This window comes from Sporosarcina sp. P19, assembly GCF_002743165.1.
In the GTDB taxonomy this organism is placed as follows: domain Bacteria; phylum Bacillota; class Bacilli; order Bacillales_A; family Planococcaceae; genus Sporosarcina; species Sporosarcina ureae.
Genome location: NZ_PDYR01000002.1, coordinates 1 through 115,343, shown reverse-complemented (window position 1 = coordinate 115,343; position 115,343 = coordinate 1). Strand labels below are relative to the sequence as shown.

Below are 115,343 nucleotides of genomic sequence, written 5' to 3'. Positions count from 1 at the left end.
AACATCGTTTTCCTTGATAATCTGGCGGAATACCATCCGTCCAATACGGCCGAGTCCGTTAATTGCAATTTTTGTAGTCATTAAAGGGATCCTCCTGCATGTATGTTATACTTTATATCTTTAATCGTTCATTAGTATAACACAATTTATCATTATGCCAACACTATTACACATTAAATTTATAAATTAATTCCCCACACTGATTATCTCGGTACAGCTTGCCAGTTTTCAAGGATTGCATTCAACTGCTTTTCGGTTTCTTCCACTGTATCGTTATTATGAATAACCGCGTCAGCGCCTTGTTCTTTGATGCTCATATCCAACTGGGATGTGATTCTGGCATCTGCTTCTGCTTCCGTCAATTCATTGCGAGCCATCAGTCTCTGTTTTTGAATTTGCTTCGTGACAGAAACGACGACAATCTTCTCCACATAGTCCTGAAGTTTACTTTCAAACAGTAAGGGGATGTCCATAATGACGGTTTGATAGCCTTGAGTTAAATAGTCTTCTTTCTGACTGACCATTCGCCCTCTGATGGCAGGATGCATCAATTCATTTAACTGCTGTCGTTTCAATTCATCACCAAAAATAAGTGCGCCGAGTTGTTCGCGATTCAGTGTACCATCTTCCCGTAACACCTCTTCACCAAATGTCTGTTGGATTTTTTTTAGCAATGGACTGCCTGATTCAACTACTTCCCTCGCAATTACATCCGCATCAACAATAGGGTAACCTTTTTCACGCAACATATTCGCTACAGTACTTTTCCCGCTAGCAATACTTCCTGTCAATCCGATAATCACGCTCATCACTCCTTATTTTTGGCAAGCTGGACAATAGACAGACGTTCTGCCCGCAATCTGCTTACTTTTAGTCGGCGTGTCGCACGCTAAGCATGTTTTTTTTCCGTACATATGCAGTCGATCTTGCATCGTTCCCGCGTTGCCGTTAACTGAACGATAATCGGATATTGTACTGCCTCCTGCATCGATACTTTCTTGCAAAACGCGTACAATCTCTTCAAACAATAAAATTTTGCGTTTTTTGCTGATTCGTTCCGCTGAACGACTCGGATGGATCTTCATATGAAACAGCGCTTCTGTAGCGTAAATATTGCCGCATCCCGAAATAACTTTCCCATCCATAATTACTTCTTTGATAGGTTTTCTTTTATACTTCGGAGTTTCTGCCATCGATAAAAAATGGTCCAGCGCTTCATCAGAAAAAGGTTCGGGTGCCATCTCTAACAAAGGAGGAAAATCTTCTTCCGTCTGTAGTAGACGCATTTCACCGAATCTTCGTATATCCGAGTAGACGAGTAATCCGCCATCTTCCATTTCCAAAAAGACATGTGCATGTTTCCGGAACTTTTCTTCTGTAATTTCATCAGGAGAATTCACGACAAACCAAGCGCCCGTCATACCAAGGTGGCTGACGAGCAAATGTGGTTGGTTTTCTTTTACTAAATGAAAATAAATATATTTACTGCGACGCACAATTTTCTCAATTTGCATATTTTCCATACCGTCAAGAAAGTCGTCCACAGATTTCCCTTTAATAATCGTTTCTTTTCCAGCTGTTTTAGAAATGACGACGGTATCCGATACAGAAAGTTGCTTCACCGTCCGCCCTTCCACGAGTGGTGCAAGATCTCGCACCACTCCTTCTACTTCCGGTAGTTCTGGCATCTATATTCACTCACTTCGTTTCGTACCAAGACTTGCCATAATTCCAATCGACTTTCAACGGAACATCGAGTTGAATCGTTTGTTCCATGACTTCCGGTACGATTTCTTTTAGTTTTTCCAACTCTTCCATAGGCGCCTCAAAGATTAGCTCATCATGCACTTGTAGTAGCATACGCGCTTGCATATTTTCTTTTTCAAGTCTGGCATCCATATCAATCATCGCTTGCTTAATGATGTCCGCCGCAGTACCTTGAATCGGTGTATTCATCGCTGTACGCTCTGCGAAACCTCGCAAGTTGAAATTCGAACTCGTAATGTCCGGCAAATATCGTCTACGTTTTAATAGTGTCGTCACATAGCCTTTTTGCTTGGCGTCAATAATACTATTATCCATGTACTGTTTGACACCCGGGAAGCTCGCTAAATACGTATCGATGAATTCCCCTGCTTCTTTACGAGTAATATTTAAACTTTGGGATAATCCATAATCACTGATGCCATAAACTATACCAAAGTTGACAGCTTTTGCTGCGCGACGCATATTGCTATCGACTTCTTCTTCCTTCACACCAAAAACATCCATCGCAGTTTTTGTATGAATATCCGCACCTTGACGGAATGCTTCAATTAATTTTTCATCTTGCGAAATATGTGCAAGTACACGCAATTCAATTTGTGAATAGTCAGCCGCAAACATAATCCATTCGGTTTCAGATGGAATAAATGCTGCACGTATTTTGCGTCCTTCTTCCAAACGAATCGGGATATTTTGCAAGTTCGGATTGATCGAGCTCAATCTGCCTGTCTGCGTTAGCGCCTGCTGGAAACGTGTATGGATCTTTCCATCTTCATGAATTTCTTTTGTTAGCCCTTCAATATAGGTGGAATTTAATTTACCGAGCTGTCTGTATAGTAAAATATGCTGAATGATTTCATGTTCGCTTGCGAGCTTCTCTAGCACATCCGCAGCTGTCGAGTAACCCGTTTTCGTCTTCTTAATAGGAGTCAATCCGATTTTCTCAAATAAAATGACGCCGAGCTGTTTAGGCGAATTAATATTGAATGTCTCGCCAGCCATTTCATAGATCGTCTTCTCAATGACCGCCAGACGTTCCGACAACTGCTCTCCAATCGTCTTCAGCACATCTACGTCCGTTTTCACACCGGTTACTTCCATTTTCCCGAGGATCTTTGCTAACGGTAATTCTAGGTCATGGAATAAGTCACGCTGTTCATTGTCCTCCAACTGTTTTGTAACCACAGGATACAGCTCCCACACCGCATGTGCTTTTCTTGCAGTATGGTTGGCGAGTTGTTCAGATGCCGGTACAGTTCGCTTAGCCCCTTTACCATAGACAGCTTCGTCACTTTCTACACCATGATAGCCAAATGAACGTGCGATTTCGGAGACTTCATTTGTCGAGAATGAAGGATTGACGATGTACGCCGCCAGCATGAGATCGAATTCTGCACCGTTTAGTTCCATGCCAAGTCGCGCAATCGCTGCATAGGCTGATTTAGAATCCGACACATATTTACGCGTGGCATGATCCGCAATCCAGCTCTTAAAGAGATCAGATGATGTAGCCAATTCAGTAGTGATGAAGTACGTATCTGTGTCATTTGACAGACCAATACCTAAAATATCTTCAGACAAATAATTATCGCCGTCGATCTCGACATGCACAGACATCGTATCCGTCAGCATTTCTGAAGTGATTTCTTCCACAGTCTGAACAGCGATTTCTTCTAGTGGTTGAACCTCGACAGATACATCCATCTTTTCAAGCAATGATTTAAATTGCAATTCTTTATAGAGTTGGATCACTTCTTCTTCGTTGCGTCCGACAAAGTCCAAATCATTCAATGAAACCGTAATCGGAGCGTGAACTTCAATGGTTGCGAGTTCTTTACTCATGAAAGCTTGCTCTTTATTGTTCACAAGGTTTTCTTTCATTTTCTTTGCAGTGATTTGATCGATCGACTCATAAACAGCTTCTACAGAACCATATTCCTTCAATAATTTCAAAGCCGTTTTCTCACCAATTCCAGGTACGCCTGGAATATTATCGGATGCATCGCCCATTAAACCTTTCATGTCGATGATCTGCAATGGTGCAATGCCATATTTCTCTTCGATATGTGCAGGTGTGTATTTTTCAAGATCGGTAATGCCTTTTCTTGTGATGCATACGGTTGTCTGATCATTCGCGAGTTGCGTTAAATCTTTATCTCCTGAGATGATGACGACTTCTGCTTCCGCATCATTACACTCTCTACTTAATGTCCCGATAATGTCATCTGCCTCATATAAATCGAGTTCATACTGCGTGATGCCGAACGCTTCAATTAATTTACGAATATACGGGAACTGTTCGGATAGCTCTGGTGGTGTCTTTTGACGTCCGCCTTTGTATTCTGTATACGTACTGTGGCGGAAGGTAGTTTTTCCTGCATCCCATGCTACAAACACATGCGTCGGTTTTTCATTTGCTAAGATGGTCTCTAACATCATGGTAAAGCCATATACTGCATTTGTATGAACACCTTTTTCATTCGTCAATAAAGGTAAAGCAAAAAATGCACGGTATGCCAAGCTGTTTCCGTCCAATAAGACGATTTTCTTTTTCGTCAAAATTCATCCCACTCCTTTATGTTCGTCACTATAAAAAACGTCATTTTCATCTAGTTTACCACGTTTGGCAACTCTAATGAAAATGACGCACTTATGATTACTCGATATTGCCGGTTAATAGCTTGGCATATGGTGAATCTGCTGGAAGGATGATCATCGTTTCATCATCCACAACTTTCGTATACGACTGAAGTGTTCTATACAGTTTGTAGAATTCAGGGTCTTTTGCATACGCGTTATTATAGATTTTGGCAGCTTCCGCCTCACCTTGCGCAGTGACAATCGCTGCTTCTTTTTTCGCTTTTGCTAACATTTCCTGCACTTCACGATCTGTTTCTGCTTCAATCTTCTGCTTTTCTGCGTCACCTTCTGAAAGGTATGATTGCGCAGTCGAATCACGTTCTGAAATCATCCGTGTGTAAATCGATTGTTCGTTTTCTTCAGGTAAATCAATACGTTTCATACGGACATCCACTACTTTGATTCCATAATTACCATCGTCTAGAAACTTATTTACTTTGGCCGTCACATCATCATTCAAACTTCCGCGAGACGAATCTTCATCATTGACGACATTGACGTAATCAAGACGTCCCATTTCATTACGAACAACAGAATAAATAAATTCTTCCATTCTCGCTTCCGCATTGACAATATTACGTGCATTGGAAATCATTTTAGCAGGATCGGTAATATGCCATATTGCATAGTTATCAATGATAATCCGCTTCTTATCTTTTGTATTGATTTCCGCTTCCGACACGTTAGAAGTCATTCGGTTTTTCGGCAACGTACTAACACTTTGAATGAATGGTATTTTCATATTCATACCCGGTTTTTCGATAATCCTAGTAATTTCACCGAATTGACGGACAACACGGTACTCATTCTCTTTTACGATAAATAAATTGGATAACAGAATAACGAGAATCGCAAAAACTACTGTGAGCGAGATAATTAATTTCGTATACTTTTTCATATCAAACGCTTTTTTTGGTCGTATTTGCGTAACTTTAGGATCTGGTTCTGGTCCTGGCTTCTGTGCACTTCTTTTTTGATCGGTTTCTCCCATCTTCTTGAGAGCTTCTTCTATCTTCTTGAAAGGGTTTTGTTCGTTACTCATGAAGCTTTCCCTCCTTTGTCAGCTGACTTATCCTTTTCTTCCGTTACAGGCGGCTGATCTTTTTGCAACTGTTGGAGTGGTAAATACTTCATCGTTTCTCCGCTGTCATTCATGATGTAAAGATTTGCTTTAGGTAATACTTGCTCCAGCGTCTCAATAATCAAACGCTCACGTGTGATTTCTTTACTTTTTGCGTATTCATTATATAAATCACTGAATACCGCCACGTCACCACGTGCTTGTTCGATCCGCGCGGTCTTTTTCCCTTGCGCCTGAGATTTGATCGCGTCACGTTCACCGATCGCTTCTTTAGTTCTCTGGTTCTCATACTTTTTCGCTTCGTTAATCTTCGTGTTTTTCGTTTCACGTGCGTCCGTTACAGCGGTAAATGCTGCACGAACTTCCGCATTTGGTAATTCAACGTCTTGCAATTTTACACCTTGTACTGCGACACCGATGTCATATTTTTCTACTAAACTAGTCAATAAATCACGTGTCTTCGCTTCGATTTCCGCTTTTCCATCCGTCAATGCCGCGTCGATTGTGGAACTACCAATAACGGAACGAATAGAAGCAGACGCTGCATCCCTTAAGATTTCAATCGGGTCTTCAGCATTGAATAAGTACTTCTTGGGATCGACAATACGCCACTGCACTGTCAGATCCGTCAGAACGATGTACTCGTCCCCTGTAATCATCTTCGTTTCCTTATCGACGATCTCCCCCGACTTATCTTGCTTGTAACCGAAATGAATACTGTACGTTTCCTTGGATAAGATCTCTGTCTTCTGAATCGGCCAAGGCAACTTAAAATGAAGACCTGAGTCGGTCACAGGTGCGCCAGCTTGTCCGAATGAAATGACGACAGCTTGTTCAGATTCGTCGACTGTGTACCACGTGGTAAAGACGATCAATAAAAGTAATAATCCGGTGATAAACAAACCGAGTGTCACCAGGATTCTTTTTGTGCTCATATCTGTTCCCCCTTTTCTATGTATGACTACTGTACGGAACAGTAGTCTAGTAAGTTTCATTTTCTTTACTATAGTTGTTCATGGGTAGGTAGCTGAATACGGAAAACAGTGCCGACACCCACTTCACTGTCCACTGTGACAGTGCCATGATGCGCTTCTGCAATATGTTTTACAATGGCAAGGCCTAATCCTGTACCGCCCGATTCTCTGCTTCTCGCACGATCTACGCGGTAAAAACGTTCAAATAATCGGGGGAGCTCTGAAGGCATAATACCAATACCTTGATCGCGAACCGAAATTTCCACACACTCATCCATTTCTTCGACGGAAACCGTCACGATTGTTTTTTCTTGCGAATAGGCAATAGCATTATTTAATAAATTCACCATCACTTGCACTAACCGATCGTGATCCGCAAGAATAATTAATTGTTCCGGCATATGCAAATCGATTCGCATCTCTTTTTCTTGAACTTTCTTTTGAACGATTTTAATGGATTGCTCGACTACTTCCATCACATCAACAGGCTTTCGTGTAATTTCAAAACTTCCACGTTCCATGCTGGATAAGCGCAATAAGTCTTCAATCAATAATTGTAGACGATTACTTTCTTTATACATAATCTCTAGAAAATCACGCCTAATCACAGGATCTTCCACCGCTCCGTCAAGCAACATCTCTGAAAAACCTTTAATCGAGGTTACAGGTGTCTTTAATTCATGGGACACATTCGCCACAAAATCTTTACGTATTTGCTCAAGACGAACCAACTCTGTAATGTCATGCATAATGATAACGATTCCAAGCCAGTTGCCGTTTTCACCAATGACAGGCGCACCGTATACGTCTAAATGGCAAACGCCTTCTGTAAGCACTACTTGAGATTGGAATGTGCGCACTTCCTCTGTTAAAAATATCGTTTCAATTTCTTTTTCAATATCTGAAGGTAAACCGATATCTTTAAACGTTTTCCCCATCAACTCTTCTCCATTACGCTGGAATGTTTCTTCAAACACACGGTTGACCAAATTGACAGCACCTTGTCGTCCAAACATCAACAGACTGCTTCCAATGCTACTGACCAATGTGTTTAAACGCTCTTGTTCCATGGCGCGAAGTGCAGAGTTACCTTGTAATTTTTGTGCTACTTGATTGATAGAATTTGTTAGTTGGTGATTTATTTTACTATCTTCATTATGCGCTCGCACCAAATAGTTCCCTCGCGCCAATTGATGCACAACACCTGTAAAGTGATCAAACGGCTGAACATACTGCTGAAGGATTTTCGTCATAACAAACATCATGACAACAAATACTAGAACGAGCGTAAATAGTAAGTAAACCCAATAGGTTTGTTGTAGTGTCGCATCCACATTTTTACCAAATAAATGAAAAAATTGTCCTAAGATAATTCCTAGCACAATTAATAGAATAGATAAGATGACTGCAGACACGGTTAAAATTTTTGTGTAATAGTACTTCATCTAGTTTACTCTCCAAACTTGTAACCGACGCCTCTCATTGTTTTAATATAGCGCGGCTTTCTCGTATTTTCTTCAATTTTATCGCGCAGATGACTCACATGCACATCAACAATTCTCGAATCACCCGCAAATTCATAATTCCATACCGCTTGCAGCAACTGGTCACGAGAGAACACGCGATTTGGATGCCTCATGAAATAAACAAGCAACTCAAATTCCTTCGGCGTAAACTCGAGTGGTTTTTCATCTAAATAGACTTCCAAGCGTTCAGGATACACTGTCAGCTGACCCGCAACCAATTTTTTCTCTATCATATGGCTACGCTCACCTGTTCGCCTAAGAACGGCACGCACCCTTGCTGCAACTTCACGCGGACTAAAAGGCTTGGTCATATAATCATCAGCACCCATTTCTAGGCCGACGATTTTATCCATCTCTTCACCTTTAGCAGTCAACATGATGATTGGCGTTTCAATATTCTCTTTTCTCAGCATACGGCAAACTTCTATTCCGTCTATTTTGGGTAACATTAAATCCAAAATAATTAAATCGGGTTTTTCATCCAATACTTTTTCCACAGCTTCTTCTCCATCATTCGCGAGTACTGTTTTATAGTTCGCTTGTTGCAATGTGAATTCAAGCAATTTCTGTATAGATTGTTCATCTTCCACAATCAAAATCTTTTGCTGTTTAATCCCCATTCGCGGATTCCTTTGTTTGCACTGCTTTGACAGGAAGTTTTTGTGGAGCGATCACTACTACTTCCCCACTCATAATTCGTTCTTCTTCTTCATCCGTTGCATCTACTTGGATGGTTACTTGATTTAACTGAATATCAAGTTTCGTAATTTCCATAAAGAATTCAACAATCGAGTAATGATAGACCGGCTTAGGGAAATGCAGTTGCTGATTAATAATATGAGCACCTGGTCCTGGCATGTGTTTAGATATGGCGGCTGTCACGATACCCGTCAACATGATAGGTGGAACAATTGGTTGTCCATATATCGTCTCCGCTGCGTAATCATGTTGCAAATAAAGAGGATTTGCATCATTGGTCAATCCTAGATACAACATCAAATCTTTATCTTCAATCTTTTCGGTCAAGTGTAACCTTTCACCGATTTCTAATTCTGTGATATCTTTCCCTATCGATTTACGTTTATTTTTCAACAAATAAACCCCTCCTGTATTTCTAAAGTCATCAATGAAAAAGCTGAAAATTACTTCAATAAGTAAATTATAGCAATTCACTCATGAAAAATCGAGCTAACAAGAAAAAAGATCGGACGGCTAGACAGCTGTCCGATCTTCAACCTATAGTTTTACGCTAGAACGCTCATTACAGTACGTACAGAATCAGCGGACTTTTGAAGTGCCATTTTCTCATCTTCGGTTAATTCAAGTTCTATGATTTTTTCGATACCGCCCGCACCTAATACTGTCGGGACACCTAAATAAATACCGTTCATACCGTATTCACCTTCTAGGAACGCAATCGATGGTAATACCCTTTTTTGATCTTTTAATATAGCTTCTGTCATTTCAACCAATGCAGCAGCTGGCGCATAATATGCAGACCCATTGCCTAATAGATTGACGATTTCAGCTCCGCCTTTACGTGTACGGTCTACAATTTCTTCTAGACGACCAGCAGAGATCAAGTTTTCTAAAGGCACACCACCAGCCGTCGAATAACGAACTAGAGGCACCATATCGTCTCCATGACCACCCAAAACGAATCCTGTTACATCTTTTACTGATAGATTCAATTCTTGTGCGACAAACGTACGGAAACGAGCTGTATCCAGAACGCCTGACTGGCCAATTACACGTTCTTTAGGGAACCCAGATGCTTTGTAGACAGTATAGGTCATTGCATCAACTGGATTCGTTAGAACAATAATTTTCGTATCAGGAGAATACTTGACGATTTCAGCTGTTACTGATTTCATTACTTTTTGATTTGTCTGTACTAAGTCGTCACGGCTCATTCCAGGTTTTCGTGCAATACCGGCAGTAATAACCACTACATCAGAGTCTTTTGTATCCTCATAATTGGATGTGCCGATAATGTTAGCGTCAAACCCTTGAACCGGACCAGCTTCCAACATGTCTAATGCTTTGCCTTTCGTTGGATTTTCCATAGGTGGTATATCCACGATCACGACGTCACATAATTCTTTTTGAGCTAAAAGGAATGCAGTTGTTGCTCCAGTAAAACCAGATCCGATAACCGATACTTTTTTACGCTTCAATGACATGTAAAACTCTCCTTTTTCAGAACAAGATAGTAGAAAGAGGGGGATTCTCATCCCCCTCTTCTGTACGGCTTATAGGTTTTTGATTAGCGCGTCAGCGAATCCAGAAGTGCTTACTTCTTCTGCATTGTCCATTAGACGTGCGAAGTCGTATGTCACAACTTTAGATGCGATAGACTTTTCGATAGAAGCAGTGATTAGATCAGCTGCTTCGTTCCAGCCAATGTGTTGAAGCATCATAACACCTGAAAGCAATACGGATGAAGGGTTAACTTTATCCAATCCTGCATATTTCGGTGCTGTACCGTGAGTCGCTTCAAAGATTGCATGCCCAGACTCGTAGTTAATGTTCGCTCCCGGTGCGATTCCGATTCCGCCTACTTGTGCAGCAAGCGCATCAGAAACGTAGTCACCGTTCAAGTTCATTGTAGCTACTACGTCGAACTCTTTTGGACGCGTCAGAATTTGTTGTAGGAAGATGTCAGCAATTGCATCTTTTACGATGATTTTGCCAGCTGCTTCTGCATCAGATTGTGCTTTATTAGCCGCATCTGTTCCGTCAGCATCTTTAATGCGGTCATATTCTCTCCATGTGAATACTTTGTCGCCGAATTCTTCTTCAGCTAACTCGTATGCCCAGTTCGCGAATGCGCCTTCTGTGAACTTCATGATGTTTCCTTTGTGTACAATCGTCAAAGACTTGCGACCTTCTTCGATTGTATAGTTCAACGCTGAGCGCACTAGACGCTTTGTGCCTTCTTCAGAAATTGGTTTGATACCTAGACCTGAAGTTTCAGGGAAACGAATATTTTTAACACCTAACTCAGTTTGAAGGAAGTTAACTAATTTTTTCACTTCGTCAGAACCTTCTTGGTACTCGATACCCGCATAGATATCCTCTGTGTTCTCACGGAAAATAACCATGTCACAATCCTCAGGACGTTTCACGGGTGATGGTACTCCTTCGAAATAACGAACCGGACGCAAGCAAGTGTATAAGTCCAGTTCCTGACGCAATGCTACGTTCAATGAACGGAATCCTCCACCGATTGGCGTAGTAAGTGGTCCTTTAATAGCAATCAGATATTCTTTAATCGTATCAAGAGTTTCTTTTGGAAGCCAGTCACCAGTTTCGTTGAATGCTTTCTCTCCAGCAAGAACTTCTTTCCAATTAATTTTCTTTTTCCCGTCATAAGCTTTTTCAACAGCTGCTTCGATTACGCGTGAAGCTGCATGCCAAATATCCGGACCTGTGCCGTCACCTATAATGAAAGGAATCGTTGCGTGATCTGGGACGTTTAAAACACCGTTAGTTACTGTAATCTTTCCATCGTTAGCCATTATTGATATCCTCCTGATTTCAATATCAGTGGGCCGGTATACGAGATACCGCCCCACGAATTTACTATTTTTTATCGCTCATTGATTGGAACATACTTTTGCATGCCTGGTCCTACGTACTCTGCACGTGGGCGGATCAAGCGGTTGTTTTCGTATTGTTCTAGAATATGTGCAATCCATCCTGAAAAACGAGAAACTGCAAAAATAGGTGTGAAAATATCATGATCGATGTCTAATGAATGATATACCGAAGCGGAGTAGAAATCAACATTTGGAGGCAATTTCTTTTCTCCAGTGACAATTTCCTCGATTTTTTCGGACATATTGTACCACTTTTCTTCACCGCGAAGACTAGTCAATCGTTTAGACATTTCACGTAAGTGCTTCGCACGTGGATCACCTTGACGGTATACACGGTGTCCGAAGCCCATGATTTTTTCTTTGTTTGCTAGTTTTTCACGAATATATGGCTCGACTTTATCTTCATCGCCGATTTCCATTAGCATATTCATAACTGCTTCGTTTGCACCGCCGTGTAATGGGCCTTTAAGAGCGCCGATTGCCGCAGTGACACCAGAATACATATCAGATAGAGTAGCGACACATACGCGTGCTGTGAACGTAGATGCGTTCAATTCATGGTCTGCATGTAGTACAAGTGCTTTATTGAATGCTTCTTCAGCGATATCAGCAGGCTCTTCCCCAGAAAGCATGTAAAGGAAGTTTGCCGCATAGCTTAAACCTTTTTTAGGTGCTACTGGCTCTTGTCCTTTTCTGATACGTGCGAATGCAGTAACTACAGTTGCAACTTTAGCTTGAAGCTTAACTGCTTTATTGTAGTTTTCTTCTGGTGACATATCTTCCGCTTTTTCATCGTATAATCCTAGAAGCGAGATTGCTGTACGAAGTGCTGACATTGGATGCACTTTGTCGATTGGGTACGTTTTGAAGTGATCAAGAACCCCTTGTGGAATTTCTGCGTTATCTTCTAACTGCTGTTTCAATTCAGCTAGTTCCACTTCGTTTGGCAAACGTTTGTGCCAAAGTAGATAAACTACTTCTTCGAAACTAGCATTTTCTGCTAAATCATCGATGCTGTACCCTACATATGTAAGAGTGTCATCGATAATGGAACTGATTTGAGTTTGTGCTGCCACGATACCTTCCAAACCTTTTGTTGCTGTCATGATATTCGCTCCTTCTTCCCAGTTTAGTCATCTCCCTGAAGCGGAGTGCAGAACGATGACCATCTGCTAATTATATTTTTATCTAAAACGCTTACAATGTCCATTATAAGCAACTTAAACGGTTTTGTGAATGGTAAAGATGTTTTTTATCTATTATTACCCGAAAGGAATGGATAAATCCGCATGATATCCATCGAATCCAAGCGCTTCCAAACCTATGTCCGTCAATGGTTACCGGCTATACTAATCGTGATTTTCCTCATCGTGATCCCACCTATAGGATTTGCGATAGTTTTCGCTTTCTTCACTGCTCCGCTCATGAATTCTGTAATTGCACTTACAAAACTGCCGGCTTTTTTAGCTGCTTTGCTCATAATGGGGGTGCTTGCCTCTTTAGTATACACCTTCCTATTCCTATCAATCAATGGATTGATTTCTGTCATTTGGACTATGGAAGATCAATTAGGGGTAATTATCGAAATGATGGATAGCAGAGGATGGAATTTACATGCTGCAGCCGAACAGTTTATACAAATGAGTCATGAGGCAATGGAAGGAATTATCAGTTTACTGCAAAAGACTTTCCAACAGATTTTTAGTACATTTTTATTTATTATCGCTTATTTTTTCGCTTTACGAGAAAGTGCTGCCAATCGATTTTGGTTTTTAGTTTACTTCCCTAAAAACTTTAGACATATAGCAGGCAGGATTTTTGATAGGTCAAGCCGTTTGATGGGACATTTCTTTTCTGTTCAGATCCGACTATTTTTCATGACGTTTATTCTAATGGCTGCCGGTTTTTGGTTGCTTGATTTTGAGTCTTTCTTAACCAAAGCATTTTTGATTTCATTAGTCGATAGTATTCCATTCCTAGGAATTGGTCTGGCATTTTTGCCGATGATTGCCTTTTCATTCTATATTGACGACATGCAATCGGCTATCGGCTTATTAGTTCTATACATTATTTTACTAGTGTGCAGACAGATAATTGAATCACTTTTATGGGCACATGCTTTTAAATTGCGGACCGTACACTCATTTATCATTACCGCTTGCGCTGTGTATTTATTCGGATTATACGGCATCATGTTTTTACCGTTCTTCTTATTTATTGCGTTGAAAGTAAAGGAGCATCCTACGTTTACATAACTCGGATTTGCCCATTGCGTATTTTATTGTAAATCCACTTGACGATAAATGGATATAAAATTTTACGCGGACCGCTAAACAACAATAATAATCCTATACTATCTGTAATAAAACCAGGCATGAGTAATAATAAACCACCTAGTAAAATGCACACGCTATCAACTAACGCTTTACCGGGGGTTTCTCTATTGGCCATACGGAACTGTAAGTCACGCCATGCCCGAAGCCCTTGTTTCTTCGCAAGATAAGCGCCACCTATTCCTGTTGCAATAATAATCAATATCGTAGGCATAATACCGAGTGTTTTGCCTGAAACCATTAATAAAGCCAGTTCAGCTGTCGGTACAATGATGAATAATGCCGCTAACCATTTCATATAGTAACCTCCAAAAAAGACCGCTATCTCTAAATGAGAAGCGGTCTATATATTTTTACAATACTTTTGCGTGACCGTTATAGATTACGCCACTTGCTGCATCCATTGTAATGTCACTGCCGTTTTTAATAACGGATGTGATGTTTTCAGCACCAACTATTACAGGTACACCTAGACTCAATCCAACCACTGCTGCGTGGCTAGTCAATCCACCTATTTCGGTAATGATACCTGCACACCGCTCAAGCGCTGCAAACATATCACGGTCTGTAGAATGCGTCACAATAATGTCGCCTTCTTTGACTTGTGTCAATGCTTCCTGTGAGTTCTTGATGATCTTTGCTTTACCAAAGGCAACGTTTTTGCCGATGCCTTGGCCGCGACCGATCAAATCGCCGATCACATGTAATTTCATCAAGTTCGTTGTACCTGCTTGACCAACCGGTACACCCGCCGTAATGATCACTACATCGCCATGCGTTACATATTGATTTTTGACACTTTCTTCGACAGACTCTTGAAGAATGCCATCAATATCCAACGCTTTCTTTCCGATGATTGGATAAACGCCCCAAACAAGCGTTAGCTTATTAGAGATGACTTCCGAACGTGTAACCGCAATAATCGGAACACCAGGACGATACTTGGCGATCATGGTAGCTGTATGACCGCTTTCAGTGGGTGCTAAAATTGCCTTCACATTCAAGTTTAGCGCTGTGTAAGCCGCTGCTTGTCCAATCGCTTCTGTAAGATTCCCTTCTTTTTCTCTCGTTCTTGTGGAAACAACAGAATGAAAGTCCATGGACTCTTCAGTAGATAAAGCAATTTTACACATCACTTTTACGGATTCGACTGGATATAATCCAGCAGCCGTTTCACCTGAAAGCATGACAGCATCTGAACCGTCCAAAATTGCATTGGCCACATCACTTGCCTCTGCACGTGTGGGACGTGGGTTTCTCTGCATAGAATCCAACATTTGAGTTGCAGTGATAACCGGCTTACCATATTGGTTACATTTATGAATCATCATTTTTTGTACCAGAGGAACTTCTTCAGCCGGAATTTCTACTCCTAGATCTCCACGAGCAACCATAAGACCGTCAGATAATTGAAGGATTTCATCAAGATTGTCTACACCTTCCTGATTTTCAATCTTCGGTACGATATGGATACGTCCACCATTATTATTTTCAAGGAGTTCACGTATTTGAATGACGTCAGATGCACGACGCACAAAAGAAGCTGCAATAAAATCGACGCCCTGTTCAATACCGAACAAGATATCTTCTTTGTCTTTATCCGTAATTCCTGGCAATTGAACAGAAACATTCGGAACGTTGACCCCTTTATTATCTTTTAAAGGACCTGCATTGATCACTTTTGTGTGGATTAAACCTTTATCCGTATCTTTACCTGTTACTTCAAGTTCGATCAGTCCGTCATCTAAAAGGACAAACGAACCGCGGTCGACATCATGAATTAACTTCTCGTACGTAACAGAAAACAGTTCAGCAGTACCGAGCACTTCTTGCATCGAGATATCTACTGCTTGTCCTCGTACTAATTCGATTTGACCATCTTTCATTTTATGAGTCCGAATTTCAGGACCTTTTGTGTCGAGTAAGATTCCTACCACTTTTCCTTTTTCAGCTGCAGCTTTACGGATTCTTTCGATACGTACTTTATGCTCTTCTTGAGTGCCGTGGGAGAAGTTTAGACGTGCTACGTTCATCCCTGCGTCAATCAGCTTTAAAAGTCCATCATATGACTCACTTGCCGGGCCGATTGTACAAACAATTTTTGTCTTTCTCACTACTTATCGCTCCTCTGCATCATGTCGACTCTGACTAATTAGATAGATAATGTTTCTGCCAAATCTACTAATGACAAGTCCAACTTTTCTCGTTTTGTAAAGACTTCTTCTAAATTATAGTCTACCACTTTATGATTTCTCATACCAACAGCAGAACTTTTCTTTCCTGACAATAGTGTTTCAACAGCTCTTGCACCGTATTGACTGGCAATTACCCGGTCACGTGCAGATGGCGAGCCACCTCGTTGCATATGCCCTAAAATGGATACACGAGTTTCGATACCCGCTTCTTTTTTCAATATTTCTGCCAGTTGCGTAGCAGACATCATACCTTCAGCCAGTACGATAATACTGTGTTTTTTACCACGACTCGTACTGCTCTTGAGGCGATCCACAATAGCGTTTACGTTAAATGGCTTCTCGGGCAGTATAATCGATTCAGCACCGCCACCAAGACCTGCCCAAAGCGCTAGATCACCTGCGTCACGCCCCATTACTTCAACAATAAAAGAACGTTCATGTGATGTTGCGGTATCTCGTATCTTATCGATTACATCGACGACAGTATTCAATGCGGTATCAAAGCCAATCGTAAATTCCGTTCCAGTAATATCGTTATCAATTGTAGCTGGTACACAAGCGCAAGGAACGCCTAATTTAACTAGTTCATTAGCTCCCTTAAATGACCCATCTCCACCAATGATGACTAATCCTTCAATAGCATGAAGCTTGATTTGCTCCATCGCTTTGGCGCGACCTTCTTCTGTCATGAATTCCGGACATCTCGCAGATCGTAATATCGTTCCGCCACGTTGAATGATATCCCCAACAGAACCAAGCTGGAATTGTTCAATTTTACCCTCAATCAACCCTTGATAACCATTGAACACACCCGAAACTTCCAACCCTTCAAATAGCGCTTTTCTGACTACAGAACGAATGGCTGCATTCATTCCCGGCGCGTCACCACCACTTGTTAAGACCGCAATTTTTTTCATGTCGATCCCACCCTTTACTCATTACTTGTATGTACGAGCAAAAGACGCGGTTGCCCGCATCTTTTATTCCGAAAAGACACCAATACTTCGGAATTTAGTATATCGATTATCAATTAATTCATCTGATGTCAATTCGCATAATGTTCTTAATGATCTTCGTAAAGTATTACGCATCTCTAAAGATTGTTTGTTTGCATCGCGATGTGCTCCGCCAAGTACTTCGGGAATGATTTCATCAATAATATTCATTTCTTTCAAATCGGGCGCAGTAATTTTCATCGCTTCCGCCGCTTGTTTAGCAAGGGATGGATCCTTCCACAAAATAGACGCTGCACCTTCAGGAGATATAACAGAGTATGTGGAGTTTTCGAGCATGTGGATATGGTTTGCTACACCTAGAGCCAAAGCACCTCCACTACCTCCTTCTCCAATCACGATAGAGATGACAGGAACTTTCAAACCAGCCATTTCCACTAAGTTACGAGCAATTGCCTCGCTCTGTCCACGTTGCTCTGCCGCTTTACCAGGATACGCACCTTTTGTATCAATGAAACAAATAATAGGGCGATTGAATTTTTCTGCTTGCTTCATTAGACGAAGCGCTTTGCGGTATCCTTCAGGATGTGGCATACCAAAGTTTCTTTTGACATTTTCTTTGGTGTCTTTTCCACGCTGATGTCCAATGATTGTAATGGGCGTTTCTTCAAATGAAGCGATTCCACCGATTATGGCTTCATCGTCTCCAAAGTTGCGATCTCCATGAAATTCGATAAAGTCCTCAAACAATTGAGTAATATAATCCATTGTCGTCGGTCTTTCAGGATGTCGTGCAACTTGAACACGATCCCAAGGCTCCATACTCTCATAGATTTCCGTTTCCAATTTAGCTAAGCGATTTTTCAAATTGACAATTTCGGATGAAAGATCTACGTCATTGACTGCCGTATATTCTTCGAGTTCATTAATTTTTTCACGCAATTTTACGATAGGTTCTTCAAATGCTAATGTTTTACTCATACAAGTACGGCCCCCTTTCGTGCGTGAAGCTTCAAGATTTTATTCATCACTTCTGGCATATCATTGCGATGAACTACCGCGTCTAATTGCCCATGATTTAATAAGAACTCCGCCGTTTGGAAATCTTCAGGAAGTTTTTCACGTACTGTTTGTTCGATTACACGACGCCCAGCAAACCCGATCAGAGCTTTTGGTTCTGCTAGGTTAATATCCCCAACTGAGGCGAAACTAGCAGATACACCACCTGTTGTTGGGTAGGTCATGATGGAGATATACAATAAGCCTTTGTTCGCGTGTCTTTCAAGAGCTACACTTACTTTAGCCATCTGCATCAAACTAATAACACCTTCTTGCATACGGGCACCACCACTTGCAGAGAAGATCATTACAGGAATACCTAATTCAGTAGCTTTTTCTACAGCTCTCGTGATTTTTTCGCCAACAACCGAACCCATTGATCCCATACGGAAATGCGCATCCATGACCGCAACAGCTACTTCTGTACCTTGAATCTTACCGACACCGGTCAGAACCGCTTCATTCAAGCCGGTTGCTTTTGCATCCGCTTCTACTTTTTCTGTATAAGAAGGGAAATTAAGCGGGTTCTCTGTTTTCAAATGGTCATCCATTGATTTAAAGCTATTGTCGTCAAATAGGTGATCAATTCGTTCTTGTGCCGTCATTTTATAGTGATGCTGACAAGATGGACAAACTTTACCATTCTTTAATAAGTCCTTCGTCAAAACCACGTGCTTACACTCTGGACATTTCGTCATAATTCCTTCAGGCACATCTGCTTTACTCTTGGCAGAAGGCATTGTATGTTGGTCAACTTTTGGTTTCTTTTTAAATAATTCTTTGATACTCATTCCGTTTCCCTTCTTTCTCCCTCAACTTGATTCATCCATTTTTCATAACAAATTAAGGCTTTTTCCGTATTACCTGCCATCATTTCATCCAGTAGTTCATACACTATAGCTATTTCCTCATCAGCCTCAATAGGTACATCAAAAGAAACACCGCTATACTGTTTCAGTAAAAACCAAATTTTTAAGGAGAGTCGATTTTCAGTAGCGACAATGGTTTCACGCACCATATCTACACGCCAAAACATTGACTCTCTTTCTCTCAATTTACTTTGCATGCCTATCCAAACAGGTAGCATGCGCAGTTCTTCATTTTCTGTGATCGTTGTAATAGCCGCTCGCTCATGGATCATCCTTGTTTCAACTACATCTTGGATGGACCGTGCTTGCTGCATAATAAACGTCGAGAGAACTTCCACTAACTGATGTTTTTTGAAATCGGATAGGAACGTTCCTTCGCCTCGCCTCGTTTCAATGAGACCTAGCAATTCCATACTTCGCAACGCCTCGCGTACTGCTGTTCTACTTACTTGTAGCTTTTCCGCCAGGTGACGTTCAGATGGTAACCTATCGCCATATTCGATTTTTTGTTCGCTAATCAGTGATTGTAGTTCTCCGATAATATCCAAAAAACGCTTGGATGATGATTGTGAATTTTGCATGAGGAGAACTCCTTTTTCATACCTTCAACAGAGTGGTCTGACCACCCTGCATACAAGCATACAAAAAAGTCGGCACTACGTAAAGTAATATCGTGAAATTACAAGTGTTTTTATTTCGTCATTTTTCTCACCGACTGAACGCTCGCTTGCTGAAAAGTCGAAGTATGGTCCATCATGACGTAGATTGCGTCATGATGGACCATAGAAGACCGCACTAGTAATTTCTAGACCATTTTTTATTCTCCTGAGAGTCTAAGCGGCAATAACTGGTCTACTATGAGTTGAACGGATTGATTTCGGAAATCAATGCTTCCTGAAATTTGAACAAATGCTTGCTCTTTTAATTGGACGCTGATCTGTGCATATTGTTTCGGAAATACGGTACAGGATATTTCTTCAGTCTCATCTTGTAACGTAAGAAATGCCATGGCTTCACCTTTTTTTGTACGAATCCGTCTGATCGAGAGGATGATTCCCATACAGTGTACTTTGGTGCCTTGACGTAAAGAAAATAGAGATGAAATAGAAGGTATTTGATTGGATGCATTTCGCTTTAATTGTTCTACAGGATGCTCCGACAAATAAAAGCCTAATGTTTCATGTTCAAAACCAAGCATAGTCATCTGATCCATTGTGCCACCTGGTGTATATTTAGGTTGCGAATTAAATAGAAACTGCTCACTTAATGCATCATCCCCTATGAAAAGCGCATGGGAATGAGCGGCATCTATCGAAGCGAGGAGCACTGAACGCCTTTGATTAAAATCGTCAAGCGCGCCTGCTTTAATTAACGGAATGATCGCTTTTTCAGTGAAATGATCAGCTCCAAGCGAGAGGGCCATGTCAAACATGGAAGACCAACTTCCCTTTTCACGTGCGGCAGCCAATTGCTGATAGAAGGCGAAAGTAACTCCTTTTATAGCGCCTAGGCCAAGACGAACCGCATTCCCTTCCACTGTATGTGAATAACGGCTTTTTGCGACAGATGGAGGCAGTATCGGAATACCTTTTGCCTTCATTTCACGGATTACTTCCGTCATCTTATCTTTACTTCCTGTTAAAGAAGATAAAAATGCTGCGTAAAAATATGTCGGTTCATTCGCTTTAAAAAATGCCAGTCGATAGGAAATCAGTGAATAGGCCACAGCATGACTTTTCGGAAATCCGTAATCCGCAAATTTAACAATCAGATTATAGACGTTATTTGCCTTCTCCTGATCAAATCCTTTTTTACGTGCTCCGGCAATAAAATGCTGTCTTTCTTCTTCCAGCACTTGCTGATTCTTCTTACTAATGGCTCGTCTTAGAAGATCCGCTTCCGCCATGGTGAAGCCTGCAATATTCACCGCGATTTTCATAATCTGTTCTTGATAGATAATGATGCCATATGTTTCAGCTAGGATAGGTTCGAGCTCCGGTATGTCATAAACAGTCGGCTCTTGTCCGTTTTTTCGACGACTGTAAAGTGGGATAAATTCCATTGGGCCCGGACGATACAAGGCGTTGACTGAGTAAATATCTTTAAAATTATCTGGCTGTATTGTTCTAAGAGCGCGACGCATGCCCGGTGATTCGAACTGGAAGATCCCCGTTGTATCTCCTGCTTTAAATATTTTATATGTTTCTTGATCATTGAGCGGTATCTGTTGGAAGTCAATGACTTGCGTTTTATTGTATTGAATCATGGCACGTATTCTATCGAGCAGTGTTAAGTTTCGCAACCCAAGGAAGTCCATTTTCAGTAAACCGACTTCTTCTACATCCTTCATCGCCCACTGAGTCAGGAATACATCATCCGATCCAATTTGCAATGGGACATAATGAACAAGTGGTTTTGCAGAAAGCACAACACCCGCAGCATGGGTGGATGCATTCCTCGGCAAATCTTCTAAACGTGCAGCCGCTTGTTGCCACGCCTCTCTTCGCGGCTCCACTTGAATCCAGTCACGCAATTTCTTGGACTGCCTGACGGTTTCCTTAAACGACTGTCCACTATTCAATTCATTGGACATAAAACGAACTTCTTCAGGTGTGAAATCCAACACTCTAGCCACATTTCGAGCAACCGCTTTCGTTGAAAGTGTACCGAATGTGATGATTTGTGCGACATATTGTTTACCGTATGTATTTGCCACATAATTTACAACTTCCGTTCTGCGATGATCTGCGAAATCGATATCGATATCCGGCATGGTCACTCGTTCTGGATTCAAGAAACGCTCAAATAACAATCCGTATTTAATCGGATCTACTTCTGTGATGCCAAGTGCAAACGCGACTAAAGAGCCTGCTGAAGACCCCCGCCCTGGACCAACTAGAATTCCTTCCGTTTTTGCGTAACATACATAATCCTCGACTATTAAGAAATAATCTGTGAATCCCATTTGTTTAATAATCGATAATTCATAGAGCAATCGTTGTTCATATTCTGAAGATACTATCTGAAAACGTTGTTGCAATCCTGTTCGGCAATTTTCCTCCAGCAAATCAATAGGCATTTTGCCGTCCTCTACAGGAAACTGTGGAAGTAAGAAATCTTCTTTCTGGATAGCTACGTCACAGGAATTCATCATGTTTTCCGTTGTCTGTAACCATTCAGGGTAATCATTAAACCAATTTGCAAACTCTTCTCGTTCCGGCAAATACGCTTGTCGATACCGATTAGGCGGTTTTTTTGAATCATTCAGTTTATAGCCTTTACGAATGGCTGTTGCGACTTCATAGGCTTGGAAATCTTCCTTATGGAGAAAACGTGTTTCCTGACAAGCCGCTATTAGCAATTGACATTCTTCACTCAACTGAATGATCGCTTCTTCGTCAGGATGTGCTCCCCCGCCTGGACGGCTAATTCCAATAAATATAGAAGCGCTAGACACTTTCTCTGTCAGTAACTGCAGTACATGTATATTACGCGCGTTCGCCCATGAAGAATCCGTCATTGCACATATGATGAGGCACCCTTCTTGATAGGCTTGAAGCCAGTTGAGCGGTAATTTTTCTTCTTCACGTGTCGAAATGGCACTGCTCATTTTCATTAAATTAGAGAAGCCTATTTCGTCTTGTGCATATATGTATAGAAGCACTTCGTGATCTTCGACTTCTACTATAACGGACAAACCAATTACGGGCCGAATGCCGTATTTAACTAACATTTTACTGAATGACCGAACTCCATATAACTTACTATTGACGATAGCAGCAGAAGAAGCCCCTCTTTTTTGTAAAAGAGGAGCCAATTCGTCTAACTTTACGATTCCACGCAATAAGTCTGCGCCCGTTACGATTTGCGGATACATCAGGTTCATTTCAATCCCTCAGCTCTGCTTAATAGTTTCTGCAAAGTTCTTGCAGTTTGACGATGATTTCATCTACTTCTGTCCATGAATATGCGGAAGCGCCTGAGGCTAATGGATGACCGCCACCATTGTGCTGCATCGCTAATGTGTTGATAACAGGACCTTTCGAACGTAGGCGTACACGGATTTGATTATTCTCTTCAATAAAGATAATCCACGCACAAATTCCTTTAACATCTCCAAGTGACCCGACTAGTTGAGATGTCTCGGATACTGAGACATCGAATTGCTCCAAAATTTCTTGAGTTAATTTAATATACGCCGCACCATTTTCATCGATCGTAAAGTTTTGATAGATATATCCTTGCAAATGCAAGATTTTACGATCCATTTCATACATTCCCGCGAATAATTTCGTACGATCAAAAGGTTGCTTGATTAATGAGCTGGCTGCTTCAAATGTCTTTTCAGTTGTACTTGGAAACATAAAGCGACCTGTATCTCCAACAATTCCTGCGAATAAAAAACGTGCAGCTTCCGGAGTCATTTCCCAACCGTATGACGCTTGACCTTCTTCATATACCGTATAGATCATTTCGGAGCAAGAACTTGCGTCCGTATTCACCCACCGCTCATCGCCATATGGATCTTCGTTGGGGTGATGATCAATTTTCAATAAAAATGCCCCTTTGTCGTAAAACGATCCATCGATACGATCCGTATTTGCTGTATCAGTAACGATGACAAGGGCACCTTCGTAATCTGATTCAGTCACTATATTCGGTTCCCCTAAATAACTTAGCAGTTCATCATGCATTCCGGCTGCAAGCACCTGCTTTTGTGGATAGTTCTTTTCAATAAGTGCTTTCAACCCCATTTGTGATCCATATGCATCTGGATCGGGTCGGACGTGACGATGGATGATGATTTTATCGTATTTTTCAATTGTGTCAATGATTTGTCGTTTCATGTATATTCCCCCAGGTTTCTGTACAAGTATTCGCATTCCTCATTAAAAGCCGCTACAATATATAATGAACCTCATCACATAGTAGGTTATTTTGTATATAATGGAGGCTTTTTTATGGAAATGGTTAATTTTCTTTTTGTTTTTGGTATCGTCGCTTCCGGCGTATTTTATTTTGTTTTCAAAACACGACAATTCCGTACGAGTCATATGTTTCCCATTCGTAAAAAAATGTATGCCTGCTTGGCCGGCACAGCACTTGGTGCTCTATTGATTTTCTTTGGAATCAATCAATTGCTCATTTTTGATGGCACGCTAACATATATCGTGTCAGCTATATTCATTTTATTCGGTGGATATGTTGCTATATTTAACTTTAACGCTCAGAAACATTATAAGCAGTTTGTAACTGAGGAACGTGAACTAAACAAAGCTGATGTCAATTGACGTCAGTTTTTTTATTTCTCAAAAAGTTGGAATGTTCCCATGGCTTTCGCTACAATCCCGTCGTTTGACGTTAATTCAACTTCTAGTTTGATGGATCGACGACTCATGTGAATGATCTTCGTTTCCACCGTTACCGACGCGCCAAGCTGCACTTGTTTGATGAAGTAGATCGTCACGTTCTCAGGCATACTTTCGCCCCGTTTTTGAAGCTTGATCGTACGACTGCCTGCTTCTGTCAGAATCGTCAGCATCGCACCGTAAGACAATGAACCAAAATGATTGGTCATCTGCGGGACAACGGCGAACTCGATTTTTTCAGGTGAATTAGCAATGGCTTTCATTTGATTCTTCACGATGTCATCAATGGTTTCTCCTTGTTGCGGTTGACGTTGTGTCATTTGCAGCGCTTTTAGGACATCTTGACGACTGATGATTCCCTCTAGAACCCCAGCATCATTAACGACAGGCATTAAATCAATACCTTCCCAAATCATACTGTGCCCTGCTGATGCCACACTCATTTTCCCATTTACAGTGATCGGACCAGGCGTCATGACTTTCCCAACGGTGTTCACGTCTGGATTGCTGACGACATCGCGGGACGTAATAATCCCTACTAACGTACCGTCAGATTTCACCACAGGGTAGGCTGAGTGAGATGTTTGGTGATTCACTTCGTAAAATTGATCGACTGAGTCCTCAGGAGATAATGTCACTGTTCTCGCTAACGGTGTCAAAATATCTTCCACTAATAAAATCTCTTTTTCAATTAACTGATCATAAATTGCTCGGTTCAGCATGGTCGCTACTGTGAAAGTATCGTAACTCGTTGAAATAACAGGCAAATTCATTTCGTCTGCCAGCTGCTTCACTTCATCGGTCGCATCGAAGCCACCGGTCACGAGGACAGCTGCCCCCGCTTTAATCGCAATTTCATGTGCTTTCAAACGGTTTCCTACAATTAACAGACTGCCGGCATCGATATACCGGATCATATCATCAAGTTGCATGGCCCCTATAACAAATTTTGTTAATGTTTTATGTAATCCATCACGTCCGCCAAGCACGACGCCGTCTACAATGTTGATGACTTCCGCGAATGTCAAACGCTCAATATTTTCTTTTTTCTTTTTCTCAATTCGGATGGTACCTACACGTTCAATCGTATTCACCAGTTTTTGATTTTCCGCTTCTTTTATCGCTCGGTAAGCGGTTCCATCACTGACTTCCAATACTTTTGCAACTTGGCGGACAGAGATCTTTTCTCCCACGGCCAAGCTTTCGATATAACGCAAAATCTGCTCGTGTTTAGTTGACATGATTTCACCTTTTTCTTCGACCTGGTTTAAGGTTTCGGCTTTTTGATAATCATACCATAAATCCGACAAAAAAACGGTCTAAGACACTAACTATGCGCCATAGACCGTAATTATTTATTTTATATTTTACAGTTCAATCGATTCCCCTGGTTCCATTATTTTCACTTCATGATTTGTTACGAGTGACTTGAAGTCTTCAGGATCCAATTCGATCGGCGGGAATGTATTGTAGTGGACAGGAACAGTTAGCTTCGGTTGCAATAATTCGACTGCTTTTGCGGCATCTCTAGGACCCATTGTGAAATTATCGCCAATCGGCAAGAACGCTACATCAATTCCCTCTTCCCCATACAGTTTCATATCACTAAATAGTGAAGTATCTCCTGCGTGATAGATCACTTTATCTTCGATCGTCAATAGTAAACCAGCGGGCATACCTGTGTAAATAATTTCATTATCTTCCGTTGTATAAGAAGAACTATGGAATGCCTGTGTATATTTCACTGTACCAAAATCAAACTCTTTTGCTCCACCAATGTTCATTCCATGCGTATTCAAGCCTTGGAATCCAAGGTATACGGCCAATTCATTAGGGGCTACAACTAGAATATCTTCTCTTTTGGCAATATCCATCGTATCGCCTACATGGTCATTATGTCCGTGTGTCAGTAATATCACGTCCGGTTTTTCATCTTCCGCTTTTAGATCTGTTAGTTGATTACCTGTAATGAAAGGATCAATTAAAATCGTCTTTCCTTTCGTCTCAATTTTCACGATCGAATGACCATGGTATGAGATTTTCACAACGATCACACTCCTCTTTTTAATTCCTTACTCTGTTATACCTTCTACATAAAAGCTTAAAACCCTCTTTTTTGTTATACTAACCAAAACAGAGGAGGTAATATTTTGACGAACATTCAAAAAGTACAAGATTTCTTAGAGAAACATGATGTAGATGCTGCACTCATAACGAATCCGGATAATATATTTTATCTGACTAATTTCCGTAGTGATCCCCATGAACGATTACTAGGTGTAGTTATTTTCAAAGAAGCGGATCCATTTGTTATTTGTCCTGCTATGGAAGTTCCGGATGTCAAAGCAATCGGTTGGAAGTATGAGGCTATCGGATATAAAGATACAGATAATGCGTTCGAATTTTTAGATCATGCCATCACGGAACGAATCCCTACATTTTCATTACTCGCAATCGAAAAAGAACATGTAACTGTTGATCGATACGAAATTCTACAAGAGCGTTTCCCAGCCCTACAATTTGCTAAGTTGGATGATGAACTTGCCAACAGTCGCCTAATCAAAAATGATGTGGAACTTACCTACTTACGTAAAGCAGCTGAATTAGCAGATTATGCGATTGAAGTAGGTTGTAATGAAATCGCGGAAGGTAAAACAGAGTTGGAAATAGTCCAAGCTGTAGAACAAGCCGTGAAACAAAAAGGCGCGGAGAAGATGTCATTCGATACCATTATTGTTTCAGGTACAAAAACCGCTTCACCTCATGGTATTCCAGGAGAGAAAAGAATCGAAAAAGGTGATTTCATCTTATTTGATCTTGGAGTTGTCTATAAAGGATACTGCTCCGACATAACCCGTACAATTGCGTTTGGCGAGCCTACAGAAGAAAAGCGGAAGATTTATGAGACAGTCAAGAAAGCGCAGCAAGCAGCGATTGACGTGGTGCGTCCTGGTACATTAGCTCAGGAAGTTGATCTGGCGGCACGATCCATTATTGAAGAAGCCGGATATGGTGAGTTGTTCCCGCATCGTATTGGGCATGGTCTTGGTATTTCTGTTCATGAGTTCCCTTCTTTAACAGGAACGAATAATATGCCGCTTCAAGAAGGCATGGTATTCACGATTGAGCCAGGCATTTATGATCCGACTGTAACAGGTGTGCGGATTGAAGATGATTTGTATGTGACGAAGGATGGCGTCGAGGTATTGACAAAGTTCCCTAAGGATTTGAAGGTTATTGGAGAATAAAAATGACAAAGAAAAACTGAAGACAGACTCCATCTCAGGGGTTTGTCTTCAGTCTAAGGCCGCTAGTTTATGTAGTGGTCTTTTTGTGTGTAGATTAAATAGTTTCTAGTACATCTTCAACGTTCACGTGAGTCAGTTGTTGTGCTTCTGCGACTGCTTTGTATGTTATTTTTCCAGCTAGTGTGTTAATTCCTTTACGTAGCGCTTCGTTGTCTATGCATGCTTTTTTAACGCCCTTGTTAGCGATTTGAAGAGCATAAGGAATCGTCACGTTTGTCAGTGCCATGGTAGACGTTTGTGGTACTGCACCCGGCATGTTCGCTACTGCGTAGTGAATGACACCATGTTTTGTATATGTCGGATCATCGTGTGTTGTGACACGGTCAGATGTTTCAAAAATTCCGCCTTGGTCAATCGCGATATCGATTACTACAGAGCCTGGGCTCATAGACTTCACCATTTCTTCTGTTACGAGAGTTGGCGCTTTTGCACCTGGTATTAGAACACAACCGATTACCAAGTCTGCATCTTTTACTGCTTTAGCGATGTTATATGGATTGGATACCAATGTTTGAATATGCTCTCCGAAGATCTCGTCAAGCTGACGTACACGCTCTACTGATAGATCCAAAATAGTCACGTGTGCACCGATTCCGATTGCCACACGCGCAGCATTTGTACCTGCTTGTCCGCCACCAATGATTGTAATCTTCCCACGTGATACACCTGGTACTCCAGCAAGCAAAATGCCTTTGCCGCCTTTCGTCTTTTCCAAGTACTGTGCACCGATTTGCGTTGCCATACGGCCCGCCACTTCACTCATTGGTGCTAGCAGAGGCAATCCGCCACTCGGTAATTGAACCGTTTCGTAAGCAATGGCTGTTACTTTTTTGTCGAGTAATGCTTGTGTTAATTTTAACTCTGGTGCTAAATGCAGGTATGTAAATAGAATTAATCCTTCACGGAAATACTGAAACTCTGATTCTGTAGGTTCTTTCACTTTCAGTACCATGTCCGCTTCCCATACTTCAGCGGCCGAGTCTACGATGATCGCACCTGCTTCTTTATACTCTTCATCCTGAAAACTCGAACCAATTCCAGCACCTTTTTCAATTACTACTTCATGACCAGCTGTTAGTAGAGTTAAAACACTTGCAGGGGCTATTGCCACTCGGTTTTCATTATTTTTAATCTCTTTTGGAACACCTATACGCATGCAAAATCCTCCTAGAATTGTAAATTCTTTTTTCCTTATCTCACTGTCGATTAATAACAATTTAATCTTATCAGAAAATAGATAGCTTTACCTCATTTTTTCAACGTTTCCCCATACAATCCTCATTTTCTAATTTTTTAATAAGATTTTTCGACAAAAAAGAAGGACTCTCATAAACTATCCAGAATAAGAATAGTGTAGAGAGCATTTAATTTTAAGGATGGAGTGATAATATGGCACTTACTTACAAGGACATTATCGTAGCCGTAGATGGTTCAGATGAGGCGAAATGGGCATTTAAAAAAGCAATCGCAATTGCAGATCGGAACGATGCTACTCTTCACTTGATCAATATTATTGATACGCGTTCTTACGCAGCAGTCGAAGCTTACGATCGTTCAATTGCAGAGCGTGCACAGAAATACGCTGAAGAATTATTAAATGATTATCGCAACGAAGCTGTTAAAGCAGGCGTTGCAAATGTTGAGATTCACGTAGAATATGGTTCCCCTAAGACGTTGATTCCACGCGATATTGCAAAGAAACTTCAAGCAGATTTAATTATTTGTGGTGCTACAGGTCTAAACCGTGTGGAACGTTTCTTAATCGGAAGTGTTTCCGAGAATATCGTTCGTTCTGCGAAGTGTGATGTACTTGTTGTACGTACACCCGAACATCTACAAGGCTAACACGTAACTAAAAACTGCCCAAGAAGTCGTTCGTTTGATTTCTTGTGGCAGTTTTTTGCTTTTATGTATATAGCTAGAGATACAAACGATCAACTAGTTTACGTCTCATAAAAAAGTAATGTGTAAAGATTCCCTCTCCAACTAAACGGAGCAACTAGTGGTAGCTTAGCATGGAGACATCCTCAAGTGCGGTAGTGATTATAGTGAACGAATGCTTTGACGATCTCGTGAAAAGTCCCGACTGTCAGGGTTTTGACGGTCGGGACTTTGTTTCATTTATTCAACTGCTACTTTTTCTGCTTCTTGTGGTACTGGAATTCCAGCGATACGCACGGTGTCACGGGCTAACATGATTTCTTCGTTTGTTGGGATAATCAGTACTTTGACTGGTGAGTGTGGAAAGCTGATGTATGCTTCTTCGCCGCGAATGTTGTTTAGGCTTGGGTCGAAGTAGACACCCATGAATTCCAAACCGTTCATTACTTTTTGGCGAACGATTGCACTGTTCTCGCCAATTCCTGCTGTGAAGATGATGGCGTCCACTCCGCCCATCCCTGCTGCGTATTGCCCGATGTGCTGGTGAATACGATCTGTGAAGACATCCAGAGCCAATTGCGCACGGTGGTTGCCTTGTTCTGCAGCTTCCGTAATATCGCGCAAGTCACTCGAAAATCCACTAATTCCAAGTAGTCCTGATTTTTTATTCAACACGTTGACTACTTCTTCAGCTGACTCATTCGTACGCTCCATCATATACGGAATGAGAGCCGGGTCAATATTACCTGAACGTGTGCCCATGATCACGCCTGCTAACGGAGTGAAGCCCATAGACGTGTCTACTGATTTACCGCCTTTAACAGCTGCGATACTCGCACCGTTACCTAAGTGGCAAGAGATTAGGCGTGTATCCTCAAGCGGTCTGTTCAAGATCTTTGCAGCGCGTTCAGTGACGTATTTATGGCTCGTCCCATGGAAACCGTATTTACGAATTCCATACTTTTCGTAGTACTCATATGGTAACGCATACAAAAATGCTTTTTCAGGCATTGTCTGATGGAATGCTGTATCAAATATTGCAACTGAAGGTGTATTTGGCAGTGCTTTCTCAAAAGCTTTAATTCCAACAATATTCGCTGGATTATGCAGTGGTGCGAAGCTTGAAATCTCTACTAGTTTTTCAATTACTTCATCCGTAATTAACACTGAGTCACTGTATAGCTCTCCCCCGTGAACTACGCGGTGACCGAGTCCATCAATCTCATCGTAAGACGAAACGACTCCTTCACTAAGTAAATGCTCCAACAGCATATCAACAGCCATTAAATGATCTGTTATATCTACTACTTTCTCGATTTTCTTCTCGGCAGTCGCCATAGTGAAAACGGAATTTTCTAAACCAATGCGTTCGAATAACCCCTTTGTAATTTCCTCTTCATTCGTCATTTCAATCAATTGGAACTTCAAAGAAGAACTTCCCGCATTTATCGACAAAATCTTCGGCAAAAAAAACCACCCCTTAAAATAATTACGTCGTAGAACGTTTGAATTTATTATAGTATCTAACTATTTTAAAAGCAATTGAATTCATGGGATCTGCGGTATCTTTCCACGAAAACCTTCATGAAATAAAAAAAGAAGAGAAGTGACTATTCGTCACTCCTCCCCTTCTTCCATCCACGTACTTAGTTTATCGAAAAACTTTTGCATAGCGGTGGCATTGCCAAGTTCAGGTATTTTCGCCAATAATACGTCTGGCAGGACAAATTTGTCGTTTGGTGGCTGTTGTAACAATAAAATACTTTTAGCAAAACGCTGATCCGCAAATAATGAAGAAGGCAATTCAAGCAAGCCTCTCAATAATTTATGTTCTTTAACAAAGTGTAAAATGGGCTCTGCCCCTTCAGCAGTTAACAGCCTGGAAGGTACGATGAATAATCCGTATCCACCCGGCTTTACATAGCGCATGGATTGCTCAATATATAAATAATGAGAGAAAGCATGGCCTTCAGGCGCCATAAGTTCATAATCCATAGCGACTTCATCGTCAGGATAATAGCCTACAGGTAAATCACTCACTACCGCATCGACTACATCAATAGGTAACGGCCGAAGCGCGTCTTGTAGATAAAATGATACCGGTAACTCCAATAAATTAGCTGTCGCAGCAGCGATTTGAATCAACACATCATCGATTTCAACTGCACTGGCAGAAGCGGAACCTTTATATTGATTCAATACTGTAAACAAAAGATTCCCCGTTCCTGCTGCCGGATCTAATAACGTTACAGGTTGTGTTGAATCCAATAATTTATTGACTAAATATCCTATCAAAAAGCCAATCGTGTCAGGAGTCATTTGGTGATGTGCTTGTGTGGACTGCTTTAATCCTTTTAATAAGGCTAGCTGAATACCTTTACGAATTTCTTCTTTATCAGGATCTTGTAAGTCTACTGCTGACGGTTGATCCAGCCACTTTTCACTAGCCTCCAACACCGCATCCAAATACAATCCTTCAGTAGCCGACGCATGATTGTCGTAATACGTAAAAACTTTCTCCATATTATTCATTTACATTCCTCCAAGAAGAAACCCACCTCTTGTGCAGGTGGGGTTTTTTTAATTAATTCAGTTCTTTCACTGCTTTGATTGCTGCATCATAGTCCGGGTGGTCAGTCGCTTCACTCACATACTCAACGTGTGTGACTTTACCATCACGATCGACAACAAAGATCGAACGAGTCAATAATCGTAATTCCTCAATCGCCGTACCGAACGCTTTACCAAATGAAAGATCACGATGATCGGAGTATAAGTGTAAGTTTTCCACATTCTCATTCTCTTTCCAACGTCCTTGTGCAAACGGAAGATCACAAGAAATCGTCATGACTTCCACATCCTCCCCAAGCGATGTTGCTTCTTCGTTGAAACGCTTAGTCTGAATGGAACATACACCTGTATCAACAGAAGGCACAACACTGATCAAACGCACTTTCCCTTTTGAATCATCAAGTGTAACAGGTTTCAAATCATTCGCAAGCACTGTGAAGCTTGGTGCCTGATCTCCAACTTTCACTTCTGAACCTAACAGATGAATCGGATTATCTTTGAATGTAACTTGTACCATACCTAACCACTCCTTTTAAACTAGTGTACTAAACCGTAGGGTCTTCATGCAACTGATGGTGTTCGGGATGAATAATTTTCTGTACTTCTTTTCTCTCAAATGTACGTTCATGCACCACAACCGTGTCAGCAAAGACATCATGAAGTGTTTTCTTCTGCGGTAAGAACAAGACCAGCAAATACGGAATCCATAGCATTTGTGAAATGAAACGACCGAATCCTTCTCTAAAAATAACTGAGCCCCAGCTTAATTTCTCGCCGTTTGATTTCAACACTCGAATTCCCATGATCATTTTTCCTACGGTCTGCCCCGCTATTTTTGTCATCAAAATAAAATACAGCAATAACAAAACAAGTGCCGTCACTTTATACGGACTGAATAAAAAGGCAGAGGGCTTGGTGATCGCTATATCGAGTACGCGGAACACCGGCTTGACAAAGATGCCGCTAATTGCCGAAAGAATCAGCATGTCGATTAAAAATGCCCATAGTCTGATCCAGAAGCCTGCATATTTTGGCACGAGCGCCTGTTCAAGTCGCACGGTTGGTTGCGTATCTAGCAGTTCATTCGTCATTATCGTTTCCCTCCTTGTTATTCACCGTATAAATACATCATGCGTGGTGCTGTATTTTCAGTCAGTAATTTTTTCATAATTTGTGATTCTACATCTCCATTGAATACATCATGCGCTTTCATGGACAGAATAGCTTTTAAATTAGTAGGCATTCCATATTCGAATACTTCTGCTTTCTCTAAATGATAATCTTCTTTCATGGCAGAAATAACCGCTGGTAACTTACCGTAATCATCCGCAAGTCCGGCTTCAATCGCTTGACGGCCATTCATGACACGTCCATCCGCTACTTTACGTACAGCAGCTTCTGACATACCGCGTCCATCTACAATAATATCAACGAAACGTTTATACGAATCATCAATCATTTCCTGTAGCATCTCACGTTCTTCAGGCTCCATATCTCGAGTCGGGCTCATCATATCTTTATAAGGACCTGACTTGATCGTCGGGAATTCCACACCGTATTTCTCAGCCAATTTTCCGTAGTTAACCGATTGCATGATGACACCAATCGAACCAGTCAATGTTTCTGGATGCACATAAATTTTATCTGCAGGAGCTGAAATATAATAGCCGCCTGAAGCCGCCATGCCGCCCATCGCAACGTAAACCGGAATTTCTTTCGATTCCTGAATTTCTGTAATCGCATCATAAATATCCGATGATTCCAATACACCGCCACCTGGTGAATTAACAGAAAGAACAATTCCCTTCACCGTGTCGTCATTCGACAATTCATTTAACTGCGTCAAAAATTGTTTGTGGTTGTATTCCGCACCACTAAAAATAGTAGCTTCACCAACATCTTGTATGACACCGTCTACTGTCAGTACCGCAATTCGCTCATTGACACTTCCATCTTCTACTACTGTTTCTTGCACTTCGGTCTCCATCAAATTGATTTCGTTGACGAAACTGTTCCAGTCTCTCGTGAACACCCACGACATCGCGTTAATACCAACCGACACAATTATCAATGTGGCAGTTACTGCTACAGCAATCCATCTTTTTGCATTCATAATTAAAATTCCTCCTTTGTCCACATATACCTATACGTTCCTAATCGTCCAAATGTTTCATTCATGCTACACTTATTCTATTAACTGAAAAAGGAGACGATTCAAATGACTTCTCTACATACTATTTTTCTTTTCAGCCGTTTAGACGAAGACACGGCCCACAAGAAACATTTTATTGCCCAACGTCTTAAAAAAGAAGGCTTCAAACTAACAGAAGATCATACCGAAGCCAATGTGGTCATCAGTATCGGCAGTGATGGGACATTCCTTCAAGCTGTTCGTAAAACTGATTTCCGTCAGGATGTTCTGTATCTCGGAGCATCTGTAAAAGGAGCACACGGTGTATATTGTGATTTCCAATACGATGATATCAGCTCCCTAACAGAAACATTACGGCAAACAACGATTGAAGAACGTCATTATCCCCTTCTCGAAGTGACGATCAATCAACAGAACCCGTTCTTCTGCTTAAATGAATTCAGCATACGTTCTACAATCATCCGCACATTTGTCATGGATATTTTCATCGATGATTTATTGTTCGAAACGTTTCTTGGCGACGGTATGATTATCTCCACGCCAACAGGTAGTACAGCGTATAATAAATCCGTTAAAGGCGCTGTAATCGATCCGCGGCTACCTTCTTTCCAAGTGACAGAGCTTGCCTCGGTTAATAATAATCGATTCCGTACACTCGGCACGTCGTTCATCCTAAGTAATGACCGAACGTTGACGCTCAATATCCAACAAGAAGGCAATGAATTTCCTTCCATTGCGGCAGATAATGAAGCACTCGGCATCAAACAAGTAGAAAAAGTAGAGGCGCGACTAAGCAATAAAATCATTCGTACCGCAAAACTTCCAGATAACTCATTCTTCGAAAAAGTTCAACGTACATTTTTCTGAATTAATACGAAAAGGACTATCAAATGTCGGTACAAAACGACTCTTGACAGTCCTTTTAATAGCCTTACCACAACGTCATTTTTGATTTTGTTCTTTTTTGCGCAATTCAACACGCATGATTTTGCCTGAAGATGTTTTAGGCAACTCTTCTAAAAACTCAATCTTACGGGGATATTTATAAGGCGCCGTCAATTCTTTGACATGATTTTGCAACTCTTTTACGAGTTTCTCAGTCGATTCCGTCGTTTCATTACGTAAAACGACAAATGCCTTTACAACATTTCCGCGTTCAGGATCAGGGCTTGCTACTACTGCGCACTCACGAACTGCCGGATGCTTAATCAATGCATCTTCCACTTCGAATGGTCCAATCGTATAACCCGAGCTCACAATAATATCATCACCTCGGCCTTCAAACCAGAAATACCCATCCTCATCTTTTTTAGCACGGTCACCAGTAATATAATAATCCCCTCTAAATTGCATCTTCGTGCGTTCAGGATCATTTAAATACTCATGGAATAGCGCTGGCGTTGATTTATGAACGGCAATATCGCCTACTACACCTACGCCTGCCGGTTTACCTTCATCATTAACGACTTCGACGATATTTCCTGGTGTAGGCTTACCCATTGAGCCAGGACGCGGCTCCATACCAATCATCGTACCGACAAGTAGCGTGTTCTCTGTTTGTCCATATCCATCACGAACAGAAAGCGAGAACCGTTTTTCGAAAATATCAATGATTCCACGATTTAATGGCTCTCCTGCTGAGACAGCACTTTTCAGGGAGGCTAATGAAAACTCATCTAAATCCTCAGCTTTTGCAATAAATCGGTATTCAGTCGGCGTACAACAAAGAACATTGACTTGGTATTCATCCAGAAACTGTAAGTATCTGTTCACGTCAAATTTACCGCCGTAGACAAAACCTACCGCACCGCTTCCTAGAACCGATAAGAACGGTGTCCAAATCCACTTCTGCCACCCTGGTGCCGCTGTAGCCCACACAATATCGTGTTCTTCAATACCTAACCAGTTTGGAGCGGTTGTCCGTAAATGTGCGTATCCCCAGCCATGTGTATGGACTACACCTTTAGGCTTGCCAGTCGTACCAGACGTATACGATAGAAACGCCATATCATCACTAGCCGTATCACAAGCGGTAAACTCTGAAGAAGCATTTTTTTCTTGCGCAGTCAGGGATATTTCCCCTTCTTTTGCTTCTCCGATAATATAAACTGTTACTTTATCCAGATTTTCTACATGTTCAAGTTGATCGGTGAAAGCATCAAATGCGATGATCGCTTTTGCGTTACTGTGTTCAATGCGATACTCAATTTCGGAGGAACGTAGCATTTCAGAACTAGGGATTACAACAAGTCCTGCCTTTAGTGCACCAATGTATGTCACATACGCTTCGATCATACGCGGCACCATCACAAGCACTACATCACCTTTTTTCAAGCCAGTCGACGTCAGAACGTTTGCTGTTCGGTTAGCTGCTTGGATAAGTTCGTCGTACGTTACTTGTTGTTCCTGATTTTGCGCATCTACATAAATTAATGCTTTTCTGCCATCACCCGTTGCATATTTTTCGAATTCCGAAACAATATTGTAGCGTGCTGGCGCAAGTAGTTCTTCTCGGTTCATTTCCATTCCCCCTTTTATGTAATACTACAAGTATACAAATAGAATGGTGAAACTTCAAAACTTTATATACTTTTTTCCATTATACTGTTCGGATATGTATAGTATGAGGTTTTTTAACATGGTGAAGGAATGAAAGATAAAGGATAGGCTGACCGGGGAACGTGAGGGGATTTATGCTTCGGAGGGGACGCTTTCCTGCGGGCATGGCTTGAGTCTCCTCGCTTCGCTGTGGGGTCTCAAGGCTCATGCTTTTCCCGCGGGAGTCGCCCCTCCTACGCACAAATCCCTGCAATGTTAGAAGGAAATACTGATCATCGCGCATCGAAGTTAGGATTGTGGTTACTTTAATTTCAACTTGTAATAAAAAGTTTAAAACATAACAACCGATCACATACTAACGCCAATAAGCGATCAATATCTAACCCCTCATACTCACTTTAAACGTACACAGTCTGATCCACTTTGAGCTTGAACTTAAACCAATTAAAAAAGATGCCCCAGAAGCATTGTGGCTTCTGAGGCATCCCGTGTCTTACGATTTACTTAGTATAACCGTTCATTTGTGACTGAGCCTGACGCACTAATCGCTTTGTAATTTCTCCGCCGACGGATCCGTTGGCACGCGATGAAGCATCTGGTCCAAGTTGTACTCCAAATTCAGAAGCAATTTCTTCCTTCATTTGGTTAAGAGCCTGTTGTACTCCGGGAACTAACAATTGGTTTGAGCTGTTGTTGTTTGGCATGTTGTTCACCTCCTTGTGACATTAGAATGGTCACTTTTCAAAATATCATGCAAGGAAGATAATAGGTAATATTTTCTTTACAACAAGTCTTCGAAGTCCTCTTTCGTCTGCTTGCTCGGAATGGTCGTTACACGCTGACTAGCGACTTCTGCTACCATGTCGTCAAACTCCTGGAAGCTTTCGTAGTACGCGACTTTCTCGACTTGCGGCTTCGTTTTATTACTCGGTGGTGTGAATACGGTACAGCAATCGTCGTATGGACGGATGGAAATATCGTATGTCCCAATCTTTTCAGCGATCTGAATGATCTCTAATTTGTCCATTGCGATGAGCGGACGCAAGATCGGTGTATTCGTCACTTCATTAATAGCCGTTATACTTTCGAGCGTCTGACTTGCTACTTGTCCTAGGCTGTCACCTGTGATAAGGCCCAGGGAATTCGTATCTTTTCGTACTTGTTCGGCAACTTTCATCATCATTCTTCTTGTCGTGGTCATGGACAAGTTGCTTGGAACTTGTTTAACAATTGTTTGTTGCAACTCCGTAAACGGAATCACATGCAAGCGAATGACTGCCCCAAATTTTGTTAGCTGTCTCACAATGTCTTCTACTTTCTCTATAGCCAAATCGCTTGTGAACGGTGGACTAGCAAAGTGAATGGCATCAAAGGACACGCCGCGTTTCATCATCATATAGCCCGCTACCGGACTGTCTATTCCTCCTGATAACAATAGCAACGAGTGGCCATTCGAACCAACTGGCATGCCACCTGCTCCCTTATACGTGTGTGAAGAGATATAAGCCGCTTCATGCTGTATCTCTACGTACAATAAAATTTCAGGCTTCTTCATTTGGACGATTAAATCAGGGAACACTCTCAATACATGACCGCCCAATTCTTGTTGCAATTCTCCTGTATTGAGCGGGAAACGTTTGTCTGCACGTTTGACGTCTACTTTAAACGTCTTGCCAGCAGTCTCCGTTTTGCCCAGAACTTTTAATGATGTTTCTTTAATCTCTTCTAATGTAGGCGCGCAAATTACGATTGGACTGAATGATTGAATGCCAAAAATCGACGGCAATATTTCAATTGCACGATCCAGTTCTTTAGGTTTTTCTGTATAAATGAACATCCGGTCACGTTCTGCACGCATCGTAACCGTTCCTAAATCGGACAAAGCCGCTTTTATATTCGCTTTCAGTTTACGGATAAATTTACTTTTATTCTTCCCTTTAAGCGACATCTCACCATATCGAATCAAAATGGTATTCCAGTTCATTTCCCCACTCCTTTTCTGATCAGCTCGACTAATTGACGAACTGCTACTTTCAATTGTTCGATTTCTTCTATTGTTTGATTTTTACCTAAACTAATTCTTATGACGCCTTTTTCAAAATCTTGCGGAACTTGAATGGCTTCTATTACATGGCTAACATCCGAATTCTTCGAAGAACAGGCACTAGAAGTCGAAACGATCAATCCTTGCTGTTGCAGGAAGTTAATCGCAATCTCCCCCGTAATCTGTGCAAATGCGACGGATAATATATACGGTGCGCTCGCGTTTGGTGCCAATACTTTGCATTCATCAATTTCTGAGAAGAACGCCACCAGATCATTCCGCCAGTGTCGGAACTGTTGCATATCCACTTCTTCTACGAGTAAACGAGCCGCTTTCGCAAGTGCCGCCGCATGTGGCACCGATACAGTTCCGCTACGTAATTTATGTTCTTGTCCGCCACCAAAGACAATCGGCTGCAGTAGTATATTTTTACGATAAGCTAAAAAACCACTGTTTTTTATTCCATAAATTTTATGAGCGGATAATGAAACGAGATCAGGGCCATCCGTAAAGTCAGTAAGCGAGAACTTTCCAAAACTCTGCACACAATCAGAATGGAACATCGCTCGTGAAGAAGAATGAATAATTTTCGCACATGCCTCAATCGGCTGAATCGTACCGATTTCATTGTTAACATGCATGATACTAACTAAAATTGTATCTTTTTGCAACTTCGCTTGTAGTTCATCCAATGAAATTCTTCCTTCTTCATCTACAGATAAATAATCTACCGCAAAGTTCTGTTTTTCTAATTCTTGAAAAACATTCAATACAGAAGGATGTTCAATACTTGTTGTAATCAAATGACGACCTTTATGCTGATTGGCGTACACATATCCTAGTATGGCAAGATTATTGGATTCTGTCCCGCCTGAAGTGAAAATTCCTTCTGTCAGTCCAAGTCCTATCGTTCCAAGCAGTTGTGTCCGCGCACGTTCTAATAACTTTTCTGTACGCTTTCCTTCCGCATGTAGCGATGCAGGATTTGCAAAGTACGATGCAGAAGCATCCATAAAGGTGCGAAGAACTCTTTCATCTGGCTGAGTTGTGGCGCTATGGTCAAAATACATATGTGCGGATCTCCTTTCTATATGAATGAGCGAAACAAAGCCACCGGAAAACCGGTGGCTTTGTCGGAATATAGTTATACTTTAACTTGAATCATACCTTGAATCTTTTTCAAGGCTCCTGGTTCAACTTCTTCAACCGCAGTACCTGCTTCTTCCAATGCTCTTAAGTAGCGACATTGCATGAAGGACTCTTCAGCTTTCAACAATTTCTCGTGAACTTCCGGATGAGACGCACGGTAACGGTTACCGTATTGGATGATTCGTTCTACAAGCAATGCATTTTCAATCATGTCTGCAGCTTTCGCACAAACATCAGTGACTACTGTATCTGCTTTTTGAACATATGATTCAACCAACGCCATATTAAGTGGCACTTCTTCTAGACTTTGTTTCACGATGAATATTTGTTCGTCGGCTTCTTCAAGCTGTACTTCCATATCATCAGGAATACCCGGGATATTGGCACGGTGTAAATTACGATCCGCAATTTGCAGTTGCTGTGCAAGAGTCACAATACGTGAGCGCACAAGATTTTCATCGATTCGAAGATTTTTGATACGGTTACTGAACTTGGAATGTGCTTCAGAGATTGCATCCAATTCTTCCACTAGCTCTTGCAACTCAATTTGTTGAGCTGAGTAGGCCAAGTTTTTCGCATCTTGACGTTCAATGAATATTTCAATTCGTTTCGCCAGTGCGTTCAACTTTTGCAATGCCATTTGTGGAATAATGACTTCATTCTCATCAAGACGGTAACTTTGTTGAACAAATTTCACTTCTTCAATCGTATCTGGAATCGCATATTGAAGTTCTTCAAACAGATCCAACATTTGATCCAAATGCTCATCTACGTAATGACGGGAACTTACTTCCTCTTCCAATACATCGTAGAACGATTCGATTTCATCATGAATTTCATTCACTTCCGCAGCTACTTCTTCAACATCCAAACGTGCTAATAATTGACGAAGATCCGCAATTTGTTGTTCGATTTTGTCAAAACGTGAAGGCATTTTCAGGTGTCCTAAGTAATACTCCTGACCTTCCATTTCGATAATCCCTTTACGCAATTCTCGCAAAGCAGCAGGTATTTTCGTCTGCAACTCATTAAGTAATGCAGGGATCTCATCAAGTAAAAACGAAAAGCGTTCTTCTTTTGCTCCTAATACAATCACAATCTCACGCGCTTGTAAGTAGTTACCATTTTCGATAAGTGCGTCGTATTCTTCAAATCTAGGATTGAAGGATTCCCACTCTTTTTCTAAAGGCTCCACTGCCGGTCCAAATGCGTACTGATGAGCTAAGATCTTTTTGCGCGCGGCACGGTGGTGTTCTTTTACCGTTTCTATTTCAAACCGATTTCTTTCTTCACTGCCAATCAGTTCGTTTAGTTCCTGCAAGATCGTTCGCATCTCTTTTTCACATTCGTTCAAGATTTCGCGGATTTGTTTTTCTGTTTCCGTTGCTTTCTTAAAGCGGAAACGATCCACTTGCCCTTCAGCATCCAGTAAAAGCAAATCTACATTATGAAGGCGATCATCTACTACTTCTGTCCAATTATTGCGCCATCTCTCGAACATTTCTTCTGTTTCGCCAGTCATATTCAACTGCTTCACTTTCGTCATTTCTTCAAATATTGGTTCGTTTTGAATTTGTAATTTTTCTTGTTCCATTTCACTGATTTCTTGTATATGCTTTCGCCTAGACAGAAATGCCATCACCGTTAAAACAATGATGATAACTAATGGAATGATGACGTATATCATCTCACTATGATCCCCCTATCCCACACTTCGCGCATAAAGTGACTACTTTAGATATTATAGTATATCGTAACATGTTTAAAGCATTTTCGTCTTCTATTCACATCTTTTTTAAAAAACAACGAACTTTTTATCACATCTTAGGATATTTCCACACGGTTATTCATATTTTCGTATTCTATTGTTACAAATTTTGCGGACTATTCATTTATACAGTTTATAGTATCTTCCCACTAAACTCGGTTAACTCCCTTTGCATTCATTATCTGGTAAACTATGTACGAGAAAGAGGTGGGACTAGTGGATAGCAAAGATCCGTATCAAGAAGACTTGGACGATGATGAGCTGCAAGATCTCGTACTCGAAGCACAACGTGAAGCATTAGAAAAAGCAGCTGCTGAAAAAAATGTCCGACGCACCTATCGCCCTTTCCCTAAGTGGATGTTTTGGATCATGGCAACTACTCTAGCACTCAGCACGTTCGCCATTGTCTTTCAGATATACTCGATTCCAGCTTTGGAGTTTCTAAAAGCATCGTCAGAGTTATCTTCAGATCCACAAATAGCAGAATATAAAGAAGCGGTAGTTGTCGTAGCTACAGAAAATACTAAAGGTACAGGTTTTTCCATTAATGAACAAGGCACCATTATTACGAATTATCATGTAGTAGAAGGCAATGAATCGATGATTGTCTCTTTCCCTGAAGGCGAACGATTCACCGCAGATGTCACGAAAGTGTTTCCAGACATCGATCTTGCGGTACTTGAAGTGAACGGAACCAATCTCCCTCACGTAACATTAGCGAAAGAAACGACATTTTATGACCATGAGCCAATTACATTTATCGGCAATCCTTTGAGCTTTTCAGGAATAGCAAATAAGGGTCACACGATTGACTACAAACAGCTAGCAGATTGGGATATTCCTGTCGTCATGATAAAAGCACCTGTTTATAGAGGGAATAGTGGAAGTCCTGTAATAAATGAAGAAGGTAAGGTCATCGGCATTGTGTTTGCTACGCTAGATGACGAGACGCATGGTAAGGTCGGGTTGTTTATACCGTGGATGCTTACTACGAGGCAATGTCTAATGAAGAAAAGTAAGTGATAGAGATACAGCTCAGGATTTACATTTCAAAGGGGACGCGTCCTACTCGTTATGTATGCAAAAATAAAACCGGTCAAAGGAATACAATCCTCTGACCGGCTTTTTACTGTCTTATTTTTTTGCGACTAGTAATAGTCTACCTTTGTCTAGTTGGCTTTCGCCTTCTTCAGCTTCTGCTTTTGAAAGACCTATTGATTCCATCTGCGCGCGCAATGTATCGCCACGAGATGTGAACATGTTCTTCATTGTATCGAGGAAGCCCATCTCGGCCATACCCACTTGCTCTGAATCCAGTGCATCTGAAATTTTGTCTTCACGATCTTCACTATGTGCGAAAACATACACCTCATCATGTGTGTAACCTTGTGCTACCAATTCTTCAATCTTCTTTTTAGCTTGTACTGCATTCTCTAGGAAAAACTTATCCATTTTTCATTACCTCCATAAATACTTGTTTTTTGACCTATTCATCTATACCTACTCTTAGCCTTCTTTAAACAATAATGACAAATTTCACATCCTTTGAACCATTATTATGTTTTAAACTGATAATAACTACATAATTTCCAGATAGAAAATCAAAACAATAATCAGAATATGCTATACTTTCTTTATATTGCAGTAAGAAAATAGGGGGTTATTTTATTGTCAACAGAACGTATTGAAGCAGGACTAGAGAAAATTAAGGAATATGTGAGTGAAGAAGAGGCCGAACGTATGATGACAGCTGATGCATTAAAAGGATTGGCACCTGATTTACGGAAGTACATAGTGGAGTTCGCGTATGGGGAAATTTATTCACGGCCAGGACTCGACAGTAAACAAAGACAATTGGTAACACTCGCTTCGCTTGTCACACAAGGAGCGACTACACAAATCCAAACACATGTAAAGCGCGCATTGACAGTCGGTTTAACGAGAACGGAAATCGTGGAGAGCATCATGCAACTCATTCCGTATGTTGGATTTCCACGCGTACAAACCGCATTGACTGCAGCTAAAGAAATACTTGAACAAGAAAATTGACAGTAAAATCCGGCCAAGAGTAATCTCTTGGCCGGATTTCTTCTTACCATCTAAAGATTGCAGCTGCACCTGTTTCAACAGGCATCCGTTCTTTTGGAAGAACGACTACTTCTCCCCCAGTTTTAAAGACGGTTTCTGCCAAGTCATCCAGTACATCATCCACTGCAGACTCCTCCAAATTATTCGTCTGAATTTCTCCAGTGTCTAAATTGATTTTACCTGGATACAGATAGCCATCTTCTAAGACTAGTCGTCTAATACGATCTTCACTTGCTGCTTTAACAATTTCTTCAATGTTTCCAGAACCTTGATCGCTCGCTTTCGCATTTTCAAAATTCTCCACTAAGTCTTTCGTTTTCTGTAAATACGTTGGCTCTACTAATTCCCAAGCCATTTTACGTAGTTGCTCCAGGCTAAGTGCCTCAAAGTCGGACTTAATTCCTTCGGCTTGTAGGTGTGGATTATGACTTAACTCTTTGAACTGCGTCTGATATTCGGATAGTGTGACTAAGTATAAAGGAAGTTCCATCGGTTTAGAGTAATGTTCTGCAACCGTTCGATCTACATATCGGAAATAACGCTCAATATCAATGTCAATTTCATCTTTCTTACCACCATGTCCATGCATCATAGCAGTTCCAGCAGCTCCACCTGAGTTGCCAGTACCTAAATAGGACTCCGTCACTTGATCACCAATCGCTTCGTCCTTCGTTTTCGCCAATTCCTCAGGGATCTCTACTTCCTCTATACCATAGCGATTCCCTTCAAAAAGTTTGAATTGTTGTCTATTGACGCCGAGTAGATGATAACGGTCGGCAGATTGGAATACGCGAATAAGCGGTTTAATATGGAAACTGTCTGACACAATCGCCAATTCAGGCACAGGACGTTGCAGACGATACGCTATGATACGATCCTTCGTCGCAAACAATGCCAGTCCATCTCCTGCATGTGCCCAGAAAGGACGCTCGCCTTCTAGTTTCTCAAGTGGAGCTAGTAGACTCTTCACTTCATTCGCTGCATATTTTTTAGACAACTCTTCATGCACTTGTTGTAATAAATTTTTAAATCTGATCGGGTCTTGTTGATTTTCAGGTCGATACCGGTGGGTCGGTTGATAAATGGAGATACATGTCTCCGCTTGCTCCTTCAAAAACTCATGAGGAAATTCGTTTACAATCTCTACGTTCATCCTAATCCCTCCAATAAAAATTTTCCTGTAGACAACAACAGGCTCTAATTTACTAGTTCCCTTTTCAATAGTTTGTAAACTTTGCGACTCTGATAGTGTAAAGCCTTGTTGACAAACAATCTTCATTCATGTATAGTTACTGATTGGGATTGATAACAGATCTGACATAAAAAAATGGCGTTCTGCAGATGTTTATTCGGAACACTTATTCATCACTGGCGCGACTATAGGGTCGCAAGGACGCAAAAGTAGGTAGGGTTTGCGTTGCTTAAGGGAAACAACCAGTAGAACACGACCGCGGCAAAAGAGGTCCAATCAGAATCTACATGCTATATAAATCAACACATATAATCGTTGTCAAACGTAACATTAAAGATCCTATATAAAAAGCGAGCTCCCCGATATGGGACGCTCGCTTTTTTCAATTCAGGTCGCTTCAAACGCTTGATCTAAGTCTGCCATGATATCATCCATATGCTCTAGACCTACAGATAAGCGTAGTAACGTATCCGACACCCCCATCTTCTCGCGATCTTCTTTTGGCACAGCAGAGTGTGTCATCGTCGCTGGATGCTGCATAAGCGTCTCCGCGTCGCCCAAACTCACCGCCAATTTGACGAGCGATAAATGATTCAACAACTTCTGCGCATCTTCTTTTCCACCTTTGATCGTAAAGGAAATCAACCCTCCACCCATTTTCATCTGCTTCTTCGCAATCTCATACTGGGGATGCTGATCGTCAAACGGATAGAATACTTCTTCTACTTTCGGGTGCTTCTGTAAATAGTCAAAAATAATTTTGGCATTGGCTGAATGTCGATCCATACGAATAGGTAATGTCTTAATGCCGCGTAACAACAGCCACGCATCGAAAGGTGAAATAATACCGCCGAAATCTTTTAACACTGTACCACGAATCTTCGCCATCTCGTCTGCATCATTACCTACGAGCAGTCCTGCAATTACGTCACCGTGTCCATTAATGTATTTCGTCGCGCTATGAAGTACATAATCTACGCCGAACGTCAACGGTGTTTGGATATAAGGTGAGCAGAATGTATTATCCACTACCACTTTCAAATTATGACGCTTGGCTACATTGACTACCGCTTCGAGATCAACTAGCTCCATCGTCGGATTGATTGGCGTTTCTACATATATACATGTAGTCTCAGGCTTCACCGCTTTTTCAATCTCTTGTTCTGTTTTCATGGAAATTAAATCATGCGTAATATTATACTTTTCTTCTAATATTTTTAAGAATCCGAATGTGCAACCATAAATCCCACGCGAGCAAATTATATGATCATTCGCCTTCGTCAAATGAACGAGCACCGCACTGACCGCTGCCATACCGGAAGCAAATGCGAGACCTGCTCCGCCCTCCTCCATCTTAGCAATACGGTCTTCAAGCACCGCGACCGTCGGATTTCCTAAACGAGAATAAATATTCCCCGCTTCTTCACCCGCAAAACGCCGCTCGCCTTGTTCAGCCGAATCAAATACATAGGTTGAGGTCTGATACAGCGGCACCGCCAGACTTCCTTGATGATCCTTGTCGTCGTAACCTTCATGAATCATCGCCGTCTCTTTGTGCCAGTTGTTATTCTTCTTCATGCTGATTCCTCCTTGTTATAGCTTATTCACGTCTTAATGAAAGCGCTTTACTACAGTGTACATCGATTGTTTGAAAAACGAAAGAGCATGAACTTCCATCTATTATAAGTTGAATAAAGAAATTTGTAACTAGTTAAAAAACGTTGATTTCTGTTCCAGGTGGAAACGCCGTAACGAAGAACGGCTTTTGCGAGTAAAAGTGAAGTGTTAGGAGCACATCTTTGCACTCGCCACCTTCCACAACAATCCGCTAACTGTTGTAGTAATTATCGTTTTAAAAAACTGGAGTACATTCTTTTAATTCATCTTCTTAAAATGAAATGCTTGACCAATAGTCAATAAATTGGTATGCTATGCTTTGTGTAAAATATTCGCAGCAGTTATGTGTTCTATTTTGTCCAGTCTATTCCTTTTTCAAGGTGCACCACGTAACCTCGAGGCTGCAGGGGCGAAGTTGCAAGATTATAGAATGGCAGATGGATTGAACATATCTGGTCTTATTTTACAACAAAATAAAACCAACAGAGGAGGAGTCTCTCATGGCTCGATATACAGGTCCATCTTGGAAATTGTCACGCCGTTTAGGTATCTCACTAACAGGCACTGGTAAAGAAATTGAAAAGCGTCCATACGCACCAGGACAACACGGTCCAAACCAACGTAAAAAACTTTCCGAATACGGAATGCAATTACAAGAAAAACAAAAACTACGCTTTATGTACGGAGTAAACGAACGTCAATTCCGCACACTTTTCAACAAAGCTGGTAAAATGCAAGGTATTCACGGTGAAAACTTCATGATCCTTCTTGAAGCTCGCCTAGACAGCGTTGTTTACCGCATGGGTCTTGCACGCACTCGTCGTGCAGCTCGTCAGCTAGTCAACCACGGTCACATCTTGGTAGACGGCAAGCGCGTTGACATCCCTTCATTCGCAGTAAAGCCAGGTTCTGAAATCTCTCTTCGTGAGAAATCTCAAAACTTGACTGCTATCGAAGAAGCACTAGAAGTGAACAACTTCGTTCCAGACTTCGTAACTTTCGATAAAGATACGAAAAAAGGTACATTCGTACGCCTTCCAGAGCGCGGCGAATTAGCTGCTGAAATCAACGAAGCATTGATCGTTGAATTCTACTCTCGTTAATTAGAACACCTAATAAACGTTAGTATTTAAAACCCTTGAAACAGCTTAACAGCTACGTTTCAAGGGTTTTTCTATTTATATGAAGATGAGATCTAAACAGCCTGAATTGTCAGGCGGTCTACTGTTTCTGCCGCCTTTTGAATAGTTCTTTGCAACTTCTCTCGCAAAACCTCTCGGTATAATTAATAGGTCCTCTCATAAACGCCCCTCCAAGACCCCTTTGCCTTAAGTCGAACATCTAGAATAAGCTTCTCCGAAGAGACGCTTAAATATTTTTTTATATTCCTAATTTATTAGCCATCGCATTGCTAATTTGAACAATTTCTCTTGAAGCTTCCCACTGCAGGTCTTGTGCTTCCCGTAAAAGATTTTCGTCCGTTTTCACATTCTCGATATCCAAGCTACTGATAGCCTTTTCAGTGGCGGCAACGTATTTAATAAAACTAATTAGAAGCTGCTCATGTTCTTTTTCAAGTAACGTAGGAGCATTCAGTTTTACCAATGTTTCCTTTTGTGATTCAAATTCTTTTAGAAGAACGAGATACTCTTCTCTCTTACGTTTTATCCCATCAATATCGTTGACTTTTCTTTCGGCAGCTACGCCGAACTTATCCGCGGTAGTCTTCATACATCCTCCAATATTTGCTACCTCAGATGCATACGTTTTAATTTGTGGTGTCAATTTAATAGACATTCACTTCACCTCCTACTGACAATACTCGTCAAAGATGGTGGGAATCCTCTATTTCATTAATAGTCATGTATAGGGTTCAGGGTTTGTCTATTGGTAATACGCGTCCTCTCAATATAAAACTTTTATCCATATGCAAACTTCTGAACTAAATACACTTTTGAACATCTTGAACATCTTTAGAAATTTTTTTAGCGATAGACGAGAAGAATCTCTTGATATGCGTGTGAGATAACCCCATGTGTCTAGCAATCCATGAGTAACCTTTACCTCCTAATATCCAATGTAATACTTCCTTTTTTCTTGTGTCCTGGATGATGTGGATATGCTTTTGAATCATTTTGATTTTGTTTTCGTAACCCTCAATCGTTTTGAAATGTTTAGATCGTCTGGCTACTTCTGTGTAAACAGGGTCACTAGATCCACCTTGAGCTTTCGGCATTGCCGCTTCAATTCCATATTGTGCAGTTAATTTCCCGCCTGCCTCTTGTAAATTCTCACGCATAACTCGGACAGAATTGACCATCCAATGATAATCTTTCAAAAGTTCCTCAATTTGCTTTTCCGTCATGTTGATCCCCCTCTTATCGTCTACGAATTGTTCCACTTGGCCCTCGTCTATAGGTATCTCAATTAATCCCAATCAATTCGGCTAATTCCCACTCACTTAATCGTTCATTGCGCTTATTACTTGTCCTAGTATCCTTTTTCTCTATCTCTCGTTTAACAGGCTGCATGAACCCTTTTTCAACGAGTTGATCTTTCATGCTTTTATTCATTCGTCATCCCTCCAACCTTGCAAGAACGCAATTAGGGTTGCAGCAAAAATGAACAATGCGTGCCCATATTAGACCGCTACTAATACGAGGGTTCAAATTATATTTTTTGTTAGACTCATATCATTCACTCCTTTTTTGAAATAAAAAAGAGGACAACAAATGACGCAGCGCAATGCTGCAATCAAATGTTGTCCTCTGGTTGGCCAGGGCGGACTTATTCTCTAGATACTGAGGTATCTATCCCAATAATATTTGAGCCTTTATCGATATAGCTCATACAGATTTTTAACGCATACTTCAATACATGTTTGTCATCATTAATATCATAATAAACAATGGAAAAAGGTATTTTATAATCAGAGATTCTGTTCAAATCATTTTTTTTATAAAGCTCCATATATTTATTAAGAATGTGATAAGTAAGGATTAGTGGAATTCGAATTTTATACGGTTCTGAGTCAACACTAATAGGTAAAATATAATCAATATGCTGTTTCCTATCATTTTCAATATGCACTACCGCCTCTCCAACTACCATTACGGTTTTGTTAAAATCATGAGCACTGTCAGTAATGTCATTCACTACTTCTTCATATTCCCATTTTATATGAATGTTTTTAGCTGATCCATAACCGATGTTCAACAAACTGATTTCAACTTGGTTATAAAAGGGTTTTTCAAAAGAATATTTATGTGTTTCCCTTTTAATCACCATTGAAGGTTCGTACGTTTTTATTCTTTGCTTCCGAATTTCTAATAAGGTAAATAGTGTAATCACAGAAGTAATTAGAGCTGCTGAAGCTGAAAAGTCAAATGTAATTACAGGGAATATGCTTAAATCTAATAAAAATACTATCGTAAAAATTGACGACAATAATACTATGCACAATATCCACAACATACTATTTTCAAGTTTTTTATTACTCACAACTCTTACCCTTCTTCCCTCCGCATCCTTCTGACTTTACCCTGATGCGTCACAATCTTATATTCACCATGGTCTGGCAATTCTCGTAATTTAGCAACGCCCTCCGAAATCACCACAACACAGTTCATTGGTAATGCCATTATATCAATTTCTAACCTACCTTGCCCATCAATAGACAAATTTTCCACATTCAACAGACCCCTCCATGCGATACAATAATGTCAGCTACGACGGGAAGAAATCTCTGTCTTTTTTTATTTGGTCAAATCTTCAATTCCCATACAACCCAGGTCTCTGTTGCTCAATCTCACTCCTCATTTCCTGATCCGCTCCGAAATGATATCCAATCTAGTCCGGAATAAAATTGAAAGAGTCACATTGTCCCATCTAGCTATAATAATGACTGCGCTTGAGTTAGATGACATAAGTAAACTACTCTCTTACATTTCAGATGAAGCGCTTGAAAAATACTGGAGTTAATTCTCTTTTTCATTCCACTCCTGTATTGTCTAGTTGAACTACGCAGTAACTTCCTCTAATCCCCAACTAATGACCATGGACATTCTTTCTCCTTTTAACTGATCCTTGACCTATATATAAACACCTTCTCCTAAATCACCAAATAGCACATGTACTTTTCAGTCTCAAATTATATCATCTTCTCTTTCTACTTCACTGTTACACTCGTCAGACTAGTTTATGGCCACTCGTTCAAAGAGCTACAAGTCGCTTCGGTGGAAGCATTCAATATCGCTCTGAAAGAAGCTCTTTTGTAGTCGTTTGGGGAAGATTCTGAGGGAGGTTTCAATCAAGTAGTCGTGGAGCCATTGATATCAAGAGGTTTTCATACTGTCCAAAATTACTCTCGTTAATAATAAAGAAACCCCGTCAGCTGAGATATTTATCTCGGTTGGCGGGGTTTTTTGTGCATTAAATAAAGTGACTATAGAAGTTCGCTAACATCGCATGAATACGTTCGAAACATTCCATCCATATTCTTCTATCTTCAAGTAAAAAGAAGTCAGCCGTTTTGTAAAAAAGTAATTAAAGAGTATTCAGAGTTAAACACTCTTATTCTTTGTTTTAATGCGACACCAGTAATTTTCGAGAAAAAATTATAATCATGATACATCCTGTCTTTTCAATGGAAATGTTGACACAAATTTCATAATTAACCATAAATAAATTAATGCTTCTGATGTATAATTAATAAATCAGAATTAAGTAATCATTTTTTATTGCTATTAATTCTCATAAAAATACTAATGAGGTGATAATGTGCTAGCAATTGCAGCAGTAGGTATGCTTATATTTATGTTTTCATTAATCTATCTAGCCTACCATTTACTAAAAAAGATAAAAGATAGAAACCGAGCTTTATCAGGTAAGATCTTCTATCCTGCCTTAACTGGCGGGCTAATATTGTTCATTGTCGGAGCTGTTTATACAGATCTACATGTTAAAGCTGATCTTGAAAAAGCTCTACAGAAAAATATTGATTTGAATGCAGAAAATGAAGAATTAAACTTGTTGTATATAGAACTCCAAAAAGAAAATAAAGAATTAGTGGCAGAAAGTACAAGTGCGAATAAAGAGATTGATAATTTAACTACGAAACTGTCTAGTTCAGATAAAATAGCAAAAGATTTAAAAGACAAGCAAATGACTCATGAAGCAAAAAGTAAAGTGTTTGAAAAGGAAATCACTGAGCTAAAGGCGAAAAACTCGAATTTGTCAGATGAAGTTAGTACTCTGAAAGATGAGATTGCAAGCAATAATTCGCCGTCAGTCGCAAGTTTATCTAGTAACGAATCAGGATACTCTTCTAATGATTCTGTTTCAAATACAAGCCAATCATATTATCAGAATTGTACAGCAGCAAAAGCTGCAGGAGCTGCACCTGTATATTCTGATGATCCTGGATATGGCCCTCACTTAGATCGTGATGGCGATGGCGTCGGGTGTGAATGATTTTCTTGAAGTTGCAATGAAAACTATTCTCTACATTCCTATGCTCTTCTTTTAATCACTTAAATGGCTCTAACTTTTATAGGTCACATCAACTGAAGTAACTCCATGTCACGTACCTTATTATAGTTTATTTATTATACGAGTAGTTTTTACGATGGAAGTTCCTTATATGCTTCCGTCGTATCCCCCAACAATTGTACGACTTTCATATTCTCCTAATCATTCAAATACAATCACCTAGGAGGTGTTTTTTTGGATGGTAATAAAAGGTTGGCAGTAGAACTTGCTAAAGCTTTAATTCAGAATAACCATGTAAAGCCGGTTTTCAATAAGAGATACGATAGCGATGCAAACATCATTGTATACACCATTGAAGATAATGAGTTTTCCTTTAACGATATTGTATATCATTTTGTAGAGTGTCTAAAGAAATCTAAAGAAGATCACTAGAGCCTTGAATGGCTCTTTTTCTCATGAAAATACATCTTACTTTGCAGGTGCTTCTTTCGGTGTGGTATATGCATTTGTATGTTAATTCTCTTTTTCAGTTATGTCTCCTTTGACCAAGGCGGTTTCCATTTATATAGAGTACCTGCACGCCAAACTATCATAATTTGCTTAAACAATCATGATTTCTTCTCATATTTTTTATATTTATCAATTTTCTTCAGTAATCATACTCCTTCATCTCAGCCTCAAATATGTCTTTAATCGTTTGAGAAGCCACCCCACCATAATGAACATAACCCGTCTCCGGCCAATAAACTGATCTAGTCATCGTCCCATCTACTAGTTCCATTCCAAAAAACACTCGCTCACCTTCCGTCGCACGCTTATCTGGTTCATACGGCATGATCAGCAATTCTGCAATCAGCCGCTCCGCATGCTCATCCGAAAACTCCCCGATGAACGATAAATCTTGCTCACTTTGTAAAATAACCCGCTGTACTTTCCCTCTAATATCTAAAAAATCCCCAACCGTCTCAGCAGTATCCGATTCAGTTACTTCGTATACTTTACCGTCCGCTATAATCCGAAATGCAGGATCATACCCCTTCATTGCGAATAATTTCGTCCCTTTTGACAAGTAAGCAGCATCTCCATTTTTAGACTGATGATTGGCATCCGCGTGACCATTCAACATATACTGCACTTCTCCTACTTCTCCAACAGTTTCCCAATCTTTTTCAAGCTCATTTATTTCATAGTTCGCTCCATACGTCGTATCATTCCATTTCACAAAATCTACCCAGTCAATAATCGTGTTCTGCGAAGATGGATTGAAAGAGCAAGCTGTTAGTAATAAAAAAACAGGAAGTAGCAGCATTCGTTTTCTCATAATTCTCCACTCCTTTTGAACGTAGACGTAGTTTTTGGCTTCAAGTTACAAAATACCACCAGGATAGCTTTGCACACTATATAGAGCTGAGAAGCAAAAAGGATACTAGGTGTGCAAATTTTTTCTCAGTAAAAAATGAACTGCGAAATATTAGACGTCGAGATGCTTCTCGACAATATCTTTATTCTTTAATTCTTTAATTCTTAAGTTCTTTGGTTATAGGCCGTACCAATATGATACGATGTGTCGTTTCACATTGGTACGCTCCTTCGTTTCTAGATGATACGTCCGTTGTACCATTTTGAAACGTGCCAAAAAACTATATTTACATGTATTTTTTATTATGTAACGTGAAGAGGCAAACCTTCTTTGTGAGGAGTTAATAGAACAAATAAAAAGAACGTCCCTCTAAAGGACGCTCCGAATTATTATTTAGCAAAAAATAATATTTCTGCTGTTTACGACCTATCTTCCGCAACTGAAACATATTTTACATCTCTATAAAAGAAACAATATAACGTCCCTTTACTATCAGTAAAAACAATATCATTGCTTCGGGAATTTGTTGCTATCCCTAAAGCATCTTCTTGATCTGCCGCTTCAACTATTCTTACAATACTTTCAGCGCCCGCAAAGTGGTAATGTACTCTGTACTTTTTCAAACTTCTCACTTCCCTCTATCCTACAGTATTCGACATAGAGAAGGAGAACCCTTTTATGTTGAGGATTTTAGCGCTATGTTTTCAGATTTTCTTGAACGTTCAGGATTGTCATTGCGCAAACAATTTCTTTAGAACGCTATTTATTACGAATATACGTTCTGTACAAGTCACGTGAAACATGATATGATAAAAAACAAATAAAAAGTAATTACCCCTCAAGTATGCATCTATTGTAAAAATGTAGGTATAAAAACAAAAGGAGGATTTCCATGACAGATCGTGAACTTCTTGAACTCTTGGTAGACAAAGTAAGCAATATGGAGCAAGATATTTCTTCTCTTAAGACCGATATTTCCATAATCAAAGAAGAACAAATATCTATGAAGCAAGCTATTTCCGAACAAGTTGTAAGGTCTGTTGCCAATAGCCAGAAAATCGATACGTTCTCTGAACAGATTTTATTCAACAAAGTAAAATCTGATGATATGCGTAAGACTCAGCGCTTACTAAACGACCACGACACAGATATTCGCATAATCAAAAAGTTGTTAACTAAATAAAAACGCATTATTTTACAGTGCTTATGTATCAAACTTCTCCGTTCGTTCAAGCGAATATGACTGTTTTGCATAGGCACTTTTTATGATTCCTGCTATCCGTTAAGGTTTTTATTTCTAACGCAAAAAAGACACCTCCGAAGAGATGCCTTTTCACCCAATATTAATTGCGTAACTTCTCATAAATTCGGTCCATAATAATGACCAAAAAACCTTCATGCTTATTTAAAGCGGCTGATGCAGCTTCAACGATATTTTCAGAACGCATAGCGGTCGCTTGCTTGTTCGCTACGTTCCACAGTGTAAAAGCTTCGACCAATTCCTGATGCTCAATCGCGAAAATGTCAGGAGGTGTTTCTTCTTTCATGGTGGTCGCTACACTAGAAAATAGCTTTGCGGCGCGTTTAACACCTTCTGGGCTTTTCACTTCCACCGCATCGATCATTTCATTAATCGCGTCGCCTATTAAACCTAATGTCATGGCGTACATCATATACTCTTTTTTCAATTCATGATCTCCTAGTTAAACAAACTTCACCATACTATACTTCTTTTTCCCACGTCTCACAATGGTGAATGCGTCTTCCAAACGTTGCTCCGCCCCTACTGTGAAGGCTGTATCTGTAATACGCTCACCGTTAAAGGAAATCGCACCGTTTGTTACATCTTCACGTGCCTGGCGTTTCGATGGAGATACACCCGCTTGCACAATGAAATCAACGATGTTTTGATCCGCTTTTTCCATTTCTACAGTCGGTACATCTTTAAACGCATCTTTCATTTCAGTAGCCGTTAATGCTTTTAAGTCACCGCTAAATAGTGCTGCAGAAATACGTAGTGCTTGATCAAGTGAGTCTTGACCGTGAACTAAGCGCGTCATTTCTACTGCCAACGTCTTTTGTGCTTTACGTAAATGTGGCTCTTCTTGTACGGATACTTCAAGTGCTTCGATTTCTTCACGGCTTAGGAATGTGAAGATTTTCAAGTATTTCACAACGTCTGCGTCTGCTGCGTTGATCCAGAATTGGTAAAACTCATATGGAGAAGTTTTCTTTGCATCGAGCCATACCGCGCCGCCAGCAGATTTACCGAACTTCGTGCCATCTGCTTTTGTTACTAATGGAATCGTAAATCCGTATGCTTGTACTTCTTCATCATGCATTTTACGGATGACTTCTAGACCTGTCGTGATATTCCCCCACTGATCTGATCCACCGATTTGCACGCGGCAATTATGGTTATCGTATAAGTGGTTGAAGTCCGCACCTTGCATCAACATATACGAGAATTCCGTGAAGGAAATCCCTTGATCTAAACGAGACGCAACATTATCTTTTGCTAGCATGTAATTGACGCTTAGCAATTTACCGTAATCACGCAAGAATTCGATCAATGACATGGAACCGATCCAGTCATTATTATTAACAAGTTTTGCGCCATTTTCTGTTTGGAAATCAAAGATCATTTCTAGTTGTTTTTTAATTCCACGAACATTATCGTCTACTTGATCCGTCGTTTGCAATTGGCGTTCTTCAGAGCGTCCTGATGGATCCCCGATCATCCCTGTAGCGCCACCGATCAATAGAATCGGCTGGTGTCCGTGTAACTGGAAGCGACGCAGCGTCAGCAATGGTACGATATGACCGATGTGCATACTATCTGCTGTCGGGTCTACCCCACAGTAAAGAGAAATCTTCTCGTCTGTTAGAAGCTTCTCAAGACCTTCTTCATTCGTCTGCTGGTATAGCAAACCTCTCCAACGTAAATCATCCATTAATTCATTTGACATGTTCTATTTCCTCCTATTTTCAACATAAAAAGTCCCCACACGATCAGTAATTGATCATGCAGGGACGTTAGTTGAGTAATTTATAACGCGGTACCACCCGGCTTGAGAGTGAAACTCTCCGGCTTTGAGGCGCTAATAACGTTGCGCAAAACGTACACTCCAAAACTGTAATTCATGTATAGTGCACCGCACAGCTTCCACCAACCGCTGTCTCTCTAGAACGGAACTCACTATCACTACTTCGGTTTTTTCGACATGTAATTTCGTATGAGTTCAATTTTACCCAACTTCCAATGAAAGTCAACAATTATTGCATATTTCCTCTTGAATCTGTGATATAATGAGAAAGATTTTTGGGGGGAGAAAAACTTTGAATAACGAAAAGAATAATAGAATTAAGCAACTTGAAGATAAGTTTGAACAAGCGAAAAAAGAGCCTTGGGCCAAAAAACTTCGCATCGGAACCGGCGTACTTTGGAACTTGTTTATTTTACTCATTATCTTCGCCGTCATTGGGGCCGTATTTGCAAGTTCAGTTGGTGCAGGATATTTCGCTTCTCTCGTTGCGAAAGAACCGTTACGTACTAAGGAAGAACTTCGGGATCAAGTGTTTAATTATGAAGAAACATCTGAAATGTACTTTGCAGACAGTGTTTATCTAGGCAAGATTAACTCGGACATCGAGCGCCGACAAATTACGCTAGATAAAGTGTCACAGTATGCATTGGACGCTGTTCTGGCTACTGAAGATGAGTACTTTAAAGAACACAAAGGTATCGTGCCTAAAGCGATATTCCGCGGCGTATTTCAAGACGTTACGAACTCAGACAGTCAAACAGGCGGATCGACACTCACTCAGCAATTAGTGAAAAACCAAATTTTGACGAATGAAGTTTCATATGAACGTAAAGCTAAAGAAATCTTGTTGGCTATGCGCTTAGAACACTTCATGACGAAGGACGAAATACTAGAAGCGTACTTGAACATCATTCCTTATGGTCGTGATGTTTCGGGACAAAATATTGCCGGCATTGAAACAGCCGCACGTGGAATCTTTGGCATTAAAGCCGCTGAGTTAAGCTTACCGCAAGCTGCGTATATTGCGGGTATTCCACAAGCTCCTTATACATACACGCCATTCTACAGTAAAAACCAAGGTATTAAAGAACGGGAAAAACTTATGCATGGTGTCAACCGAATGAAAACGGTATTGTTCAGGATGCGTGATGCAGGTTATATTACGGATGCAGAATGGAAGGAAGCAAAAGCTTACGATGTAACGAAAGACTTTAGACAACCTTCACGCCGTGCAACGGAACGTTATCCGTATGTCACACAGGAAATCCAAAATCGCACAATCGAAATTTTAGCTAAAGTATTAGCTGAAAAAGATGGCATAGACGCGGACCGTTTTGAAGGTGATTCCAAGATCAAGGAAAAATACGAAATCATGGCAGACCGTTCCATGCGAACAGACGGCTATCGTATCTTCTCTACGATCAACAAAGAGCTGTATGACAAAATGAATGAAGTGGCTGACAGCTTCCGGTACTACGGATACACGTATACTTCTGAAACAGTAGATGAAGAATCAGGCAAGACGATTACGAAGGAAAATCCTGTTCAAGTCGGTGCAACAATGATCGAGAATCATACAGGTAAAGTCCTTTCATTCGTCGGCGGACGTAATTACGAACTCGAAGCATTGAATCACTCTACTCAAGCTTACCGTCAAAACGGATCTTCCATGAAACCATTATTGGTTTATGCACCCGCTATCGAATATGGTGTGATTGGTGCAGGTAGTCCGCTAGTCGATGTGAAGTTTAGAAGAGGCAGCTATTCACCTGGTAACTATTTCGACCGTGAGCTTGGAGTATTGCCAGCTCGTGAATCACTTGCACGTTCACAAAACCTATCTACTATACGTCTATATGACCAAATAATAGATAGAAACCCAATCGATTTCCTTAAGAAAATGAAATTCACAAATGCTACAGATCAAGCAGGCAGTGGTCTTTCTGCAGCATTAGGTACTATGGATGTCACAGTAGAGGAAAACACAAACGCTTTCGCTACATTTGCCAATGGCGGTCAATTCATCGATTCGTATATGATCGAACGAATTGAAGACATGAAAGGTAATATAGTATTTGAACACAAAGCGGAACCAGTGGAAGTGTTCAGCCCGGAAACTTCTTATATCATCACCGATATGATGCGTGATGTATTAAAAGGTAACGGTACTGCCGCAAGATTACCTGGCTTTATGAATTTCCGTCCGGATTTAGCTGCGAAGACGGGAACATCCCAGCATTACGGAGATGCTTGGCTTGTAGGCTATAATCCAAATGTATCGCTTGGTGTTTGGATGGGTTATAAAAATAGAAATACACCGTTATATCACGGCTACAACAGTGGTCAAATGCATCCATCAGAACGGACAGCAAGATTGTACGGACAATTGATGAATACAGCTAATACCGTGATACCAGAAACGATTAAAGCAAGAGATACCTTTAAGCGCCCTAACGGCGTCGTCACACGTTCATTCTGTGGCATTTCGGGACTTGCTCCTTCCAAAGCTTGTTCAGCAGCTGGACTCGTCCGATCGGATTTATTTAATTCGAAAAAGATGGTGCCGACAAAAGTGGATGACAGTATAGTTTCGTCTTCGGCAGTTCGAGTGAATGGTAAACTCTATCAGGCGTTAGCTTCTACTCCACGTGAATTTGTCACATCAGGAGGAATTGGCGTAACTACTGAATATGGCAAGCGCATGCTCGGACGTTTGGGCGGAGATGCTTCCAAACTACTTGCAGGTCGTGGTGCTTATTCAAACAGTGTCGCAGGATCAACCTTCCCTGCAGATAATGTGCCACCTGCAGCCGTATCAGCAGGACAAAATGGTTCAGTTCTTACATGGACTGGCTCCTCTTCAAATGATGTAATCGGTTATTACATTTATCAAAACGGTGTCAGAATCGGTACAGTTCGTGACGGAGCTTCCAGATCGTATAAAGTCGGATATGGTTCATATTACGTGCGTGCAGTGGATATTACTGGCCTACTATCAGGGCCTTCGAACACGGTAACCACTGCTGCACCAAAAGCAGAGCCGAAACCAGATACGAATTCTGGAACAAAACCAGGAACGACAACTCCAGAAACGAAGCCCGATGCAAAGCCAGATACAGAATCTGAATCAAAGCCGGAAACTAAACCGGAAGCTACACCAGAACCAAAACCAGAAACAAAGCCAGAAGTTACACCGGAGCCAAAGCCGGATGCGACTCCTGCAGCAAAAGAATAACTCACAAACCGGATTACCATTTTATAATGTAATCCGGTTTTGTTTTGTCTATAAAGGTTTTTGCCAGTACGAATGGAAAACCGTCATCTCTTATTCGTTGCGACTCCTTCCTCTCTCCACTTATTATGTACGGCCCCAAATATAATTACCGACAATTCTGTGATTTAATGATAATAATATACTTTTCCATCCGATCAATTGTATACTTAACACAGAGCAACACGGATCGAACTTACAGCGAGTACTTGAGCGTATAACGGGTAGATATATTAGGAAGAGGTGAACTTTGTGGAACATAAAAAGACCTACTTTTCCAGAACATTTCCGCATGACGAAGGGGAACTGATCATTGAAGGGCCTGTTTCATCAGAGCGACTGGCATCGTTTGAATTTCACGAAGGATTGAAAGCATTCCGTCCATCTAAACAACAACAAGAAGCATTGGTGAAAATCGCTGCGTTTCCTGAAGGCCGGATCAATGTAGCGAGAATCGAGAATATGGTTGTTGGGTATGTTACGTTTCTATATCCCGATTCACTCGAACGCTGGTATGAAGCCGAATTGGCCAACTTAATAGAACTAGGCGCCGTCGAAGTAGTTGCTGCTTATCGCGGCGCACGTATCGGTAAATCCTTACTGGAATTATCGATGCTAGATGATGCTATGGAAGATTATATTATTATTACGACTGAATATTATTGGCACTGGGATTTAAAAGGAACTGGTTTGAACGTATGGGATTATCGCAACATGATGGAAAAAATGATGCGTGCAGGCGGCATGGAGTTTTTCTCCACTGACGATCCCGAAGTTTGCTCCCACCCTGCCAATGCATTAATGGCGAGAATCGGAAAACGAGTCGATCAAGAATCCATCGAACGCTTTGATCGTGTGCGCTTCAAACATCGTGTTAATTACTGAAAGTGAGGAATGATCATGCTAATACAGGACATTATGAAAAAAGACGTAATTACGCTTCATTCTACGCATACGATTGCAGATGCGGTACAACTGATGAAGGAGAAACGGATCCGCCACATCCCGATTGTGAAAGATGGGCGGATAGAAGGACTGGTTACAGACCGTGACGTCAAAGAAGCTTCTCCTTCAAGCATTTCAGAGAGATTGGAACCTTCACTTTATGAAACAACACTCGATAAAATTATGAAAACCGATTTATTAATCGGACATCCGCGGGACTTTGCGGAAGAAGCTGCGTTAATGTTTTATACGTATGAAATTGGTTGTTTACCCATCGTGTCTAACTATCAGCTAGTCGGTATTCTTACTAAAACAGATCTACTCTATAACTATATTGAATTAACGGGTGCCAATCAGCCAAGTTCACATATTCAAATCCGCGTTCCGAACACGCCCGGTATTTTATATGAAGCATCTAAAGTATTTCATGATCACAATACGAACGTGCTCAGTGTACTAGTTTATCCTTATCAAGATAATGAAGAGTACAAAATTCTAGCAATCCGCATCAAACGAATGAACCCTCTCCCGATCATCGAAGGATTAAAATCGCAAGGATTCGAAGTTCTTTGGCCAAGCGAACCGGAGATGGGCGTATGAAAAAACAAGCGAGCTTTATCTTTTCTCCTGACCAACTAAACTATGAATTTTCGGATACCCATCCTTTTAATCAAAAGCGAATTATTTTGACAAAGGATTTACTAGATGAAATGAATACCATCAAGCCTGATGAAATTGTCATTCCGCGCACAGCCACAGATGAAGAATTGCTTCTGGCTCATGACGCAAAATATATCGAAATTGTAAAAAAAGCTAGTAAAGGCGATGTCAGCGAAAATATCGGTAGTATCTACGGAATTGGTACGGAAGATACACCATTCTTCACCGGCATGCATGAAGCGAGTGCACTACTCGTGGGCGGTACACTTACAGCAATCGAAGAAGTAATGGAAGGTCGTTCAAGATATGCGCTGAACCTCGGCGGTGGCTTGCATCACGGCTTCCAAGGGAAAGCTTCTGGCTTTTGTATTTATAACGATAGTTCAGTAGCTATCAAATACTTACAGCAAAAATATGGAGCGCGTGTATTATACGTAGATACCGATGCTCACCATGGTGACGGCGTGCAATGGACGTTTTACGATGATCCAAATGTTTGTACATTCTCTATCCATGAAACAGGCCGCTACTTGTTTCCCGGTACAGGCAATGTGACAGAACGAGGAAATGGTGCAGGTTATGGTACGTCATTCAACTTCCCTGTAGATGCATTTACGGAAGACGAATCTTTCCTACATATTTATAAAACTGCCTTGCGGGAAGTAGCAGAACACTTCAAGCCAGACGTTATTCTAACCCAAAATGGAGCAGATGCGCACTACTTTGATCCACTCACGCATCTGTATAGCACAATGAAGATCTACGAAGAAATTCCGAAACTAGCAAAAGAACTCGCAGAAGAATTCTGTGACGGGAAATGGATCGCAATTGGCGGTGGTGGATACGATATCTGGCGCGTAGTACCACGTGCATGGTCGCACCTATGGCTCACTATGAAAGACATCCCAACACCAACCGGACGACTTCCAGAAGCCTGGTTAAACAAATGGCAACCCGAATCCCCAGTTCCCCTTATTGAGACGTGGGAAGACCCTGTGGACCTATACGAACCAGTCCCTCGTAAAAATGATATCAACGAAAAAAACGAGCAAATGCTAACGAGAGCTTTGCACGTCATTCGTAAATCCTAATAAAAAGCAACTTATCTTCGCGATAAGTTGCTTTTTGTCTTTATATTATTCAAAAAGGAGGTAGTAGTGTTTTAGGTTCAGCACACAACACCAGTAAATCATCGTTACAGGCGACAACTCCTACTTTACTTCTTAACCGACTGCCGCTCTTCCAAATAATAAGGTAGCACAACCTCGGTCTCTTCCACTTCTTCCTTATTCATCAACTTCGTCAACAAACGCATCGATACGGCACCTAGGTCATACAATGGCACGACAATCGCAGTCAACTGTGGACGAACAATACGCGCAAGAATAGAGTGTTGGAAACAAATGATCTCTAAATCCTCAGGAATTCTAAGATTCTCATCCCGCACACCATTCATAATACCAATTGCAACTTCGTCACTACTCGTCATGACAGCCGTCGGTCGATCAGAAAGCTTCCCTAGCACATTCCAGCTTTCATACGCATCGTCATACGTATTGTCAGTTTCCACGATCAATGACTCATCAATCATCATCCCCGCTTCTTCCAACGCTCGAATATACCCAACACGCTTGCACACACGATTGATGTCCCGCGTAAACGGTCCCGAAACAAACGCAATACGCTTATGGCCATTGTCGATCAACTTCTTTGTTACTTCATATGCAGCCTGTTCATGGTCAATATTGACAGAGGGTAAATTGGTTTCAAAATCCAACGTCCCTGCCAAGACGATTGGAACATTCGCTGTTTTCATTTCCTTACGTACTTCAGGTGAAATAGAATCACTCATGAAGATCAGTCCGTCTACTTGCTTACCTAAATGATCTTCAAACAACTCAACTTCTCGAGATGTACTCTTGTCCGAGTTGGAGATGATGATATTGTACTCATACATCGTGGCAACGTCTGCAATCCCTCTGGATAGCTCTGCGTAGTAACTCTTGGACATATCAGGGACAATTACTCCGATCGTCGTAGTACGCTTGCTGGCCAGTCCACGAGCGACGGCGTTTGGCCGGTATCCCAATCGTTCAATACAGTCCAATACTTTTTTGCGAGTCGCCGGCTTCACGTTTTGATTGCCGTTCACTACACGTGAAACCGTTGCCATCGATACGTTCGCTTCTCTTGCTACATCGTAAATAGTGATCGCCATTTTTGCTCCTCCTGTCTTTATTCTTTACTAGTATACCGTGTTCTACTGGACTTTTGTGTTTTTCTGTGCAGAATTCTGTCATTCTATACAGAAAAACACCGACCTTTACGAATAAAGGATCGGTGTTGGATGTTTTAGATCGTTTGGTGTGTGTTCATGAAGCGAGTAATCTCTTCATAGAACTTGTCAAACTGCTCAATATCCATTTGCTGCGCTGAATCCGATAATGCTACGGCTGGGTCAGGATGAACCTCTGCCATAACGCCGTCTGCTCCTACTGCAATTGCTGCTTTCGCTGTCGGAAGCAATAAATCTTTACGGCCAGTGGAGTGTGTAACATCCACGAATACCGGTAAGTGCGTTTCTTGCTTCAAGATGGGAACAGCAGAGATGTCCAGCGTATTTCGAGTTGCCGTCTCATATGTACGAATTCCTCGCTCACATAGCATAATCTCCGTATTACCTTTAGATATAATATATTCAGCTGCATTGACGAACTCAGAAATCGTTGCAGACATTCCACGCTTTAGAAGTACTGGCTTATTGACCATTCCAGCTTCTTTCAGCAATTCAAAGTTCTGCATGTTACGTGCACCGATTTGGATTACATCGATGTATTCGAGTGCTTCTTCCAAGTGTGATGGTGTAATGATTTCTGTGACGATAGAAAGTCCAGTTTCATCTGCAACTCGCTTAAGAATTTTCAAACCTTCCAGGCCTAAACCTTGGAAATCATATGGAGATGTACGCGGCTTGTAAGCTCCTCCACGAATCATCGTTAATCCTTTTGCTTTGATTGACTTTGCTACTGCCAACACCTGTTCGTAAGATTCTACTGCACAAGGTCCAAATACGAAAGAAGGATGTCCATCTCCGATTTTATGGCCGTTTACGTCAACAATCGTGTCTTCAGGCTTTTTAGTACGGGATACGAGCAATGCATTCTTCTGCTCATCTTGTTGTACTTCAAGTGCTGACATGAAAATAGATTTAAATACCTGTTCAAGGATACCGTCTGGTAAAGGACCATGGTTTACCTTCTTCAAGACGTTGAGCATCTCGCGTTCGCGAACCGGATCATATCTATTAACACCTTGCTTTTCTTTTAACTTACCAATTTCTTGGATAACGCCTGTACGTTCATTGATCAATTTAAGAATATCTAAGTTCAACTGATCAATAGTACCTCTCAACTCACCTAAATCTTGCTTGCTCATAATACCTGTCTCCTCCCCGTACATATCTTCCTTTTCTAACACCGGAATCTATGGTACATTTTTATATAATAGACCTAGTATAATGAATACTCTTAGAAAAGTCACGCAATTTCATCGAATAAATAAATATTCGCTATTTTCACATAGAAAAAACTTGAAAAGAGGTTGGAAATCCTGGTTACTAAGTTATTCGCTCTTGATATCGGGACTCGCTCGGTTGTGGGCATTATACTGGAAGAACAGAATGATTCATTCCATATTGTAGACTTGATTTCAAAAGAACATAAAGAGCGATCGATGATTGATGGGCAAATACATAATATTTTAAGCGTCGCATCCATTATTCAAGAAATTAAAGAAGAATTAGAGCAAATTCACGGTCCCCTGAAACGTGTCAGTGTTGCAGCAGCTGGTCGTTCATTGAAAACAGCAGAAGGAACGGTAACGGTGGATATTTCAGATCGTACTTTAATTTCAAAAGAAGATATTAATCGATTGGAATTATCAGCTGTCCAACATGCACAAGAAAAATTACTATCCGCTCATCAATCGCAAGAGGATGATCACTATTACTGCGTTGGTTATTCTGTCTTATATTATAAATTGCAAGATGAAAAGATTGGTAGCCTTATAGATCAAACGGGGAAATCAGCGAACGTAGAAGTCATTGCCACATTCTTACCACGAGTAGTTGTGGAATCCTTACTCGCCGCGTTAAAGCGTGCCGATTTGGAAATGGAAGCTTTAACACTCGAGCCGATCGCTGCTATTCATGTGCTCGTTCCCCCTTCCATGAGAAGATTGAATATCGCATTAGTCGATATCGGGGCTGGCACGTCAGATATTGCCATTGTCAGGGAAAATACCGTGACGGCATATGGAATGGTACCTGTTGCAGGAGACGAAATGACCGAAGCACTAAGTACACATTATTTGCTCGACTTTCCTTTAGCTGAACAAATGAAACGACAAATCCTTGAACACGATGTCTTGACAGTTCATGACATTTTAGGATTTAAACAAGAAATACCTTCAGGAGAAGTGATTGATGTCATCAGACCGTCAGTGAAACATCTCGCGTTGTCCATTGCGAATGAAATCAAACGATTGAATCATCACTCTTCTCCGCAAGCCGTGATGATTGTTGGAGGTGGAGGATTAACCCCTACTCTAACGAAAGAAGTGAGTACGCAACTAGACCTTCCAGAGAACCGCGTAGCCATCCGAAGTCTCGATGCGCTTTCAGGCGTTACACTTTCTGAACAAATCGAAGCCTCTCCTGCACTCGTAACGCCAATTGGTATTGCGATCGCAGCGCAAAGAGCTCCAATTCATTACATTTCCTTAACAGTCAACGACCAATCCATTCGATTATTCGAACTAAAAGAGCTTACAGTAGGCGACGCACTGCTAGCAGCCCGCATTACCGCTCGTCAGTTATACGGTAGACCTGGACTGGCACTAACTGTAAAAGTAAACGGGCAGTGGAGAACACTTCCTGGCGAGCACGGCTCTTCTACGACCATCTTGTTAAACGGCACTGAAGCTGGCACTAAGGATCGTGTTGGCAATCTAGATAGCATTGAGCTATTGTTCGGTAAAGACGGCACAGACGCCTCAGCGACAGTCAGAGACTTGGTAGAGGCGCCTGAATCCATTCATTATCAGTTGGACGGGGTAACTCAGAAGATTACAGGTCAAATTTTGCTGAATGGAAAGCCTGTTACAATGGATACTAAGATTGCTGATCGGAATGAACTGACAGTGAATCTAGCGAATAGAATTCAAGATGTAATCACGTCTCCTGTAACTCCATGGACAGAGCCGTTCACCATTACATGGAACGGAACTCCCCACCGTCTGAGGAAGCGTGAGACCACTTATACTGTAAACGGACAAGAAGTCTCAGACGATTATCAGATTCACGCAAACGATGTCATAGAGACGTATCAGCCTTCTTTTCTTTCATTGAAAGAAATAGCGAAGGATTTGGATATCATTCTAGAAGAACGTGCCGATGTTACATTCAATGAAGAACCTGTGGTGATTACAAAACAACGAACTGCCACTTATGTAAACGGACAACTGGCGAGTCTTGACTACCAAGTACAATCTGACGACAAGGTGGAGTTCAAGTCCTTACCCAGCTCTCCTATACTATTCAGTGATATATTTTCATTCACTGATTTTTCATTACCCTCTCACCCTACTGCCAACTATCGATTATTGCGTAATGGCGATTCCATTCGCTTCAATGAAATAATATTCGGTGGAGATCAACTAGAGATTATATTCGAATAAAAGCTACGCTGTGCAGAAAAATCGCACAGCGTAGCTTTTTCCTATGACTCTTTTATCTAAAGGTACGCATAGAAAAAACCTTCCTGTGAAGGAAGGTTTTTTCTATTATTTAGAATGAACTTTGTTGTTTGAAGATGAGTTGTTTGCTTTGGACTGATTAGTATCCTTTTTAGCAGAAGTATCTGCTTTAGGAGATTTGTTGTCTTTGTTTTGGTTTGACGATTTGACAGCTTTAACTTGATCTTCAGTTTTGTTTGAAGCATCTTTTACTTTTGAAAGTTCTCCAGATTTTTCATTGTTTTCTTTTGCACTTTTATAATCAGTTGCTTCTTCCCCTTCAGATGATACCGTACCATCATCCATTGGAATGCTAGCTTTTGATGTAGCAGATTTCACTTTATCTACTAGCTGTCCTGATTGCTCTTGTAAGTTATGAGATAACTCAGAAGTCTTCTCTCTTGCAGCTGTAGTGAAAGCTGTAGTTTTTTCTTTTGCTGTATCCGTAAAGTCAGCTGTGTAATCTTTCGCCGCACTGGATAACTCCACCGCTTTATCTTTTGCCGTTGAGCTTAATTCAATACTCTTATCTTTTAATTGTGAAGCTTGCAAAGTTAAATCTTCTCGCATTTCACGGCCCGTCTTCGGTGCTAAGAATAATGCAGTCGCGGCTCCGATTACTCCACCAATGATTGCGCCCGCAATGAAACTACCTGTGTTGCTACTATCTTCATCATACAGATCATTTGTTGAACGATATGTGTAGTTTGCTGGATATTGTGGCTGTCCATAAGTATTTGAATAGTTACCTTGGTTATCGTTATAGTTCGGTTTGTTTTCTGTCATTTTTTATTCCTCCTGTGAATTAACTGTTTTTTGTACATTTTAAAGGAAAATGCTTGTACTAGGAGCGCGATTTGTACACTGTCCAACCAGCAGACTTTTCGGGTTGCCGTTCCTTTACCTGATCATATAGACCAAATGCAACGTTTCCCCATTGTACTACTTGCGCGATTTTGTCACTGTGTTGTTCGGCTTTGGTAGTTACTGAGCTGGAAATCCGGTGAACGGACTGATTGAGCGTGTTCACTGAGTCACCTACTCCTTTTACCGCATCCACCACAGTGTTCAGCTTGTCCGCTTTTCCTTGTAAATCTTCGGCCAGCTGATTGGTTTTTTGAAGAAGTTGCGTACTTTCTGTAGTCACTCCTTCTAATTGCTTTGATAAGCCATCTACTGTATGCGAGACACTTTGTAAAGATGTCTTTAACGACCCCAGCGTCATCGCTAGACTTACACAAAGAATAAGAAATGCGATTGCAGCAATCACTGCTGCAACGTAAAGTAAATTGATCACTTACGTAATCCTCCTAGTGCATATTCTTACGAAAACTTTACCCTTCTTTCAGAGTTTCTAAACTTTTCGTCCTATATTCCTGTTCGACATAACTAGTTGATATCCTTTATCGAAACGAATAAATTTTAAAGAAAATGAGAAACAGCCCTCTCATAAAGATTAGGCTGTTTCTTCTTTCGTTATATCAGACTTAAATTGTTTTAAGTACAACTGGATATCTCCAGCTCCCATAAATAAGATTACAGAATTTTGATGTGCTTCTAAATCTGACATATCTTCAATTTTCAAATGTTGGGAATTAGGAATTTTATCAATTAAATCATGAATCGTTAAATTTCCTGTTTGCTCTCTTGCAGATCCGAATATATCACATAAATACACATGATCTGCTTCAGAAAGACTATCTGCAAATTGATTTAGCAACGCAGCTGTTCTGCTAAATGTATGCGGTTGGAATACCGCAATTATTTCACGGTTCGGATATTTTTGACGTGCTGAATCCAATGTCGCGCGGATTTCAGTAGGATGATGTGCATAGTCGTCGACGATGACACGGCCATCTAATTCCATGATCGTAAATCGTCTTTTCACGCCCGTAAACGTCGCAAAACGTTCGTTTACAATTTCAGCTGGAATATTTTCATAATGACATAGTGTAATAACACTTAAAGCATTTCGAATAGCATGGTCGCCTGTCAACATAATTGTGAAACGATAATAAAATTCATTTCGGATGAACACATCAAACGAGCAGCCATTTTGATCTTTTTCAATATTCGCTGCGTAGAAATCATTGGATGAATCCAAGCCATAATAGACAATTGGAACCTGACATTGGAGTTTCTGAAGATTATCGTCATCACCGCAAGCGATTAACGCCTTCTTCACTTGACTCGCCATCTGTCCGAAAGCGTCTAGAATATCATCCAAACTTGTGAAGTAATCCGGATGATCGAAATCAATATTCGTCATGATCGCATAGTCTGGATGGTATGCCAAAAAGTGACGTTTGTATTCACATGCTTCAAATACAAAGTTCTCCGCATTCTCGACACCTTTACCTGTACCGTCTCCAATTAAGTAAGAGGTTGGCGCAAAGCCACCCAATACATGCGCTAGCAAGCCCGTTGTAGATGTTTTACCATGCGTTCCCGTAACCCCGATGGAAGTAAATTGTTCCATATAGTCGCCAAGGAAGTCATGATAACGAATAACCTCTATCCCTAGTTCTTCTGCGCGTAGTAATTCAGGATGATCATCTTTAAATGCGTTTCCTGCAATTACTTTCATGCCCGGCTGAATATTATTTTCGTCAAATGGCAAAACTTTTATATTTCGTTCATGTAAGGGATCTTCTGTGAAAAAGTATTTTTCTACGTCTGAACCTTGAACTTTATAAGAAGAGTCATGTAGCAACTGGGCAAGGGAACTCATTCCTGATCCTTTTATGCCAGTAAAATGTAACAATGTCATATTGAAACCTCCCGGGAGTTCTTTCATCCCACTTTTTATCTTCAACCGTCTAATAACAGACGAGAAGATTATTTCTTGTTATAGAATATCATGCGCTCGATCAAATCTTTAGATCCGAACTATGAATTCATTATTTCATGAAGCTTTCAAATGCTTGTTCCGTCAAAAAGACGTCGCGCGCTTTGCTCCCTTTTTGCTCAGATATAAATTGATTCGCTTCCATTCGATCGATTAACTTTGCTGCTCGGTTATACCCGATGCTGAAATGGCGCTGTAATGACGAGGTAGATGCACTCCCCTGCTCGATGACAAAATTGCAAGCTTGCTCAAATAACGGGTCCGATTCTTCTTCTCGGACAGCGGCCGCCAGCAAATCATCTTGGCCGAATAAATAATTCGGTTCTGCTTCATTACGAACATGTTCTATTATACGCTCGATTTCATCATCCGTGACAAATGTCCCCTGAAGACGGACAGGAGCCGATTGGCCATTGCCTAAATACAACATATCTCCCTTACCAAGTAAACGATCCGCCCCTACCGAGTCCAAAATCGTTCTTGAATCCACTTGTGAAGACACAGCAAACGCTATACGAGTCGGAATGTTGGCTTTGATCGTTCCGGTAATGACATCAACAGAAGGCCGCTGTGTCGCAATGATTAAATGAATACCACACGCTCTAGCTTTTTGTGTGATTCGACTGATCGACACTTCGACATCTGCAGGCGCCATCATCATTAAATCCGCTAATTCATCAATCACTACTAAGATATAAGGCATCTTTAAAGAGAAACGTCGAGATTCCATGACCATTTCGTTATAGCGTTCAATATTACGTACGCCGGAATGCGCAAACAGTTCATAGCGTCTTTCCATCTCATTGACTGCCCATTTCAATGCGCCAGTCGCTGCTTTTACATCTGTAATAACCGGACTCAACAAGTGAGGAATACCATTGTATGGTGCCAGTTCCACCATTTTCGGATCAATGAGTAATAGTTTCAGATCATGATGCGAAGCTTTATACAGCAAACTGATCAATATAGAGTTGATACAGACGGATTTACCGGAGCCTGTTGCCCCCGCTATCATTCCGTGTGGCATCTTCCGTAGATCAATCGTTTGCGGCTCCCCTGTCAAGCTCAGTCCGAGTACTGCCTCTAGAGGTGAGTCTGAATTCATAAACGGATCACTATCAATAACCTCTGAAATTCGAACAGCACGTGTTTTACGATTCGGGATTTCAATACCAATCATACTTGTACCTGGAATTGGTGCCTGAATACGAATATCTCTAGCGGCCAAAGCCAATTTTAAGTCGTCGGTAAGATTTCGAATTTTACTTACCTTTGTCCCCTGCTTTACCGTTAACTCAAACATTGTGACTGCAGGACCTTGCACAGCTTGAACAACAGACGCTTGTACAGAGAAATGAGAAAGCGTTTCTTCTAACGTAGCAGACTGCGACGCAAGCCACTCTTCATCCACGATTTCTTCTTCCGGTGGCGCTAAATAGTGCATCGTCGGGAATCCATAATGTGGTAGTTCTTCCTCGATTATTTCCTCTTCAGGTTCTTCTACAATTGTTTCAGAAGTCGTCGCGACGACTTCTGTAACTTCAACAGCAGATTCTATTGCAATGGATACGGGTTCTTTAATGGATTCTAGTTCCTCCATGCTCGCTTCTACACTATTTTTCTGTTGTTCTTGCAGTACCGGTTGTATATCCTCTACCGTTTCAGATTGTTCCGCCATGTTGTGTTTGTGATCAGATTCTATTTCAATTGGCTCTTCTACCACAATTTCTTTCTTCGCTGCATTCGCTGCAATTAACTCTTCTACTCTTGCCGCTAATTTTTCTTTATCGGATTTAAGCATCAACACATTAAATGGGACCACTTTTTCTTTCTTAACTGGTTGTGCTTGTTCTTCAATATCATCTATTTCAGATTCTACTTCATCCGATTCTATTACTTCTATCTCTTCTTCTATTTCTTCTTCAATCGTAACAGTTACTGATGCTTCTGAATCTACTGCAATTTCTTCTGGTTCAGTTGCATCATCATGCATTTCTACTTCTTTTTCTACTTCTGTTACCAATTGAGTTCGCTCTACATCTTCCGTATGCGCAAAGACTTCCTGCGATTCTTCTGGTTCCACAATTGGTACTGCAGCTTCTAACTCTTCTTCTTCTACTTCTTCTATTTCTTCTTCAACCGTAACAGTTACTGGTGCTTCTGAATCTACTGCAATTTCTTCTGGTTCAGTTGCATCATCATAATGCTTTTCTACTTCTGTTTCTACTTCTGTTACCAATTGAGTTTGCTCTACATCTTCCGTATGCGCAAAGACTTCCTGCGATTCTTCTGGTTCTACAATTGTTACTGCAGCTTCTAACTCTACAATTGCTTCTTCGGCTTCTTCTGTTCCTTCGATTTCATCATGCACATAGTCGTGTTCAGCTACTTCAACTGGCTCTTCTTCTATCACTGGTATTTCTTCAGTGTGCTCTACTAGTTGGTTAGCTTCTTCAGATACTTCTAATTTAGATTCCTCTACTTTTTGAGTGTGTTCTTTCGCCGAGGACACCTCAGACTGTCTTTTTTCTGAAGAACTAGCAAATAGTGGTGTTTCATTTGATTGTTGATTGGAAATCAAGGATAATGGCAATTCCTTGTCATGATTTTCTAGTTGATCGTGCAATTCTTGGTCTTTCGTTTCTTTCTTTTCTATAACCGATTCCATAGCCTCACTGATTGGAGAACTAGTGTGCAATCCATAGATAGGTGAAGGCACATGTGTAGGCGAAAACGGCTTTCTAAATTTCTTCGGTTTCTCTACCTTCACAGGTTCTTCCTTTTGGCGAGATGTTTCCTCTAATTCAGGACGCTTTGATTCATAGGGTTCAATCCGTTGCGGCTCTGTGTGCAGCGTACGTTCATGCTTTCTCCCAGAAAACGGAAGAGGTAATGGATTGGACGTAGGTGGAATGATATGAGCAAAATCCCGTTTCGCTTCTGCACGGTAGACATTTCCACTTCGCTCAAAACGACCTGGCCAACGCTCATTCTGTTCCAAAGGAAGTATTTCATATATGTCTTCTTCTGTTACATCTTTTTGCAAATAATCTTTTGTATATTCATCATGATGGATCTGTGGTTCCCATCCGTAAATTTCATAGTCAGAAACTATCGGAAATCGAAAGTTTGTTTTTTTATTTTCATCAAATTCTTCATTTTTGTTTTGGTTTTCATTATTTTTTACAATGTTATTTTCAGTAGTTGTTTGTTCTTTTAAAGGGTTATCTTTTTCAGTGCCTTCTTGCATTTGCTGAAGGCGTCTCTTCATATTCCGTAGCCAACTCAAATATATCACTCTTTTCATATCAATCATTTCATTTTAACAGGTTACCTGTGGGGAAATCAAACAGTTCTATGTACTTTTTGTATAAAATGATCATTTGTAACCCTTTGTAACAATAATACAAAAAAGCTTTTGCCACAAGCTAAATGAGCCTTGTGCAAAAGCTTTTTACTATGGATATATTTTCAACTTACGCTTCGAAAGCTTCTCCGACTTTTCGATCGTCCTCTAATACGAGGATTCCTTTTGCATCGGGTGCATCTTGCAGATCGAGTTCTTTAGCAGAACAGATCATACCTGATGAAGCAACGCCGCGTAGTTCCGCATCACGAATGATCATACCTGATGGCATTACAGCGCCTACTTTTGCTACAACCACTTTCTGTCCAGCTTCCACATTAGGAGCACCACAAACGATTTGTAGTGTTTCCTCCCCCACTTCTACTTGGCAGATATTCAATTTATCTGCATTTGGATGCTTTTCTTTTTCAGCCACATAGCCTACAACGAATTTTGGAGTGAAATCCAGTTCCAATTCCAAATCTATGTCGTTTTTCTTTAATGCTTGTTGTATTTGTTCGCCAAGCTCTTCTGTCAGTTCTACTTGCCCTACTGCTGAAACAGTGAAATAACTAGATGCATCAAATAAGTTGAACGCTACTACAGTTCCTGTCTCTTCATTTTTGATCAATGTAACATGGTTTTTTCTTTCAGCAGTGAGTGCTGTCGGTCTTTCTGTTGTAAGTTGAACGAATAATACGTCGCCAACACCTTCTGGATTATAAAATATATTCATTTCTTCTTTTCCCTTCTTGCCAATCTATTTTTTGCCATAATGAAAATAGGTTCAAGCTTACCATCTTCATAAATGAAAGACAATGACGTGACTGGTACAGCGCCTGTTGTGAAAAACTGCATGGCAATTTGTGCCACGACATCATATCCTGTGTCATTTCGGATATCTCCGATGATCAACACGTCTTGGTGAGGGACAGAAACGACCATATGACCTTCGATTTTCTGTTCCATTTCTTTCATGAATGGCTGATTCAATATTCTGCTCGCATCATAGCCATCGTTATTGTTAATGAAGTAGAAAATATTATCCGATACGATATCCTGCTTATAAGCTGTCGGCAACGCCTTCACTTTAAACATGGCGACCTCTTGTATTTCCTGTTCTGTCATCTGCAAATCGGACAGCATACCGTGATCGATCAAGCGATACGTGTTTCCTAAGTCTAGCGCATAGAAAATCCGTGTTTCGGCTGTATGATCTTTCGTTAAGAAAGCTTGTCCAGCAGAACTTTCCGTTGGGAATGAAGTCGATCGGATGACAGGATAGATCGTGTTTTCTCCTGCGAACCCTTTTGCTTGCTCTTGCTCCATTGCAAGAAAAGTCTCACGGACGGTATACACCACTTCATCGATTGCGCGTTCTTTTTTCTGCTCATACTTAGATAAAATTTCAGGTAATGAAATATCCATACCTTTATGAAGAGTATGATGGACAATTCGCAATTTGTCTGCCCTTCGGTCAAATTGCCAATCAAAGTTCTCTTTAGGTAAGCGTTTCTTTAGTTCTTCTACCAAATCTTCAGCTTCCATTCGTTAACCCACTCCTTCAATACTCAATAATACTTACAAATCGTCGTGCTGAACCGAACGAGCAATTTCCATCATTTTTTCTAAGTAGGCATCGGTATTTGCTTCATTCGTCACCGTTTCCACTTTCGCTCCGCCTACGTTTGCAATTAGTTCTACTTGCTTCTCACCTTTTTGAATGACAGCAACAAAGCCAAATGCATCATCTTTTGAGAATGTTTGTGCTCCTACTAAATGATCCGGTTCATCCGTCAATAGTACGTCATAATACACTTGACTGTTTTTCTTTTCATTCGGATTAACTGTTAGATAAAATGAATCATTTCGTTTAGTTAAAACAACCTTTTGTGAAATAGATTCTTTATCTATTCGTAGAGTTGGCGGTTTATAGAAATCAATATCGCCCACTGTTTGGTTCGTTTTTTTGCTATTTAATTCAAATGCTTTTTTCGCTGAAACAAATGCATCATCAGTACGGACTTCCACTTTCTGATTACATCCTACCAATACGACAGCTAGTAGCAACAGCAAGAAAACCTTTCCACTTCGCAACATTCAGGTTCCCCCCTTCTCTACTTTCGTTCAATTTTCTATCAGTCCTATTCTAATCGCACCCCACCGCTATTGCAATCGTCAGCTCTGCGGCGACTTGCTATACAACAGCTGGCCGATCAATAATTGCATGATATGCTCAAATAACGCGTCTCTCGGTACGAGTTGCGCAGTCAACATCCCCATAGCGCCTTCAGACATGCGAACATTTTGCTTTTTAAAATAGGCATCTACCGCATCACCTAGTTCAATCCCCTGGCGAATTTCATCAGCTAACTCTTCGGGTAAAGGGATTTGTGCCCCTGCAGCAGTAAACGTTTTGCCTTCCGGCGTGGTAAGGGCGCCCCAATTGCATAGATACATCGTGTCCCCGATCATATGGACACCCCCTTCTAACCCAATACCAATAGCATCTTTTGCTGCAGCGATGGAACGATTGATTGCACCTTGCCGAGTTTCCTCTACACTCATGGGCTGTGCGCTGACGCCTGACGGAACAGACATTGAAGTAACAGTGCTGTTCTCTAGAAAGCGGTCGACGATCCGAAGTACTGCACGTTTTTTCGCCTGATTTTCAGAACCAAGAATAAATTTCATTCAACCGCCTCATTTCTAGTTGTTTAGCAGTTTTGTTTAATAGTTTCTACTGTGGTTTTATCGCACGTTTTTACTAACTTTGTAATTAATTCTTTCGCTGCTGCATAATCATCTGTGTGGATAATTGAAGCCGCTGTATGGATGTAGCGAGAACAAATACCGATGACTGCACTTGGTACGCCGTTATTCGCGACATGTACTTGCCCTGCATCCGTACCGCCTTGGGATACAAAGTATTGATACGGTATATTGTGAGTTTCAGCAGTGTCCAAAATGAATTCGCGCATACCACGGTGTGTTATCATCGAACGATCCATAATTCGCAATAATGCCCCTTGGCCCAACTGACCGAATTCTTTTTTATTGCCGCTTGCATCATTCGCGGGACTTGCATCAAGTGCGAAGAATAAGTCTGGATCTATCATACGCGCTGCTGTTTGTGCGCCACGTAATCCGACTTCTTCCATGACTGTTGCACCTGAATACAATGTGTTTGGCAACGTTTCATTTTTCACTTCTTGCAACAGTTCTATGGCGAGACCGCAACCATAGCGGTTATCCCATGCTTTGGCCATAATCTTTTTTGGATTAGCCATCGGTGTGAACGGACAAATCGGCAAGATCTGCTGACCTGGACGAATACCGAAACTCTCAGCATCTGCTTTGTCATCTGCACCGACATCAATTAGCATGTTTTTAATATCCATTGGTTTTCTACGCTCTGCGTCACTCAGTAAGTGCGGTGGAATAGAGCCAATCACACCCGGAATTTCCGCATTTTCTGTAATGATCTGGACTCGTTGTGCCAGTAATACTTGGTTCCACCAGCCACCTAACGGCTGAAAACGAAGCATTCCGTTATCCGTAATACCTGTTACCATGAAGCCGACTTCATCCATATGTCCAGCAACCATAATTTTCGGCTGATCTTCTTGTCCATGTCGAACACCAAACACGCCACCCAAACCATCCTGAATTATCTCATCCGAGTTCTGTGCTAATTGCTCACGCATAAAAGCCCGGACACGGTATTCATTACCTGGTGCGCCCGGAAGTTCAGTCAATGTACGAAATAAATCCAATGTTTCTTTTTTCATCGAAATCCCTCACTTTTTTATTGTCTATGTGTAGTATATCCACATACCAAACAGATGAATACTAATTAGATTAAGAATTCGCTTTACACAAAAGTGCCATATTCTACCGATTAATGAAGTGGGAGACACTTTAGAATCGCCATGCACTTTTAAACTATGTTACACTATAAGAAAAGATTTGCGAAGGAGGCTGCAATTAGCCATGAGAGTAAAAGACTTTTTAGCTGGAATTTTAACTGGAGTTGCTGCAGGCGTAGTAGTGAATGAGGCATTTAACCGTTACAATGAGGAAGTACCTGCTGACAACGTATTGAAAAAAGTAAAAGACGCATTTAAAGAAGAGGGACCAATCGACGGTTCTTGGATCGTGATGAAACCAGAACCTTACACAAACCACGTAATCTCTATGGACGTTTACCGTGGTGGCGTCTCCCGCATGAAAGACGGCAAGCTAGAGCAATTTGAATTCGCAGCAGATGCAAAAACAGGCACTGTCGTAGAGTTAGTTCGTCAGTAATCCATAATCAAATATACGTAAAGAGGCTATCCGAGAAGTATCTACTTCTTGCGATGGCCTCTTTTTTTGCGCAAGAAAGTTTAGAGTATTACCAAGTTACCGGTCTTCTCTATTTTAAAAGATACTTACCCATACAGAAAAAGACAAACCACTCGTAAAAGGGATCTGTCTTTAACACTTAATTTTTAACATTGCATAAACGTTCCAAAATTGAATGATAAAACCAGTTGATCGTAAGTGGAAGGCGGCGACTCCTAGTGGATCAGCTTGAGCCAAGCCCACAGGAAGCGTCCGCCTGGAACGTCGATCAACGGCGCTCCCCCCACATTCAATCACTTGAACTTGCAATGGATCTTGATCTTAACCCTCACCGAGTACGAGGCAAGCTATGCACAATCGTCTTTCCATCTTCACTAAACTTCGCCATGCGATACACCGCATCATGATAGAAAATAAACCCATACTCATTTGGAAGCGCTTCCTTCATTATGCGCTCTTTTGCGAAAATCGAGTCCATCGGATAATCATCATAGGCAAGTACCCATAAAGGATTTGTGTGCGCATGGGTCGGCATGATATCCGCCATATGAATCAACGTCTCGCCATTCTGCTCCAGCTTAATCACACAATGACCATCACTATGACCGCCCGTATGAATCATCTTAATACCTGGCACCACTTCAATCTCTTCTTCAAATGTCGTAACTTGACCTTGAATCGGCTCCCAGTTTTCTTTCCAATACGTATTACGTGAGCGAATATTTGGCTCTCTCATTTCATCCCACTCGACTTGCGATGTATAGATCTTGGCATTCTTAAATACGGACACAAGTTCATCGTTTTCCCACTGCGTCAAACCAGCCGCGTGATCGTTATGTAGATGGGACATTAACACAACATCGATATCATCCGGTGTCATACCAAGTTCTTCTAGGCTTTCTTCTACGCGCGTTTCAGCACGTACACCTAGGTTACGCTTTTTCTTGTCGTCCAACTTGCCCTTACCGATACCGGAATCAATCAAGTAATTTTTATTTTGATATTGAATAAGGATTGGGTCTGTTCGTAGTTCAATTAAATTGTTTTCATCCGCTTCATAGCGTCTTGACCATAGAGCCTTCGGAACGACACCGAACATCGCACCACCGTCTAGAAAATTCACGCCACCGTCAAGCCACGTTAGTTTCATATCGTGAAAAGTTAATTGATCCAAAATAATTCCTCCCTACATTCCTTTAGTAACTGTTGTATGGTCATTGTACTTTTCCACGGAATCCTTAGAGATCCAGCAGAAAAGTACAACGTCCAACAGCTTTCCATTTCTAGCACATCAGAATTAGCTCTGATATTGCGCTTCCAGACGATAAATTGGATGACCTTTACTTGAAAATTTTTCTTCGTATTCGGTTAACACATTATCTTCTGGCATACTTGCATGTAAATCGAGTGAAACGGATCGTAATTTCATACCATAGTCCGTCATGGAGACAAGAGAATATTCAAATAGCGAACGATTATCTGTCTTAAAATGAATTTCTCCATTCGCCTTCAAAACACCTTCATATTTTGCTAAAAAGTTTGGATGTGTCAAACGACGCTTTTCATGTCGGTCTTTTGGCCACGGATCAGAAAAGTTTAAATAGACGCGACTAATTTCTGATCCTACGAAGAGGGATTCTAGTTCTTCTCCATTGACACGCATCAAACGAAGATTAGAAGGCTTTTTCGCTTCAATCGCTTTCTCTAACGCGGATACGATCACATTATCGAAGTGTTCGATGCCAATATAGTTAATCTCTGGATTAGCAAGCGCCATACCAATGATAAATTGACCTTTACCTGTACCTACTTCAATATGAATTGGCGCATCGTTTCCGAACTCTTCAGTCCAACGACCTTTTTTGCCTTCCGGATCCAAAATCAATACATCTGGATGCTCTGCCATGAAATCTTTAGCCCAAGGCTTATTTCGTAAACGCATAATTAGTACACTCTCTCTTTTCAATAATTTCTATTCTATTGTTCTTCCACAACTTCTTCTGCATCAAACAACCGACTCATTGCTGTAGTCTGTGCGTGATCTAAAATCGATTGTGCAGCTTTAAATTGCGTATGCTTCATGGGGCTCGGATTACTGCATAACTTAGCCAGCCATTGTTCATACGTTTTGCGGTCAACTGTTGTAACTTCAAACGGAGTGCCAGGATAATCAATATAGCCATTCCTAGAAACAATCAGCTTCCTGATCGGCATCTCCACTTTTGCCGCTCTAAAAAATGATGAAACCACTTTCTCCATTCTACTGAGCGCGATCGTAGGATTCAGCACTTTCACTTCTTCCTCACCGAACCTCTTTGACCAAAACCTTTCGCCACTACCTATGTACGCAGCCATTCTTTCGTCTTCGAGCACTGTGATGCAATAGCATGTAGTAGGTGCCAACAAGATGATATCCAACTCGACAGGTGCTTTATTGACTTTGACGATTGGATAATAAAATAACAAGAAGCTATCAGGTAAACGAAGTGTTAGTTGCTTCAATAATGGGTCAGTGAAATGTTTTGGGTCTACACGTGACCGGTCATATAATGTAGAACTCGCCCACTTTAATTGGAATTGAAATAATTGATCGCGATAGGCTTTCTTTAATTGTTCGATCGTTGTAGGTTGACTAGCTATCGCAGCCTGAAAACCCATATCATCCTCTTGGTCTTCTACCTCTTCTTCTGAAATAGCGGACTCATGTGTCCATTCCACATCTGTTTTTTTACGCCATTTCTTAAATAACCCCGTATACCATTTCGAAGGTACTTGCACATCTTCAGAAAAAGTAGCCGCTGTCTCCGCATGTACATCAACACCGTGCTCCCATTGATTTTTAATGCGTTTCCATTGATAGCGTTTCAAACGGATGAATTGTGTCGGATAACGTGTTAAGTCATTCTCATATCGAGAAACATAATCCGCGAGTTTAACTAGCTGGGCCATTTGCTTCTCTTTCCTTAGTATCACCAGCTACCACTAACTTCGGAATTTGCGCCTCAAATGCCGTTTGTAACTTTCTTGTCAACGGTCCAGGAACTCCTTGTCCAATAGGTTGCTGATCAATTGTCACAACCGGTGTGATTTCAGCATTCGTAGACGTATAGAAAAACTCATCCATATGTAAAGCTTGAGACAGTGTGAATTCTTCTTCTTTAACAGGAATAGCTAAATTCTCTGCTATCTGCAAAACGACACGACGGGTAATTCCATTAAGAATGAAATGATTGGCAGGATGTGTATAAAGAATACCGTCCTTCATACCGAATACATTGGAAGAGGATCCTTCACGTACCAACCCATCTCGTACAAATAATGCTTCTTGACATCCATGATCAAATGCCTCCTGTTTTGCCATGACATTGCCAAGTAGATTCAAACTTTTTATATCACAACGAAGCCAACGCATATCTTCAACAGACTTCATAGCAGCACCTTGTTGAAGGATTTCTAACGGACGTGCATTTTCCACAGCATAGCCAATCATGACAGGGACACTATCTTCTGGGAAATGATGTGCACGTGGCGCCACACCGCGTGTAACTTGTATGTAAATATGTCCAACAGATATTTGATTGTCAGCCTGAAGCTTTTGCGCGATTTCGAGTAACTCATCAAGTGTATACGACAGGCTCACACGAATTTTTTCAGCACTCTCAAGTAATCTCTCCAAATGTTCTCTCGCCGTGTACAATGCGCCATCATATACTTTAATGACTTCATAGACTCCATCGCCAAATACATAACCACGATCATTCACGGATACATTCAGTTTATCTTCTGTTAGGAATTCCCCGTCTTTGAAATAAATCACACAATCGCCACCCCTTCTTTTATGAAACTTCAAGCCACACTACCGCCAGTTTCCTCTTTTTCTATTTTCACATGTTTGTCGAATAAAATCAATTAGACCTTATATAGAGGCAGGAGCATTTTTCTAGTTAACTCGAATTAGCCGCTAGTTTGGTAACTTATAATCTATTTATTCTAACTTATTCAAAAGTATAAGCGAAAATATGTGCGCTTTCACATAAAATACGTTATACTACTATTGTCAGAATCATTCACTTACTATTCTGGCATAACTAAATAAAAGGAGCGGATCAAGAAAGGTAATGTCAAAGAATACCCCAACAGTCTTCTTTTGCAATGTTGGCGTGAAAATATGAAGATGAAGGAGTGGTTTCTTAGATGAACCCAGCTACCGATCGCATGTTAATTCGTATCAAAGATGTCTATCTGTTCATTCGAGATAACGGAAAAGTAACAACGGAGGACGTGGCGGATGAATTCAATATTTCACCCCGCACCGCTCAACGTGACTTAAACGTTCTGGAGTACAATGAATTGATTAAGAGCTCAGTCCGCGGCGAATGGACCACGACGTCCAAGAAAGTGAAATTATCTTCTTGATCCAGCTTCCTATATACAAGTGTACAACGCAAAAAAGGCTGACGCTTTTGCATCAGCCTTTTTGCTTGGAACGATCTAGTTCTTTTAGTTGCAGCAATTCTTCTTCGGTTAACTCACGGTATTCCCCTAGTTCCAAATCCGGATCCAATTCGAGTGGCCCCATCGTTAACCGCTTCAGATACACCACTTTTTTCCCTACCGCTTCAAACATTCGCTTCACTTGGTGAAACTTTCCTTCTGTAATTGTCAGTTCAATCTCTGACTCTTCAGCAGAATGTAAAATGTGTAAAACGCCCGGCTTCGTTTCATAGGCATCGTCTAAAATTACACCGCGCGCAAAAGCCTCGGTATCTTCTTCCGTTACCACTCCCGCCACTTTTGCATAATACGTTTTTGGCACTTCTTTCTTTGGTGACAATAGATTATGTGCAAGCTTCCCATCATTCGTCAGCAACAATAATCCTTCTGTATCTTTATCCAGACGTCCTACCGGAAACGGTTCGAAATGCCGCTCTTCACTTCCAAGCAAATCCACAACAGTTTGATCCCGGTTGTCTTCCGTCGCCGATAACACACCAGGCGGTTTATGCATCATCAAGTAGATAAATTCTCTATAGATGACTTCTTCACCTAGCAATGAAATCGTGTCTGAATCCGGATCTACGTGCTGGGCAGGATCTTTTTCCACTGCCCCGTTCACCCGGATCATTCCTTTTTTTAATAACTGTCGCACTTCTTTACGCGAACCATACCCTGTATTCGATAATAATTTATCTAACCTCATTCATTACCCTCCAAACCCGATGCGTTTCATAATACGTGTTAAACGATCTCCGAATAATTGTTGTGCGAGTCCTGATTTGAAAGCCAGGAATCCGTATATTACCATACCGACAACCGAACCGATCATCACATACAATAATGCTTGCCAACGACCTACTGGAATGTGCGCCATGTTTAATCCTTTATTCGTCAGCCAAACACCCGCAAACATCACTGCGTTGAAAGCCAGGATCAAGAACAAGCGTCTGATGACCATTTCAGATTTATAATTTAGTGCTTTTTTAATAACGAATAAGTTGATACATACCGCTACTGAGTAGCCAATGGCGGTAGCTATAATCGCACCGTTCACTTCGAACAGTTTAATCAGTGGAATATTGATCAGCATTTTCACAAGCAACCCGAGCAATGAAGTGAAGACGATCCATTTATGATGATCGATTCCTTGCAAGATTGCAGCCGTTACAGTGAACATAGCAAATAGAATTGCAACCGGTGCGTAGGCAGCTAAGACGCTCGCTCCTGCCACATCATACTCATATAAGAATTGATAGACTTCATTGTTTAAGACGATCAATCCAATTACCATTGGAATCGTCAAGAACAGCATGATCTGATACGTCTGATCGAGTGAACGTGTGATACCCTTTTGATTGTTTGACGTATAATCCTTCGTGATAATGGAGATCAGCGCCATAGAAAATCCTGTCGCTACCATCACGGGAATCATCACAATTTTATGTGTTAAAAAGTTTAGTTTTGTTAAATATAAATCGGAAACACTTGAAAGTCCGATTGATTTCATAGCGCCGTTGAATGTAATCATGTCGACGAATTGATAGATCGGATTAATCGTTCCGACCAATACAAACGGCAATACGTACGCAAGGACTTCCGTATAAATTTGCTTCAAGGATACCGAACTTGCAGGTGGACTATTCGATAACAAATAATTGAATTCATCCTGATATTTTTTCCAGTAATAGTAGAGACTCCATAAACCAGCGAGCGCTCCGATAAATGCAGCAAACACTGCAAATTGTACAGCGATTCTTGGCGATAGATCCAGTACATTGACGACCACGAATGCACCAACAAGCACCACAATGATCCGTACAATCTGTTCTATTAATTGAGACACAGAAGTAGGTTCAAACTTTTGATAACCTTGCAAAAACCCACGAGCAATACTAAGTAATGGTACTGCCAGCAAAGCAAAGCTAACCCAGCGAATAACTGTCGCAATATCTTGAACTGTAAAAATCTGTTCTTCATCCTTGATAACTAGTCCCGCAATCGGAGTTGCTAGGAAGAACAACGCGAGAAATGACAGCAAGCCTGTTAGAGACATGATGACCATACCCGATTTCATCAACTTCCGGCCGGTCGCATAATCCCCTAACGCATTGTACTTAGAGACAAACTTCGATATGGCGAGTGGAGCTCCGGATACCGCGACCGCCAGCGCTAGATTATACGGTATGTATGCATATTGATAGAGACCGACACTCTTTTCTCCAACGATTGCATAAAACGGAATTACATAGAGTAAACCGAGAGCCTTCGATAAAAATAAGCCAATCGTTAAAATGGCCGTGCCTTTCAATAAATTTGATGCCATAATTGATTCCTTCCATTCCTAAAGAGATTCTTGTATAGTTTACCCCTCGACACGCTTTTGCACAATCTTTAACTGAAGTCCAAATCAAAAAGCAACCATGCCCATATGGTGTATAATGAAAGATAAAATGAAACGAAAGAGTGGTTCTACAATGTATGATGTAATCGTAATTGGTGGCGGACCTTCAGGTTTAATGGCCTCCATTGCAGCAGCCGAACAAAAAAAGCGAGTTCTACTGATCGAAAAAGGAAAGAAGCTCGGCAATAAATTAGCCATTTCTGGCGGTGGTCGCTGCAACGTCACAAATCGACTTTCACAAGAAGAAATCATTAAACATATTCCAGGCAACGGAAAATTTTTATATGGACCGTTCTCTGTTTTTAACAACCAAGATATCATCGCCTACTTTGAAGGCCTTGGCGTACCTTTAAAAGAAGAAGATCATGGACGGATGTTTCCTGTTTCAAATAAATCAAAAGATGTCGTAAACGCCCTATTGAACCAGATGGATGAACTAGGTGTGGAAATACGATTGGAAAGCCGAGTACAAAAATTATTAATGGATGACGAAAAGATTCTCGGTGTTCGATTAGAAGACGGTGAAGAAGTACGTGCTCATGCAGTAGTCGTTGCAGTGGGTGGCAAAGCCGTCCCACAAACTGGCAGTACAGGAGACGGATACCCTTGGGCCGAACGAGCGGGTCATACCGTAACGAAATTGTATCCGACTGAAGTGCCGTTACTATCACGCGAGCCATTTATCGTCTCAAAAGATTTACAAGGCCTTGCATTACGTGACGTGAAAGTATCAGTTTTGAATAAAAAAGGAAAAACACTTGTGACGCATCATATGGATATGCTCTTCACCCATTTCGGATTAAGCGGACCTGCGATATTACGCTGTAGTCAATATGTCGTCAAAGAGCAAATGAAGAACGGCAAGCAGCCCGTCCTACTGCAAATTGACTCCATACCTGATCAACATGAAGAACAATTGACCCAGACCATTGCGAAAATTTTAAAAGATGAACCGAAAAAACAAGTGAAAACCTCATTGAAAGGTCTCGTACCTGAACGTTGGTTGCTGTTTTTATTGAAGAAAGCAGAAATCGAAGAAACTGAAATCGGCATAGATATTAAACGTGAGGCGATTCGTACATTCGCAAAACTTCTAAAAACATTCCCTGTACATATTACAGGGACGCAACCGATTGAGAAGGCTTTCGTTACGGGCGGCGGTGTTTCAGTAAAAGAAGTCGAGCCTAAGACGATGGCTTCACGTAAGAAAATCGGTCTGTTTTTCTGTGGAGAGATTTTGGATATCCACGGATATACGGGCGGCTATAATATTACTGCCGCTCTTGTGACAGGTCGTCTGGCGGGGATGAATGCCGGATTATTGGGTTGACATCAGTTATCGTATGAGCGGTTGGATGGTTGTATAGAGCAGCTGGCGTGACTGATAGAGCGCTTAGTCCGTCTGATAGAGCGGTTAGCGCGACACATAGAGCGCTTCTCCCGTCTGATAGAGCGGCTGGCGCGACACATAGAGCGCTTAGCCCGTCTGATAGAGCGGCTAGCGCGACGCATAGAGCGCTTTCCCCGTCTGATAGAGCGGTTAGCGCGACACATCGACACATAGAGCACTTAGCCCGTCTGATAGAGCGGTTAGCGTGACACATTGAGCGCTTCCCCCGTCCGATAGAGCGGCTAGCGCGACGCATAGAGCGCTCCCCCGTCCTATAGAGCGGATCGCGTGACACATAGAGCGCTCCCCCAATCCGATAGAGCGGCTAGCGTGATACATTGAGCGCTCAACCAATCCGATAGAGCGGCTAGCGTGACACATAGAGCGCTCAACCAACATAACAAAGCCCATACCCCATAAATACGATCACAACCCAAAAAAGCCGGTCGGAGAAATAAATCTCCAACCGGCTTTCTACATTTCATTAACCCGCTACAATATTAACAAGGCGTCCAGGAATCGCAATGATCTTCTTCAATTCCTTGCCTTCCATCCACTGCTTCACGTCTTCGTTTGCCAAAGCGACTTGCTCTAATTCTTCTTTCGAGCTATCTTTCGCTACTGTAATTTTCGCACGAATTTTACCGTTGATCTGTACCGCCACTTCCACTGTATCATCCGATAGTTTAGTTTCATCAAACGTCGGCCACTGTGCATAGGCAATCGTCTCCGTGTGACCTAGTTTAGACCACAGTTCTTCAGCCAAGTGAGGTGTGATAGGCGAAATTAATAGAAGGAATCCTTCGATGTATGCTTTTGGCAACTTCTCCGCTTTATAGCTTTCATTGATGAATACCATTAATTGAGAAATCGCTGTGTTATTACGCATAGCTTCGAAATCTTCCGTTACTTTCTTGACCGTCTGATTATAGACTTTCTCAAGAGGTCCACCTGTTTCATCCGTTAATTTATCTGTCAATGTATCGTCTTCATTGACGAGTAGACGCCAAATGCGATCAAGGAAACGACGAGATCCGTCCAGTCCATTCGTTGACCATTCTTTCGATGCGTCAAGTGGTCCCATGAACATTTCATAAATACGTAACGTGTCTGCACCGTGTGAATGAACGATATCATCCGGGTTAATGACGTTACCTAGTGACTTAGACATTTTCACATGCCCTTCGCCTAAAATCATCCCTTGGTTAAAGAGCTTTTGGAACGGTTCTTTCGTTTGTACTACACCAATATCGTACAATACTTTATGCCAGAAACGAGCATATAATAAATGCAGAACTGCGTGCTCGGCTCCACCTACGTAAATATCAACTGGCAACCAACGTTCAGCCAATTTCGGATCAATGATCATGTCATCATTATTTGGATCGATATAACGCAAGTAATACCAGCAGCTTCCTGCCCATTGTGGCATCGTGTTCGTTTCACGACGACCTTTCATACCAGTTTCCGGATCGACCACATTGACCCACTCTGTAATATTCGCAAGTGGAGATTCGCCTGTTCCGCTCGGCTTGATATTGTCTGTTACTGGCAACATCAATGGCAATTCCGATTCATCGACAGTAGTCATCGTGCCATCTTCCCAGTGAATGACAGGAATCGGCTCGCCCCAATAACGCTGACGGGAGAATAACCAGTCGCGTAGACGATACGTGATTTTGCGTTCGCCCGTACCATTCTCTTCGAACCATTCAATCGACTTTGAAATTGCTTCTTCTTTGCCTAGACCATTCAAGAAGTCAGAGTTGACGTGTTCGCCTTCTCCTGCATATGCTTCTTCTTCAATGTTTCCGCCTGCAACTACTTCCACAATCGGCAAATCGAATTTCTTCGCAAACTCATAATCACGCTCATCATGTGCAGGAACTGCCATGATCGCACCTGTGCCATACGTAGCCAATACGTAGTCTGCGATCCAGATCGGCATTTTCTCACCGCTTGCTGGATTGATTGCATAAGCACCAGTGAATACGCCCGATTTGTCTTTTGCTAAGTCTGTACGCTCAAGATCGCTCTTTGATTTTACTGAATCGATATATTCTTCTACCGCTTCACGCTGTGCATCGGTAGTAATCGCACTAACTAATTTATGTTCAGGAGCCAATACTGCATACGTCGCACCGAAAATCGTATCTGGACGAGTAGTGAACGCTTCGAATGAATGCTCAGTGTCCGCAATTTCAAACTTTAATTGTGCACCTTCAGAACGACCGATCCAGTTACGTTGCATATCTTTTAGGCTTTCAGGCCAATCCAAATCATCTAAGTCTTCTAACAGACGATCTGCATATTCCGTAATACGCAATACCCATTGGCGCATCGGACGACGTTCAACTGGGTGATTTCCACGCTCAGACAACCCGTCGATTACTTCTTCATTTGCAAGAACCGTTCCTAATGCCGGGCACCAGTTGACAGCTACTTCATCAATATACGCAAGACCGCGCTTATAAAGTTGAATGAAAATCCACTGCGTCCATTTATAATAGCTTGGGTCGGTTGTATTGATTTCACGAGACCAATCATAAGAAAATCCAAGATCCTGCATTTGACGTTTGAATGTTGCAATGTTCTTCGCTGTGAATTCAGCTGGATCATTTCCTGTATCAATCGCATACTGCTCAGCAGGCAATCCGAACGCATCCCATCCCATTGGGTGCAATACGTTATATCCTTGCTTACGTTTGAATGCACTTAAAATATCTGTCGCGATATAGCCAAGCGGATGTCCAACGTGCAGACCTGCGCCTGACGGATAGGGGAACATATCCAATGCATAAAATTTAGGCTTGGATGGATCGTCCGTCATTTTGTATGTATCGTGATCTTTCCAATACTTTTGCCATTTCTCTTCAATTTGCGTGTGTTTATAACTCATGTCAAAAACTCCTCCATATGATTTAATTTCTGCTTCTTGCATTGGTGCGTACAGATAAAAAAAGACTCCCGTCCCTCTACAAAGGGACGAGAGTCTATATAGTTTCCCGCGGTACCACCCAAATTGACGGAATACACCGTCCAACTTGATTCCTTAACGCGGAGTACGGTATTAGTTACAAGTATTCACCAATACAGGCTCAAAGGCGAGTTCGTTCTCCACTCATACAGACTTGCACTAGCCGTCTGCTCTCTAAAAAGTAGCGTAAGAAGTACTATTCCTCATCATTGCCTTCATTATTTTCTTCAGTTTACCCGAAACACAAGCTGAATACAAGTCTCCTCTGTTGCTTTTTGTCGTATAGTAAATACTTTCTGCAGTTTGTTGTGTGATATCCATGCATATTCCGTGGTACAATGTCTGATGTAAAGGAGCTGTACATATGAATGAAATCAATCTTCCGTTTCCAAGTGAAGGGAAACGATACCATACATGGTCAAGACATTTAAAGGATACATTCGGTTGCAAAATTGCGAAAGTAGCGCTTGACGCGGGGTTTGACTGCCCGAATCGTGACGGAACTGTTGCACATGGTGGCTGTACGTTTTGTAGCGTAGCAGGCTCAGGTGATTTCGCAGGAGATCGCGTAGATGCAATTGAAGTTCAATTTGCTGAAATCAAAGAACGGTCCCAGCGGAAATGGAAAGATGCTAAATACATGGCTTATTTCCAAGCTTATACGAATACACACGCCCCTCTCCCCGTTCTAAAAGAAAAGTTTGAAGCGGCGTTGGCCCAAGAAGGCGTTGTGGCATTATCGATTGCGACACGTCCTGACTGCCTACCTGATGACGTAGTTGAGTATTTAGCTGAACTCAATGAACGCACCTATCTATGGGTAGAACTCGGCTTGCAGACTGTTCATGAATCCACTGCAAAACTTGTCAACCGTGCGCATGATTTCGAATGCTATAAAGAAGGTGTCGACAAGTTACGTAAACACAATATTAATATTTGCAGCCATATCATCAACGGCTTACCTGGTGAAACTGAGGAAATGATGATGGAAACCGCTCAAGCCGTTGCCGAACTTGATGTACAAGGTATCAAAATTCATTTACTGCATTTGTTAAAAGGAACACCTATGGTAAAGCAATACGAAAAAGGCAAGCTAGAATTTTTAACGAAGGAAGCGTATATCAATCTAGTCGTCGATCAACTGGAAATCATGCCTCCTGAAATGATTGTGCATCGCATCACGGGTGACGGACCAATTGATTTATTAATTGGACCGATGTGGAGCGTCACGAAATGGGAAGTGCTGAATGGTATTGATCAAGAACTAGAAAGACGTAATAGCTGGCAAGGGAAAAAATATCTGCAAGAGGTGAAATAATGTGACAAACATATTGCTGCACCGCGTATTGCCGATAGCGAAAAGGCTTATTACCGAACGCGTGCAGCCCGGAGATACAGTCGTCGATGCGACCGCTGGCAACGGCAATGACACACTTTTCTTAGCTGACTTAGTTGGTGATGAAGGACGCGTTTTCGCATTTGACATTCAGCAGCAAGCACTTGAGACAACAGAACAGCATCTTGGAGAGCTAGCCAGTCGCGCTACACTCATTCATGATAGCCATGCGAATGTCCGCCAATACGTAGAGGGCGAGATCAGCGGTGCTATGTTCAACTTAGGCTATTTACCATACAGTGAAGATCCCAGTATCATCACGACTCCTTCATCCACGATTGCCGCACTCGATGCGCTACTTGGTATAATGAAAAAGTCCGGCATTATCACGATTACCGTATACGACGGACACGAAGGTGGAGCTGAAGAACGTGATGCACTGCTTGACTATGTCTCGACTTTGCACCAAGGTGATGTGCATGCGATCCGCTATGAATTACTAAATCAGAGAAGAAATCCTCCGTTTTTACTTGCACTCGAGAAAATGAAAGATTTTACAGAAGTGCGTACAGTAGAGGCTGGAGAATCATAAAACCCGTTGCCACACTAGATTGTGGCAACGGGTTTTTAGTCAATCAAATTTACGGATATCTGCAATAGGGTCGATTTCCAGGAAGTCAACCTCGTTCACAAATCGCACTAATTTTTCTGCTGTTTCAAAGGCTGAACTTAACTGGCCTTCCCTCTTATACGCTTCGAAACGCTTCAAGTGTGGAAATTGCTGTTCAGATGATGAACGAATCGTTTCCTGCATCCCTGTATCAATAATGCCTGGCGCGATCGATACAATTCCGGTTGGATACTCCGCCATCTTCTGCTCCAGTGCGATGACACGTGAAAACTGATCAAGTCCAGCCTTCGTTGTACAATAAATCCCCCAGCCTTCATACGCACTGCGACCTGCCCCAGAAGAGATATTCACGATCTTTTTCGTTCCCTTGAAATCTTTTAATGTATCGATAAAGGTATTCATTAAGTGAATCGGTGCCGTTAAATTCACTTTAATTGCCTGTTCTATTTTTTGCGCATCCAATGCACCCACCAAACTAATCGGATCCACCATACCGGCATTATTAATCAATGTGAAAGAACTCGCTTCATCTAGATGTTGACTCACTATTCCTCCAAGAATGGCAGTCGCTCTCTCATAGTTTGCGAGATCCACTTCATACATCGTATGTAGTTTATCTGGATTCGTTCGTGCCATACCGTACACCGTTGCACCCGTTTCTTTAAATTGACTGAGTAACTGTTGACCGATTCCTTTTGAAGCGCCTGTAATAATGATAACATCCATATGTATCTACTCCTTTTCTATACGAATCAACTAATTCGTGATCCTATGTATGTTGTTGCACCTTCCGCTGTCTTATTCGGTAACTCGAAAAACAATATCCAGCAATACACTGCAATAGCCACTAGAATGACGATTAATAAAATCGTTTGACGTTTATTCATTACTTCACGTCCCCCATCCATTGTTCAACTCTTTAATTTCTACTATATCACAACAAACAAACGAGCCCGCCACTCAAATTTCATTGAATGTCGAACCCGATCACTGAATTTACGTGTAGGAAACAAATTTTTGTGCTCCACCACTTTTAATACGAAGTAAATCTGCTAATGTCTTCACGCCATGACGATCAAGTTTTCTTAGTAATGCCGTGAAGACATGTGCCGTCGTCAACGCATCGCCCAATGCACGATGTCGTTCGAAAATCTCTGTACCGAACAGACGTGCATAGTCCTCCAAGTCTTGTTGCTCACCTGTGGGATCCAAATAATTAATCAAATGCATCGTATCAAATGATGTAGGGATTTGAAATGTACATTTCTGACGGCTTAATTCTTTCTTAATGACCATTTCATCAAAACTGACATGGTGCCCTACCCACCCTGCACTTTTATGTTTTTCAATAAACGCAAAATATTCTTCGATAGCCGGAAGAGGCATAGGTGCCTGGTCAACTTGTGATTGCTGTATAGTCGTCAGCTTGCTGATGATAGGAGGAATATCCCTGGATGGATTCACAAATGTTTGAAATACATGATCCGTAACCTCAAACCCTTCCACTTGTACGGCTCCGATTTCAATCATTCGATCGTCTGCACCAATAGCAAAACCAGTCGTTTCTGTATCAAATACTGTAAAATTCATATCTTGCAGCGGCGTATTGAGCTGAAGCGATTGCTGTAAATCATACGGTAGTTTTTTCTTTTTCCAAAACACGATACCGCCCCCTCATTCTATAGTACATTATGCGCGAACTTTGTACAGGGACCTTTATCAATATTGTCTTAAAGTTTTGACAATAAATGCAATTGAAGTGCTCTGACCGTATCTAGCGTTGTTCGTAATTCGTTCAATTCCCATCTTCTCAGCATCCGCAAGTCGATTTCTGTAGAAACTTTCTCACCGCGTAAATGTTTTTCCCACGACATGGAAATTCGTATACTCAGGGATATTTCATACGCATGGCGAATTTCTTCCGCAAAGTCTTTGGTGATCTTTTTCTTCTTCTGCAAAGCTGAAATAATCTCAAGAGGTGTTGCATTAATAATCCCATTACTAACTCCTAAGATTTGCAAACAATGATGAAGCGGGAATAAAGCATGTTTCTTAATATCAATTACATCCGCTTTACTACGTCCCCTAAAAATGTTCAAAAAGTTTTGTTGTAATTGTGGTATTGGTTTTTCTTTTTCCTGTTGCGCCATATAATAAATAAATGTAGCTGATTTTCTTAACAGATCGTGGACCATTTCGATAAATCGATCATTGACGGTAGTTTCACCGTAGAGGAAACGGAATGATAGGAAGTTGTAGCCGAGCAAGATCTGTTCAGGTGTAGATCGCAACGCCCATTGGCGAATGCGTTCATGCCAAATCGCCATAGTGCCGCGCCACTGCGATTCGCTTGCCATCATGAATCCGATACACCTAGTATAGCCTGCCTGTTCAAGATGAACGACAATTTCATTGCCAAGTAGCTCGAAATAATTCTCTACTTGTTCAGACTGTTCTCTCGTTACGTCTTCATAGACAAGGAAGTGATCTTGATCAGTCAGCATAAACTGCTCTCCACGTGCACCACTGCCCATCTGGTACCAGGCAAACGCAACAGGTGGCGTACCTTTCCCTTGATCTTCAAGTGACTGCACAGCCAGCATAACGCAATGTTTAGCCAGACGATCATAGAATTTCGTAATGATTTCCAATGTATGGATTGTGGATATTTCATCTTGGATTAAATTGGACAACACATCGTAAATTGCCGCTTTCACGACAGGCAATTTTTCAAAGGAAGCTTCTTCTATCGTTTTTAAGATATTCATAGAATTACGATCACGTTTTGTCATTAACGTAGCAAATGTCACGATTCCTACAGGCTTCCCTGCTTTGACTACCGGCAAATGCTTGATTCCATGTTTATAAAATTTAGTCAAGGCTTCATAGTAATAATCAGTTACCTTGATTGTATGCGGCTCTTTCGTCATAACATCCTTTGCCTTTAGTTCGATTGGAGAACCGCCACCCGCAATCACTCGCTCGACCAAATCTTTTTCCGTTACAATTCCAAGCAATTTACCTGACTGATTGGTCACAATAATAGAACTGATGGAGTGTTTTATCATCAATTCAGCAATTTCTCTCGTTTCTGCTTCTGTATGGATTGTCACCACTGGACTGCTCATGAAATCCTGTACACGTCGGACATACGGTTCACTCTCACCATATTCGTCAGCCAAACGAACTTGCTCCCCTAATGAGGTATAGACATTGGCCAAACGAATCGACATTTTGCGCAAGATATAATCACGCACATTTTGATCATCCATCCGATGCTTAATCACTTCATACGGAACTTGGAGACAAACAGAGCCCTCTGCCACAACCATATCAATATGATGCTTATCAAGCGGTCGGGCCATTTCTCCTAAGTAGTAAGCAAAGTTGGAAAAACCAATGAGTTCATTTTCTTGAATGAATTCCAATGTTACCGAGCTGCCATCTTGTCCTTCTATTTGAACCTCTGCGGACCCTTTCAACACAATGAGTAACCCTTCTTGAGGTGTTTTGAAATAGTTGGATTTCTCCGCTTCTTCATACATTTTCAGCTTACATTCAAGCAATAACTGATCAAATTCCTTTTGTGATGTGTTAGTAAATAACGGATTTCCATGAATTTTATCATACCACTCCTGATCTTTCACCATCTTCAGCATTTCAAAACCTCCTATTCGTATTAACCTTCACGAGATCTCACTTCATATTATTCAAATGCAAACGTCATCAGTACGTACATGTTTACCTTCATTATTCTTTCAGCAAGAACTTCCAATACTAAGTCAATGACTGCCTATTTCCACAGATTTTCATCTGAATAAAAAATGGCCCCCTCTTCTGTCGTACTAGTAGAAGAGGGAACCATTAGTTGAATATCAAGCTAGTTATTAAAGATCAAGCTCTTTGTAGCCAGTTTCTGCTTTGAAACGAACTTCTGCATAAGAAACTTCATCTTTCTCGTGACGCTTAGAGCTAACAAGTGTACCAATGAATGCAGCAAGGAAACCTGCAGGTACGGAAACAATAGCCGGGTTAGCATACGGGAAGATTGGATTACCAGTGATAAGAGTAGCACCTTCCACTGGATTCATTACAGAAGGACTGATTGCAACAAGAACTAATGCAACGATAAGACCTGTCAACATTGAAGCAACAGCGCCTGTCGTATTGAACTTCTTCCAATAGATCGTTAGTAGAATAGTTGGTACGTTTGCGGATGCAGCCACACAGAATGCAAGTGATACTAAGAACGCAACGTTCAACTTTTCAGAACCTAGTGCAAGAAGAATAGAGAATACACCGATAGCGATGGAAGCCCAACGAGCAGCATTCACCTGTTGTTTCTCTGTTACGTTACCATTTTTGAAAATTTGTCCGTAAATATCGTGAGCGATTGCAGAAGCACCAGAAAGTACAAGACCTGCAACAACTGCTAGGATTGTCGCGAAAGCAACAGCTGCAACGAAGGATTCAAGTGCGTCTCCTCCAAGAACTCCAGCAAGCATTGGTGCTGCCATGTTCCCTGCGGCGTTTTCTGCGATGATTGCGTCTGATCCAACGAATTTAGCTGCGCCAAATCCAAGGAAGATCGTCAATACATAGAAGATCCCAATAATCCATACAGAATAAATAACGGAAGAACGTGCTGTTTTCGCATCTTTAACTGTGAAGAAACGCATTAAGATGTGTGGAAGACCAGCAGTACCTAGAACGAGTGCGATCAATACTGATATAAGACCGATTGTGTCTGTATAAACAACCCCTGAGTGAAGGAATGCTTCACCATGTGGAGTAGCAGTTTTCATTGTCTCGAACATACCGATGAAGTTAAAGTTGAACTTCATAAGTACCAAGAAGGAGATAATGATTGTACCTAACATCAATAGAATTGCTTTAACGATTTGTACCCAGCTTGTTGCAGTCATTCCACCGAATAGAACATAGATTAACATCATAGTTCCAACGATTAGAACAGCAATCCAATACTCGATACCGAATAATAATTTAATAAGAGCACCCGCACCAACTAATTGTGCAAGCATGTAGAACATTACGATTGTAATTGTATTCAATGCTGCCGCTCCACGCACTTTCTTAGCGCCGAAACGAGCACCAATCATATCTGCCATCGTAAACTTACCCAAGTTACGTAGTGGTTCAGCAATTAAGAATAAAACAACGAGATAAGCCGTTAACCAACCAATACTGTAGTAGAAACCATCAAATCCGTTTAGTGAAATCGCACCAGCGATACCTAGGAAAGATGCTGCCGATAAGTAGTCACCAGCAATTGCCATACCATTTTGCCAACCAGTTAATGAACCACCGGCTGTATAGAAATCACTTGCCGTAGTTGTTTGCTTTGCCGCCCAGTATGTAATGTAGAGCGTTAACGCGATTACTGCGAAGAATATAACATATGAAATCCAACTCATGAACACAACCCCCTTATTTTAAAACGTTTTTCTCTATAATCTTGTCCACTTCAACATCAAAGTGTTTAGCTTTGTTCATGTAAATGGATGTAAATACCCAGACCATAACAAACATGGAGAATGCATAGACCCAAGTCCATGTCATTGCGCCAATAGCAGGTGTTTCTAGAATCTTTGTATAACCTGTTAATAATGGTAGAATAAAGTACGCTGCGAAGAAGAAAATAACAAAAGGTGTAGCGAAGCTCTTTTTCCTTTTTACAAGCCCCTTAAAGTCTTCTGTTTGAACGAGCTTTTCATAGTCCATTGTGGATTTTCCACGTGCCACTTGATTAGTCATTGGTTGATCCCCTTTCTATTTTATATAGCGTAGTAAATTAGTTCATATTCCCCCCATTTCACTGAAACCGCTTTCATCAAGTTCAATAGATAAGATGACACAGCGGGTTAGTCGTTCATTTGTTATAGTACACACCTAAACAATATCAAACGTGTACTATATTTGCAATACCTCGTTTTGAAAATTTGTAAAATTTAATCTACTAAAGGAATGCAAATCTGTATAGACATTAATCTATCAAATACAAGCGGAAACTACAAGAACTATTTGCATTTATCTCAATGTTACTTAAATATAAACTTATTTAGCCTTATAATAATTTCCAATTATTTCTGTATATTTTACTTAAGACTGTTAAGTAACAGAAAAAAGATGTAGTATATTGTATATTGGCTATTAGCTAAATCAGATTTATGTGAAGACTACTTTTGGAGAAAGATGGTGTGAGAAATTGCCTATACCAACTAACCACGCACAACCCATACGAAAGACTGCTAAGGAAAGTGCGTTCAGTCAACTGCAGAAATGGATTATTGATGGAACTCTACAGCCTGGAGAAAAGCTAAACGACGTTGAATTAGCAGAAGCACTCGGAGTGAGCCGCACACCTATACGTGAGTCGCTACAATTATTAGAAGTTCAAGGATTTGTTCAAATGTTTCCGGGTAAAGCAACACAAGTGACAGACGTCGATCGTGAATCTATTTCAGATTTGCTTCCCCCACTCGCTGCGCTACAAGCATTATCAGCTGAACTTTCTATACCAAATCTAACTGAAAATATTATTAAGAAATTGCGTGATACGAATAAGAAATTCGCGCTAGCAGTTGAGAAGGAAGATTATTTCCAAGCTTTGAAAACCGATGAAAAATTCCACCAAATTATTGTGGACACAGCTAATAATCCATATATTTCTTCGTTGCTTGTCTCATTACAAGCCCATGTGCGTAGGCTTTTCTTTCACAATTCCATTATACTGACGGAAAAGTCGATTGCAGAACATGACCAGATTATAGATTTAATGAGTCAGCGTGATGGTGAGCAAGTTACAAAAGTTATGAGAGAAAACTGGTTACGCGCGATCGAGGAATTTCATTCGATTGAAAATGTAGATTCGTAAATAGACAGGAAAACAGGATCCGAAAATTAAACGGATCCTGTTTTTTATGATTTTTCATGAGTGGAGACCACTTGGATAGCTTGCATTCTTTTATTGGTTACTATCGCCACAATAGCTGTTACGACTGTCACGATCAACACAGGAACTAACCAGCCGATACCTTCTGTGTAGTATGGGATGTACGCTGTATATACGTCCTGTATAGTCACAAGCCAGTTCGGCATGGTCTTCTCTACTAGTGAGTAGAATTTCACCAGCGCTTCAATGAAACTGACAAAGAAAGCCGTTATAGTCGCTGATCGATATACCAAACTGGATTGATGGAATAAAGGGCCAGTGAACGTCAATAAGATGAGTACCATTGCCAATGGATACAGTAGAACTAATACAGGTAGTGAGTAATTTATAATATTCGCTAAACCGAAATTCGCTACAACCAAACAGAATATTGAAAAGAAGACTACAAAAAGTTTGTAACTTACTTTTGGGATGATCGCATGGAAATATTCACCGCATGCAGTCAGTAATCCAATGGCTGTTGTCAGACAGGCAAGCATAATTACTACACCGAGTAACATTAATCCTGTCGTACCGAATAAATGCGAGGAAGTCTCGCTTAACACGGAACCTCCCCCATCCAGATAGCCAAATAAATCAACTGATGTGGCACCCAGATAGGCAATGCCGATGTATATAATGGCTAAAAATCCGGCTGCCACAAATCCTGTCTTCGCCGTGGAAGACAATATTTGCTTTTTACTAGTAATGCCCATTGCACGCAATGCGTTGATGACAATGATCCCGAACACTAACGAAGCTAGTGCATCCATCGTATTATAGCCTTCTAGAAACCCTGTAAAGAATGGTGTTTCATTATAAGGCGCTTGCGATACTTGTGCACTTCCCATCGGACTAAGAAGAGTCATACCAATTAAGCCAATCAATATAATAATAATGAGAGGAGACAAATATTTACCGACCCGATCGACAATTTTTGCAGGGTTCAGTGAGAGCCACATGCTAATACCGAAGAAAACCAATGTAAATATAAAACGTGCAAGATCAATAGAAAATCCGTTTAAAAATGGAGCAACACCAATATCAAATGCCACAGCTCCAGTACGTGGCGCGGCAAAAAATGGCCCAATCGTTAGATACAGTATGGCTGTAAATAGAACCGCGTATAGTGGATGAATTCGGCTTGCTAAGTCCTGCAAATCTTTCTTGCCAGAAAAACCGATAGCCAATATACCTAAAAACGGTAAACCTACTCCAGTAAATAAAAAGCCGGCCATTGCTTTCCAAGTTTGATCTCCAGCGAGCTGTCCTAGCTCTGCAGGAAAGATTAAATTACCTGCGCCAAAAAATAATGCGAATAGCATAACCCCAATAACGAGACTAGACGAAAATGATAATTTCTTTTCCATATGTATAAAAATCCTCCCAAAGTCAACAGCGTTAATTTGTATGCAATATATTACGTTCCCTTATATTACTCTTCCCTATTTAGAAAATCAACAGTCAGTCGAATCATTTAACTTTTGCCTCTATTGCAAACATACTAACTATTTATCTAAATCTACAATAAAGTTCTTAAAATAAAAAAACTGACCTCAACAGAGATCAGTTCGGACTTAAAAGAACAGTAAAAAGCAAAGATCTAAATTAGATAGGAAGTAGTTGGCGATTTCCGTTGCAGAGTCGGTTAGCGGTGCCATATTACTTTTTTAGAACTACTATTCAACTTGAGAACTATGACATCAACTCAATACAAATTTCGTCTTGCTATATCCTTCTTTCAACTTAGTTACTTGCAATGTAGCAGGAATCGCTTCTTTCATTTCATCAATATGTGAAATAATGCCAATCATTCTCCCCGATTGCTGAAGAGCGATCAGTGTATCGATTGCTTTTTGAATAGCCTCTTCATCCAACGCACCAAATCCTTCGTCAATGAACATTGTCTCCATACGAACAGCACCTTGGAAGCTTTGAATGACATCTGCCATACCTAGTGCCAAACATAGAGAGGCGTTAAACTTTTCACCGCCTGATAACGTCTTGACGTCTCGTGTTTGTCCAGTATATGCGTCATGAACGTCTATACCTAAACCACTTTGTTTCCCTCGTGTTTCCTGACGATCACTGCGAACGAGTTCGTATTGTCCATTTGACAGGTCACGCAGACGAATATTTGCAGCATGAATGATACGCTCTAAATATTCAATTTGAATATAGCGCTCAAAGGAAATTTTTAAATGGTTTTGACCACGGACTATATCATAGAGGTTCGTAATCTTTCCATAGGTCTTTTCTAGCTCTGCTTCCCTAGATTTACTTGTTTCTAACTCATTGTGTAAATCCTGTGCCGCTTGTTCCCATGCTTTTGATTGATTGTAGTGAGCAAACGCTTCTTCATATTGTGTTTTCAACGCTTCTACTTGTTGCTCCATTATCTCAATATCGATTGGTTGTTTGCCTTCAACAGACCTTTCGAGTTCTTCTACGGATGATTTTAATGTATGAAGCGTTTGGGCATACACTTGAAGTTGTTGCTCAATCGCCTGACGCGTTGACGTCGGCAGTTTGACTTGCATATAATTCTCTTTTGAAGTAAAACCTTCTTCTATCATCCGTTTTGCAAAGGAAGCTTCACTTAGGTCCAATTTTTCTTTCATATCTGTTAGAGATTGCTTTTCTAAAATTTCTCTAGATTCCCATTTAACTTTCTCATTTTTAGCGTCTTGTAATTTCTGTTGAACAGACTTCCAATCATGTTCAAGTTTTTGACTTGCTGTTTCTTTAGAGGTAATTTGTTGTTGCAACGCGGATAGTTCTTGTAGATTTTCAGGTACCGTTGTTAGGACATGGTTATAGAGAGCTAATTTCGTTTCAAGCTCACCTTTTGATTCATTACGCTGCTGTTCTAATTTATTTATTTTTTCGGCAAGATCCTCCATGGCCTTCTCCGCTTGGTTTTGCTCATCTTTCTTCTGTTTCAATACCTCTCGCTTACTTCTAAGTTCAGCTACGTTGTCTGTCAATTCAGCTTGTTCTTTATGATAATCTCGATTCAAATCCACTCGTTGATCATGTAGTTCGGCTTCACTTTGCTCAATACGTTGCATCACTTGTTGCAATCCCGCTTGCTTAGTATGGAAAGTCTGTTCTTTATTCGTTAACTCTAGCTTCGCCGTGTCTATTTGTCGCTTGGATACGTGCTCTGTTTCTGAACCTTCAGCTTTAGCCGGATGGTCGATACTACCGCAAACCGGGCAAGACTCTCCCTCATGAAGTGATGCCGCAAGGACGACCGCCTGATTACTAATCCAACGATTCTCAAGAGCTTGATAGACTTCTGCAGAATGCTCTACTTGTTGCTTAGCCGTTTCGTAATGAGCCTCAACTTCTTGTCGTTGTGATAGCTGTTGCTTGTATGAAGCCACTTGCTTTGCAATGGCTTTGCTTTGTGCAAGTTGATCCAACAACTCTTCATATTTCTCTAATGAAGTTTCCAGTTCCTTAATTTCACTTTTCAGAACTGTGATGGATTCTTTTTGTTGCTTCGATGCTTGCTGATTTACTAGCAACGAATTCTCAGCTTGGTCTACAGTATGCTTAAGTGACTCTACTACTTGACGTTGCGTAGCGAGTCCCGATACGGTTGGAAGTAAATTATTTAGCGTAAGCAACTGTTCTTTTACTTCATTTCGCTCAGATTCTTTAGCTAGTTCTTGTTCATACGAAGCCTTTGCAGACACTAACTTTTCCTCTGCTTCGGCGAGAAGCTTGACCGCTTCAGAGTGGCTTCTATCTTTTTTCTGCCATTCAGTTACATTAGACTTCACTTGTTGTTCTAAATCTTCTAATCTCGCGGCTCGTTCAGCTTGCTGCAATTTCTGTTCAAGGCTTTTCATCTCTTGTTGTTTCGCTAGCATGCCATCCAATTCTATTTGGCGTTGCAGCAGCTTTGTAAATTGTTCATTAATTGAACGGGCATCATGTAGTGCCTGTTGTTTTTTGTTATGAACGGTATACAGCCTAGTATATTCTTCATGCGCTTCTTTAGATTGCGTCACGTGATGGGCATGTTCTTGTTGAAGACCTGATACGAGCTGATGGTAGTTTGGGTACTCCGACTGTAATTCTGTAAATAATAAAGATCCGCGGACAGGTAGCTTTGCCGGTATTTGATGAAGAATAGCTTCACTCAGCTGTTTTTCACGAAGATATTCCGCATTCGCTTCTTCTTTTTTCACTTTTAACCGTTCCACGATTTTTTGATACGGTTCAGTCTTAAATATTTTACGCATGATCGCTTCCTTATTCGCCGTATCGGATGTCAAGAATTTACGGAATTCACCTTGAGGCAACATCATAATTTGACTAAATTGTGCGTGCGTAAAACCTAGCAATTGTTCAATCTTATCATTTACCTCGGTGACAATTTGGCGATCTACTGCCGGAATGAATTGCTCATCTTTTTCTTCAAATAATTCGCAGCGACCTAACGTATCCGATTTATTGCCTTTTTTTCTGTAAGGAATTTGGCGTACGACACGGTATCTTCGCTTATGGATGTCAAACGTCAATTCTACAGTCGTCTGAATATCATCATCCGCAAACTGACTGCGCAACGCTTTCGTATCGGTACGATCTTCTCCACTTGCTTGTCCATATAATGCGAAGCAAATGCCATCAAAGATCGTAGTTTTCCCTGCACCTGTTTTTCCAGAAATGACAAACAAACGATGATCTTGTAAATCTCGAAAATCAACAGTTTCCTTACCTTTATACGGTCCAAATGCTGTCATCGTTAATGTAATGGGTTTCATGCACGGTCTTCCTCCTTCATAACGTCCCACAAAACTTCAGCGAATAGCTCTTTCGTTTCTTCGTCTACTTCTTCGCCTTGAAGTTCTTTAAAGAAGGAAGCAAACATCGCTTGGTCGTCTTCTTTCTTCTCGACATTTATTGTTCCGCCAAAACTGTCTGTAGAAGATACAAATAGTTTACGTTCTACATGCATGGCGTTCGGAAAGACGGAACGAATTTTCTCCATCGGTTGTATGACCGGTACCGTATCTAGCAGCTTGACGAACACATAATCTTCATTGTGATGCATCTCCAATATGTCTTCCATTCTGCCTTCAACCGTTCGCACGTCATGAAGAGGAGTCAGCAACTTTTTCTCGATTTCCACTTCGCCATTTCCTCCCAGCTCCACAATGAGGTAGCCCTTTTGATGATTCTCTTCGGAAATAGAGTACTTTAATGGTGAACCGGAATAGCGAATTGTTTCATTTCCTACAAAATGCGCCTGGTGTAAATGACCGAGCGCAGTATAATGAAACGGCTCAAATAAATCTGAAGAAACATACTCCGCTCCACCAATCGATAATGGTCGTTCTGCGTCACTTGTATTTTCCTCTTTCTCACCGTGCTTCGTGATGAACGCGTGGCCTACGAAAACATGCCGTGCTTCTTTGTCCATTGACTGTTCTATACGCTCGATGATCTTCTTCATAGCTTGCTGATGACTGGAAATCGATTCATCTTCGAGCAAGTGACGAACAATCGAAGGATCCGCGTATGGTATTAAATGAAAACAGACATCGCCATATTCGTCTTGGAGCTTTACTGGCGACAAGTCCGGGGATAATTCTCCTGTTATGTATAACCCTTGATCTTTCATAAACGTACTTCCAAAATGAAGGCGGCTAGGGCTATCATGGTTTCCCGCAATGGCAATGACAGGTATTTTCAAATCGATCACAATCTCCTGTAAAACCTCGTTCAACAACCCTACCGCTTCAGTTGGCGGTATAGCGCGATCATACAGATCTCCCGCAATAATGACCGCATCTGGTCGTTCTCTCTTAATCTCTTCTATAAAAGCTTGTAAAATATAACGCTGATCTTCTGTCATATACATTCCTTGCACAAGCTTGCCGAGATGCCAGTCGGCTGTATGGAAAATTTTCAAATCGTTTCCCCTCTTTCCCTCTATAAAAATAGAGACAAGAAGAATAGCATATTAGAGAAGTTGTATAAAAACCTCCTCTATTACGCCCATTCTTCTCTCTCAAATTATTTACTTAGTACATTCTGATCTGCCTCATCTAGTATTTCTCCAATTTTCCGTTCATTGATAACGAGATCGGCAAATTGATCCATTTCTGTAGGTTCCATATTGATAATGACCAACTTCGCGCCTTGCTCTTTTGCGATCAGTGGAAATTGATTCGCAGGTGTAACGGTTAATGATGAACCGAGGACAATGAAGAGATCTGCTTTCTCACTTTCGAATATCGATTGAATAAATGCTTCTTCTGGTAGCATTTCTCCAAATAACACAACGGATGGACGTAACGTACCGCCACAATCGCAGTAAAACTCATCTTGCTCGTAGCGTTCGTTCCCGTATTCTTTTCCACACGTTTCACAATGGACTTTACGAAGTGTCCCATGAAGTTCCATGACGTTTTTCGAGCCCGCCATCGTATGGAAACCATCGACGTTTTGCGTAATAATTCCATTGATCAGACCTTCTTTTTCCCACTTAGCTAAAATATCATGTCCTTTATGTGGTCCGGTTTCTTTTGCCGCTATGACACGTTGTTTATAAAACTGGAAAAACTGTTCTACCTGCTGATTGAGAGCTGTTACGCTTGCCACTTTGGCAGGATCCTCTGTTTCCCACATGCCCGTTTTAGCGGAACGAAAATCTGGTAGCCCGCTTTCTGTCGACATCCCTGCCCCTGTATAGACAATAGTACGTTTCGATTCGTTTAATAAATCTGCCAGCACTGTCCTCATCCTTTCAACTAGCGAAATTATGTTCTATCTATATACTAGCATATCCTGTTTTATTGCCACTTATCAAACGATACGGAAATAGAAAAACGAGCATCCATAATGGATACCCGCTTCGTATTAGTTTGCTGTAATTTTTTTAATTGCTTCAAGATCAATCAATCCATCAATTTCATTTGTCTTAATATAATCTGCTTCTTGACTGATATCAGCCATCTCTTGCAATACATCCTCATTTACATCCGTTGTCACTTCGATTCGAGTGAATGCTGCTTCCAATTCATCACTAGCTATTTCTTTACCAGTCAGATCTTTGATATGCTTCACTACTAGTTCTTGTGCTTTTTCCGGCTCATCACGAATGAACTGAACTGCTTTTGCGTGTGCTGTCAAATAAGCAGTCGATAATTTTTCGTTTTTCAAAAATGCATCGCTTGTTGCGACAACGGTGTTCGTAGATTCTTTACCCCAAGCAAAGTCTTCCCAATCGAGAATCAGTTTACCATCCGCTTGATTTTGTAGTATATATCCCCAAGGTTCTTGAGTTGCTGCACCGTCAACTGAATCTTGAATAAATAATGTCGCTGTATCCGCTGGTGCGGCTGCAAAAAACTCAACTGTTCCACCGTTTGCTTTGGCTTTCAGGTCCACGTCTTTTAACGCTTTACGTAACATGACATCCTGCGTACTACCGATTACGGGAATCGCAATTCTCTTGCCGTCTAGGTCTGCTAATTCATTAATCCCACTTTTACCGTTAGCTATTACTACCGCACCGCCGTTTACCGCCCCAGATACAATATGATACTTTGGATCTTTTACATAATAGTTGATAACCGGTCCAGGTCCGACTGTTCCAATATCTATGGAATTAGAAGCCATCGCTTCCATAAACAACCCACCGTTACTCACAGTCTTCGTCGAGACTTTGATGTCGTCACCGAATTCTTCTGCGAAATAATTATTCTCCAGTCCAACAATTGTTGCGATATGCGTTAAGTTCGGGAAGTACCCGATTCTTACTTCCTTGTTATCTGCACTGCCCGCATCCGTGTTCCCACACCCTGATAAAACTCCGACAATCGCCAATACAGAAAGCAATACACCCAATAGTTTCTTATTCATATAATGATCCCCTTTTCTTTAAGCGTATCACGCCCGAATTCCCCATTTTCTTTCTACACTGCGTTCCAAACGTAAGAATAATACATTATCCATAATCGTACCGATCACACCGATAATGATCATGACCGAAATTACTAAATCCATTTGACCAAGTGCGCGTCCTGATTCTAGTAGTTGACCAAGACCAACGCTTGCACCTAGTAGCTCCCCTGCCATGAGTGCGCGCCATGAGAATGCCCAAGCGATACGTAAACCAGAGATTAATTGTGGTACAGATGCTGGCAAAATCACCGTCCGCAAAAAGTGAAACCCGCTAGACCCGAGGGATTTGGCGACGCGCTGGTATAATACCGGTACGTTTTTAAAACCGCTTGTCGCATTGACGATCATCGTCCATGTAGCCCCTAATGTAACGATAAATAATATAGCAAAATCATTGAGACCGAACCATATAATCGCTAGCGGGAACCAGACGATACTTGGTATAGACTGTAAAGCTGTCACAAGAAAACCAAGTGTGTCTTCCACTATTTTGTAACGCCAAATCAAATAACCAAGCACCAGTCCTAGTATTGAAGCAATTGTGAATCCAATTAATAATCTGCTTAGACTTGCACCGATTGCAATCAGGATTTGACCGGAGATGAGACCAGAAACCAAGGTGGACATGACTTGTGTAAAACTCGGGAACATAAAATCAGGTAAATCTGAGAGCCTAGATGTGACTTCCCATATCGCCACTAGTATCCCGAGAAACACTATTCGTCTTAAAGCTGTAGTCATCACCCATCTCCTCCTTCAGCACTTTCTCTATTTCTTCTTGAAGCTCAGCTAAAATCTGCTTTTCAAGTTGCAACGTCACATCACTCGGCATGACGCCATCCTTCGTATCATTTGATTTGAATGTAGCTTTAATTTTCCCCGGACGGGTTGCGAATACGACAATCTTTTGCGAAAGTAATACCGCTTCCCGAATATTATGTGTAATGAAAAGAACGGTTACTTTCGTTTTTCTCCAAATATCCAATAACTCTTTATGAAGCACCATGCGCGTTTGCTCATCCAACGCGGCGAATGGTTCATCCATTAACAGAATATCGGGCTCCATCACAAGCGCACGTGCGATCGATACGCGCTGTTTCATTCCTCCAGATAATTCATGTGGATAGGAATCGATGTAATTCCCCAAGTGAACCATTTTTAGCATCTCCATAGCTTTTTGTTCCGCTTCTTGCTTCGACATCTTCTTTAGAAGTAACCCGTATGTAACGTTATCGAGTACTGTCAGCCAAGGAAACAACCCCGCTTCTTGGAAAACCACCACTCGATCTGATCCAGAACCCTTTACTTCCTTTCCATTAATACGGATTTTCCCTTGTTCAGCTTTTTCCAGCCCCGCTATCAAATACAACATAGTGGACTTGCCACAACCAGACGGACCTACAATGGAAACAAACTGTCCTTTTTCTATCTCAAGGTTGATATGATCTAGTACTTTCACCATTCCCTTTTCCTTGTGGGGAAAGCTCTTTTCAATGCCTTCAATTTCCAAATACATGTTGATTCCCCCTCGTAAATATTTTTCGTTTCATTGCGTTTTTTCAATTCCTACTAACTTTATATGTTTTGTATATATATAATCTACCATTTACGTAGGTTTTGTCAATAGGCTTTCTGATTATTTTTTCAATCTATTTAAAATAATAAAATGAACGCTATAGGTAGTGGTTTTTCATCACTATTCATATTGAAAGCCCACACTAAAAAACCTCTTCCAATGCGGAAGAGGTTTTTGCTAGTAGACATTATTGAAATAAATCACTCGATAAATATCTTTCCCCGGAATCTGGCGCAATACACACGACTGTATCTTCAGGTGTTAAACGTTTAGCGACTTGCAATGCCGCATACAAAGATGCACCACCTGATGGTCCGAGTAACACGCCTTCTTGTCTCGCGAATTGTCTGACTGTGTTGTATGCATCGTCATCTTCTATACGGAAAATTTCGTCGTAGACATCTGTATTTAATACAGAAGGGACAAAACCAGGACTTGTACCAACCAATTTATGTTTTCCTGGCTTGCCACCCGATAATACCGGTGACCCAGCAGGCTCAACCACATGAACTGTAATATTTGGGTCATGAGCCTTTAATGATTCTCCTGTTCCCGTCACCGTACCACCCGTTCCTGAAGTACAAACAAAAGCGGTTAATGTACGATCAATTGATTGAATCGCTTCTATAATTTCTACAGCCGTTGTATGGCGATGACTATTAGGATTCGCTTCATTTTCAAACTGCATCGGAATAAAACTATTTTCAATGGACTCTGAGATTTCATTCGCTTTAGCGATCGCACCAGGCATACGCTCTGCGCTAGGTGTCAGTACAACTTTCGCTCCATACGCTTTCATTAAGTTAATCCGTTCAATCGTAGAGTTATCTGGCATGACAAATATAGCTGGGTATCCTTTTGCCGCAGCATTCATTGCCAATCCAATTCCCGTGTTGCCTGACGTCGGCTCAATAATCGTGGCACCAGGTTTCAGCACGCCAGTTTTCTCGGCTTCTACAAGCATTTGATACGCCGCGCGATCTTTCACACTGCGGCTTGGGTTGAAGTATTCCAATTTCACATAGACCTCAGCACCAGAATCTTCACCGAGTGTTCGGACTTTTACTAGCGGAGTCTCTCCGATTAATTCCGCCATATTATTGACTACTTTCATTCCACACACCTACTTTTCATGATGATAAAACTACTAATCCAATTATGAAGCTGACGTAATCTTTTGATCACGAGGTAAAGCTAATCCAACTAGACCAATGAACGGCAAGAATGACGTGATGATCATCGTTTGATAAATACCGATCGAGTCGATAAGCGTTCCGATGGCGACTGCACCGATTGCCCCCATTCCGAACGCTAATCCTACCGTTAGTCCCGCCATCGTACCAATTTTGGCAGGTACGAGTTCCTGGGCATAGATCACCGTGACGGAAAAACTCAGCATAATAAAGAAGCCGATCGTTACTAATAGTAAGATAATTCCCCACACCGGAGCAAATGGCAGCAACAAACTAAGCGGTAATGGCACGACAAGTGATAAGACAATCACTTTTTTCCGTCCTATTCTGTCTGCCATAGGTCCTCCGAAAAATGTTCCGACAGCACCCAGGGCTAAGAATAAGAAAATATACAACTGACCATGCTGAATCGTCATACCATAGTATTCGATCAAATAGAAAATATAGAAGCTCGTAATATTCGTCACATAGAATGAACGCGCAAATATAATAATCATTAATAATGTCAATGCAACGGTCACTTGTCTTTTGGACAAACTTTCCATCGTCGTTAATAATACTTTCTTTCGGTTACCTAAACGCTCTTCATCCAGCTGTTTCTTGTACCAGATCGAAATACGAGTTAGTAAGGCAATGCCTGCAGCAGCTACTAACACAAAAACTGCTGCTCCTATTTGGCCTAGAGGAACGAGGACGAACGCGCTAATTAACGGTGCAAGTGCTTGTCCGGAATTCCCTCCCACTTGATAGATCGACTGTGAAAGTCCTCGCTTGTTCCCTGCTGCCAAAAATGACACACGAGAACCTTCAGGATGAAAGATTGCCGACCCTAATCCGAGCAACATTACGGATACAATGATCAGCCAATAGCTTGGTGCTAATGCTAGGCCCGCCATTCCAATTAAAGAAAATGTCATGCCAATCGGCAGCGCAAACGGCTTAGGTTTGCGATCACTTAGAAAGCCTACAACCGGTTGAAGTAAAGAAGCAACGATATTTAGTGCAAACACAATATAGCCTAATTGTTTATAACTAAATTGATATTCTTTTTCTAAAATCGGCAACATAGCTGGGATTACTGCCTGCAGCGTGTCGTTAAATAAGTGACAGACCGCGATTGCAATCATAATCGGAAATACGGGATTCGCTACGGCAGTTTGTGGTGATTTATTCATACCATCTGTTCACACCTTATCTAGTTGTCTATTTTACTTTGTAAATGTAGCAGGCATTACGACTCCCACCACTTCTCCAGAAGCGCATAATTCATCCTCTGCATAAATTTCTACAGCTACTTTCCACTTCTTTGGATGAATTTCTGTGACGTTTCCAATCGCTTTCAATACTTTTCCTTGTGGAGTCGGCTTACTATATGTAATCTGCAAGGAAGCTGTCACAAAGCGCGGAGGTACGGATCCGTCTCCAGGTTCATGACCGTTCTTTCGATGTAAGGCAAGTGCACAAGACCCTGTTCCGTGGCAATCCATAAATGAGGCAAGAAATCCACCATAGACAAATCCCGGAATTGCCGTATATTTCTCAGGCGGTAATGAATACGTAACGGTTTGCTCTCCTTCCCAACCAGTTCGGAAATGATTCCCTTCCTCGTTGAGCCGCCCACAACCATAGCACCATGAAAAATCATCTGCGTAATTGTCCTGAATTGCATGTGTAACATATTCCTTCATATTAAATGCCTCCCTTTCAGATGAATTCTCTCTATTATACATTCCGAAAATTGAAATATCGACCTAAAATGAAATATCTATTATTGTACGGATAGTTATGTGCGTATCTTACTCACTACATTCATATACTAGTGAGAAACGATATTTTGTGGAAGGAGGGAAATAGTATGAAGATACGTGGTGTTATATTAGCATTGCTAGTGGCTGGAGGTTTTTACGTGATGATTCAGACAGTCGACGAAGCTGCCTCCCATCCCTTTGAGCGATTGCAAGAACAACAACTGAATGGTTTATCGCCCTATTCATTCATTACTATCCGACAACCCGGTCTGCATGAACAGCAAGCGGTTACTTGGAAAGTAGACCAAGTTGAAGAAGTGGATCGCTTACTTCAATTTCTCCAAGCATATGATTACGAGCGTGTGGATCCCGATACATTGCAATTGTTTGATGATCAACCACTCTTTACAATCGATCTACATGATGAAACAGGAAATCGTATGACCATATTAATTGAGGAAGGGGTTTTGATCCACAATGACCGTCTGTATTATGAGGTAGTCAATGGACCGTTACAAGTAGATTGGCTAATGGAGTTCATCCTATCCAATAAACCGTAATTTTGTACTCTGAACATTCATTGTATTATACTATTCATTAATTCGATAACCGAATAATCGATTTGAAGGAGAGATTCACATTGGTGAAAAGCTTACCGAAACGTGCACGAGTAAACGAACAAGAAACGTGGAATTTACGAACCTTATTTGAAAATGAACAGGACTACGATCAAGCAGTAAAAGAGGCTGAAATAGAAGCAACTGCTTTTGAGAAAAACTATAAAGGTACGATTATAGATTCAACTTCTGCAATTCTAGCATTGGATGCCTATCGCCGTTTACAAGAGAAACTCGTCAAGATTTCCAGTTATGCCGAGTTAGCAGCAAGTGTGGATCTAACGAATGATCAAGCTCAAATGAGAGAAAGCCAATTTGGAACAATTGCTGCAAAAATTGCTAGCCAAACTTCCTTCGTCATGAGTGAACTTACGGAACTTTCAGAGGAGACTTTACAGCAAGCAAGTAAACAATCCGAAGAGTATGCAACGGTATTCGATAAAATCATTCGGGAAAAGCCGCATCAATTACATCCAGAAGTAGAGAAAACACTCGCTGCATTCTCTTCTTCTTTCCAAGCGCCGTATTCAATGTATAATACAACGAAAATGGCAGACATTGATTTCCCCGACTTCACTGCAGAGGGAAAAGTCTATCCACTGAGCTATGTTTCATTCGAAGGGAAATGGGAGTCTGAACCAAAAACACCAGTAAGACGTGCTGCTTTTGAAATGTTTAGTGACACGTTACGCAAGTATCAACACACAACAGCCAAAACATATGACATGCATGTACAAATGGAAAAAACAACTTCTGACTTACGTGGGTATGACTCCGTTATCGACTATTTATTGATGGAACAAGACGTGGATCGTTCCATGTACAATCGCCAAATCGATGTGATTATGAAAGAACTCGCACCACATATGCGAAAGTACGCAAAACTCCTTCAGAAAATCTATGGTCTAAATGAAATGACGTTCGCGGATTTAAAAATGCCGATTGATCCCTTATACGAACCATCGATTACAGTGGAAGAATCGAAGAACTATATGAATGATGCTCTATCCGTTATGGGCAAAGACTATCTCGACATGGTGAACCGTGCCTATTCAGAACGCTGGATTGATTTCGCTCAAAATGAAGGTAAATCTACGGGTGCATTTTGCGCGAGTCCTTATGGCAACGGTTCATTCATTTTGATTTCCTGGACAGGCAGCATGGAAGACGTCTTTGTACTCGCTCATGAATTAGGTCATGCCGGACATTTCCACTATGCCAATGAAGCCCAAAACCTATTTAATTCGGAATCATCATTGTACTTTATTGAAGCACCTTCTACGATGAACGAAATGTTAATGGCCAATCACTTATTGAAGAATTCCACCGATCCAAAATTTAAGCGATGGGTACTGTCTTCCATCGTGGCCCGAACGTATTACCATAACTTCGTAACACATTTACTTGAAGCAGCGTTCCAGCGCAAGGTGTACGAGCGAGTGGATGCAGGTGGCAATGTCAATGCAACCATCTTGAACAATTTGAAGCGCGGTGTACTCGAAGAATTCTGGGGCGATAGCGTGAGAATGAATGATGGTGCAGAATTGACATGGATGCGTCAACCACATTATTATATGGGCTTGTATCCGTACACTTATAGTGCCGGCTTGACAATCTCCACCGAAATGGCAAAGCGCGTATTGAAAGAAGGAAAACCAGCTGTTGAAGACTGGCTCCATACCTTACGTGCAGGTGGTTCAAAAAAACCAGCTGAACTTGCGAAAATGGCGGGAATCGATATTACAACAGACAAACCGTTGCGCGATACCATTTCATATATCGGTGAGTTAATCGATGAAATCGAGAAACTGACGAAAGAGATCGAAGCGCAGTAAGAACAAAAAACATCTGCCAAGCAGTTTTTTCTGCAAGGCGGATGTTTTTCTTTTACTTCATGATTTCACTTAAGATTTCATATGAACGAAGTCGTTCCTCATGATCAAAGATTCCTGAACTGATAATCAGCTCATCCGCTTTTGTCATTTCTACGAACTCCTCCAGCTTCCGTTTCACAGTTTCAGGACCGCCTATAATGACAGATGGTGCTTGACTTTGCTGTGCCACCGCTTCTTGTTCAAATGGTGACCATACCGCATGAGTATCTTCAATCGGAGGATTAAATTGCGTCATCTTACCTTGACGGATATTTAAGAACTGCTGTTGCATCGATGTAGCCAAGTATTGGGCTTTTTCATCCGTATCCGCCGCAATTAAATTTACCCCCATCATCGCATAGGGCTTCTGAAGGTCTTTAGACGGGCGGAAGTTTTGATGATAAATTTGCAGTGCTTGCATCATAAACTGCGGTGCAAAATGACTGGCGAATGAAAATGGCAAGCCAAGCTCCGCTGATAATTGCGCACTGAATCCACTTGAACCGAGCAACCAAATCGGAACGTTCTGCCCTGCTCCAGGAAATGCTCGAACGCGATCAGTTGGATTGCCTGCAAAATACATACGTAATTCTTCCACTTGTTGCGGGAAGTCTTCCCCACCACTCTGTAATGTACGACGAAGTGCATACGCTGTTGCCTGGTCACTACCAGGTGCACGACCTAGCCCTAAGTCAATACGACCTGGATACATAGCATCCAGAGTACCGAACTGTTCTGCAATGACAAGTGGAGCGTGATTCGGCAACATGACACCGCCAGAACCTACTCGAATATCCTTCGTTTCTTGCGCTACATGTCCGATGATGATGGACGTAGCAGAACTCGCAACCCCCGGCATATTATGATGCTCTGCCAACCAGTAACGATTGAATCCCCAATCTTCTGCATGCTGTGCAAGATCTACACTGTTCTTAAATGATTGACCTGCATGACTTCCTTCATTAATCATTGCTAAATCTAATATTGATAACGGAATACCGCTAAAATGTTTCGCTCGTTCTCTAATCAATTCATTCACTCCTTATAACAGCAACCATTTTTCTTGACCCACTCGAAAATGGCCTGAATAATATCTTCTAACTCTTTACCTTTCGGCGTAAGCTCGTACTCGACTTTTCTGACCTTTGGATCGGACTGATTTTTCATGACCAAGCCGTGTGCTTCTAAATCACGCAACCTCTCCGTTAGAAGACGATCTGATATCCCATCGATCTCCGCCGATAATTCAAAGAACCTCTTCGGTCCGTCTAATAAATGATAAATGATAATTCCCATCCAACGCTTACCAATAAACTCGATCGTGTTATGGAAACTATCGCAATTTTTTTGACCTTTAGGATTTACCGACTGAACAAACTCTTCATTTTTCTTCATTAGCAAAACCCCTATCCTGTACTCCTTTCACTTTATCACACCTAGGTTTGACAAACAAGCTTACTAATAGTAACCTTAAAAAGAACTTACTATTAGTAAGTAAATATCAATATATTTTAAGAGGAGTTTGTCATTATGTCACAAAATTACGAAGAATTACTAGAAGTTATGCACGCACGGAAATCTGTAAGAAAGTTTGATCCACACTATACAATCGATAAAGAAGAGATTACGTCTATGCTGGAGGAGGCAATCTCCGCTCCTTCTTCAAGCAACTTACAGCCATGGCGTTTTCTCGTTATACAAGATCAAGAGTTAAAAAAGAAGATCAATCGTTTTTCATTCAATCAAGAACAAATTGAAACAGCATCCGCTATTATTGCGGTGATTGGCGATACAGAAATGTACCACAATATTGATGAGATCTATCTTTCCAATTTGGCTGCAGGAAATATAGATGAAGAGCATGTGCAGATTCAGATTCAAAATGCGAAGGCAGCTTATCCAAATGCACCACTTGAAGTGAGACGCAACATCGCAACGTTTGATGCAGGTTTGGTTTCTATGCAACTCATGTTGATTGCTAAGGCAAGAGGGTATGATACTGTTCCGATGGGCGGGTTTGACAAGCAACAATTTGCTGCGTCATTTGAACTTGAATCACGCTACGAGCCGCTAGTGCTGATTGCGCTAGGTAAAGCCGCTTCACCTGCTTATGGTTCTACACGTTTACCTATTGATTCGATTACTACTTATATGTAAGAGAATGGCTGGGTCTTCAATCCCGAACCACTTACTATTAACTGGCCACTTATAAAACGTTTATCCTTAAACTGAACCAATACAAGGAGGTTGGGATAGAACAGAAAAAACGTAAGGGGAGTCCTTTACGCTTTTTTTCTGTTCTTATCAGTAAATATTTTTTAGAGTATCAGAGTGTACCGGAACGGAGAAAGGCCGACTCCTGAGGGATCAGCGTGCGTCTTGAGACCCTGGACAGGTGCCTTAATTTCTGCAAAGTACACAGAA

The 115,343-nt window shown here is 41.1% G+C and carries 106 protein-coding genes and 1 other annotated feature (1 of these 107 running past the window's edge); of the genes, 25 read left to right on the top strand and 81 right to left on the bottom strand.

Going from position 1 to position 115,343, the window contains the following annotated elements; genetic code table 11:
• The 12 genes from CSV74_RS03920 to citZ all read right to left on the bottom strand — a co-directional run.
• Positions 1-81 carry the start of a glyceraldehyde-3-phosphate dehydrogenase gene (locus CSV74_RS03920; protein WP_099690650.1) on the bottom strand. Its footprint begins 942 nt before the window's first position, so only the first 81 of its 1,023 coding nucleotides appear in the window; it begins with the start codon at positions 79-81; the stop codon falls past the left edge of the window.
• 122 nt (positions 82-203) lie between these two features.
• A complete protein-coding gene (coaE, locus tag CSV74_RS03915; protein ID WP_099690649.1) occupies positions 204-803 on the bottom strand; it encodes a dephospho-CoA kinase in 600 nt (199 codons plus the stop codon).
• 12 nt (positions 804-815) lie between these two features.
• Positions 816-1,688: a bifunctional DNA-formamidopyrimidine glycosylase/DNA-(apurinic or apyrimidinic site) lyase gene (gene mutM / locus CSV74_RS03910; RefSeq protein WP_099690648.1), complete on the bottom strand. Its 873-nt coding sequence runs from the start codon at positions 1,686-1,688 to the stop codon at positions 816-818.
• Between the two features lie 10 nt (positions 1,689-1,698).
• Positions 1,699-4,323: a DNA polymerase I gene (polA, locus tag CSV74_RS03905; RefSeq protein ID WP_099690647.1), complete on the bottom strand. Its 2,625-nt coding sequence runs from the start codon at positions 4,321-4,323 to the stop codon at positions 1,699-1,701.
• A 97-nt stretch (positions 4,324-4,420) separates the two neighbouring features.
• Positions 4,421-5,446 carry a protease modulator HflC gene (gene hflC / locus CSV74_RS03900; RefSeq protein WP_099690646.1) on the bottom strand — a complete coding sequence of 342 codons (1,026 nt, stop codon included), beginning with the start codon at positions 5,444-5,446 and terminating at the stop codon, positions 4,421-4,423.
• Entirely contained in the window at positions 5,443-6,420 is a 978-nt protein-coding gene (gene hflK / locus CSV74_RS03895; RefSeq protein ID WP_029052898.1) for an FtsH protease activity modulator HflK, read from the bottom strand. Before hflK ends, hflC begins: the two co-directional genes overlap by 4 nt.
• A 68-nt stretch (positions 6,421-6,488) precedes the next feature.
• A complete protein-coding gene (gene pnpS / locus CSV74_RS03890) occupies positions 6,489-7,904 on the bottom strand; it encodes a two-component system histidine kinase PnpS (RefSeq protein WP_099690645.1) in 1,416 nt (471 codons plus the stop codon).
• Between the two features lie 5 nt (positions 7,905-7,909).
• Positions 7,910-8,605 (bottom strand): response regulator transcription factor, encoded by a 696-nt coding sequence (locus tag CSV74_RS03885; protein WP_099690644.1) that lies wholly within the window; start codon positions 8,603-8,605, stop codon positions 7,910-7,912.
• Positions 8,595-9,080 carry a MaoC/PaaZ C-terminal domain-containing protein gene (locus tag CSV74_RS03880; protein ID WP_099690643.1) on the bottom strand — a complete coding sequence of 162 codons (486 nt, stop codon included), beginning with the start codon at positions 9,078-9,080 and terminating at the stop codon, positions 8,595-8,597. The genes CSV74_RS03885 and CSV74_RS03880 overlap by 11 nt, the downstream gene beginning before the upstream one ends.
• A gap of 149 nt (positions 9,081-9,229) precedes the next feature.
• Complete coding sequence (gene mdh, locus CSV74_RS03875; RefSeq protein WP_099690642.1) at positions 9,230-10,168, bottom strand: malate dehydrogenase; 939 nt, start codon at positions 10,166-10,168, stop codon at positions 9,230-9,232.
• Positions 10,169-10,237: 69 nt separating this feature from the next.
• Positions 10,238-11,509, bottom strand: a complete 1,272-nt coding sequence (gene icd / locus CSV74_RS03870) for an NADP-dependent isocitrate dehydrogenase (RefSeq protein WP_255408323.1) — start codon at positions 11,507-11,509, stop codon at positions 10,238-10,240.
• 68 nt (positions 11,510-11,577) lie between these two features.
• Positions 11,578-12,693: a citrate synthase gene (citZ, locus tag CSV74_RS03865; RefSeq protein ID WP_099690640.1), complete on the bottom strand. Its 1,116-nt coding sequence runs from the start codon at positions 12,691-12,693 to the stop codon at positions 11,578-11,580.
• Positions 12,694-12,876: 183 nt separating this feature from the next.
• Here citZ and CSV74_RS03860 point away from each other — a divergent pair, with 183 nt between their 5' ends.
• The gene (locus CSV74_RS03860) at positions 12,877-13,842 is read left to right on the top strand and encodes an AI-2E family transporter (protein ID WP_099690639.1); all 966 of its coding nucleotides are present in this window, start codon (positions 12,877-12,879) and stop codon (positions 13,840-13,842) included.
• Here the strand turns inward: CSV74_RS03860 and CSV74_RS03855 are convergent.
• The 8 genes from CSV74_RS03855 to CSV74_RS03820 form a co-directional block, all read right to left on the bottom strand.
• A complete protein-coding gene (locus CSV74_RS03855; protein ID WP_099669600.1) occupies positions 13,835-14,218 on the bottom strand; it encodes an FxsA family protein in 384 nt (127 codons plus the stop codon). The genes CSV74_RS03860 and CSV74_RS03855 overlap by 8 nt on opposite strands.
• 55 nt (positions 14,219-14,273) lie before the next feature.
• The gene (gene pyk, locus CSV74_RS03850; RefSeq protein ID WP_099690638.1) at positions 14,274-16,034 is read right to left on the bottom strand and encodes a pyruvate kinase; all 1,761 of its coding nucleotides are present in this window, start codon (positions 16,032-16,034) and stop codon (positions 14,274-14,276) included.
• A 38-nt stretch (positions 16,035-16,072) separates the two neighbouring features.
• Entirely contained in the window at positions 16,073-17,032 is a 960-nt protein-coding gene (gene pfkA / locus CSV74_RS03845; protein WP_099690637.1) for a 6-phosphofructokinase, read from the bottom strand.
• Positions 17,033-17,095: 63 nt separating this feature from the next.
• Positions 17,096-18,049, bottom strand: a complete 954-nt coding sequence (gene accA / locus CSV74_RS03840) for an acetyl-CoA carboxylase carboxyl transferase subunit alpha (protein ID WP_029052888.1) — start codon at positions 18,047-18,049, stop codon at positions 17,096-17,098.
• The gene (gene accD / locus CSV74_RS03835) at positions 18,046-18,918 is read right to left on the bottom strand and encodes an acetyl-CoA carboxylase, carboxyltransferase subunit beta (RefSeq protein ID WP_099690636.1); all 873 of its coding nucleotides are present in this window, start codon (positions 18,916-18,918) and stop codon (positions 18,046-18,048) included. The genes accA and accD overlap by 4 nt, the downstream gene beginning before the upstream one ends.
• Positions 18,915-19,577 carry a FadR/GntR family transcriptional regulator gene (locus CSV74_RS03830; RefSeq protein WP_099690635.1) on the bottom strand — a complete coding sequence of 221 codons (663 nt, stop codon included), beginning with the start codon at positions 19,575-19,577 and terminating at the stop codon, positions 18,915-18,917. The genes accD and CSV74_RS03830 overlap by 4 nt, the downstream gene beginning before the upstream one ends.
• Before the next feature lie 236 nt (positions 19,578-19,813).
• Positions 19,814-22,882, bottom strand: a complete 3,069-nt coding sequence (locus tag CSV74_RS03825) for a DNA polymerase III subunit alpha (RefSeq protein ID WP_099690634.1) — start codon at positions 22,880-22,882, stop codon at positions 19,814-19,816.
• A 19-nt stretch (positions 22,883-22,901) separates the two neighbouring features.
• Positions 22,902-23,843, bottom strand: coding sequence for a DHH family phosphoesterase (locus CSV74_RS03820; protein WP_099690633.1), 942 nt, complete (start codon positions 23,841-23,843; stop codon positions 22,902-22,904).
• 114 nt (positions 23,844-23,957) lie between these two features.
• Here CSV74_RS03820 and CSV74_RS03815 point away from each other — a divergent pair, with 114 nt between their 5' ends.
• Positions 23,958-24,287 (top strand): YtpI family protein, encoded by a 330-nt coding sequence (locus CSV74_RS03815; protein WP_099690632.1) that lies wholly within the window; start codon positions 23,958-23,960, stop codon positions 24,285-24,287.
• 11 nt (positions 24,288-24,298) lie between these two features.
• Here CSV74_RS03815 and CSV74_RS03810 read toward each other — a convergent pair whose 3' ends face one another.
• Together CSV74_RS03810 and CSV74_RS03805 are read right to left on the bottom strand one after the other, a co-directional pair.
• A complete protein-coding gene (locus tag CSV74_RS03810) occupies positions 24,299-25,606 on the bottom strand; it encodes a DRTGG domain-containing protein (RefSeq protein ID WP_099690631.1) in 1,308 nt (435 codons plus the stop codon).
• A gap of 126 nt (positions 25,607-25,732) precedes the next feature.
• Positions 25,733-26,410 (bottom strand): metal-dependent hydrolase, encoded by a 678-nt coding sequence (locus tag CSV74_RS03805; protein ID WP_099690630.1) that lies wholly within the window; start codon positions 26,408-26,410, stop codon positions 25,733-25,735.
• Positions 26,411-26,515: 105 nt separating this feature from the next.
• On the opposite strand from CSV74_RS03805, the gene CSV74_RS03800 reads away from it, so the two are divergent.
• Positions 26,516-27,613, top strand: a complete 1,098-nt coding sequence (locus tag CSV74_RS03800) for a M24 family metallopeptidase (protein WP_099690629.1) — start codon at positions 26,516-26,518, stop codon at positions 27,611-27,613.
• A 94-nt stretch (positions 27,614-27,707) separates the two neighbouring features.
• On the opposite strand, the gene ald is transcribed toward CSV74_RS03800, so the two are convergent.
• On the bottom strand, positions 27,708-28,829 hold the full coding sequence (gene ald / locus CSV74_RS03795; RefSeq protein WP_099690628.1) for an alanine dehydrogenase: 1,122 nt from the start codon (positions 28,827-28,829) through the stop codon (positions 27,708-27,710).
• Between the two features lie 233 nt (positions 28,830-29,062).
• Between ald and CSV74_RS03790 the strand changes: the two genes are divergently transcribed.
• A complete protein-coding gene (locus CSV74_RS03790) occupies positions 29,063-29,518 on the top strand; it encodes a universal stress protein (protein ID WP_029052878.1) in 456 nt (151 codons plus the stop codon).
• A 276-nt stretch (positions 29,519-29,794) separates the two neighbouring features.
• Here the strand turns inward: CSV74_RS03790 and CSV74_RS03785 are convergent, their stop codons facing one another.
• The 5 genes from CSV74_RS03785 to sppA form a co-directional block, all read right to left on the bottom strand.
• Complete coding sequence (locus CSV74_RS03785; RefSeq protein ID WP_099690627.1) at positions 29,795-31,021, bottom strand: acetate kinase; 1,227 nt, start codon at positions 31,019-31,021, stop codon at positions 29,795-29,797.
• A gap of 150 nt (positions 31,022-31,171) precedes the next feature.
• Positions 31,172-32,086: a class I SAM-dependent methyltransferase gene (locus CSV74_RS03780; RefSeq protein WP_099669613.1), complete on the bottom strand. Its 915-nt coding sequence runs from the start codon at positions 32,084-32,086 to the stop codon at positions 31,172-31,174.
• 52 nt (positions 32,087-32,138) lie between these two features.
• Positions 32,139-32,642: a thiol peroxidase gene (gene tpx / locus CSV74_RS03775; protein ID WP_029052876.1), complete on the bottom strand. Its 504-nt coding sequence runs from the start codon at positions 32,640-32,642 to the stop codon at positions 32,139-32,141.
• A 28-nt stretch (positions 32,643-32,670) separates the two neighbouring features.
• Positions 32,671-33,216, bottom strand: a complete 546-nt coding sequence (locus CSV74_RS03770) for an RDD family protein (protein ID WP_233190765.1) — start codon at positions 33,214-33,216, stop codon at positions 32,671-32,673.
• A gap of 17 nt (positions 33,217-33,233) precedes the next feature.
• Positions 33,234-34,238, bottom strand: coding sequence for a signal peptide peptidase SppA (sppA, locus tag CSV74_RS03765; protein WP_099690625.1), 1,005 nt, complete (start codon positions 34,236-34,238; stop codon positions 33,234-33,236).
• Between the two features lie 105 nt (positions 34,239-34,343).
• Between sppA and CSV74_RS03760 the strand changes: the two genes are divergently transcribed.
• Positions 34,344-35,144: an NAD kinase gene (locus tag CSV74_RS03760; protein WP_099690624.1), complete on the top strand. Its 801-nt coding sequence runs from the start codon at positions 34,344-34,346 to the stop codon at positions 35,142-35,144.
• A 75-nt stretch (positions 35,145-35,219) separates the two neighbouring features.
• On the opposite strand, the gene mbcS is transcribed toward CSV74_RS03760, so the two are convergent.
• From mbcS to ezrA, 5 genes are all read right to left on the bottom strand, one after another.
• Positions 35,220-36,797: an acyl-CoA synthetase MbcS gene (gene mbcS / locus CSV74_RS03755; RefSeq protein WP_099690623.1), complete on the bottom strand. Its 1,578-nt coding sequence runs from the start codon at positions 36,795-36,797 to the stop codon at positions 35,220-35,222.
• A gap of 539 nt (positions 36,798-37,336) precedes the next feature.
• Positions 37,337-37,540, bottom strand: a complete 204-nt coding sequence (locus CSV74_RS03750; protein ID WP_029052872.1) for an alpha/beta-type small acid-soluble spore protein — start codon at positions 37,538-37,540, stop codon at positions 37,337-37,339.
• 77 nt (positions 37,541-37,617) lie between these two features.
• Positions 37,618-38,820: a tRNA uracil 4-sulfurtransferase ThiI gene (thiI, locus tag CSV74_RS03745; protein ID WP_099690622.1), complete on the bottom strand. Its 1,203-nt coding sequence runs from the start codon at positions 38,818-38,820 to the stop codon at positions 37,618-37,620.
• Complete coding sequence (locus CSV74_RS03740; RefSeq protein ID WP_099690621.1) at positions 38,817-39,950, bottom strand: cysteine desulfurase family protein; 1,134 nt, start codon at positions 39,948-39,950, stop codon at positions 38,817-38,819. Before CSV74_RS03740 ends, thiI begins: the two co-directional genes overlap by 4 nt.
• A 74-nt stretch (positions 39,951-40,024) precedes the next feature.
• The gene (ezrA, locus tag CSV74_RS03735) at positions 40,025-41,716 is read right to left on the bottom strand and encodes a septation ring formation regulator EzrA (RefSeq protein ID WP_029052869.1); all 1,692 of its coding nucleotides are present in this window, start codon (positions 41,714-41,716) and stop codon (positions 40,025-40,027) included.
• A 297-nt stretch (positions 41,717-42,013) separates the two neighbouring features.
• On the opposite strand from ezrA, the gene CSV74_RS03730 reads away from it, so the two are divergent.
• Positions 42,014-42,820, top strand: a complete 807-nt coding sequence (locus CSV74_RS03730; RefSeq protein WP_233190762.1) for a S1C family serine protease — start codon at positions 42,014-42,016, stop codon at positions 42,818-42,820.
• A 111-nt stretch (positions 42,821-42,931) separates the two neighbouring features.
• On the opposite strand, the gene CSV74_RS03725 is transcribed toward CSV74_RS03730, so the two are convergent.
• A complete protein-coding gene (locus CSV74_RS03725) occupies positions 42,932-43,249 on the bottom strand; it encodes a YflT domain-containing protein (protein WP_099690619.1) in 318 nt (105 codons plus the stop codon).
• A gap of 216 nt (positions 43,250-43,465) precedes the next feature.
• Here CSV74_RS03725 and CSV74_RS03720 point away from each other — a divergent pair, with 216 nt between their 5' ends.
• Positions 43,466-43,846 (top strand): carboxymuconolactone decarboxylase family protein, encoded by a 381-nt coding sequence (locus tag CSV74_RS03720; RefSeq protein ID WP_199170310.1) that lies wholly within the window; start codon positions 43,466-43,468, stop codon positions 43,844-43,846.
• A 43-nt stretch (positions 43,847-43,889) separates the two neighbouring features.
• Here the strand turns inward: CSV74_RS03720 and CSV74_RS03715 are convergent, their stop codons facing one another.
• Together CSV74_RS03715 and megL are read right to left on the bottom strand one after the other, a co-directional pair.
• Positions 43,890-45,038, bottom strand: a complete 1,149-nt coding sequence (locus CSV74_RS03715) for a baeRF3 domain-containing protein (RefSeq protein WP_099690618.1) — start codon at positions 45,036-45,038, stop codon at positions 43,890-43,892.
• 426 nt (positions 45,039-45,464) lie between these two features.
• Complete coding sequence (gene megL / locus CSV74_RS03710) at positions 45,465-46,655, bottom strand: methionine gamma-lyase (RefSeq protein ID WP_099690617.1); 1,191 nt, start codon at positions 46,653-46,655, stop codon at positions 45,465-45,467.
• Between the two features lie 539 nt (positions 46,656-47,194).
• Between megL and rpsD the strand changes: the two genes are divergently transcribed.
• Positions 47,195-47,797, top strand: a complete 603-nt coding sequence (gene rpsD, locus CSV74_RS03705; protein WP_029052863.1) for a 30S ribosomal protein S4 — start codon at positions 47,195-47,197, stop codon at positions 47,795-47,797.
• A 277-nt stretch (positions 47,798-48,074) separates the two neighbouring features.
• Here rpsD and CSV74_RS03700 read toward each other — a convergent pair whose 3' ends face one another.
• The 5 genes from CSV74_RS03700 to CSV74_RS03685 all read right to left on the bottom strand — a co-directional run bounded on the left by CSV74_RS03700 (position 48,075) and on the right by CSV74_RS03685 (position 50,389).
• Entirely contained in the window at positions 48,075-48,491 is a 417-nt protein-coding gene (locus CSV74_RS03700) for a hypothetical protein (protein WP_099690616.1), read from the bottom strand.
• 145 nt (positions 48,492-48,636) lie between these two features.
• A complete protein-coding gene (locus tag CSV74_RS03695; protein WP_099690615.1) occupies positions 48,637-49,059 on the bottom strand; it encodes a helix-turn-helix transcriptional regulator in 423 nt (140 codons plus the stop codon).
• 58 nt (positions 49,060-49,117) lie between these two features.
• Positions 49,118-49,267 carry a hypothetical protein gene (locus tag CSV74_RS16580; RefSeq protein WP_158231741.1) on the bottom strand — a complete coding sequence of 50 codons (150 nt, stop codon included), beginning with the start codon at positions 49,265-49,267 and terminating at the stop codon, positions 49,118-49,120.
• A gap of 214 nt (positions 49,268-49,481) precedes the next feature.
• Positions 49,482-50,195: a hypothetical protein gene (locus CSV74_RS03690; RefSeq protein WP_099690614.1), complete on the bottom strand. Its 714-nt coding sequence runs from the start codon at positions 50,193-50,195 to the stop codon at positions 49,482-49,484.
• A 5-nt stretch (positions 50,196-50,200) separates the two neighbouring features.
• Complete coding sequence (locus CSV74_RS03685) at positions 50,201-50,389, bottom strand: XtrA/YqaO family protein (RefSeq protein ID WP_099690613.1); 189 nt, start codon at positions 50,387-50,389, stop codon at positions 50,201-50,203.
• A 1,084-nt stretch (positions 50,390-51,473) separates the two neighbouring features.
• On the opposite strand from CSV74_RS03685, the gene CSV74_RS16750 reads away from it, so the two are divergent.
• Positions 51,474-52,166 (top strand): excalibur calcium-binding domain-containing protein, encoded by a 693-nt coding sequence (locus CSV74_RS16750; RefSeq protein WP_199170309.1) that lies wholly within the window; start codon positions 51,474-51,476, stop codon positions 52,164-52,166.
• A gap of 252 nt (positions 52,167-52,418) precedes the next feature.
• Positions 52,419-52,616 (top strand): hypothetical protein, encoded by a 198-nt coding sequence (locus CSV74_RS03675; RefSeq protein WP_099690612.1) that lies wholly within the window; start codon positions 52,419-52,421, stop codon positions 52,614-52,616.
• A gap of 217 nt (positions 52,617-52,833) precedes the next feature.
• Here the strand turns inward: CSV74_RS03675 and CSV74_RS03670 are convergent, their stop codons facing one another.
• Entirely contained in the window at positions 52,834-53,505 is a 672-nt protein-coding gene (locus tag CSV74_RS03670; protein WP_099690611.1) for a hypothetical protein, read from the bottom strand.
• A gap of 458 nt (positions 53,506-53,963) precedes the next feature.
• Positions 53,964-54,167 (bottom strand): hypothetical protein, encoded by a 204-nt coding sequence (locus CSV74_RS03665; RefSeq protein ID WP_099690610.1) that lies wholly within the window; start codon positions 54,165-54,167, stop codon positions 53,964-53,966.
• Positions 54,168-54,436: 269 nt separating this feature from the next.
• On the opposite strand from CSV74_RS03665, the gene CSV74_RS03660 reads away from it, so the two are divergent.
• Entirely contained in the window at positions 54,437-54,727 is a 291-nt protein-coding gene (locus CSV74_RS03660; protein ID WP_099690609.1) for a hypothetical protein, read from the top strand.
• A gap of 160 nt (positions 54,728-54,887) precedes the next feature.
• Here CSV74_RS03660 and CSV74_RS03655 read toward each other — a convergent pair whose 3' ends face one another.
• The gene (locus CSV74_RS03655) at positions 54,888-55,232 is read right to left on the bottom strand and encodes a hypothetical protein (RefSeq protein ID WP_099690608.1); all 345 of its coding nucleotides are present in this window, start codon (positions 55,230-55,232) and stop codon (positions 54,888-54,890) included.
• Positions 55,233-55,247: 15 nt separating this feature from the next.
• Entirely contained in the window at positions 55,248-56,513 is a 1,266-nt protein-coding gene (gene tyrS, locus CSV74_RS03650; RefSeq protein WP_099690607.1) for a tyrosine--tRNA ligase, read from the bottom strand.
• A 370-nt stretch (positions 56,514-56,883) separates the two neighbouring features.
• Here tyrS and CSV74_RS03645 point away from each other — a divergent pair, with 370 nt between their 5' ends.
• The 4 genes from CSV74_RS03645 (at position 56,884) to CSV74_RS03630 (ending at position 62,558) form a co-directional block, all read left to right on the top strand.
• Positions 56,884-59,826, top strand: a complete 2,943-nt coding sequence (locus CSV74_RS03645) for a transglycosylase domain-containing protein (RefSeq protein WP_099690606.1) — start codon at positions 56,884-56,886, stop codon at positions 59,824-59,826.
• 288 nt (positions 59,827-60,114) lie between these two features.
• On the top strand, positions 60,115-60,747 hold the full coding sequence (locus CSV74_RS03640; RefSeq protein ID WP_099690605.1) for an N-acetyltransferase: 633 nt from the start codon (positions 60,115-60,117) through the stop codon (positions 60,745-60,747).
• Between the two features lie 15 nt (positions 60,748-60,762).
• The gene (locus tag CSV74_RS03635; protein WP_099690604.1) at positions 60,763-61,407 is read left to right on the top strand and encodes an acetoin utilization AcuB family protein; all 645 of its coding nucleotides are present in this window, start codon (positions 60,763-60,765) and stop codon (positions 61,405-61,407) included.
• Positions 61,404-62,558: an acetoin utilization protein AcuC gene (locus tag CSV74_RS03630; RefSeq protein WP_037561509.1), complete on the top strand. Its 1,155-nt coding sequence runs from the start codon at positions 61,404-61,406 to the stop codon at positions 62,556-62,558. Before CSV74_RS03635 ends, CSV74_RS03630 begins: the two co-directional genes overlap by 4 nt.
• Before the next feature lie 125 nt (positions 62,559-62,683).
• On the opposite strand, the gene ccpA is transcribed toward CSV74_RS03630, so the two are convergent.
• Positions 62,684-63,685 carry a catabolite control protein A gene (gene ccpA / locus CSV74_RS03625; RefSeq protein ID WP_029052845.1) on the bottom strand — a complete coding sequence of 334 codons (1,002 nt, stop codon included), beginning with the start codon at positions 63,683-63,685 and terminating at the stop codon, positions 62,684-62,686.
• Positions 63,686-63,819: 134 nt separating this feature from the next.
• The gene (locus CSV74_RS03620; protein WP_029052844.1) at positions 63,820-64,902 is read right to left on the bottom strand and encodes a bifunctional 3-deoxy-7-phosphoheptulonate synthase/chorismate mutase; all 1,083 of its coding nucleotides are present in this window, start codon (positions 64,900-64,902) and stop codon (positions 63,820-63,822) included.
• Between the two features lie 165 nt (positions 64,903-65,067).
• Here CSV74_RS03620 and CSV74_RS03615 point away from each other — a divergent pair, with 165 nt between their 5' ends.
• Complete coding sequence (locus CSV74_RS03615) at positions 65,068-67,203, top strand: cell division protein FtsA (RefSeq protein WP_369823681.1); 2,136 nt, start codon at positions 65,068-65,070, stop codon at positions 67,201-67,203.
• A 105-nt stretch (positions 67,204-67,308) separates the two neighbouring features.
• Here the strand turns inward: CSV74_RS03615 and CSV74_RS03610 are convergent, their stop codons facing one another.
• From CSV74_RS03610 to CSV74_RS03570, 9 genes are all read right to left on the bottom strand, one after another.
• Positions 67,309-68,046 (bottom strand): YtxH domain-containing protein, encoded by a 738-nt coding sequence (locus tag CSV74_RS03610; RefSeq protein WP_099690603.1) that lies wholly within the window; start codon positions 68,044-68,046, stop codon positions 67,309-67,311.
• 58 nt (positions 68,047-68,104) lie between these two features.
• Positions 68,105-68,557, bottom strand: coding sequence for a DUF948 domain-containing protein (locus CSV74_RS03605; RefSeq protein ID WP_029052842.1), 453 nt, complete (start codon positions 68,555-68,557; stop codon positions 68,105-68,107).
• Between the two features lie 159 nt (positions 68,558-68,716).
• Positions 68,717-70,030, bottom strand: coding sequence for a UDP-N-acetylmuramate--L-alanine ligase (murC, locus tag CSV74_RS03600; RefSeq protein ID WP_099690602.1), 1,314 nt, complete (start codon positions 70,028-70,030; stop codon positions 68,717-68,719).
• A 130-nt stretch (positions 70,031-70,160) separates the two neighbouring features.
• On the bottom strand, positions 70,161-73,379 hold the full coding sequence (locus CSV74_RS03595; RefSeq protein ID WP_233190760.1) for a DNA translocase FtsK: 3,219 nt from the start codon (positions 73,377-73,379) through the stop codon (positions 70,161-70,163).
• Between the two features lie 205 nt (positions 73,380-73,584).
• The gene (gene ytpR, locus CSV74_RS03590) at positions 73,585-74,190 is read right to left on the bottom strand and encodes a YtpR family tRNA-binding protein (RefSeq protein WP_099690600.1); all 606 of its coding nucleotides are present in this window, start codon (positions 74,188-74,190) and stop codon (positions 73,585-73,587) included.
• A complete protein-coding gene (locus CSV74_RS03585; protein WP_029052839.1) occupies positions 74,187-75,002 on the bottom strand; it encodes a DUF1444 family protein in 816 nt (271 codons plus the stop codon). Before CSV74_RS03585 ends, ytpR begins: the two co-directional genes overlap by 4 nt.
• A gap of 33 nt (positions 75,003-75,035) precedes the next feature.
• Complete coding sequence (locus CSV74_RS03580) at positions 75,036-75,554, bottom strand: hypothetical protein (protein WP_099690599.1); 519 nt, start codon at positions 75,552-75,554, stop codon at positions 75,036-75,038.
• A gap of 78 nt (positions 75,555-75,632) precedes the next feature.
• Complete coding sequence (locus CSV74_RS03575; protein WP_099690598.1) at positions 75,633-76,148, bottom strand: DUF84 family protein; 516 nt, start codon at positions 76,146-76,148, stop codon at positions 75,633-75,635.
• Positions 76,149-76,171: 23 nt separating this feature from the next.
• Positions 76,172-77,245, bottom strand: a complete 1,074-nt coding sequence (locus tag CSV74_RS03570) for a M42 family metallopeptidase (RefSeq protein WP_029052836.1) — start codon at positions 77,243-77,245, stop codon at positions 76,172-76,174.
• Between the two features lie 202 nt (positions 77,246-77,447).
• Here CSV74_RS03570 and CSV74_RS03565 point away from each other — a divergent pair, with 202 nt between their 5' ends.
• Entirely contained in the window at positions 77,448-77,762 is a 315-nt protein-coding gene (locus CSV74_RS03565) for a peptidase M4 (protein ID WP_029052835.1), read from the top strand.
• A 367-nt stretch (positions 77,763-78,129) separates the two neighbouring features.
• Here CSV74_RS03565 and CSV74_RS03560 read toward each other — a convergent pair whose 3' ends face one another.
• The 4 genes from CSV74_RS03560 to dat form a co-directional block, all read right to left on the bottom strand.
• A complete protein-coding gene (locus CSV74_RS03560) occupies positions 78,130-78,975 on the bottom strand; it encodes a YtnP family quorum-quenching lactonase (protein ID WP_099690597.1) in 846 nt (281 codons plus the stop codon).
• A gap of 123 nt (positions 78,976-79,098) precedes the next feature.
• Positions 79,099-79,743 (bottom strand): tRNA (guanosine(46)-N7)-methyltransferase TrmB, encoded by a 645-nt coding sequence (gene trmB, locus CSV74_RS03555; protein ID WP_029052833.1) that lies wholly within the window; start codon positions 79,741-79,743, stop codon positions 79,099-79,101.
• A 35-nt stretch (positions 79,744-79,778) separates the two neighbouring features.
• Positions 79,779-80,750, bottom strand: a complete 972-nt coding sequence (locus CSV74_RS03550) for a nuclease-related domain-containing protein (RefSeq protein WP_099690596.1) — start codon at positions 80,748-80,750, stop codon at positions 79,779-79,781.
• A complete protein-coding gene (dat, locus tag CSV74_RS03545; protein WP_099690595.1) occupies positions 80,734-81,618 on the bottom strand; it encodes a D-amino-acid transaminase in 885 nt (294 codons plus the stop codon). The genes CSV74_RS03550 and dat overlap by 17 nt, the downstream gene beginning before the upstream one ends.
• Positions 81,619-81,995: 377 nt before the next feature.
• Here dat and CSV74_RS03540 point away from each other — a divergent pair, with 377 nt between their 5' ends.
• Complete coding sequence (locus CSV74_RS03540) at positions 81,996-82,217, top strand: DeoR family transcriptional regulator (protein WP_029052830.1); 222 nt, start codon at positions 81,996-81,998, stop codon at positions 82,215-82,217.
• Positions 82,218-82,269: 52 nt separating this feature from the next.
• Here the strand turns inward: CSV74_RS03540 and CSV74_RS03535 are convergent, their stop codons facing one another.
• Both CSV74_RS03535 and CSV74_RS03530 read right to left on the bottom strand, forming a co-directional pair.
• Positions 82,270-83,001 (bottom strand): pseudouridine synthase, encoded by a 732-nt coding sequence (locus CSV74_RS03535; protein ID WP_099690594.1) that lies wholly within the window; start codon positions 82,999-83,001, stop codon positions 82,270-82,272.
• Between the two features lie 3 nt (positions 83,002-83,004).
• A complete protein-coding gene (locus CSV74_RS03530) occupies positions 83,005-84,621 on the bottom strand; it encodes a putative polysaccharide biosynthesis protein (RefSeq protein WP_099690593.1) in 1,617 nt (538 codons plus the stop codon).
• Positions 84,622-84,772: 151 nt separating this feature from the next.
• On the opposite strand from CSV74_RS03530, the gene CSV74_RS03525 reads away from it, so the two are divergent.
• Positions 84,773-86,029: a BaiN/RdsA family NAD(P)/FAD-dependent oxidoreductase gene (locus CSV74_RS03525; protein WP_099690592.1), complete on the top strand. Its 1,257-nt coding sequence runs from the start codon at positions 84,773-84,775 to the stop codon at positions 86,027-86,029.
• A gap of 544 nt (positions 86,030-86,573) precedes the next feature.
• On the opposite strand, the gene leuS is transcribed toward CSV74_RS03525, so the two are convergent.
• On the bottom strand, positions 86,574-88,988 hold the full coding sequence (leuS, locus tag CSV74_RS03520; protein WP_099690591.1) for a leucine--tRNA ligase: 2,415 nt from the start codon (positions 88,986-88,988) through the stop codon (positions 86,574-86,576).
• 79 nt (positions 88,989-89,067) lie between these two features.
• Positions 89,068-89,285: a binding site (T-box leader), on the bottom strand.
• 145 nt (positions 89,286-89,430) lie between these two features.
• Here leuS and mnmL point away from each other — a divergent pair.
• Together mnmL and mnmM are read left to right on the top strand one after the other, a co-directional pair.
• Positions 89,431-90,384: a tRNA modification radical SAM protein MnmL/YtqA gene (mnmL, locus tag CSV74_RS03515; protein ID WP_029052824.1), complete on the top strand. Its 954-nt coding sequence runs from the start codon at positions 89,431-89,433 to the stop codon at positions 90,382-90,384.
• A 10-nt stretch (positions 90,385-90,394) separates the two neighbouring features.
• Entirely contained in the window at positions 90,395-90,994 is a 600-nt protein-coding gene (mnmM, locus tag CSV74_RS03510; protein WP_099690773.1) for a tRNA 5-(aminomethyl)-2-thiouridylate-methyltransferase MnmM, read from the top strand.
• Positions 90,995-91,033: 39 nt separating this feature from the next.
• On the opposite strand, the gene CSV74_RS03505 is transcribed toward mnmM, so the two are convergent.
• The 6 genes from CSV74_RS03505 to CSV74_RS03485 all read right to left on the bottom strand — a co-directional run bounded on the left by CSV74_RS03505 (position 91,034) and on the right by CSV74_RS03485 (position 96,808).
• Positions 91,034-91,759 (bottom strand): SDR family NAD(P)-dependent oxidoreductase, encoded by a 726-nt coding sequence (locus tag CSV74_RS03505; RefSeq protein ID WP_099690590.1) that lies wholly within the window; start codon positions 91,757-91,759, stop codon positions 91,034-91,036.
• Positions 91,760-91,785: 26 nt separating this feature from the next.
• Positions 91,786-91,920 carry a hypothetical protein gene (locus tag CSV74_RS16980; protein WP_255407629.1) on the bottom strand — a complete coding sequence of 45 codons (135 nt, stop codon included), beginning with the start codon at positions 91,918-91,920 and terminating at the stop codon, positions 91,786-91,788.
• Positions 91,921-92,029: 109 nt separating this feature from the next.
• Positions 92,030-92,695: a 3'-5' exonuclease gene (locus CSV74_RS03500; protein WP_233190758.1), complete on the bottom strand. Its 666-nt coding sequence runs from the start codon at positions 92,693-92,695 to the stop codon at positions 92,030-92,032.
• Between the two features lie 68 nt (positions 92,696-92,763).
• On the bottom strand, positions 92,764-94,692 hold the full coding sequence (locus CSV74_RS03495) for a DUF294 nucleotidyltransferase-like domain-containing protein (RefSeq protein WP_099690588.1): 1,929 nt from the start codon (positions 94,690-94,692) through the stop codon (positions 92,764-92,766).
• A 228-nt stretch (positions 94,693-94,920) separates the two neighbouring features.
• The gene (locus tag CSV74_RS03490) at positions 94,921-96,468 is read right to left on the bottom strand and encodes a solute symporter family protein (RefSeq protein ID WP_029052819.1); all 1,548 of its coding nucleotides are present in this window, start codon (positions 96,466-96,468) and stop codon (positions 94,921-94,923) included.
• A 13-nt stretch (positions 96,469-96,481) separates the two neighbouring features.
• On the bottom strand, positions 96,482-96,808 hold the full coding sequence (locus tag CSV74_RS03485) for a DUF485 domain-containing protein (RefSeq protein WP_099669650.1): 327 nt from the start codon (positions 96,806-96,808) through the stop codon (positions 96,482-96,484).
• 451 nt (positions 96,809-97,259) lie between these two features.
• Here CSV74_RS03485 and CSV74_RS03480 point away from each other — a divergent pair, with 451 nt between their 5' ends.
• A complete protein-coding gene (locus CSV74_RS03480) occupies positions 97,260-97,928 on the top strand; it encodes a GntR family transcriptional regulator (RefSeq protein ID WP_029052817.1) in 669 nt (222 codons plus the stop codon).
• 44 nt (positions 97,929-97,972) lie between these two features.
• Here CSV74_RS03480 and brnQ read toward each other — a convergent pair whose 3' ends face one another.
• From brnQ to CSV74_RS03430, 10 genes are all read right to left on the bottom strand, one after another.
• On the bottom strand, positions 97,973-99,355 hold the full coding sequence (brnQ, locus tag CSV74_RS03475; RefSeq protein WP_029052816.1) for a branched-chain amino acid transport system II carrier protein: 1,383 nt from the start codon (positions 99,353-99,355) through the stop codon (positions 97,973-97,975).
• Positions 99,356-99,688: 333 nt separating this feature from the next.
• Complete coding sequence (locus CSV74_RS03470) at positions 99,689-102,763, bottom strand: AAA family ATPase (protein ID WP_099690587.1); 3,075 nt, start codon at positions 102,761-102,763, stop codon at positions 99,689-99,691.
• Positions 102,760-103,914, bottom strand: a complete 1,155-nt coding sequence (locus CSV74_RS03465) for an exonuclease SbcCD subunit D (RefSeq protein WP_099690586.1) — start codon at positions 103,912-103,914, stop codon at positions 102,760-102,762. The genes CSV74_RS03470 and CSV74_RS03465 overlap by 4 nt, the downstream gene beginning before the upstream one ends.
• 104 nt (positions 103,915-104,018) lie before the next feature.
• Positions 104,019-104,738 carry an NAD-dependent deacylase gene (locus CSV74_RS03460; RefSeq protein ID WP_099690585.1) on the bottom strand — a complete coding sequence of 240 codons (720 nt, stop codon included), beginning with the start codon at positions 104,736-104,738 and terminating at the stop codon, positions 104,019-104,021.
• Between the two features lie 126 nt (positions 104,739-104,864).
• Positions 104,865-105,869 (bottom strand): aliphatic sulfonate ABC transporter substrate-binding protein, encoded by a 1,005-nt coding sequence (locus CSV74_RS03455; RefSeq protein ID WP_099690584.1) that lies wholly within the window; start codon positions 105,867-105,869, stop codon positions 104,865-104,867.
• A 27-nt stretch (positions 105,870-105,896) separates the two neighbouring features.
• Entirely contained in the window at positions 105,897-106,652 is a 756-nt protein-coding gene (locus CSV74_RS03450; RefSeq protein ID WP_099669657.1) for an ABC transporter permease, read from the bottom strand.
• The gene (locus tag CSV74_RS03445; RefSeq protein ID WP_029052810.1) at positions 106,585-107,427 is read right to left on the bottom strand and encodes an ABC transporter ATP-binding protein; all 843 of its coding nucleotides are present in this window, start codon (positions 107,425-107,427) and stop codon (positions 106,585-106,587) included. Before CSV74_RS03445 ends, CSV74_RS03450 begins: the two co-directional genes overlap by 68 nt.
• A 247-nt stretch (positions 107,428-107,674) precedes the next feature.
• Positions 107,675-108,601 (bottom strand): cysteine synthase A, encoded by a 927-nt coding sequence (gene cysK / locus CSV74_RS03440; protein WP_099690583.1) that lies wholly within the window; start codon positions 108,599-108,601, stop codon positions 107,675-107,677.
• 42 nt (positions 108,602-108,643) lie between these two features.
• On the bottom strand, positions 108,644-109,855 hold the full coding sequence (locus CSV74_RS03435; RefSeq protein WP_099690582.1) for an MFS transporter: 1,212 nt from the start codon (positions 109,853-109,855) through the stop codon (positions 108,644-108,646).
• 33 nt (positions 109,856-109,888) lie between these two features.
• On the bottom strand, positions 109,889-110,368 hold the full coding sequence (locus CSV74_RS03430; RefSeq protein ID WP_099690581.1) for a PaaI family thioesterase: 480 nt from the start codon (positions 110,366-110,368) through the stop codon (positions 109,889-109,891).
• Between the two features lie 167 nt (positions 110,369-110,535).
• Here CSV74_RS03430 and CSV74_RS03425 point away from each other — a divergent pair, with 167 nt between their 5' ends.
• Complete coding sequence (locus tag CSV74_RS03425) at positions 110,536-110,988, top strand: hypothetical protein (RefSeq protein WP_099690580.1); 453 nt, start codon at positions 110,536-110,538, stop codon at positions 110,986-110,988.
• An 83-nt stretch (positions 110,989-111,071) separates the two neighbouring features.
• Positions 111,072-112,880, top strand: a complete 1,809-nt coding sequence (gene pepF / locus CSV74_RS03420; RefSeq protein WP_099690772.1) for an oligoendopeptidase F — start codon at positions 111,072-111,074, stop codon at positions 112,878-112,880.
• Between the two features lie 52 nt (positions 112,881-112,932).
• Here the strand turns inward: pepF and CSV74_RS03415 are convergent, their stop codons facing one another.
• Positions 112,933-113,958 carry an LLM class flavin-dependent oxidoreductase gene (locus CSV74_RS03415; RefSeq protein ID WP_099690579.1) on the bottom strand — a complete coding sequence of 342 codons (1,026 nt, stop codon included), beginning with the start codon at positions 113,956-113,958 and terminating at the stop codon, positions 112,933-112,935.
• Positions 113,955-114,314 (bottom strand): winged helix-turn-helix transcriptional regulator, encoded by a 360-nt coding sequence (locus CSV74_RS03410; RefSeq protein ID WP_099690578.1) that lies wholly within the window; start codon positions 114,312-114,314, stop codon positions 113,955-113,957. The genes CSV74_RS03415 and CSV74_RS03410 overlap by 4 nt, the downstream gene beginning before the upstream one ends.
• A gap of 135 nt (positions 114,315-114,449) precedes the next feature.
• On the opposite strand from CSV74_RS03410, the gene CSV74_RS03405 reads away from it, so the two are divergent.
• Positions 114,450-115,076, top strand: coding sequence for a nitroreductase family protein (locus CSV74_RS03405; protein WP_099690577.1), 627 nt, complete (start codon positions 114,450-114,452; stop codon positions 115,074-115,076).
• Positions 115,077-115,343: the final 267 nt, after the last annotated feature.

Bases quoted from the DNA above. Each gene is read 5' to 3' on its own strand.
- mutM (WP_099690648.1), bottom strand. From the start codon at position 1,688: ATGCCAGAACTACCGGAAGTAGAAGGAGTGGTGCGAGATCTTGCACCA.
- hflC (WP_099690646.1), bottom strand. From the start codon at position 5,446: ATGAGTAACGAACAAAACCCTTTCAAGAAGATAGAAGAAGCTCTCAAG.
- hflK (WP_029052898.1), bottom strand. From the start codon at position 6,420: ATGAGCACAAAAAGAATCCTGGTGACACTCGGTTTGTTTATCACCGGA.
- pnpS (WP_099690645.1), bottom strand. From the start codon at position 7,904: ATGAAGTACTATTACACAAAAATTTTAACCGTGTCTGCAGTCATCTTA.
- CSV74_RS03885 (WP_099690644.1), bottom strand. From the start codon at position 8,605: ATGGGGATTAAACAGCAAAAGATTTTGATTGTGGAAGATGAACAATCT.
- mdh (WP_099690642.1), bottom strand. From the start codon at position 10,168: ATGTCATTGAAGCGTAAAAAAGTATCGGTTATCGGATCTGGTTTTACT.
- citZ (WP_099690640.1), bottom strand. From the start codon at position 12,693: ATGACAGCAACAAAAGGTTTGGAAGGTATCGTGGCAGCACAAACTCAA.
- CSV74_RS03860 (WP_099690639.1), top strand. From the start codon at position 12,877: ATGATATCCATCGAATCCAAGCGCTTCCAAACCTATGTCCGTCAATGG.
- CSV74_RS03855 (WP_099669600.1), bottom strand. From the start codon at position 14,218: ATGAAATGGTTAGCGGCATTATTCATCATTGTACCGACAGCTGAACTG.
- pfkA (WP_099690637.1), bottom strand. From the start codon at position 17,032: ATGAAAAAAATTGCGGTCTTAACAAGTGGTGGTGACGCGCCGGGAATG.
- accA (WP_029052888.1), bottom strand. From the start codon at position 18,049: ATGAGTAAAACATTAGCATTTGAAGAACCTATCGTAAAATTGCGTGAA.
- accD (WP_099690636.1), bottom strand. From the start codon at position 18,918: ATGAGTATCAAAGAATTATTTAAAAAGAAACCAAAAGTTGACCAACAT.
- CSV74_RS03830 (WP_099690635.1), bottom strand. From the start codon at position 19,577: ATGCAAAATTCACAATCATCATCCAAGCGTTTTTTGGATATTATCGGA.
- CSV74_RS03825 (WP_099690634.1), bottom strand. From the start codon at position 22,882: ATGAACCTGATGTATCCGCAAATCGTAACGGGCGCAGACTTATTGCGT.
- CSV74_RS03820 (WP_099690633.1), bottom strand. From the start codon at position 23,843: ATGAAACGACAAATCATTGACACAATTGAAAAATACGATAAAATCATC.
- CSV74_RS03815 (WP_099690632.1), top strand. From the start codon at position 23,958: ATGGAAATGGTTAATTTTCTTTTTGTTTTTGGTATCGTCGCTTCCGGC.
- CSV74_RS03810 (WP_099690631.1), bottom strand. From the start codon at position 25,606: ATGTCAACTAAACACGAGCAGATTTTGCGTTATATCGAAAGCTTGGCC.
- ald (WP_099690628.1), bottom strand. From the start codon at position 28,829: ATGCGTATAGGTGTTCCAAAAGAGATTAAAAATAATGAAAACCGAGTG.
- CSV74_RS03790 (WP_029052878.1), top strand. From the start codon at position 29,063: ATGGCACTTACTTACAAGGACATTATCGTAGCCGTAGATGGTTCAGAT.
- CSV74_RS03780 (WP_099669613.1), bottom strand. From the start codon at position 32,086: ATGAATAATATGGAGAAAGTTTTTACGTATTACGACAATCATGCGTCG.
- tpx (WP_029052876.1), bottom strand. From the start codon at position 32,642: ATGGTACAAGTTACATTCAAAGATAATCCGATTCATCTGTTAGGTTCA.
- CSV74_RS03770 (WP_233190765.1), bottom strand. From the start codon at position 33,216: ATGACGAATGAACTGCTAGATACGCAACCAACCGTGCGACTTGAACAG.
- sppA (WP_099690625.1), bottom strand. From the start codon at position 34,238: ATGAATGCAAAAAGATGGATTGCTGTAGCAGTAACTGCCACATTGATA.
- CSV74_RS03760 (WP_099690624.1), top strand. From the start codon at position 34,344: ATGACTTCTCTACATACTATTTTTCTTTTCAGCCGTTTAGACGAAGAC.
- mbcS (WP_099690623.1), bottom strand. From the start codon at position 36,797: ATGAACCGAGAAGAACTACTTGCGCCAGCACGCTACAATATTGTTTCG.
- CSV74_RS03750 (WP_029052872.1), bottom strand. From the start codon at position 37,540: ATGCCAAACAACAACAGCTCAAACCAATTGTTAGTTCCCGGAGTACAA.
- thiI (WP_099690622.1), bottom strand. From the start codon at position 38,820: ATGAACTGGAATACCATTTTGATTCGATATGGTGAGATGTCGCTTAAA.
- CSV74_RS03740 (WP_099690621.1), bottom strand. From the start codon at position 39,950: ATGTATTTTGACCATAGCGCCACAACTCAGCCAGATGAAAGAGTTCTT.
- ezrA (WP_029052869.1), bottom strand. From the start codon at position 41,716: ATGATATACGTCATCATTCCATTAGTTATCATCATTGTTTTAACGGTG.
- CSV74_RS03725 (WP_099690619.1), bottom strand. From the start codon at position 43,249: ATGGATAAGTTTTTCCTAGAGAATGCAGTACAAGCTAAAAAGAAGATT.
- CSV74_RS03715 (WP_099690618.1), bottom strand. From the start codon at position 45,038: ATGAACGTAGAGATTGTAAACGAATTTCCTCATGAGTTTTTGAAGGAG.
- megL (WP_099690617.1), bottom strand. From the start codon at position 46,655: ATGAAGAAGAATAACAACTGGCACAAAGAGACGGCGATGATTCATGAA.
- rpsD (WP_029052863.1), top strand. From the start codon at position 47,195: ATGGCTCGATATACAGGTCCATCTTGGAAATTGTCACGCCGTTTAGGT.
- CSV74_RS03700 (WP_099690616.1), bottom strand. From the start codon at position 48,491: ATGTCTATTAAATTGACACCACAAATTAAAACGTATGCATCTGAGGTA.
- CSV74_RS03695 (WP_099690615.1), bottom strand. From the start codon at position 49,059: ATGACGGAAAAGCAAATTGAGGAACTTTTGAAAGATTATCATTGGATG.
- CSV74_RS16580 (WP_158231741.1), bottom strand. From the start codon at position 49,267: ATGAATAAAAGCATGAAAGATCAACTCGTTGAAAAAGGGTTCATGCAG.
- CSV74_RS03670 (WP_099690611.1), bottom strand. From the start codon at position 53,505: ATGAGAAAACGAATGCTGCTACTTCCTGTTTTTTTATTACTAACAGCT.
- CSV74_RS03660 (WP_099690609.1), top strand. From the start codon at position 54,437: ATGACAGATCGTGAACTTCTTGAACTCTTGGTAGACAAAGTAAGCAAT.
- tyrS (WP_099690607.1), bottom strand. From the start codon at position 56,513: ATGTCAAATGAATTAATGGATGATTTACGTTGGAGAGGTTTGCTATAC.
- CSV74_RS03635 (WP_099690604.1), top strand. From the start codon at position 60,763: ATGCTAATACAGGACATTATGAAAAAAGACGTAATTACGCTTCATTCT.
- CSV74_RS03630 (WP_037561509.1), top strand. From the start codon at position 61,404: ATGAAAAAACAAGCGAGCTTTATCTTTTCTCCTGACCAACTAAACTAT.
- ccpA (WP_029052845.1), bottom strand. From the start codon at position 63,685: ATGGCGATCACTATTTACGATGTAGCAAGAGAAGCGAACGTATCGATG.
- CSV74_RS03620 (WP_029052844.1), bottom strand. From the start codon at position 64,902: ATGAGCAAGCAAGATTTAGGTGAGTTGAGAGGTACTATTGATCAGTTG.
- CSV74_RS03610 (WP_099690603.1), bottom strand. From the start codon at position 68,046: ATGACAGAAAACAAACCGAACTATAACGATAACCAAGGTAACTATTCA.
- murC (WP_099690602.1), bottom strand. From the start codon at position 70,030: ATGACATTGTTACATTTTACTGGCATAAAAGGATCAGGAATGAGTTCC.
- CSV74_RS03595 (WP_233190760.1), bottom strand. From the start codon at position 73,379: ATGAAGAGACGCCTTCAGCAAATGCAAGAAGGCACTGAAAAAGATAAC.
- ytpR (WP_099690600.1), bottom strand. From the start codon at position 74,190: ATGAATATATTTTATAATCCAGAAGGTGTTGGCGACGTATTATTCGTT.
- CSV74_RS03585 (WP_029052839.1), bottom strand. From the start codon at position 75,002: ATGGAAGCTGAAGATTTGGTAGAAGAACTAAAGAAACGCTTACCTAAA.
- CSV74_RS03580 (WP_099690599.1), bottom strand. From the start codon at position 75,554: ATGTTGCGAAGTGGAAAGGTTTTCTTGCTGTTGCTACTAGCTGTCGTA.
- CSV74_RS03575 (WP_099690598.1), bottom strand. From the start codon at position 76,148: ATGAAATTTATTCTTGGTTCTGAAAATCAGGCGAAAAAACGTGCAGTA.
- CSV74_RS03570 (WP_029052836.1), bottom strand. From the start codon at position 77,245: ATGAAAAAAGAAACATTGGATTTATTTCGTACATTGACTGAACTTCCG.
- CSV74_RS03565 (WP_029052835.1), top strand. From the start codon at position 77,448: ATGAGAGTAAAAGACTTTTTAGCTGGAATTTTAACTGGAGTTGCTGCA.
- trmB (WP_029052833.1), bottom strand. From the start codon at position 79,743: ATGCGTTTACGAAATAAGCCTTGGGCTAAAGATTTCATGGCAGAGCAT.
- CSV74_RS03550 (WP_099690596.1), bottom strand. From the start codon at position 80,750: ATGGCCCAGCTAGTTAAACTCGCGGATTATGTTTCTCGATATGAGAAT.
- CSV74_RS03540 (WP_029052830.1), top strand. From the start codon at position 81,996: ATGAACCCAGCTACCGATCGCATGTTAATTCGTATCAAAGATGTCTAT.
- CSV74_RS03535 (WP_099690594.1), bottom strand. From the start codon at position 83,001: ATGAGGTTAGATAAATTATTATCGAATACAGGGTATGGTTCGCGTAAA.
- CSV74_RS03530 (WP_099690593.1), bottom strand. From the start codon at position 84,621: ATGGCATCAAATTTATTGAAAGGCACGGCCATTTTAACGATTGGCTTA.
- CSV74_RS03525 (WP_099690592.1), top strand. From the start codon at position 84,773: ATGTATGATGTAATCGTAATTGGTGGCGGACCTTCAGGTTTAATGGCC.
- leuS (WP_099690591.1), bottom strand. From the start codon at position 88,988: ATGAGTTATAAACACACGCAAATTGAAGAGAAATGGCAAAAGTATTGG.
- mnmL (WP_029052824.1), top strand. From the start codon at position 89,431: ATGAATGAAATCAATCTTCCGTTTCCAAGTGAAGGGAAACGATACCAT.
- CSV74_RS03505 (WP_099690590.1), bottom strand. From the start codon at position 91,759: ATGGATGTTATCATTATTACAGGCGCTTCAAAAGGAATCGGTCAACAG.
- CSV74_RS16980 (WP_255407629.1), bottom strand. From the start codon at position 91,920: ATGAATAAACGTCAAACGATTTTATTAATCGTCATTCTAGTGGCTATT.
- CSV74_RS03495 (WP_099690588.1), bottom strand. From the start codon at position 94,692: ATGCTGAAGATGGTGAAAGATCAGGAGTGGTATGATAAAATTCATGGA.
- CSV74_RS03490 (WP_029052819.1), bottom strand. From the start codon at position 96,468: ATGAGTTGGATTTCATATGTTATATTCTTCGCAGTAATCGCGTTAACG.
- CSV74_RS03485 (WP_099669650.1), bottom strand. From the start codon at position 96,808: ATGACTAATCAAGTGGCACGTGGAAAATCCACAATGGACTATGAAAAG.
- brnQ (WP_029052816.1), bottom strand. From the start codon at position 99,355: ATGGAAAAGAAATTATCATTTTCGTCTAGTCTCGTTATTGGGGTTATG.
- CSV74_RS03470 (WP_099690587.1), bottom strand. From the start codon at position 102,763: ATGAAACCCATTACATTAACGATGACAGCATTTGGACCGTATAAAGGT.
- CSV74_RS03455 (WP_099690584.1), bottom strand. From the start codon at position 105,869: ATGAATAAGAAACTATTGGGTGTATTGCTTTCTGTATTGGCGATTGTC.
- CSV74_RS03450 (WP_099669657.1), bottom strand. From the start codon at position 106,652: ATGACTACAGCTTTAAGACGAATAGTGTTTCTCGGGATACTAGTGGCG.
- CSV74_RS03445 (WP_029052810.1), bottom strand. From the start codon at position 107,427: ATGTATTTGGAAATTGAAGGCATTGAAAAGAGCTTTCCCCACAAGGAA.
- cysK (WP_099690583.1), bottom strand. From the start codon at position 108,601: ATGAAAGTAGTCAATAATATGGCGGAATTAATCGGAGAGACTCCGCTA.
- CSV74_RS03435 (WP_099690582.1), bottom strand. From the start codon at position 109,855: ATGAATAAATCACCACAAACTGCCGTAGCGAATCCCGTATTTCCGATT.
- CSV74_RS03430 (WP_099690581.1), bottom strand. From the start codon at position 110,368: ATGAAGGAATATGTTACACATGCAATTCAGGACAATTACGCAGATGAT.
- CSV74_RS03425 (WP_099690580.1), top strand. From the start codon at position 110,536: ATGAAGATACGTGGTGTTATATTAGCATTGCTAGTGGCTGGAGGTTTT.
- CSV74_RS03410 (WP_099690578.1), bottom strand. From the start codon at position 114,314: ATGAAGAAAAATGAAGAGTTTGTTCAGTCGGTAAATCCTAAAGGTCAA.
- CSV74_RS03405 (WP_099690577.1), top strand. From the start codon at position 114,450: ATGTCACAAAATTACGAAGAATTACTAGAAGTTATGCACGCACGGAAA.